The sequence below is a fragment of the Psychrobacter coccoides genome, assembly GCF_017498085.1.
Classification (GTDB): Bacteria; Pseudomonadota; Gammaproteobacteria; order Pseudomonadales; family Moraxellaceae; genus Psychrobacter; species Psychrobacter coccoides.
Map to the genome: position 1 here is coordinate 1 of NZ_JAGBKM010000012.1, position 95,722 is coordinate 95,722.

General features: G+C 44.9%; 82 protein-coding genes. 44 read left to right on the plus strand and 38 right to left on the minus strand.

The annotated features are described in order from the left end of the window. Positions 1–218 precede the first annotated feature (218 nt). Positions 219–1,238 (plus strand): ornithine cyclodeaminase family protein, encoded by a 1,020-nt coding sequence (locus tag J3492_RS07550; RefSeq protein ID WP_207991200.1) that lies wholly within the window; start codon positions 219–221, stop codon positions 1,236–1,238. Between the two features lie 92 nt (positions 1,239–1,330). Here the strand turns inward: J3492_RS07550 and J3492_RS07555 are convergent, their stop codons facing one another. The 3 genes from J3492_RS07555 to J3492_RS07565 all read right to left on the minus strand — a co-directional run bounded on the left by J3492_RS07555 (position 1,331) and on the right by J3492_RS07565 (position 3,695). Next, complete coding sequence (locus tag J3492_RS07555) at positions 1,331–1,483, minus strand: hypothetical protein (RefSeq protein ID WP_207991201.1); 153 nt, start codon at positions 1,481–1,483, stop codon at positions 1,331–1,333. Positions 1,484–1,531: 48 nt separating this feature from the next. After that, on the minus strand, positions 1,532–2,533 hold the full coding sequence (locus J3492_RS07560; RefSeq protein ID WP_207991202.1) for an LLM class flavin-dependent oxidoreductase: 1,002 nt from the start codon (positions 2,531–2,533) through the stop codon (positions 1,532–1,534). Positions 2,534–2,762: 229 nt separating this feature from the next. Beyond that, the gene (locus J3492_RS07565) at positions 2,763–3,695 is read right to left on the minus strand and encodes a LysR substrate-binding domain-containing protein (protein ID WP_207991203.1); all 933 of its coding nucleotides are present in this window, start codon (positions 3,693–3,695) and stop codon (positions 2,763–2,765) included. A 477-nt stretch (positions 3,696–4,172) separates the two neighbouring features. Here J3492_RS07565 and J3492_RS07570 point away from each other — a divergent pair, with 477 nt between their 5' ends. The 5 genes from J3492_RS07570 to J3492_RS07590 all read left to right on the plus strand — a co-directional run bounded on the left by J3492_RS07570 (position 4,173) and on the right by J3492_RS07590 (position 10,692). Continuing rightward, positions 4,173–6,077: an AmpG family muropeptide MFS transporter gene (locus J3492_RS07570; protein ID WP_207991204.1), complete on the plus strand. Its 1,905-nt coding sequence runs from the start codon at positions 4,173–4,175 to the stop codon at positions 6,075–6,077. A gap of 70 nt (positions 6,078–6,147) precedes the next feature. Continuing rightward, a complete protein-coding gene (gene prmC, locus J3492_RS07575) occupies positions 6,148–7,083 on the plus strand; it encodes a peptide chain release factor N(5)-glutamine methyltransferase (protein WP_207991205.1) in 936 nt (311 codons plus the stop codon). Positions 7,084–7,096: 13 nt separating this feature from the next. Then, on the plus strand, positions 7,097–7,888 hold the full coding sequence (locus J3492_RS07580) for a HesA/MoeB/ThiF family protein (RefSeq protein ID WP_207991206.1): 792 nt from the start codon (positions 7,097–7,099) through the stop codon (positions 7,886–7,888). Positions 7,889–7,945: 57 nt separating this feature from the next. After that, positions 7,946–9,298 (plus strand): ABC1 kinase family protein, encoded by a 1,353-nt coding sequence (locus tag J3492_RS07585; RefSeq protein WP_207991207.1) that lies wholly within the window; start codon positions 7,946–7,948, stop codon positions 9,296–9,298. Between the two features lie 107 nt (positions 9,299–9,405). Beyond that, a complete protein-coding gene (locus J3492_RS07590) occupies positions 9,406–10,692 on the plus strand; it encodes a YbfB/YjiJ family MFS transporter (protein ID WP_207991208.1) in 1,287 nt (428 codons plus the stop codon). 3 nt (positions 10,693–10,695) lie between these two features. On the opposite strand, the gene J3492_RS07595 is transcribed toward J3492_RS07590, so the two are convergent. Next, a complete protein-coding gene (locus tag J3492_RS07595) occupies positions 10,696–11,184 on the minus strand; it encodes an Lrp/AsnC family transcriptional regulator (RefSeq protein ID WP_207991209.1) in 489 nt (162 codons plus the stop codon). A gap of 203 nt (positions 11,185–11,387) precedes the next feature. Between J3492_RS07595 and leuA the strand changes: the two genes are divergently transcribed. Next, positions 11,388–13,184 (plus strand): 2-isopropylmalate synthase, encoded by a 1,797-nt coding sequence (leuA, locus tag J3492_RS07600; protein ID WP_243453161.1) that lies wholly within the window; start codon positions 11,388–11,390, stop codon positions 13,182–13,184. A gap of 213 nt (positions 13,185–13,397) precedes the next feature. Then, on the plus strand, positions 13,398–14,015 hold the full coding sequence (locus J3492_RS07605) for a hypothetical protein (protein ID WP_207991210.1): 618 nt from the start codon (positions 13,398–13,400) through the stop codon (positions 14,013–14,015). Positions 14,016–14,103: 88 nt separating this feature from the next. Here J3492_RS07605 and accC read toward each other — a convergent pair whose 3' ends face one another. The 4 genes from accC to J3492_RS07625 all read right to left on the minus strand — a co-directional run bounded on the left by accC (position 14,104) and on the right by J3492_RS07625 (position 18,522). Further along, complete coding sequence (accC, locus tag J3492_RS07610; RefSeq protein WP_207991211.1) at positions 14,104–15,465, minus strand: acetyl-CoA carboxylase biotin carboxylase subunit; 1,362 nt, start codon at positions 15,463–15,465, stop codon at positions 14,104–14,106. A gap of 115 nt (positions 15,466–15,580) precedes the next feature. Continuing rightward, positions 15,581–16,009 (minus strand): acetyl-CoA carboxylase biotin carboxyl carrier protein, encoded by a 429-nt coding sequence (gene accB, locus J3492_RS07615; RefSeq protein WP_207991212.1) that lies wholly within the window; start codon positions 16,007–16,009, stop codon positions 15,581–15,583. Between the two features lie 405 nt (positions 16,010–16,414). After that, positions 16,415–17,782: an MATE family efflux transporter gene (locus J3492_RS07620; protein WP_207991213.1), complete on the minus strand. Its 1,368-nt coding sequence runs from the start codon at positions 17,780–17,782 to the stop codon at positions 16,415–16,417. A 266-nt stretch (positions 17,783–18,048) separates the two neighbouring features. Next, the gene (locus tag J3492_RS07625) at positions 18,049–18,522 is read right to left on the minus strand and encodes an EVE domain-containing protein (protein ID WP_207991214.1); all 474 of its coding nucleotides are present in this window, start codon (positions 18,520–18,522) and stop codon (positions 18,049–18,051) included. A 459-nt stretch (positions 18,523–18,981) separates the two neighbouring features. Between J3492_RS07625 and hemW the strand changes: the two genes are divergently transcribed. After that, positions 18,982–20,262, plus strand: a complete 1,281-nt coding sequence (gene hemW / locus J3492_RS07630; protein WP_243453162.1) for a radical SAM family heme chaperone HemW — start codon at positions 18,982–18,984, stop codon at positions 20,260–20,262. 138 nt (positions 20,263–20,400) lie between these two features. On the opposite strand, the gene J3492_RS07635 is transcribed toward hemW, so the two are convergent. Next, positions 20,401–20,544 (minus strand): entericidin A/B family lipoprotein, encoded by a 144-nt coding sequence (locus tag J3492_RS07635; RefSeq protein WP_207991215.1) that lies wholly within the window; start codon positions 20,542–20,544, stop codon positions 20,401–20,403. Positions 20,545–20,912: 368 nt separating this feature from the next. Here J3492_RS07635 and J3492_RS07640 point away from each other — a divergent pair, with 368 nt between their 5' ends. Continuing rightward, positions 20,913–21,479 carry a tRNA (cytidine(34)-2'-O)-methyltransferase gene (locus tag J3492_RS07640; RefSeq protein ID WP_207991216.1) on the plus strand — a complete coding sequence of 189 codons (567 nt, stop codon included), beginning with the start codon at positions 20,913–20,915 and terminating at the stop codon, positions 21,477–21,479. A gap of 179 nt (positions 21,480–21,658) precedes the next feature. Here the strand turns inward: J3492_RS07640 and J3492_RS07645 are convergent, their stop codons facing one another. The 4 genes from J3492_RS07645 to tusD are packed head-to-tail and all read right to left on the minus strand — an operon-like array spanning position 21,659 to position 23,205. Continuing rightward, positions 21,659–21,988, minus strand: coding sequence for a TusE/DsrC/DsvC family sulfur relay protein (locus J3492_RS07645; RefSeq protein ID WP_207991217.1), 330 nt, complete (start codon positions 21,986–21,988; stop codon positions 21,659–21,661). After that, entirely contained in the window at positions 21,985–22,314 is a 330-nt protein-coding gene (locus J3492_RS07650) for a hypothetical protein (RefSeq protein WP_207991218.1), read from the minus strand. Before J3492_RS07650 ends, J3492_RS07645 begins: the two co-directional genes overlap by 4 nt. 55 nt (positions 22,315–22,369) lie before the next feature. Further along, the gene (locus J3492_RS07655) at positions 22,370–22,693 is read right to left on the minus strand and encodes a hypothetical protein (protein ID WP_207991219.1); all 324 of its coding nucleotides are present in this window, start codon (positions 22,691–22,693) and stop codon (positions 22,370–22,372) included. A 32-nt stretch (positions 22,694–22,725) separates the two neighbouring features. Further along, complete coding sequence (gene tusD / locus J3492_RS07660) at positions 22,726–23,205, minus strand: sulfurtransferase complex subunit TusD (protein ID WP_207991220.1); 480 nt, start codon at positions 23,203–23,205, stop codon at positions 22,726–22,728. 344 nt (positions 23,206–23,549) lie between these two features. Here tusD and glnE point away from each other — a divergent pair, with 344 nt between their 5' ends. Both glnE and J3492_RS07670 read left to right on the plus strand, forming a co-directional pair. Then, positions 23,550–26,381, plus strand: a complete 2,832-nt coding sequence (gene glnE, locus J3492_RS07665; protein WP_207991221.1) for a bifunctional [glutamate--ammonia ligase]-adenylyl-L-tyrosine phosphorylase/[glutamate--ammonia-ligase] adenylyltransferase — start codon at positions 23,550–23,552, stop codon at positions 26,379–26,381. Positions 26,382–26,575: 194 nt separating this feature from the next. Continuing rightward, complete coding sequence (locus tag J3492_RS07670; protein ID WP_207991222.1) at positions 26,576–27,505, plus strand: branched-chain amino acid transaminase; 930 nt, start codon at positions 26,576–26,578, stop codon at positions 27,503–27,505. A gap of 79 nt (positions 27,506–27,584) precedes the next feature. Here the strand turns inward: J3492_RS07670 and J3492_RS07675 are convergent, their stop codons facing one another. Further along, complete coding sequence (locus J3492_RS07675) at positions 27,585–28,898, minus strand: glycosyltransferase (protein WP_207991223.1); 1,314 nt, start codon at positions 28,896–28,898, stop codon at positions 27,585–27,587. Between the two features lie 189 nt (positions 28,899–29,087). On the opposite strand from J3492_RS07675, the gene J3492_RS07680 reads away from it, so the two are divergent. From J3492_RS07680 to J3492_RS07690, 3 genes are read left to right on the plus strand one after another with little or no spacing between them, the layout of a single operon-like run. Beyond that, on the plus strand, positions 29,088–29,897 hold the full coding sequence (locus tag J3492_RS07680) for a glycosyltransferase family 25 protein (protein WP_207991224.1): 810 nt from the start codon (positions 29,088–29,090) through the stop codon (positions 29,895–29,897). After that, positions 29,894–30,724, plus strand: coding sequence for a glycosyltransferase family 25 protein (locus tag J3492_RS07685; RefSeq protein ID WP_207991225.1), 831 nt, complete (start codon positions 29,894–29,896; stop codon positions 30,722–30,724). The genes J3492_RS07680 and J3492_RS07685 overlap by 4 nt, the downstream gene beginning before the upstream one ends. A gap of 7 nt (positions 30,725–30,731) precedes the next feature. Continuing rightward, positions 30,732–31,826, plus strand: a complete 1,095-nt coding sequence (locus J3492_RS07690; RefSeq protein ID WP_207991226.1) for a glycosyltransferase — start codon at positions 30,732–30,734, stop codon at positions 31,824–31,826. Positions 31,827–31,841: 15 nt separating this feature from the next. On the opposite strand, the gene J3492_RS07695 is transcribed toward J3492_RS07690, so the two are convergent. From J3492_RS07695 to aspS, 5 genes are all read right to left on the minus strand, one after another. After that, positions 31,842–32,693 (minus strand): glycosyltransferase family 25 protein, encoded by an 852-nt coding sequence (locus J3492_RS07695; protein WP_207991227.1) that lies wholly within the window; start codon positions 32,691–32,693, stop codon positions 31,842–31,844. Between the two features lie 5 nt (positions 32,694–32,698). Next, a complete protein-coding gene (locus tag J3492_RS07700; protein WP_207991228.1) occupies positions 32,699–33,448 on the minus strand; it encodes a hypothetical protein in 750 nt (249 codons plus the stop codon). Beyond that, positions 33,445–34,161, minus strand: a complete 717-nt coding sequence (locus J3492_RS07705) for a glycosyltransferase (RefSeq protein ID WP_207991282.1) — start codon at positions 34,159–34,161, stop codon at positions 33,445–33,447. The genes J3492_RS07700 and J3492_RS07705 overlap by 4 nt, the downstream gene beginning before the upstream one ends. A gap of 176 nt (positions 34,162–34,337) precedes the next feature. Further along, a complete protein-coding gene (locus J3492_RS07710; RefSeq protein ID WP_207991229.1) occupies positions 34,338–35,318 on the minus strand; it encodes a lysophospholipid acyltransferase family protein in 981 nt (326 codons plus the stop codon). 103 nt (positions 35,319–35,421) lie between these two features. Further along, entirely contained in the window at positions 35,422–37,245 is a 1,824-nt protein-coding gene (aspS, locus tag J3492_RS07715; RefSeq protein WP_207991284.1) for an aspartate--tRNA ligase, read from the minus strand. A gap of 732 nt (positions 37,246–37,977) precedes the next feature. Between aspS and sohB the strand changes: the two genes are divergently transcribed. The 5 genes from sohB to J3492_RS07740 all read left to right on the plus strand — a co-directional run bounded on the left by sohB (position 37,978) and on the right by J3492_RS07740 (position 43,600). Next, entirely contained in the window at positions 37,978–38,946 is a 969-nt protein-coding gene (gene sohB, locus J3492_RS07720) for a protease SohB (RefSeq protein WP_207991230.1), read from the plus strand. 165 nt (positions 38,947–39,111) lie between these two features. Next, entirely contained in the window at positions 39,112–40,347 is a 1,236-nt protein-coding gene (locus J3492_RS07725; RefSeq protein WP_207991296.1) for an acyl-CoA dehydrogenase family protein, read from the plus strand. A 141-nt stretch (positions 40,348–40,488) separates the two neighbouring features. Further along, complete coding sequence (locus tag J3492_RS07730) at positions 40,489–41,742, plus strand: phosphotransferase family protein (protein ID WP_207991231.1); 1,254 nt, start codon at positions 40,489–40,491, stop codon at positions 41,740–41,742. Between the two features lie 45 nt (positions 41,743–41,787). Next, the gene (locus J3492_RS07735) at positions 41,788–42,540 is read left to right on the plus strand and encodes a histidine phosphatase family protein (RefSeq protein WP_207991232.1); all 753 of its coding nucleotides are present in this window, start codon (positions 41,788–41,790) and stop codon (positions 42,538–42,540) included. A 307-nt stretch (positions 42,541–42,847) separates the two neighbouring features. Beyond that, positions 42,848–43,600 carry an SDR family oxidoreductase gene (locus J3492_RS07740; RefSeq protein ID WP_207991299.1) on the plus strand — a complete coding sequence of 251 codons (753 nt, stop codon included), beginning with the start codon at positions 42,848–42,850 and terminating at the stop codon, positions 43,598–43,600. Between the two features lie 88 nt (positions 43,601–43,688). Here J3492_RS07740 and J3492_RS07745 read toward each other — a convergent pair whose 3' ends face one another. Together J3492_RS07745 and J3492_RS07750 are read right to left on the minus strand one after the other, a co-directional pair. After that, complete coding sequence (locus tag J3492_RS07745; RefSeq protein WP_207991233.1) at positions 43,689–45,380, minus strand: AMP-binding protein; 1,692 nt, start codon at positions 45,378–45,380, stop codon at positions 43,689–43,691. A gap of 420 nt (positions 45,381–45,800) precedes the next feature. Further along, a complete protein-coding gene (locus J3492_RS07750) occupies positions 45,801–46,373 on the minus strand; it encodes a hotdog domain-containing protein (RefSeq protein WP_243453163.1) in 573 nt (190 codons plus the stop codon). A 191-nt stretch (positions 46,374–46,564) separates the two neighbouring features. Here J3492_RS07750 and xthA point away from each other — a divergent pair, with 191 nt between their 5' ends. From xthA to J3492_RS07765, 3 genes are all read left to right on the plus strand, one after another. Then, on the plus strand, positions 46,565–47,389 hold the full coding sequence (gene xthA, locus J3492_RS07755) for an exodeoxyribonuclease III (protein ID WP_207991235.1): 825 nt from the start codon (positions 46,565–46,567) through the stop codon (positions 47,387–47,389). 32 nt (positions 47,390–47,421) lie between these two features. Next, positions 47,422–48,645, plus strand: coding sequence for a bifunctional glutamate N-acetyltransferase/amino-acid acetyltransferase ArgJ (gene argJ, locus J3492_RS07760; RefSeq protein ID WP_207991236.1), 1,224 nt, complete (start codon positions 47,422–47,424; stop codon positions 48,643–48,645). Positions 48,646–48,927: 282 nt separating this feature from the next. Next, positions 48,928–49,326, plus strand: a complete 399-nt coding sequence (locus J3492_RS07765; RefSeq protein ID WP_207991237.1) for a DUF4377 domain-containing protein — start codon at positions 48,928–48,930, stop codon at positions 49,324–49,326. A gap of 233 nt (positions 49,327–49,559) precedes the next feature. Here the strand turns inward: J3492_RS07765 and J3492_RS07770 are convergent, their stop codons facing one another. After that, positions 49,560–50,996, minus strand: a complete 1,437-nt coding sequence (locus J3492_RS07770) for an L-serine ammonia-lyase (protein ID WP_207991306.1) — start codon at positions 50,994–50,996, stop codon at positions 49,560–49,562. Between the two features lie 484 nt (positions 50,997–51,480). Between J3492_RS07770 and J3492_RS07775 the strand changes: the two genes are divergently transcribed. Then, positions 51,481–52,800, plus strand: a complete 1,320-nt coding sequence (locus tag J3492_RS07775) for a solute carrier family 23 protein (RefSeq protein WP_207991309.1) — start codon at positions 51,481–51,483, stop codon at positions 52,798–52,800. Positions 52,801–52,927: 127 nt separating this feature from the next. Here J3492_RS07775 and J3492_RS07780 read toward each other — a convergent pair whose 3' ends face one another. Further along, the gene (locus tag J3492_RS07780) at positions 52,928–53,860 is read right to left on the minus strand and encodes a DMT family transporter (protein WP_207991238.1); all 933 of its coding nucleotides are present in this window, start codon (positions 53,858–53,860) and stop codon (positions 52,928–52,930) included. A gap of 269 nt (positions 53,861–54,129) precedes the next feature. Between J3492_RS07780 and J3492_RS07785 the strand changes: the two genes are divergently transcribed. Further along, a complete protein-coding gene (locus J3492_RS07785) occupies positions 54,130–55,137 on the plus strand; it encodes a WG repeat-containing protein (protein WP_207991239.1) in 1,008 nt (335 codons plus the stop codon). A gap of 141 nt (positions 55,138–55,278) precedes the next feature. Here J3492_RS07785 and J3492_RS07790 read toward each other — a convergent pair whose 3' ends face one another. Then, a complete protein-coding gene (locus J3492_RS07790; protein WP_341534100.1) occupies positions 55,279–56,280 on the minus strand; it encodes an alpha/beta fold hydrolase in 1,002 nt (333 codons plus the stop codon). 82 nt (positions 56,281–56,362) lie between these two features. Continuing rightward, entirely contained in the window at positions 56,363–56,527 is a 165-nt protein-coding gene (locus J3492_RS07795) for a rubredoxin (RefSeq protein ID WP_207991241.1), read from the minus strand. A gap of 324 nt (positions 56,528–56,851) precedes the next feature. On the opposite strand from J3492_RS07795, the gene J3492_RS07800 reads away from it, so the two are divergent. Next, the gene (locus tag J3492_RS07800; RefSeq protein ID WP_243453165.1) at positions 56,852–57,463 is read left to right on the plus strand and encodes an adenine phosphoribosyltransferase; all 612 of its coding nucleotides are present in this window, start codon (positions 56,852–56,854) and stop codon (positions 57,461–57,463) included. A 129-nt stretch (positions 57,464–57,592) separates the two neighbouring features. Here J3492_RS07800 and J3492_RS07805 read toward each other — a convergent pair whose 3' ends face one another. Then, on the minus strand, positions 57,593–58,531 hold the full coding sequence (locus tag J3492_RS07805; RefSeq protein ID WP_207991242.1) for a transaldolase: 939 nt from the start codon (positions 58,529–58,531) through the stop codon (positions 57,593–57,595). A gap of 326 nt (positions 58,532–58,857) precedes the next feature. Between J3492_RS07805 and pheA the strand changes: the two genes are divergently transcribed. From pheA to J3492_RS07835, 6 genes are all read left to right on the plus strand, one after another. Then, positions 58,858–60,039 carry a prephenate dehydratase gene (pheA, locus tag J3492_RS07810; RefSeq protein WP_207991243.1) on the plus strand — a complete coding sequence of 394 codons (1,182 nt, stop codon included), beginning with the start codon at positions 58,858–58,860 and terminating at the stop codon, positions 60,037–60,039. A gap of 111 nt (positions 60,040–60,150) precedes the next feature. Continuing rightward, entirely contained in the window at positions 60,151–61,302 is a 1,152-nt protein-coding gene (gene hisC / locus J3492_RS07815; protein ID WP_207991244.1) for a histidinol-phosphate transaminase, read from the plus strand. Between the two features lie 94 nt (positions 61,303–61,396). Next, complete coding sequence (locus tag J3492_RS07820; RefSeq protein WP_207991245.1) at positions 61,397–63,706, plus strand: bifunctional prephenate dehydrogenase/3-phosphoshikimate 1-carboxyvinyltransferase; 2,310 nt, start codon at positions 61,397–61,399, stop codon at positions 63,704–63,706. Between the two features lie 263 nt (positions 63,707–63,969). Beyond that, complete coding sequence (rarD, locus tag J3492_RS07825; RefSeq protein ID WP_207991246.1) at positions 63,970–64,905, plus strand: EamA family transporter RarD; 936 nt, start codon at positions 63,970–63,972, stop codon at positions 64,903–64,905. Positions 64,906–64,947: 42 nt separating this feature from the next. After that, positions 64,948–65,328, plus strand: coding sequence for a dihydroneopterin aldolase (folB, locus tag J3492_RS07830; RefSeq protein WP_207991247.1), 381 nt, complete (start codon positions 64,948–64,950; stop codon positions 65,326–65,328). Next, positions 65,306–65,878, plus strand: a complete 573-nt coding sequence (locus tag J3492_RS07835; protein ID WP_243453166.1) for a 2-amino-4-hydroxy-6-hydroxymethyldihydropteridine diphosphokinase — start codon at positions 65,306–65,308, stop codon at positions 65,876–65,878. The genes folB and J3492_RS07835 overlap by 23 nt, the downstream gene beginning before the upstream one ends. Before the next feature lie 91 nt (positions 65,879–65,969). On the opposite strand, the gene J3492_RS07840 is transcribed toward J3492_RS07835, so the two are convergent. From J3492_RS07840 to J3492_RS07885, 10 genes are all read right to left on the minus strand, one after another. After that, on the minus strand, positions 65,970–66,704 hold the full coding sequence (locus tag J3492_RS07840) for a glucose 1-dehydrogenase (protein ID WP_207991248.1): 735 nt from the start codon (positions 66,702–66,704) through the stop codon (positions 65,970–65,972). Positions 66,705–66,854: 150 nt separating this feature from the next. Next, the gene (locus J3492_RS07845) at positions 66,855–67,301 is read right to left on the minus strand and encodes a PACE efflux transporter (protein WP_207991249.1); all 447 of its coding nucleotides are present in this window, start codon (positions 67,299–67,301) and stop codon (positions 66,855–66,857) included. Positions 67,302–67,354: 53 nt separating this feature from the next. Further along, positions 67,355–68,245, minus strand: a complete 891-nt coding sequence (cysE, locus tag J3492_RS07850; RefSeq protein WP_207991250.1) for a serine O-acetyltransferase — start codon at positions 68,243–68,245, stop codon at positions 67,355–67,357. Between the two features lie 130 nt (positions 68,246–68,375). Further along, the gene (locus tag J3492_RS07855; protein ID WP_207991251.1) at positions 68,376–68,819 is read right to left on the minus strand and encodes a YtoQ family protein; all 444 of its coding nucleotides are present in this window, start codon (positions 68,817–68,819) and stop codon (positions 68,376–68,378) included. Between the two features lie 93 nt (positions 68,820–68,912). After that, positions 68,913–69,770, minus strand: coding sequence for an RNA methyltransferase (locus tag J3492_RS07860; protein ID WP_207991252.1), 858 nt, complete (start codon positions 69,768–69,770; stop codon positions 68,913–68,915). Next, the gene (locus J3492_RS07865; protein ID WP_207991253.1) at positions 69,770–70,132 is read right to left on the minus strand and encodes an Hpt domain-containing protein; all 363 of its coding nucleotides are present in this window, start codon (positions 70,130–70,132) and stop codon (positions 69,770–69,772) included. The genes J3492_RS07860 and J3492_RS07865 overlap by 1 nt, the downstream gene beginning before the upstream one ends. A 58-nt stretch (positions 70,133–70,190) precedes the next feature. Continuing rightward, positions 70,191–73,859 carry a DNA polymerase III subunit alpha gene (dnaE, locus tag J3492_RS07870; RefSeq protein WP_207991254.1) on the minus strand — a complete coding sequence of 1,223 codons (3,669 nt, stop codon included), beginning with the start codon at positions 73,857–73,859 and terminating at the stop codon, positions 70,191–70,193. 325 nt (positions 73,860–74,184) lie between these two features. Continuing rightward, positions 74,185–75,432: an NAD(P)/FAD-dependent oxidoreductase gene (locus J3492_RS07875; protein ID WP_207991255.1), complete on the minus strand. Its 1,248-nt coding sequence runs from the start codon at positions 75,430–75,432 to the stop codon at positions 74,185–74,187. 54 nt (positions 75,433–75,486) lie between these two features. Continuing rightward, positions 75,487–77,439 carry a gamma-glutamyltransferase gene (gene ggt, locus J3492_RS07880; protein ID WP_207991256.1) on the minus strand — a complete coding sequence of 651 codons (1,953 nt, stop codon included), beginning with the start codon at positions 77,437–77,439 and terminating at the stop codon, positions 75,487–75,489. A gap of 223 nt (positions 77,440–77,662) precedes the next feature. Beyond that, a complete protein-coding gene (locus J3492_RS07885) occupies positions 77,663–80,281 on the minus strand; it encodes an alpha/beta fold hydrolase (protein WP_207991257.1) in 2,619 nt (872 codons plus the stop codon). A gap of 189 nt (positions 80,282–80,470) precedes the next feature. Between J3492_RS07885 and J3492_RS07890 the strand changes: the two genes are divergently transcribed. Together J3492_RS07890 and J3492_RS07895 are read left to right on the plus strand one after the other, a co-directional pair. Beyond that, positions 80,471–82,468 (plus strand): hypothetical protein, encoded by a 1,998-nt coding sequence (locus tag J3492_RS07890; protein ID WP_207991258.1) that lies wholly within the window; start codon positions 80,471–80,473, stop codon positions 82,466–82,468. A 74-nt stretch (positions 82,469–82,542) separates the two neighbouring features. Beyond that, positions 82,543–84,153, plus strand: coding sequence for a hypothetical protein (locus J3492_RS07895; protein WP_207991259.1), 1,611 nt, complete (start codon positions 82,543–82,545; stop codon positions 84,151–84,153). Positions 84,154–84,264: 111 nt separating this feature from the next. On the opposite strand, the gene J3492_RS07900 is transcribed toward J3492_RS07895, so the two are convergent. Further along, on the minus strand, positions 84,265–85,287 hold the full coding sequence (locus J3492_RS07900) for an acyl-CoA dehydrogenase family protein (protein ID WP_207991260.1): 1,023 nt from the start codon (positions 85,285–85,287) through the stop codon (positions 84,265–84,267). Next, complete coding sequence (locus J3492_RS07905; protein WP_207991261.1) at positions 85,223–85,522, minus strand: hypothetical protein; 300 nt, start codon at positions 85,520–85,522, stop codon at positions 85,223–85,225. Before J3492_RS07905 ends, J3492_RS07900 begins: the two co-directional genes overlap by 65 nt. 667 nt (positions 85,523–86,189) lie before the next feature. Here J3492_RS07905 and J3492_RS07910 point away from each other — a divergent pair. The 10 genes from J3492_RS07910 to J3492_RS07945 form a co-directional block, all read left to right on the plus strand. Then, on the plus strand, positions 86,190–87,326 hold the full coding sequence (locus J3492_RS07910) for a M14 family metallopeptidase (protein WP_207991262.1): 1,137 nt from the start codon (positions 86,190–86,192) through the stop codon (positions 87,324–87,326). A 314-nt stretch (positions 87,327–87,640) separates the two neighbouring features. Next, positions 87,641–88,933, plus strand: coding sequence for a fumarylacetoacetase (gene fahA / locus J3492_RS07915; protein ID WP_207991263.1), 1,293 nt, complete (start codon positions 87,641–87,643; stop codon positions 88,931–88,933). A 138-nt stretch (positions 88,934–89,071) separates the two neighbouring features. Then, positions 89,072–89,647, plus strand: coding sequence for a VOC family protein (locus J3492_RS07920; protein ID WP_207991264.1), 576 nt, complete (start codon positions 89,072–89,074; stop codon positions 89,645–89,647). Between the two features lie 169 nt (positions 89,648–89,816). Next, positions 89,817–90,137 carry an FAD-dependent monooxygenase gene (locus tag J3492_RS13385; protein ID WP_279381160.1) on the plus strand — a complete coding sequence of 107 codons (321 nt, stop codon included), beginning with the start codon at positions 89,817–89,819 and terminating at the stop codon, positions 90,135–90,137. Further along, positions 90,113–90,931, plus strand: coding sequence for an FAD-dependent monooxygenase (locus tag J3492_RS13200; RefSeq protein ID WP_279381161.1), 819 nt, complete (start codon positions 90,113–90,115; stop codon positions 90,929–90,931). Before J3492_RS13385 ends, J3492_RS13200 begins: the two co-directional genes overlap by 25 nt. Further along, on the plus strand, positions 90,871–91,470 hold the full coding sequence (locus tag J3492_RS13205; RefSeq protein ID WP_243453167.1) for an FAD-dependent oxidoreductase: 600 nt from the start codon (positions 90,871–90,873) through the stop codon (positions 91,468–91,470). The genes J3492_RS13200 and J3492_RS13205 overlap by 61 nt, the downstream gene beginning before the upstream one ends. Before the next feature lie 252 nt (positions 91,471–91,722). Beyond that, complete coding sequence (locus J3492_RS07930) at positions 91,723–92,790, plus strand: TRAP transporter substrate-binding protein (protein ID WP_207991265.1); 1,068 nt, start codon at positions 91,723–91,725, stop codon at positions 92,788–92,790. A 99-nt stretch (positions 92,791–92,889) separates the two neighbouring features. After that, complete coding sequence (locus tag J3492_RS07935) at positions 92,890–93,972, plus strand: TRAP transporter substrate-binding protein (protein ID WP_207991266.1); 1,083 nt, start codon at positions 92,890–92,892, stop codon at positions 93,970–93,972. A gap of 18 nt (positions 93,973–93,990) precedes the next feature. Continuing rightward, complete coding sequence (locus J3492_RS07940; protein WP_207991268.1) at positions 93,991–94,518, plus strand: TRAP transporter small permease; 528 nt, start codon at positions 93,991–93,993, stop codon at positions 94,516–94,518. After that, a partial coding sequence (locus tag J3492_RS07945; RefSeq protein WP_207991270.1) for a TRAP transporter large permease occupies positions 94,515–95,722 on the plus strand: 1,208 nt, incomplete at its 3' end. The genes J3492_RS07940 and J3492_RS07945, both read left to right, overlap by 4 nt.

The window sequence follows — 95,722 nt, forward strand, 5'->3', positions numbered from 1 at the left end:
TAGTTTGAGCGTTTTCATGGAGTAATTATGATCTCAATGTATTTGGTTATCAAGGCATGTTCAATCTTAGGTGACAACAGATGACGCCTGATATCCACGCCCTAGAAGGACGGGGTTTTACGGCGCTGGATGATAAAATGACAATGATTGTATTATTTGTCTGATGTAGGCATGATAGAGTAGTTGGTTATAATCTTAATATGCAAGGAGTGCTAGCAGTGCAGTTACTAAACAAAGCAGTAGTCACGGAACACTTAAACATGCAAGCCGCTATCGATGCGATTGAGGCGCTTTTACGTCATCAAGACCAAAACCCAAATTGGATTAAGTCACCTGATCGTCTGGTCATTGGCACCTTTAGTGAGGATGATAAGCATAGTAAAGGTTCTCATCTGTCTATGCCAGCGACCATATACGATGGTGAGCAGGAGTATACTGCGGTAAAACTGGTGACGATCTGTCCAGACAATCCCAGTCGCAATCTACCCACCACGACAGCGATTATTACAGTATCAAAAAACGACACTGGCGAGATATTGGCGATTATGGATGGTATTTATATCACCCAAGTACGTACAGCAGCATTATCAGGCATCGCAACCAAATATATGGCCAAGTCTGACTGTGAGAGCGTGGCTGTCGTAGGCTGCGGTGGTATGGCTTATGAGCAGCTGCATGCCGTACTTACGGTACGCCCTGAGATAAAGACAGTTTATTTATGGAATAGAAGCCATGAAAACGCTCAGGCCTTTAAGACACGTTTTGTTCAGGATTATGATCAATGGGATGTAGAGATAAAGGTGTGTGAAGCGATAGAAGACGCCATACGTGATGCAGATGTGATTAACGTCGCTACTCGTGCTAATGAAGGTTTATTTCGTGTCGAGCAAATCAAATCAGACGCTCATATCAACGCAGTTGGCGCTTATCAGGCCTCAATGAAAGAGATAGGTGATGATGTCATCGCCAGTAGTAGTATGGTAGTGATAGATGACTTGGCGGGTGGTCGCCATGAGGCTGGCGATTTGATTCAAGCGCATGACAACGCTGATTGCTCATGGACTTGGGATGATATCAGTGGTGACCTAAAAGAGTTGGTGACACAAAAGCTTAAAAAAACCAATGATGGCATCACGCTATTTAAGTCCGTTGGTGCCGCTCGGTTTGATGCTGCAGTAGCGCTATATGTTGCGCAGCAGGCGGCACAAAACGATCATGGTACGTCAGTTGACTGGTAACAGTAAACGTTACTGTATCGGTTTTATTATGAACTGATAGAGTAATCAAAAAGCCCACTTCTTTGATGTAAGAAGTGGGCTTTTAAAATTGCTTAAGGCAAATCGTCTTTATTGCGCTTATTTTCTCGGCGCTTTTTACGTTTTGGACTGATGCGGTAGGTGAGATATCCACCGATGGCCATGACGACGATAAAAGCTAAAATATACAAAAATATAGATGAACCAATAAAAGCAGATGTTTCCATAACTATTATCTCGTTAGAGTTCATCTAAAAGTATGTCGCTGTACTGGCTTATTGTAAAGTAAACAAGTTTAGCTCAGGTGTAAGTTCAAGTGAACGCAGACGTGCCGCTTGGTCATAGACGTTCGCTGTCACAATCAGCTCATCAGGCTGATATCTTGCAAGAAAGCCCGCAAGTTTTGGCTGCACGCTCTCAACTGAACCAATAAAAGATACGGACAAGGCTTTGTCTACCATCATTCTTTCTGTCGGACTCCAGATACTGTCCATATCATAAGTAGGCTTGGGCATTTGACCCGTTTCACCACGGCGTAAGCGTACGAAGCTTTGTTGCGCTGAAGTAAAGTGATACTCTGCAGTCTCATCATCATCCGCCAGCAATAAGTTGGCTGCCAGCATGACATAAGGCTTATCTAGGTATTTTGAGGGTTTGAACTGCTCACGATAAGCACTAATGGCTTGCTCTAGCATTTGCGGCGCAAAATGCGAGGCAAACGAATAAGGCAATCCTAGATGTGCTGCTAAGGTGGCGCCAAACAACGAAGAGCCTAAAATCCAAATAGGCACATTAGACTTGGCACCAGGAAAGGCTTGTACAGGACTGCCATCTGTGTCATTACCTAAAAAATACAGCAGCTCTTGGACATCTTGCGGAAAACGCTCAGCGTCTTTCATTTGCCGGCGCAGTGCCTGAAAGGTCGCCCCATCAGTACCAGGCGCACGACCTAACCCCAAGTCAATACGATCGCCATACAGCGCTTGCAAAGTACCAAACTGCTCAGCGATAACCAGCGGGGCATGATTGGGTAGCATCACACCGCCAGAACCGATACGAATACGACTGGTCTGGCTACCTATATGTGATAATAGCACTGAAGTCGCTGCGCTAGCGATACCCGGCATATTGTGATGCTCAGCCATCCAGTAACGGTTTAAGCCAAATTTTTCAGCTTGCTGTGCGGTCTCAATGGTTTGAGCGATGCCAGTAGCGATGCTTTGTCCTTCAGGAACAGGAGCAAGGTCTAAAAAAGATAAAGGAATGGTATGATTCATTATTCACCTATTATTATGATGTCATATCCACAGAAATTATTGTTATCGTTTTAAACAATCATGATATGACGAAAAGTTAAAATAGAGCGAAACGCCCAATACCGTAACGCTCAATACTTAGTATAATGGGGCGCTTATATTGAATCTAAAGGCCATCGCTGACATTGCTCACAAATCTTTATAGTCATGAGAGTTGACACTTGCGGGAAGCTTACCAGTTTCTGACTCCTCACTCCTGACTAAATTGCTGCTGACATAACGCCATAAAAGCACGACCATACTGACGAATCTCGGCATCATCTCGCACTGCCATCCAACTGGTAAAGCGCCCAAAATGATCGACAGGAATGGCCACTAGGTTTTGATAATGGCTGGGCTCAAACGCCATCTCGGCAATAATACCAATACCCAATCCCAACCCGACATAGGTGCTAATCACATCGGCATCAAGCGCTGCCAATACAATATCAGGCTCGAGACCTGCCTCACTAAAAGTTTTATCGATGGCACTGCGACCTGTGAAGCCACCATGATAGGTGACGATAGGGTAGCTGGCGAGTGTCGGTAGGTCTATCGTTTCGTGCTCAGCAAGCTCATGATCATTGGGTACAATGATGCGATGCGTCCAGTCATAATAACGATAGCATCTGAGATAGTCGTTATGTAGGAGGGACTCAGTGGCGACGCCGATGTCAGCTTGACCTCGAATAACCATTTGAGCGATGGTCTCAGGGTCCGCTTGCTGCAAAATTAAATTTACTTTAGGAAAGCGTGCTTTAAACTCTTTAATCACCTTTGGCAGCACATAGCGTGCCTGCGTATGGGTGGTAGCAATCGTTAATGTGCCGATATTTGGATCATTAAAGTCAAGGCTGAGGTTTTCAATGGTACGTATCTCAGCAAAAATAGACTCAATATGTGGCAGGAGCGCTGTACCCATGGCCGTCAGTCCAGTCAAGCGTTTGCCTTGGCGCACGAACACTTCAGTTTTGAGTTGGTTTTCAAGTGCTGCAATATGCTTGGATAGGCTTGATTGACTGGTATGCAATACCGTCGCTGCTTGGCTTAAGTTATAGCCATTAATCACGGTATGCCATACCGTCTCCAACTGTTTAAGCTGGATTTGTAGATGCCGCTGATTGACCACTACGTCGACTGCCATTACTGAATCCTATTAAATAAGAACATCAAACCTTGTTTGATTACAAAAGAGCAAAAAGTATATGAAGTGACCAGTTTAAATCAAGTTGTTTATTCTTGTATATAACAAATTGTTGTTATTTTATGAAAAAATGGAATATAAAGATTTTGTTGGATCGGAGTTTTTGCTGGTTTATCGATAAACAGCAGAGAGATAAGCACAGTTTTAAGTGTGGTGTTGAGTTTAAAGTAAGGTTATGACACAGCATATTACTAGAGCGAAATATAAGCGTGTCTGAAGTGCGATATCTATCAGATATGATAAAAACATCTAGTCAAGTCAGATGTTCTGCAGTACCATAATTCAATTTTGTTATTCTACTTGTGTGTGTATGACGTCAAATCGTAGGTATTGTCTTGTTTTTCGCCAAACAGCTGAAATAAGATCGATCAAACCGTGTGATGTTGTGCTTTTTGTCCTAAGTGCTGGTGAGTTATTATGTCTGCTGTTAAACCCGTACCGTCCAACCAACCCATCGCTAAAAAATCATGGGGCGAGGCTGCTAAAGCGTATTTAGATTCTCGTGTCATTATCATGCTGTTTTTGGGCTTCTCAGCGGGTGTTCCCATCTTGCTTATTTTTTCTAGTCTGTCATTGTGGCTTAGAGAGGCGGGGATTGATCGCGGTGTGGTGACGATGTTTAGCTGGGCGGCGCTTGGCTACTCTTTTAAGTTTATTTGGGCGCCATTAATCGATGCTTTGCCCGTACCGTTTTTGACCAAATGGTTGGGGCGACGACGCAGCTGGATGGTGGTGTCGCAGCTGCTTATTGTGTTGGCGATACTTTTGATGGCGACGGTCAACCCTGTCAGTGAAGAGGTATTGGTTTATATGGCGGGCGCTGCGGTTTTGCTTGGCTTTTCGTCCGCTACCCAAGATATCGTTATCGATGCTTATCGTATCGAGTTGGCACCACCATCTATGCAATCAATTTTGTCCTCCATTTATGTGTCTGGCTACCGTATCGGTATGATTATCGCTGGAGCGGGGGCACTGTATTTGGCAGATTACTTTGGCTCGACGGAAGCTTTCTATAGCTACGAAGCTTGGCGCAATACCTACTATATAATGGCAGGGGTGATGAGCTTGGGTATATTGACGACGTTTGCCAGTTATGAGCCAACAGCGGAGATTTTGCAGCGCCATAAACAAAAACGCAACTTAAAGGTTTTTCTTGTCTATTCTGCATTGTTGCTCATACCAGGGTTGCTGTTTGGGCTGGTGTATTTAGTTAATATGTTGGTCAATATGGCATTAGATAATACCATGTCGCTCATACCACTGGCGGCTATGCCTACTATCAAGCTTTACTTCTTAGCCATGGTGGCTGCTGCGCCGTTATTGCTGCTGTATTTTATGATCAATCAACCAAAGATTGTCAATAAAGCACCTTTAGTGGCCGAAACTCGTGAAGACTATGTCAGATTGGTGTTTTTGTTTGTTTTTGCTGTGGTGGCGTTTATCGCCGCTTATGTGTTGACAGGACAAGTAGTGCCCGAATTTGACGGTGTGTTTGTTAGCTTTATCAGTGAGACCTTGCATCTGTTGACAAGCTTGGCAGTTGCATTAGCGACAGGATATGCGCTGGTACAAGTAGGTTTGGTCAAAAAAGAAATCGCTATGGCGACATGGATTGAGCCTATCGTAGACTTTTTTCGACGCTATGGCAAAAAAGCCTTACTGCTGTTAGCGCTGATTGGGCTATATCGTATCTCAGATATCGTGGCAGGGGTGATTTCAAACGTCTTTTATCAAGACATGGGTTTTAGTAAGACCGATATTGCCAATGCGGTGAAGTTGGTTGGTGTTATCATGGCCATCGGTGGTGGGTTTTTGGGCGGGCTATTGGCTCAGCGTTTTCGCATTATGCATGCCATGATGATAGGGGCGTTATTGGCCTGTGCCACTAACTTATTGTTTGTGGTGTTGAGCTATAACCCAGGCAGCTTGCCCATCATGTATATGGCGGTGATATTTGATAATCTAGCGGCAGGGCTTGCTAGTGCTGTCTTTATTGCTTTTTTGTCGGCTTTGACTTCTATACGCTTTACTGCGGTACAGTATGCTATTTTTTCTTCATTAATGACTTTAATTCCAAAGGTTATGGGCGGCTACTCAGGCTCTATCGTCGATAGTATGGGCTATCCGTTTTTCTTTGTGTTTACCTTTGCGATTGGTATTCCAATTTTGGCGCTGATCTATTTTGTTGATAAGCATATCGTCATTGGTGACAATGATGATATTTATGATGATGACGATAGCAATAGTGATGGTCAGCCGTCATTGACAAAGGCAAACCCTAGTTTGACCGATACCAAAGCGCCGCCACGAGCAACAGAGTAGCTCAAATTATGGCCAGTTCGATCGCTGCGCTGTTATTCAATCCCCCACACAGTATTTTTATGAGTCATCTATGGCAAAGTTTAGCATTGGTCAAGTCAAGCAGCAGATTCAGCAGCTGACAAATGAGGCTACAGAGAGCATGTTACCGTCATTTTGGCTCACGGATTGGCTGCTTTATGTTATCGATCAGCCAGCAATATTTTTGATCACTGATGACGATTATCAGCTTACTGATGATGAGCTTACACGGTTTCATGCCGGCGTGGCTAAGATGCAACAGGGCATACCATTGGCGTATTTAACAGGTCAGCAAGATTTTTGGTCGCTCACATTCAAGGTAAATACCCATACGCTTATTCCTCGTCCTGATACTGAGGTTTTGGTCGAGCAAGTGCTGCAGTGGATAGCAGCAGATGCTAGCGTTAAGTCCAGCCAACTTGATAAAGCAAATAATGCCGCCATAAAGCATACTGACACCCGCAAGCGCCTGCTTGACCTAGGTACAGGATCAGGCTGTATCGCTATTAGCCTAGCGCATGAGTTAAAGAAAGCCGATTGGCAAGTGGTAGCCGTGGATATATCGTCCGAGGCCCTAAAAGTCGCTAAGCAAAATGCAATAAAAAATGATGTGGCCGATATTGAATTTATACAGGGCAGCTGGTATGACGCACTGCCCAGTCACAGCGTAGCGCCATTTGACGTCATCGTCTCCAATCCGCCCTATATTGATGAGGCGGATACTCATTTATCACGCTTGAGAGCCGAACCTATTAGCGCCCTGAGTGCACCCAAGCATGGCCTGGCAGATATAGTGCGGATTGCGCAGCAGGCCAAACAATATTTACGTACAGATGGCCTACTGGCACTAGAGCATGGCTTTGATCAAGGTGCAGCGGTACGGCAGATATTGTCTGATTATGGCTTGGTTTCGGTACAGACCATTCAAGATTATGGCAACAATGACAGAGTGACGCTTGGTCAAAAACCACAAGAGAATGCAAACTAAAATTGATAACACTATGACGACACCTTTAACACACCAAGAGCTGACAGATGATGAGTTACTGCGCTATGCACGGCAAGTACTACTTGATGGCTGGGATATTGATGCGCAGCTACGCCTAAAATCGTCTCGTGTGGTAATGATTGGCGCAGGCGGCCTTGGCTGTCCCGCCTCTGAAATACTGGTACGAGCAGGGCTCGGTCAGGTGCATCTCATTGATGATGATGTCATTGAAGCGAGTAATCTGCAGCGGCAAACCCTGTTTTTGCCCGAAGATATTGGTCAGCCAAAAGCAACAACCGCCGCAAATAAGCTAAAACAGATTAATCCGCTAAGCACCGCACAAGCAACAGTCGCCCGGCTGAGTGAAGACAATGCTTATGAGCTACTGAATATGGCTGCGGGTAAGCCCGACTTGCTGTTAGATTGTACGGATAACTTTGCCACTCGTGACATTATTAATCGCATTAGTGTGCGTTTTCAGATCCCGCTTTTGACAGCCTCTGCTATTGCGATGCAGGGGCAGCTGGCGTTGTTTGAGCCGCATCTACAGACAGGTTGCTATCATTGTGTCTTTGGTTCAGTGGTTCTTGATGAAGCTGCTGATGAGCGTACATGTGCTAACTCAGGAGTGCTCGCCAGTACGACGGGTGTTATGGGCAATCTACAAGCCAATGCAGCCCTACAGTATTTGGGTCTAACTAAAAACCCACTGACAGGCAAGCTGCTGTTATGGGATGGTAGTCAGATGCAGCAGCGACTTATGGGCTATCGACAAGATAAAAACTGCCCGATATGTGCGGTATAGCCCCAGTATGGCCTCGCTTTTAATCTCCTTATTTACGATAAATAACAGTTGTCTTTTATGAAAATACATCGCCCACATTTATTAAAGCATACCTTTAACGTGGTAAACCGTGTGCGCCAAACTGCAAGTGTGGCAGGCTTGTCTGCATTTAGAGTGGCCAAAGGTGAAAAGCCTGATGCTCGATTGTTAAAAGAGACCTTTGAGCAATTGGGTACCACTTATATTAAGATAGGTCAGTTTATTGCCAGTACGCCGTCTTTGTTTCCACGTGAGTATGTCGAGGCCTTTCAAGATTGCTTAGATCAAACCACGCCCCTGTCTTATGATTATATCCAACAGGTGCTAGAGTCGGAGTTGGCAGTAGATGGACACACACTCGAAGATAGGTTTGCGCATATTGAGCGTCAGCCGTTAGCGTCAGCTTCTATTGCACAAGTACATGCTGCTCGTTTGCACAATGGTGACGAGGTGGTGCTCAAGGTACAAAAGCCTGAGGTTGAGACCATTATGCAGACCGATTTGGGGGTGCTGCACGGTGTCACCAAATTGGTAGAGCTGCTGATGCCGTCGATGAAGTTTGCCAGTATTGCGCCTATCATTGATGAGATTCGTTTGCGTATGTTGGCAGAAACTGATTTTATCGCTGAGGCACAAAATATCCGTGATTTCCAGCAGTTTTTATCCGTCTCTGGCAATACTCGAGTAGTGGCGCCACAAGTTTACGATGCGCTAACGACCAAGCGCGTACTGACGATGAGTCGGTTGCATGGGGTATCTATGATTGATGAGACCGCCATGCGTCAGTACTGTGCTGATCCAGCGCAAGTGATGGCCGATACGCTCAACACATGGTTTGCAAGCTTGCTGATGTGCAACAGTTTCCATGCTGATTTGCACGCTGGTAATTTGATGCTGCTGACTGATGGTCGTATTGGGTTTTTGGACTTTGGTATCGTTGGTAAACTAAAGGCTGAGAGCTGGCGAGCGTGTATGGGCATGATGCAGGCACTGCAAGACAACGACTATCAAGCCATGGCGAAAAACATGATAGATATGGAGATGACAAACGAGCGTCATCAGGTGGATGAGGCGGCACTGGCCACTGATCTGCAGCGCATGATGAGTGCTATCATGGCAGAGGATAAGGCCTTTACCAGTGGTGTACCGTTTAATAGTAAAGAGCAGGCAGATGAGCTGAATCAGATGATGCTTGACATCGTTGATGTCGGCAAGCGTCACGGTATTCATTTCCCACGAGATTTTGCTTTATTGACCAAGCAGTTGCTATACTTCGATCGGTTTATGCGTACGCTTGCCCCTGATATGGATATGTTTAGTGATCAGCGGGTCCAGATCTTGGGTAAGTCAGACTTAGCATCGTCATCAACGCCAGTATTGAATGTATCATAATAGTTTTTTTGCTTTAACCTCGTGTATCAAGCCTGCGAGGTTTAAGCAATGCATTTGGATTTCTAACACAAAGGATTGTGTGCTCATAGCCACAAATTGGCTCTGTCATGACGACTGCTCCCAAACGCCACGTTGCTCTTATCACCAATGAAGTCGCTATCGCTGGGATAGGGCTGTACTGCTTAGCGGTGGTGATGGGGTACGGGCGTTTTTTGTTTACCGCCACTTTGCCCGATATCATGACCGAGCTGTCACTATCGACTGCCATCGCTGGTTGGATGGCATCGATCAACTATATTGGCTATTTCATTGGGGCGCTTATTGCGATGTTTGTGCCGCAGCGTCTCACCTGGCAAATGCTGATGTTTTGGACAATGGTCAGTATCGTCACAACCATGATGCTGGTTGTACCAGACATGTCTTTATATACGTGGTATTTCATTCGTTTGCTGGCAGGTATCGCTAGCGGTGTGGCGATGATTTTAAGCTCTTCTTTGGTGATTCAGAGGTTAAGTCGCGAGCGCCTGTCTGTGCTCTCAGCGCTACATTATGCCGGGATTGGTGTCGGTATCAGTCTTTCAGCGTTATTGACCTGGTGGCTGTTGGTACTGGGGTATCATTTTGAAGTGATTTGGTTGGTCGCCGGCATCAGTAGTTTACCGCTACTGTGGCTGCTTTTTGGATTACGGCCAGCAGACATTAACACCGTAGTATATGAAGCAAAACCAAAGCCTTCAAAAGAGCGCCTTATGAGTGCTTCTATTGGGCAAGTATATAGTAGCTTTAAACGTGTGCTTTATCGTGCTCTGGTTGGACATACCAAAGCCATCGGGCTGTTGTCAGCAAGCTATGTACTGGCAGGGTTCGGTTATATCACGTCAGCGACCTTTTTGCCTGTGATGGCGACACAAAGGCTGGCAACGCAGAGTCATGTTGGGCTGCTTATTTGGTTGCTTGTCGGTATCTTTGCCATGTTATCCAACCCTCTGTGGGGAGCGCTTGCCAAACGAGTGGGCGAGGTCAATACCTTGATGGGTCTGACCTTACTGCAGGCAGTAGGCATGCTTTTACCTTTGTGGTCTGAAGGCGCTTTTGGCCTCTATGCCAATGCTGTGATTTTAGGACTGACCTTTGTCGGTATGGTCTCAATGACCTTGAATATTATTAAAAACATCAATCCCGCTTACTCAAATCTATTGATAGGGCTTGCCACCTTAGCGTATGCATTGGGGCAGTTTGTAGGTCCGTTAGTGACTGTAGCGCTGGCAGGTCAAGATGATAATTTTAATGCAGGGCTACTGGCAGCGGCCTCTGGACTACTGGTAGGGTTGGTGTTGATAATAGGGTTTCGCTACCTGCAAAAGCAGCAGCTTAACGAGCTAACATCCGGATAGGTTTTAGATGATACTTCGATTGAGTACTTCTCGTAGCTCAAAGCTGGTATGCACTTGTGCCACGCCCTCAATACGATTGAGCCGATGTAATAAAAACTCCTCATAGTGGGCCATGTCCCGCACTCGTACCTTGATAAGGTAGTCTTCAGAACGACCAGTCACTATGCTGCAACTGATGACCTCATCAAAGCTTTGAATTTTGCGTTCAAAAAGCTCAAAGCGCTCTGCTGTATGTCGATCCATACTAATAGCGATAAACACCGCCAAAGGATAACCCAGTTTTTCTGCATCGGTTTGAGTGTAGTAGCCTGTGATGATGCCGGCTTCTTCTAAGCGTTTGATACGGCGTGCACAGGGCGTGGCTGACAGATTGACATGCTCGGCAAGCTCAGTGATGCTCATGCGCGCGTCGGTGCGCAATAGCCGTAACAGACGCTTATCAATATCGTCAATGGTCGGTGTCTGTGAGGCAGATAATTCTCGATTAGGCATGATAAATACAGTTTATGGTGGTTTTTGCTCATTATATAACGAATATTGCTATTAATCACTAAAATAGTCTGCTAATTTGATTAATAAAGCCGTTTTTTAACGCATAAACTTTGCTATTATTATAATATAAATTATCATCTCATGAGATGATGCCAATTTTGTCAACATATCCTAGCTTATCACCTCATCGAAAAGGATTGATCATGTCAAACGATACCATACGAAACGAAGCAGCACGTACTGCAACAACAAGCCCCAAACAAGCTCCAAAACATGCCGCTTTTGATTATCGCAAATATCGTCCGTTTGCCTTTGCACCTTCGCTACCAGATCGCACTTGGCCAAGCAAAACGATAGAAAAAGCGCCAATATGGGCAAGCGTAGATCTGCGAGATGGAAATCAGGCGCTGATTGATCCGATGACCATCGAACAAAAAATGCGCTTTTTTAAGACATTAGTTGGGGTCGGTTTTAAGGAGATAGAAATCGGCTTTCCATCAGCCGCTCAGGTGGAGTTTGACTTTGCTCGTAAGCTGATCGAGGAGAGCCACGTGCCAGAAGATGTTACCTTGCAAGTACTGGTGCAGGCTCGAGAGCATCTTATCGCTCGCACCTTTGAATCCCTAAAAGGCGCTAAGCGGGCCATCGTCCATGTCTATAACTCTACCTGTAAAGTACAGCGTGAAAAAGTATATGGTAAAGATAAAGCTGAGATTAAAGAGATCGCCATCACTGGTGCCAAACTGTTGCAACAATATGCCGCCAAATATCCAGAGACAGAGTGGGTGTTTCAATACTCACCAGAGAGCTTTAGTCAGACAGAGACTGAGTATGCGGTAGAGGTATGCGATGCTGTCTGTGAAGTATGGCAGCCTGCACAGGGCCAAGAAGTGATCATTAACTTACCTGCTACGGTTGAGGCCTCTATGCCCAATGTGTTTGCAGATCAGGTAGAGTACTTCTGCCGCCATTTGCCACAGCGTGAGCATGTGACAGTCAGCTTACATACGCATAACGATCGTGGCTGTGCCGTTGCTGCTGCTGAGCTTGGTGTGCTTGCAGGTGCAGATCGTATTGAAGGGACCTTGCTTGGTAATGGCGAGCGCACAGGCAATATGGATATCATGGTCATGGCGATGAATCTATTTAGCCAGGGCATCGATCCTGAGCTTGATTTTAGTAATATGAGCGAGATTGTACAAGTGGTTAGCGAGTGTAACAATCTACCGATACACCCTCGTCACCCGTATGTGGGCGAGTTGGTATTTACTGCCTTTAGCGGCTCACATCAAGACGCCATCAAAAAATCGCTTGATTACAACGAAAAGCATCAAGATGAGACAAACAGTGTCTGGGATGTGGCTTATTTACCGATCGACCCTGCACACATTGGTCGCAGTTACCAAGATGTGGTACGTATTAACAGCCAATCAGGTAAAGGCGGCGTGGCATATATTCTACAGCGTAATTATGGCTTCAATTTGCCACGTTGGATGCAGATTGACTTCAGTGGTGTCATTCAGCAACAAGCTGAAAAGACAGCTCGTGAACTACAAAATGATGAGATTTTGCAAACTTTTGAAGAAACCTACCTAAAACAAGGCAACTTTGAGCTGCTTGATTATACGGTCAATAATAAAGGCGGCGAAGTATTCTTTGACGGTCAAGCGCAAATAAATGGCGATGTGATTACAATCGATGGTACAGGTAATGGACCTCTGTCTTCCTTTATAGATGGTCTTGCACGTCATACTGGCAAGTCGATACATGTCATCAACTATGCTGAGCATGCCATCAACCCACAACATAATAATCGTGATGGAATCGATGATGGTAGTAGTAGCGACAACAAGACTGACGCCAATGCAGCGGCATACATCCAGTTGAATGTCGATGGTGACGTCTACTCTGGTATCGGCACCTGTAGTAGCACAGTATCAGCAATGTTAAAAGGCGCACTATCAGCCTTTGCTCAAGCACCAACGACAATCGCCGCTTAAGCTTAAATACAATGGTGATTGATAGCGCTATGCCTATTAGAGGCATAGCGCTATTTTTGTGTCAAAAAAACGAGCGTGATAATAAGTATGATGGAATGGTCAGATAAGCGCTAATAGCATAATGTTACTTGTGTGATTGTCAGCTAAGACTTACACTAATGTGTACACAGGACTCACGTGTACATATTAATAACTACAAATATAAGGCTTACTATGGAACCCATCTCATTTGCTTCTTTTACCTTAGCATCTATCTTGGCATCATTACCTGCCAATGGCGAGCCGGTCAGCCAGTCTGTCATCAATACGCATATTAGCCCTGCTATCGTTGGACAGTGGGAGATAGACCTTGATAGCGACGTTACTATGACCAAAGAAGCCGCCGCCAGACAAGCCGAGTTAAATCACGTTCAAGGTATGATAACCCATGAGCCAAAGGTCACAGCTGGTACAGAAGATGGGGTGCTTACTCAGCAAGAGCAGCGTGTTTTGAGTGTGAGGCCTACGAATATCGAGCCGGTTCAATTATCAGCAGATACCAACCAATGCCGTGAGATTTATAACTTTGGCGTAGACAATGAGATGTGGTCCGTCAGTGGTAAAGAATGGACCTATGGGCGCTATCTGGTGACTCATCGTGCAGAAGGACTGCCAATCATTGCTCTTAAGACGCTTTATGATAATAATGAAGTGGATTGCTCAGGTCAGCAGATCGATCAAACAGGCGAGGCTGTGATTGCTTTTTTAAACCATGAAGGCAATGAGATGCAATGGTGTGCAAACCCTGATGGTACAGAATGCTATATGAACTTTCGTAGAGTACTGCCATAGTTGGGCAGCTCAAACGACTTTGACGATAGATACAAAAAACCGCTATTTTATATAGCGGTTTTTTATGAATGACAATAAAGGGTCTTGGTTATTTGGCCGTTTTGGTCTCTTGAGACTTTAGCAGCTCTTCTTCTAAGTAATGGATGTTTTGCGCCTCATGGACAAAGTTTTCATCAGCTAAAATGACATCACGATGCATGGGAATGTTGGTCTTAATGCCTTCAATCACTAGCTCATCGAGGGCGTGCAAGGTTTTGGAGATGGCTTGTTGGCGGTTTTGTCCATGACAAATGAGCTTACCCACTAGCGAGTCATAGTAGCTTGGTATGTCATATCCTGGATATAAATGTGAGTCAAAACGTATCCCAGCACCGCTAGGAGTAAACAATTGAGTCACAGTACCTGGTGAAGGCATAAAGGTCACGGGATCTTCGGCATTGATACGACATTCAATGGCATGGCCTTGAACTTCGATCTCGCTTTGACGATAGGACAGACCATAACCTGCTGCAATCTTGAGCTGCTCAACCACCACATCGATTCCAGTAATCATCTCAGTGATGGTATGCTCAACTTGGACCCGGGTATTCATCTCGATAAAGAAGAATTCATTATTTTCAAATAAAAACTCAAACGTACCAGCACCACGATACTGAACCAATTCACAAGCTTTGACACAAGCCTTTAGGATTGGCTCACGAACATCATCAGGAATACCAGGAGCTGGGGCTTCTTCTAGCACTTTTTGATGGCGACGTTGCAAGGAGCAGTCACGATCATAAAGATGGATGGCGTTGCCGTTGCCGTCTCCTAATACCTGAATCTCAACGTGACGTGGGTTTTGTAAGTAGCGCTCCATATAGACAGTATCATCACCGAACCAAAGCTCGGCTTCTTGTTTTGCTGCCTGCACTTGTCCGATGAGATCTTCGAAACGTTCTACAACACGCATGCCGCGGCCACCACCGCCAGCGGCAGCTTTGACAATCAATGGAAAACCAATATTGCGAGACTGCTCTTCAGCATTGTGCAAGGTAACCGCACCGACAGAGCCAGGTACGGTAGGTACGCCGGCTTTTTTCATGGCATTGATGGCAGAGACTTTATTACCCATCAGACGAATATGATCTGCATTTGGACCCACGAAGGTTAAGCCAGCTTCTTCAATACGCTCAGCAAACTCAGCATTTTCTGCCAAAAAACCATAACCAGGATGAATGGCGTCTGCACCAGATATCTCGGCAGCAGTTAAGATGGTATTGATGTTTAAGTAGCTTTCGGTAGCACTGGGGTTACCGATGCAGATTGCCTCATCTACGAAGCGTAGATGCATAAGGTTGGCGTCAGCAGTGGAGTAGACGCCGACCGTTTCGATACCAAGTGCTTTACAGGCACGTACGATACGTAAGGCAATCTCACCACGGTTGGCAATGAGCAGTTTTTTTATCATGGGGTCATCCTTGTCAAAGCGGTATTGATCAATCCAGTCGTTATCATAAATTCATTATGACCTATGAATATAGACATGGCATTGAGCATAACAAAGTAAGGTATAGCAAGTACAATTAGGCTTTATAGCGTATAACTGGCTGGCCAAACTGTACAACCTCAGAGTTGTCCACTAAGATCTCGTCGATGACACCACTTTGAGTCGCTTCAAGCGGGTTCATAATTTTCATGGCTTCGATGATGCCTAGAGTATCACCGGCCTGTACTTTTTGGCCAACCTTAACGTATGGTGGGTCATTAGGACTAGGCGCAGAATAAAAAACCCCAACCATAGGGGCGGTTTCGACACTACCGGCTTTTGCAGCCGCTTTTGCAGCGGGAGCGGCTGAGGCTGGCGCCGCTGCAGGGGCAGCCATGACGGTAGGAGCAGGGGCATCATAGTGACGTGTTAGGCTAATATGCTCATCATCAGAACTGACTTCTAGGTTTACCAGTTCGTTTTCTTCCATGAGGGCGATTAGGGTGCGTATTTTTTCAATATCCATAGTTTTTTTGATACCTTATGCTGAAAGTCAAAAAAGAAATAGTGTAACAAAATATTGTTTAGTTAATTGCTAATGATACCTATATTCGCTGCAATGAGCAATCGATGTACAGTTGTTTACTGGGTTTTTTTACATATTTTTGACGCAAACATACATATGGGCAAGACCTACAAGGCTTTTATGCGATATTTAATATCATCTGATTTTATTGTAATCCCAACCCAAAGCCTTGTTATCTTAGTGTATGTTGATGGTGGGTGCTACCGTTAAGTCAGTACAGAGCCTGTTGCGTGTTCAAATGTGATACTGACGATACAGGTACAACCAGTCATATTGATACGAGTCCTCGTTTTGCATGATTTTACTGTGTAGGGATAGGTTTTATTTTACTTAGCATTGACCATATTATCCCCACATCGCTTGTAAGCGCTTTTGTTGATAGCGCAGTCGCAAGGTCAAGAGTATTGAAGACAAAAATAACCCTGCAATCAATGCCATCCAAAAGCCTTGTGCACCGACATCAGTAAAACGCACTAAATAGATACCTAGAGGCAAAGCGACAACCCAATAACAAAACAGCGTCACCCACATCGGGATGGTGGTATCTTGCATACCACGTAATATACCAGCAACGTTGACCTGCCAGCCGTCAAACAACTGATAACCAAGGGCAAAAATCAATAGATGCATGGCTTGGGCGCGTACGTCTAAGTTATCGGTAAAAGCCGCCGCCAGCTGTGGCCGAAACAACCAAATACCAAGCATAGCAACCAGAGCTATCATTACTGTCCAGATAAGCCCAGTAACTTGTACTTGGCGTAAAGCCATCAGGTTTTTTTCACCAAAGCGATTAGAGATCATGATGGTTAATGCCATGGCGACTGAGATAGGGATCATAAACAACTGCGACGTCACTGATAGCGCAACTTGGTGCGATGCTGTGGCCAGCTCTCCTAGCGGGCTAATCACCAACGCTCCTAAGCTAAATAAGCTGGCCTCAAAAAAGATAGAGATGCCAATAGGGATGCCTAGCTTTAGTAGCTTGGTGATTTGCTGACGGTCAGGTTTGGTAAAGCTATAAAAAAAGCGGGTACTGGCAAACTGTTGACGCTTGGTTAGGGTGGTATAAGCGCCTAAGAGCAGGACGTTTATCCATAGGACGCAAGCGGTAGCGACCCCGCATCCAGCGCCGCCCATCTCTGGCATGCCAAATAAGCCATGAATAAAAATATAGTTTAGCGGAATATCGGCAAGCAAACCGATGACACTGATTACCGTCACAGGCTCTGGACGCCCAAGCGCTTCACAGTAGCTGCGGAGCACAGCGTAGACCGCCATTGCTGGGAAGCCAAAGGAGACGCCGTGTAAATATTGCGAAGCGATGGGCCGGATATTATCCGGAACCCCCATAATTCCAAGTATATTGGGCATAAGATTGACGATAATAAAGCCAGCAATCCCAATGACGCCGGCAGTCCAAATAGACTGCTGGGTGATATGTGGTACTTGGTTGTGTCTGTTTTGGCCTATGGCTTCGCCAATTAACGGAGTGGTGGCGATGAGTATGCCAGTGGCCAGTAAAAACAGCGGCAACCAAATACCTGAGCCTACTGCCACTGCTGCCAGATCGAGGGCTGAGACTTGCCCTGCCATAATGGCATCAACGACACCAAGTGCTGCTTGGCAAAACTGAGTAATCAAAATGGGTAGCGCTAGTACGCCCAAGCGTAAACTGTAGCTTTTAAAATCGGTGAAAGATATTGGCAACGCCATAGTGAGCAACTTTTTATTATTGACGTGTCGGTTTTATGTCGAACTGACTATAGACTGTAGTTAGTACAGCAGTAGGAGATAAAATCCGTAGAAGATAACAAGCCCTAAAATAAAAGGCATAAAAACAAAAATAACCCGTCAATTCAAGGTATGAACGGACAGGTTAAAATCAAGCATGATGGTAAAGAAGCTGTCAGGTGATGTCAACGCTTTCGAGTACTTCTTTTTATTTTGTCGATGAGTAAAATAGAGTTTTTTCAGCGGCTTCATAACAGATCAAGTGTGTCTGCCATAGCCATAATGGCTTGCCAATGTTTGGGCTCAAGCGGAATCACGGTTAATTGTTGGCAGCCTTTTTTGAGCAGCAATGAGTCTTCAAGTGTGGGGATAGACTTGAGCGCTGACAATGGCAAAACCTCTGTAAACGCCAGCTCGAAGGTCACATCCACCATATACCAGCGAGGCTGTTCTTCTGTCGCTGTCGGATCGTAATGCCGGTGCTCAGGATGAAATTGAGTGGGGTCAGGGTAGCCTGCACGGCTGATGGTCATAATGCCAGCCACGCCAGAGGGCTTGGCGCTTGAATGATAAAAAACCACCTTGTCACCAACTTGCATATCGTCACGCATAAAATTACGAGCACGATAATTGCGCACACCTTCCCAGGTGTCTGTGCCCAAGAGCTGCAAATCATCGATACCAAAAAATTTTGGGTTGGATTTCATCAACCAATACGCCATATCATATACCTCAATATTGTCGTTATAAGATTTAACAGCACTTGATTATATGGTGGTTATTTGAAGTGCCTATCTAATTAAGGCTCCTATCTCATTAAAGTGACTATCTAACTGATTAAAGTAATTATCTGAATAGTGTGTATAGTCGATACACTCTACAAATGTCATAGCGCTACTGGGATGCTTTCTGTTCAAAATATAGGTTGCGCAGCATCGAAGGTACACAGCACGCAAGTAAAATTTATACCAGTAGCGCGTTTAAATCCATAACAGTTTTACATTCAGCTGACTATATATCTTAAATAGGGTGTATCATTACTTTGCAATCGCACACTTAGCCGTTATCCTATACGGCTGATAGCCATCTTGAGTCTGTCTCACCGCTTTATTTTTGACTGACGATATTTTGCTATATAAAAGTTGCTATATACAACAGCCCTTTACCGGTAAGTTTAAGCTATGCCTGTCTCTGACTCTATCTCTAATGGTATGACTGATGTGATCCACACCGATCTTATAGAAGTAAGCCAAATCCCGTTAGCGCTTTATATTCATATCCCTTGGTGCGTAAAAAAATGCCCTTACTGCGATTTTAACTCGCATGAGCTGGCAAATGATAGTCCATTATCAATGTATGAAGACTATGTCGATGCTCTGTTAGCAGACGCCAAGATGCAGCGAGCACTCATGCAAGGCCGGCAGATTGGCTCTGTGTTTATTGGTGGTGGCACGCCTTCATTGCTGCCAATTGCGCAGTATCAGCGCTTATTTAAGGGGTTGCGTCATTGCTTTGATTTTGCAGATGATGTTGAAGTGACGATGGAGGCCAATCCAGGCACGCTAGAGCACGCTCCATTTTCTGAGTATCTAGCGGTAGGGATCAATCGGTTATCGATAGGGGTACAAAGCTTCGCTGCTGATAAGCTGCAGACGCTAGGGCGTATTCATGACCCTAAGCAGGCGATGTCTGCCATCAAATCAGCAAGAGCGGCTGGTTTTGAGCGGGTCAATGTAGACTTGATGCATGGACTGCCACAGCAAACCTTAGACGAAGCGCTGTACGATATTCAGACTGCCCATGACAGTGGTGCCACTCATCTCTCTTGGTATCAGCTCACGATTGAGCCCAATACGGTGTTTTATCGCAATCAGCCTGTATTACCAGATGAGGATCGCTTAGCCGATATTGAGCTGGCAGGGCAGGACCTGCTGCAGCGTCTGGGCTATGATAATTATGAAGTGTCGGCATGGGCAGGCAGGTCTGATGTGCCCTGTCGACATAATATCAACTACTGGCAGTTTGGTGACTATCTAGCGATAGGGGCTGGAGCACACGGCAAAGTCACCTTAGATAAAAGCATATTAAATAAAAATGCATCAAACACCGCTGATTCTGGTGTATGGCTAGACAGCGAGGACCCAGTGATAGGCATTTATCGCTTTAGCAAGTCTCGCTTACCAAAGGATTATATGAGCTACCAGTACGCACCAAAAATGATCGGTTGGCGGCACATAGCGCCTGATGAGCTGGTTAGCGAGTTTATGCTTAACGGCTTGCGTATACATGAGGGTGTGACGTGGACGCTATTTGAGCAGCGCACAGGGCTGAGTCGTGAGCACATTACAACACAAGTGCAAGCGCTGGTTAGTAGAGGGCTGCTGATGGATAGCGCTGAGCGGTTAAAACCAACGGCACTAGGACGCCGTTATCTGAATCAGATATTACAACCCTTTTTATAAAGGCTGTATGATCAAGCCGTTTTAGCTTTATGGCTCAGTTTTAGAAGCTGAGTGTCAAACAAAGCTTTGATCGCTATTATGGCTGATATAAATAAAAAAGACCCACCATTGGTGAGCCTTTAGAAGTCTTATTATTAACTATTGAATCTTGTTTTGAGCGCTTTGTGCACCGTCAGAGACAGCGTCGCCAGCACTTGAGACGTCTTGGCCAAAACCTTTAAAAGTGTTGCAACCAGTTAAAACAAACATAGCCGTTAAAGATGCGATAATGACTTTTTTCATAATAATATCCTCAAAGATGGATGGGTTATTGTAAGTCACACCCATGATATTAAGCACTAAGCTCAACGCTCATGAGCGGTTTATAGAATACTTTTAAGTTAATGATACTAAAGTGTATTGCTCTACTATCAAAAGCTTACCTAAATATCCATTACCGCTATCATAGTGAAAGTTGAAATCTATGCACAGTATCAAAATGTAAGTATTGACAGCGAACTGTAACTTTGAATTACGTTTGTCATCATGTTATTTTATTTCGCTGTTATGTCGTAAGTGGCATTGACAAACCAATTTAAGCCACTCCTTGAGAGGTTTATAACTTGCAAGTTTTTTAAGGTATTTTCTCATCCATTTCATGAGTCTGTTTTATGACCATTCATATCGTGTTAGTCGCCCCAAAAATGCCCAGCAATACCGGCAACATCATCCGTTTATGTGCCAATAGTGGTGCCCAGTTGCATTTGATTCAGCCTTTAGGGTTTGAGCTTGATGATAAGAAGCTGCGCCGAGCAGGCTTGGATTATCACGAATATGCCAAGCTGCAGATACACGCAGATTGGCCAGCAGCGAAGCAGGCATTACAGGCATCAGGGTGTCAGGTGATAACGGCTTTGACCACCAAGCTTAGCCAGCCGTTTTACGACTATGACTTCGTGGCGCAAGCAGATACCAATATAGACGACGATACATTACAGACCGCGCCAAGTGTGGCACTGGTGTTTGGCTCTGAAACCGCAGGGCTGAGCGATGATATACGGGCAGATATCGGTGCTGAGCACTGGCTAAGACTGCCCATGCTGCCCGATTCACGCAGCTTAAACCTCTCAAACAGTGTGGCGGTATGCCTGTATGAAGTATGGCGACAACAAGGGTTTTATGGTGATACAGGACGTAGTATTGGCTATGAGACGCTTGCGGTATACGACCCAAAATAGTGCTATAGTGAATCCTAAATAAAAAGAGTACAGCTATTATAACGTGCTACGGGTATACACTTTCCTTGCTTACTGTGCGACTCCGTCACTCTAGAGGCCGTGCAACCTGTATTTTGAACAAAAAGCATCCCAGTCTCGCTGTATCTTTTTTATACTGATCTGACTATATAAGAAGTTAACTATAAACAGTTAGGCGGTTTGGGCAATCCAGCAAGACGGTTGACGTGTCTGGCGACCAGTCCTGTATTAAACAGCTGCTGTAGTTTTTGGTTGCTGATATCGTGCTCAGGCAAGGTTTTTTGCAGCCATTTTATCAGTGGGCGAGTCGCAGGGGCGTGATTGAACTTATCAAAAAACGCACGTACTTGCTGCAAAATAGCCAAATGCTCTTCGGTAAGCTGGACGTCGAGCGTGTCGGCCAGTTTTTGGGCAATCGTGGGCGTCCAAATGGTATGATCACAAAGGTGACCATCTTGGTCTAGGGCGATGTCAAATGCAGATGTACTCATAGGGCGATGGTCACTACTTTAGTAAACTTTGGGTCTTGGGTGAGCATGACCCACTCAGCATCGGTCAATACTGCTGTCAGTTTGGTATCTAGATTGAGTTTGGTCGTTGTGTGGTCGTCGAGCTTGGCCACATCATCCACCAGTGCATAGAGGTTAGCGATATTATCTATCTCGCTGTCGCCTACATACGCATTTAACCAGTCTACAAAGGAGACGGTGGTGCCCAGTAAAATAACACTATCACCCTGTTGCCAAGTAAGTGCTAGCTGATCGATACTAGGTTTCAGCTTGTTCATCGGGCTGTGTAGTTGGTATAACGTTGCCATAATGAGATTCCAGTCAAGTGCAAAAAGCAAAACTAAGCGTAAAGAGCATAGCGGGTTAAAAGGTTAGGATCTGTTCAAAGCCTTGAGAGCGAATATCCTCTGGTATCAAGGTAAACTGTGACGCCAATTCAGTCGGTATCATGCCTGACAGCCAACCGCTAAAGACATCGTCAGGCAGCCAAGCTTGCGGCATATCATAAAGCTCAAGAGACTGCACCATGCCATACAAACGAGAGCTGGGCTGCATCAATAAACCAAAGACTGGTGCATCTAAATACAACTGTACTTCATGACCAAACGTCGCTAGGGTCAGGGCGAGGGCGCAGCCTTCATAGCTTGCCAGCTCAGTAGGCGTGCGTAGCTGAATGAGTAGTTTCATAATGTTAACCTTGATTGTTGCTTGTTTGGTCGCTAAAACTGAATCAGGCGACAGTTGTCTTGCATCATGAGCGCAAGCTCGCTGAGTCCAACCAATTGAAACCCCTCTGCTAGGTTGTCACCAGCCAATTGATGGCGTGCGCTATTATCTGCATCACTAACCCCTCGGCTGAGTGCCGTACTGACACAAACAGGCAAAGGCAGCTGATATTGCTGCGCCAGTAATTGCCACTCCTTGGTCAAATCAATCTGATCCGCTGACTGCCAGCGTAAACGATTGGCGATCTGAGCAGCATCGGCATAAAAAAACAGCTTTAAGGATGGGGTAGTGCTTTGGCTGGTGTTAGTTTCGATGTGTTTATCAGCGTCTGATAGCGGCGACCCTGTCTTGTCTGCCACTGCTTCAGGTAGCGTATTTGCTAAATAAGCACGTGCATAACGCAGCGCTAAATGGGCGAGCGGCTGACTCGGGTCAGCAGTAATCAACAATAGGGGCGTCATAGTAGCAGTCATAGCATCGGTCGTTTATTGGTTTTAGGTAAATAAGGCTTATATCAGTTGTCAGCTAGGGGGTATTGTAGAGGGCTATGCAGTCTGCTTCAATGCTTAACATCAAAACCATGGCTTATAGTCGTAATGTTAAACAGATTACGCCATGCTATCGTACGTTAAGAGTTAAGTTCTCATATCAGCAAGTTTGGCAATCTTGACAACCTTGACCTCGTTTTTTAGGTTTGGGATGGCTGGCGCTGGTTATCAACTCAACTGTGGGGATAAAAATCCAAAGGTTTTGATTGATGACAGGCCCTAAGTTCAGGTAGTCTTATATCCCTACGTTGTATGGAGCTGTTATTAATATGTCATCTGTTACACCTGAACAAATCCAAGTCCTGTTTACTGCCAGCGAGTTTGCAGCACAAATATGGGAGAGCCGAACGGCCTCTTGTCAGATGTTTTTGCGCAGTTATCCTTTAGATCAAACGCTGACCCGCCAACAGATAGACGACCTGATTCAAGACTACACCTTAGATGACAACTATCAGCTCGGCGATGAAGCCACGGTCATGAGAGGCCTACGTAATTTACGTATGCTACTGATGATGCGCTGGATTTGGCAGGATGCACTAGGGCTTATTCCGCTTGAGCAGTTGACCGATGAGCTATCAGAGCTTGCTGATGGCTGTATTTTGTTTGCTAAAGACTATACCTACCGACATCTGGTTGCTAAGTATGGTCAACCCACCTTTGTCGATGATAAAGGCGTCAAGCACATCGATGATATGGCCATTATGGCCATGGGTAAGCTTGGGGCACAAGAGCTTAATTTATCCAGTGATATAGATTTGATATTTGTCCACCGTGCTCGTGGCGAGACAGATGGCGATAAGGCACAAGGCACCAGAAGTATTGACAATAAACGTTTTATGACTCGCCTTGGTCAAGGTATCATCAAGCTGCTCGATAACTGTACCGCCGATGGTTTTGTGTTTCGAGTGGACATGCGTCTGCGTCCATGGGGTGATGGTAGTGATTTGGCGATTCATCTGTCGGCACTGCAAAAGTATTTTGCCAATCATGGTCGTGCATGGGAGCGTTTTGCGTGGCTTAAGGCAAGAGTGGTCGGACAGATTACACCAACCTTTTATGATGAGCTACAAGCGCTGATCAAGCCTTTTGTCTTTCGTTATTATGTCGATTATAGCGCCTTTTCTGCACTGCGTGAGATGAAGTCATTGATTCAAAACCAAGTGCTACAGCGTGAGGATTTAGACAACATCAAGCTGGGTGCCGGCGGTATCCGTGATATTGAGTTTATCGTGCAAGCTTTTCAGTTGATATATGGCGGTCGTCACCCACAACTGCAGGTGAAGGCCTGTTTGCAAGCGATGAAGGCTCTGTGTGTACTCAGATACTTAGAGCCTGATACTTATGAGGAGCTGCAAGCCGCTTATCGCTTTTTGCGCCGGCTTGAGCATGGTATTCAGGCGATTAATGACCAACAGACTCAGCGTTTGCCACAGGATGCGCAGTGGCAGCATAACTTAGCCATAACCTTAGGTTTTGAGAGCTGGCAAGATTTATTGTCCACGCTTAATAAACATAGACATAATGTCAATGTGCCCTTTGAGCGCATGGTTACCGAGCGACAAACGCCGGCGCAGGAAGACACTGCACTTGACCCTACCGATTTAGACGAACAAGTTGTGCAGCTTGATAATGTATTGACAGAGACTAACCGAGAGCAGTTACAGGCCTTTTGGCAATCAAAGATGGTGGCCAACCTCAGTGACGAAGCCAGAAGCCGCTTAGATGACGCTTATCCAGTCATTGTCCATGCGTTACTTGCTCACCATGAACAGCAGCAGCTTGCCAATATTGCTTTGCCAAGATTGATTACCTTGCTTGAGGCGATTTGTCGGCGCTCTATTTACTTGGTTATGATTGCAGAGAACCCCAATGCGACCGTTGAGCTGATTCCGATGCTGTCTGCTAGCCCATGGATTGCCAATGAGTTAGCCCGTTATCCGGTACTGCTCGATACTTTTTTACAGCAGCGTTATCGTCATCTGCCGGATAAGCCAGAGCTGCGTGATATTTTACGTCAGCAGCTCATGCGAATCGAGCCACACGACGAAGAAGGGCTGCTTAGCGTTTTGAGATTATTTAAGAAGAACCAAGTATTGGCTGTGGCTGCCAGTGATGTGCTGGCTGAGCGACCCATTATGAAGGTATCTGACTCATTGACCTATATCGCAGCCGTGGTATTAGAAGCAGCGCTTGAGCGTGCTTTTGCAGCGCTTGTCAAACGTTATGGCTATCCCATTGCCCAAAATGGTGACCCTGTCACTGAAGCAGACTGTGGCTTTGCTATTATCGGTTATGGTAAGCTTGGCGGTCTTGAGTTGTCTTACGCTTCTGATTTGGATTTGGTGTTTTTGCACAAGATAAAAGAAGCGGGTATGACGACAGGAGAAACCTCTGTAAGTGGTATGAAATTTGCAGCACGTCTGGCGCAAAAGCTCATGACTTATCTCAATACCCAGACCCGTGACGGGCGCGCCTATGAAATTGACATGCGCCTGCGGCCCTCAGGCAATGCTGGCATGATGGTGGTGTCTAGCAACGCTTTTGAGACTTATCAACGCGAAAAAGCCTGGTCTTGGGAGCATCAAGCTTTGGTAAGAGCACGAGCGATATGTGGAGATAGACGGGTTACGGCACGGTTTTGTGACATACGCCGAAAGGTATTGGCTCTGCCACGTACGCTTGAGCAGGTGCGTGCCGAAGTCACCAGTATGCGTATCAAGATGCAAAAGCATCTGGGCACCAGTCAATGGCAACAACAAGCAGGCAAGTTTCATCTAAAACAAGATGCAGGCGGTATCATTGATATTGAGTTTTTGGCACAATTTGCAGTACTGGCCTATTCGCACGAGTACCCAAGCCTGACTAAGTGGAGTGACAACGTACGTATCTTTGAAGAAGTGGCGCTGTTGGGGATTTGGGAGGCACAGGTTTGCCAAGATTTGACCGATGCTTATCTGCGTATTCGTGCTGCTACTCATCAATTAGCATTGGCTGAGCAGTCCTTGTTGGTCGACGAGTCATTGTGGTTAGAGACTCGTGCCCTGGTACAATCACAATGGCAGCGTTTAATGGGCGTGCCTGCAAGAAATAAACAATCGTAGTCCTTGCGCAAAGTACTATGAATAAAAGACGTGTCGAGAGCAACTAAAATGTTTCATTTGTTGGCTCTGCCAGTGATATAATCACTTTCAAAATACAAGCAATCTTAGCTTATGCTTTGACTGAGAGCACCCAGTTAACCAATCAACACTCAACAAAAAAAGTTAGTCGCTCGTACTAACATAAGGATAATGACATGAATATGGCAACACAAGAAGGCAAGCTTTGGATGAACGGTGAGATCATTGAGCAGCCTGATGCCAGTGTACACGTACTGACTCACAGCCTACACTATGGCATGGCAGTGTTTGAAGGGGTGCGTGCGTACCAAACCGCTGACAATCGTACCGCTATATTCCGTCTAAAAGAGCATACTGAACGCCTATTAGGCTCTGCCAAAATCTTCCAGATGGATGTGCCTTTTGATGCGGCCACGTTGAACCAAGCGCACAAGGACATCGTCAAGCAAAACGGACTAGCAGAAGCTTATATTCGCCCACTCATTTGGGTCGGCGCAGAAAAGCTGGGCCTGTCTTCACGTGATAACAGTATCAATGCGATGGTTGCAGCCTGGCATTGGGGAGCGTACCTTGGTGAAGACGGTATCAAAAACGGTATCCGTGTCAAAACCTCATCATTTACTCATCACATGACCAATGTGACCATGTGTAAGGCCAAAGCCTCGAGCAATTATCCCGTCTCTATCATGGCCAACCAAGAAGTTACCCGTAACGGTTATGACGAAGCCATTTTGATGGATCCACAAGGCTATGTCTGTCAGGGCGCTGGTGAGAACTTATTCTTAGTTAAAGACGGCGTACTACATACACCAGATTTGGGCGGTGGTGCGCTCGACGGTATCACCCGTCGTACCATCATTCAGTTTGCTGCTGATTTAGGCATTAAAGTCGTTGAGCGCCGTATCACTCGTGATGAGTTTTACTTAGCGGACGAGATCTTTATGACCGGTACGGCTGCTGAGGTCACGCCGATTCGTGAATACGATGACCGTACTATCGGTAATGGTGGCCGTGGCCCATTGACTGAGAAACTACAAACTCTATACTTCGACGTGGTACATGGTCGCAATGAGCAGTATATGGACTGGTTAAGTTTTATTGATTGATTGTTAACTTAATATCTCTAAGTGATAAAGCTAAGGTTATTTGGAGTCTTAGCTTTATTTAGGCGAGTATATTATTTAATCACTTCCACCACTTAAACCTTTTTTTCAGGCTTTTATTAGAGTAGGGGCTAGGATAATTATTTGTCATTCCAAGATTAGTCTCATAGTACTTCCACATTTTCTGAGTATCATATAAGTCATATTCAATGAGTGTTTCATAAAGTAAGTGCTGGAAGAAGCTATCATTAATGAAAGGTATGGTTAAAGTAGTAGAGAAATAAGATAACTTATGATATAAAGACTCTATTGCCTGATTATCGATAAAAGTAACATTGTTATATAACTCGATATAGTTATTCCAATTCTCTACAGATAGCTCTTTTTCTAGAAGAGAGTATATATTCTCAGTATCTTGAGAGGAGTGAGTTTCAAGCTGCCTTAATATCCTTTCATTTTCTATGGGTGTTAGTCCTTTACCTGTAAAGTTATAGTTTTTTAAGTACTGGAAGTTTTCTGTAGTCACTAGCCCAATTAGCCTTCCATCTATAGATATAATGCATACGGGTTTCTTACAAGCTAGGCCTTCTATAGCAACACGCCCCATTCCAGCGACTCCAGAATATTGTGGTATAAGTCTTGCTATATCTTTAACTTCTCCTAAAAAATTAACTTTTACTTTTAAGTTCAAAGACTTTATAAGTTTTTCCAATTTGCTTTTTTCACCTCCTCCAGCAATATCTACTTCATTTATATGACATTGCTCAGCAGCTTCTAGAAACCTTAGTATAGAGGGAAATTTTTCTGGACTAATACGGTTGATAATTAACCATGCAGGCTTACAATCAGAAAATTGGTGTTGATATTTATTTAAGTTGATAAGGTTAGGGATGACAGTTTTCTTACAACTAATTGAGGGTGTAATGCTTTTAAATGTTTCAGATACAGATATGGATAAAGAAAAGCTCTTACTAGCAAGATGCTGGATTAGTATTCGTTCTACAGGGGTACGGTATATATCTAATATTCCATGAATTGTGGAGATGACAGGTATTCTACATATTTGAGCAGCCATTATTGCAGCACAAGCAAATACATCAAGCATATGAATGCTTAAGGTGTGAATATCTTCATCTTTAATTATAAAAGATATCTGATTTACTAAGTTAATGAATTCAACAGCTACAGAAGTATCACCCAAACCTAGAGTAATTGTTTTATCTATCGGAAGCAACCTACCGATTTCAGGATTGAATTTCTGTTTAGGCACTAAAACATATATTTTATAATCATTCTTTTTTAAGTAGCTAAACTCATCTATCAAACGAGTTTCAATGCCACCAATGGAGTCAAGGCGATGGTTAGCGAAAAGTATTTTTCTCTGAGTTGTCCACATATGTATCCTTAAATAGTGTATAGTATACGACAAAACTTAGTATATATGTAATAATTGTAACTATAATACATCTTTAAAGTAGCTAAATTGTAATAATTGAGGAGGATTACAGTTTATTAAAAACAAGAGAAGGGTTTGATATAGTTTGAAATTATTATGCAAAATGTATTATTAAGGTGTTGTCATAAAATGAAAGTATATGTCGTTAGTTTAAAAAATCAACTTGATAGAAGAGCTCATATTGAAAAACAGTTTCAACAGTTAGGTCTAGAGTATAATTTTTTTGATGCTGTTTCTAAAGATGACGCACTTCAAACTTATAAAAATCTATCTTTAAACTTCGTTCCCGATTCGATAACTCTTGGCGAATTAGGGTGTTTCATGAGTCATGTAAGTTTATGGCAGATGATGATAGATAAAGAATTACCATACTTAGTAATTTTTGAGGATGATGTTGTACTAAGCGCAAGGATAAATGATATCTTACCAAAGTTAGACATATTAACTCAGCAATACGATGTGATTAAACTTGAAACAATGCAAACTCCTACTGAGTTAGGTAGGAAGGTCGTGATTGACGACGATTTGTATATATGTTCTCTTTTAAGTGAGCACATGGGTACAGCAGCATATGTTATTTCTAACGAGTGCGCTGTGCTTATGATGAATAAATTATCATTAACCAGTATTGATAAGCCTATTGATCATTTTTTATTTAAAGATTGGCTAAAGAACTTTTCAAACCATCAGGTTTTTCCTGCTGTTGCTATACAAGATGATTTATTGCATTCCAAAGAAACTACGTTAGTAAGTAATTTAGAAAAAGAAAGAAAACAACGAATGAGAAAAAACACTTATCCTTTAATAAGGAGAAGGAAGTTTCAGCGTGAATTGGGCCGTTTATTCATACAGCTATCGCCAAGCTATTGGTTTCAGAAATATAACCTTAAATCTAGAACTAAAGGATATTGTATTATTCCTTTTGAAGGAAAGGTATGATAAATATTTTCTATATTAATTTGGATGGTAGAGTAGATCGTCAACATAATATAATAGAACAGATGTTTGATTTAGGTTTAGTCGCACAGAGATTACCCGCTTCTGTTGGCAAAGATCTAACCATACAAGAAAAGTCTTTTGTTGAATATGACAAGTTTCTATGTTTAATGAAGCGTCCAATTACTGATGGCGAGATTGGGTGTGCTCTATCACATCGTAGAATTTGGCAATATATTTTAGACAACGATCTAGATTATGCATTGATTATGGAAGATGATGTAATTATTGATAAAAGATTGGTTAATGTTATTAGAGATGAACAGAATTATCAGTCTTTTGATTTTATCAATCTCTCAACTACGACTCCGTATTCATATGATAATCAAGTAGCACGCAGTTTTATAAATCAAGGTATTAATACTCGCCCTCAATGCTCAAAACTTTTAAATAAATGGAAGATGTTAGAGTGGCGTAACAAGTGGAGAATATACAAACTAAAGCCAATATCTAATGAACTGGTAATATGTGAGTGTGATCCAGCACCAGCTCTAGGCAGTGGCTATATAATTTCAAAAAAAGCTGCATTTGAATTTTTACAATCGAGTAACCATTTATTCTATCCTATTGATTATGTTTGGAGGTTTGCTACTGGCGAGCTTAAGCAGGGTTTTATGTCAATACCGTTAATTGTTCAAACACAGCTTGACAGTGATATCTTTGGTAGAGAGAAAGAGTCTAAATTAGGTGTTAGACAGAGCATTCATCGGTTGTTTTTAAAACGTGCTAGACGTCACAGAATACGAGATGTCAAAAAGATGTATGGATAATAAATTCATGACTCATAATGATGATAAAAATATTGTATTAACTATCTTTAGCCTACAAGGCGGAGGAGCTGAACGCTTTGTATTGACGCTTGCTGAAGGTTTCAAACAGCTAGGCTACAAACCTCATATTGTTTGCTTCAAAAATCAAGTTGACTATGAAGTATCAGATATTCATTTGCATTTTTTATCTTATCAGTCTTATCGATGGATGCCTAAGTATATCCGAAATAAGGTGTTTGCTCGAGTGTTCGATAAATATGTAAAAAATAATATTACTGATACACCTGCGCTTTTGATATCTAATTTATGGCAGGTGGATCAGGTCCTAGCATATAGTAAGTTGCCTAATAAGTTGTTTGTAATACATAACACCTTATCTAAGGAAAAGAGTATCCATACCTATTTAACGAATGAAGCGCTACAAAACGTATATTCAAATCAGAACATTGTAGCAGTTAGTCAAGGTGTGAAGCAGGACTTCGAAGGTATAGTCAAACAGATAAGCTCACTTACAGCTATTCATAACCCAATTGATAGAGAGTTTATTTTAAAATCTGCTAAGCAGTTGGATATACTACACAAATTAATCATTCAGTATCCATTACTCAAGCAGGGTTATCTCATTCATGTCGGAAAGTTTAAAGCTCAAAAAAATCATATGGACTTGATAAAGGCTTATGCGAGGAGTCATCAGAGAAAACCATTGCTACTGGTAGGGCAGGGAGAGCTTAAACAAGAATGTGAAAACCTCTGCAGTGAGCTAGGTGTCACAGATAAGGTTATATTTTGTGGGTTTGAGCCGAATCCTTATCCTTTGATAGTTAATGCTGATGCGATGGTGCTTTCTTCAATTTATGAAGGGTTTGGCATTGTAATAGCGGAAGCTTTGGCTTTAGGTGTGCCAGTTATAAGTACAGACTGTGAATCTGGACCAAGAGAGCTTCTTCCTGAGAGTAACCTAGTGAAGATAGGTGATATAGAGAGTTTATCTGCTAAATTGAATGAGATTAGTGAAAGTCCTGAAAGCTTTAGTAGTAGCTTTGACGTAGGTTTGCTACCTGATAGTGTTGCTCAAAAATATCTTCAGACTTTAGAATCCTAATGAAAAAAGAGTCAATTAATTTTTAAGTAAATAAGATAAGTAGGCAAACTCATCTTCATTTGGTCTTATTTCAATATAATTAGATTGACTAGAGTGGCGAGCTTGAATCAGCCCCATATCTACCTGAGCAGCTAAGCGCTTAGATTTAAATGTTAGCTTATCTGATAGGCTATTTGCCGTAGGTTTAGAATGGATGACTGTAGAAATATTGCTTTTGGCAACAGATGGTTGTTCAAGGCTGGACATTTTATAATGACTTGCCATATCCATTTGAATAGCCAAAGCAGGCGCAGCTTGTAACTTTTTAAGAGTCTTAGTATGGCACAGAAGAGCATCAGCTAGTCCCGCACCCTTCTTGTCTACTTGATTAATCAGCTTCTTTGCTCCTGCTGGGGTTAGAAGATAAGCTGCTGCTCCTGTTTTATCTAGAAATAGAGTGTGCAGGCTAAAGTGTTCTGAGTCTAAGACACTTTGTTTAGTAACAAGCTTCTTTCTGCCTCTAGTTTCGAAAGTAATATGATCATAATCAAGAGACTGATTGTTTTCTAAGACTGCTAAGGCTTCAGGAAGGTGCTCAGACAGTAAGACATCGTCTTCTAAAACCAAAAACGCTTGCCCGCTATTAGCGATATGTTTCCAAACACGGTAATGGCTTAAAAAACAAGCCACTTCGGTACGTCTCAGTTTCCGTTGCCAGTCATTAGCCCACTTTTCATACGTAGCATCTGTTAAGTCATCTACAGATGTTGCTGCGTGACGATGATAGTTGATCTTAAGATGGCTTAATTGTTTTTCCTGAAAGCACCAGCGTTCTGCTGCGCTATTTAAGTTAATGACTAACGCTGTTATATTTGATTGATTTGACATTGATTTTATTCCGTCCACCAAGCAGTTTTATCCCGAGTATGCAAAGCACGAAATCGAGAATACACAGTATCAGCATTAGGTTTTTGGACTCGTTCAAATATTTCGATGAGTAACCCCCCTAAAGGGTGAGACTGTGTTAATTTATCTAACCGCCAGCGCATATTACGTAAGGTATCATCTGTGCCCACAGCAAATCCTGCAATACCGTCAAACAAAGCAAGTCTTTCATTTTGCAAGGAGCTGTAGCGTGAATCATCGGCTTTAGCATTCTCAGTTGCCGTTAAATAGCGCTCACTTTCTTGCATTTTAATGGTATTAACTAAAATAACCGCATTCATCAATAGAGATTTTAAGTAATCATCGTCACTGTGATCGATAAAGGTATCGCAAGCTGAGATTAGCCAACGGGTATTGAGTTTTTGTATTAGAAATTCTTTATGCTCATACCATAACTGTTCAAATTTTTTAAATTCTTCGTCAACTTTAAAACCACGACGTATCAGTACAATCAAAGTTGCATGATAATATTCAAGCTCTGAATGACCAACAAACTCACGTTTTAGATTAGCAAGATGTGTTTGTAAGTCCTTATCAGAGCCATAGGTATATTCAAGTTTGTCACCATCAATAATGCTATCACGTAACTTATCCCAGTTTAATTGATCAAGCCTATTTGCAATATCAGCTGCCCCCAAACGTTTGCGATGTTGATTTAAAGATAAGAAACTGGCGAGTTTAGATCTAGGTGCTTTCATTGCCAATGCTCCTCAAGCCAAGGACTCGGCTTCACATGGCGATACCACTTGCCGCCACCGCCTTTGATCGCATCGGGCGGATTAATCTCACCATGGAAGATGACGATTTTTGCGCCCTCAGGTAGCATCGGGGCACGTACCAGATTAAATGGAATAGGGGCAATGCATTGATACTTAAAGCTCACGCACCATCTTTTATCCCAATACTCTAGATGATGATGCTCACGCAAGTAGTTAGACAGATAAGCTTGCTCATGACGCACCTGCGTGCGAATGCTATCAAAGTTACGTTCGAAGTTTGATAATAGGTCAGGGTAGGTGTTTTGTCCAACTTTAAAGCGATAGACTGAGCTGTTACCAATCATCCGCCAAGGCTTTTTCCAGTCGCGAATGATGACCACACTATCGTCATGCTTAGCTTCATAGGCGAAAAACTCATCTATATTGTCAACGATAACGATATCAATATCCAAAAACAGTGCTACCCCTTTAAGGTCATACAGCTCAGGCTTGAAGGTGGTGAGTTTTTTCCAGCCACGTTCAGGGCCCGCTGGCAGATCCATTTCAGGAATCGGATAACAGGTCACGGCAGGGTCAATACCTGTGCTGTCATCAGTCAGACAAACCATCTGAAAGTCTAATGTCAGATGGCGGCTGACCATATTATACAGTCGATTGACGTATTCAGGACCGTATTTATCACCCCATTTCATACAGATGATATAGCGCTGCTCAGGTGTGCTAGCGTCTGTAGATGTTTCTTGCTCTGCCACTAGAGGTTTAGTTGGGTCAATGGTCATAATAGACTCTTATTGATATCAAAGAAGGACAAATAGAATGGTACTGATTTTAGCATAAACCTTATTTACTGTACGTCTAAGTCTTCGTATTAGCTGTCTTTGCTGCTTTTGCTAAGATTCGTTGAGCTGTCATTGTTAGCTTGCTCATTACGATTGTTATTATTGTGATGAGCGTGAATAAAGTCAGCTAGAGCAGTCTCATCCACGCGATAAGGGTCTTCTATGATGGGTACATGCTTAAAGCGCCTGTAGCCCCACATGTAATGGTCAAAGCTGTCATAGATCATACTTTCCATCGCTTGATTGAGTGCATGAGCAGCAGTAGCTGCGTTACGGTCATATAGTGCTGGATCATCAAGCTTATAACAGTGAATATCAAATCCCCGCCCGTCGTCACGGCGAATGCAGGACAGTCCTACCAAAGCACATTTGGTTTTACTGGCGAGCTTTGAGGCCAGTGTACTGGACAAGGTCTCAATACCAAAAAACGGTACCACCACGCCGCCTGACGGCTCAGGGACATGATCGGGTAGGATGATACTAAAGCCACCTTGTTTAAGGGTCTTAAATATTGCTTTGACACCACTGGCATCGGTCGGTACTAAGGTAGCATTAAGCCGTGCGCGCCCTTGCAACACAAACTCATTGGTGATATTACCCTTAACGGGTTTATACATGATAGTTGGTGCGCCAAACTGATTCAGCCAAGCGTTCATCATCTCCCATGTGCCTAAGTGCGGTACGATAGCCAGCATACCATTTGGGTTGTCTAAGCCTTCCATTAAGATATCTTTGTTATGGACCTCTCGGATTTGCTTAATGCTCCACTCAGGAGACATGGCCCAGCTTTTTACCGACTCGACGCTGCTAAGACATTGATTAAGCACAATATTCTTAGTCAGTTTTTGTTTTTTAGAAGCAGATAATGTGGGAGCAACCAAGGATAAATTGATCTTGATCGCTCGGGTCAGGCTGGCATTAGGCATGCGCATGATGAGGTAAGCGACAAAACGTGCCAGTGCCTGTAATACAGACAGTGGCACGTATTTGAAAACTTGATAAGGGTTCATAGCTTTTCACGTCGCAGCAGCTGACCTTGCCGCTTTTTAAAAGCGGCAAGGCTGCACAGTAAAAGACAACGCTGTAAAAACAAACCATTCATTATGTGGCCTATTATTGGGTAGGCTTATCAGTAGGTTGTGCTTTTTCTCTCACACGGATACCAAGATCACGCAGCTGCTTACTATCAACCGGTGCTGGTGCTTGTGTCAGCGGGCAGTCAGCAGTTTTGGTTTTAGGGAAGGCAATAACATCACGAATAGAGCTTGCGCCTACCATCAGCATGATCAGACGATCCAAACCAAATGCCAAACCACCGTGCGGCGGTGCACCGAACTTTAGGGCGTCGAGTAAGAAGCTAAACTTGTCTTCTGCTTCTTGCTCATCAATACCAAGTGCCTCAAATACGGCTTGCTGCATCTCAAGCGTGTTGATACGTAAGCTACCACCACCGATTTCAGTACCATTTAACACCATATCATAAGCGATCGAGAGCGCAGATTCTGGGTTGTTTTTTAGCTCATCTACTGAACCTTTAGGCTTGGTAAATGGGTGGTGCATAGAGGTCCAATGACCATCGTCAGTTTGTTCAAACATTGGGAAGTCAGTGACCCAAAGCGGTGCCCAGTCACAAGTGGTCATGTTAAGATCTAGGCCAATCTTCACCCGTAGTGCGCCCATGGCGTCATTGACGATACTGGCTTTGTCAGCACCAAAGAAGATAATGTCGCCGTCTTGTGCGTCAGTGCGCTCGACTAGGCTGGCTAACACCTCGTCAGTCATGTTTTTGATGATGGGTGATTGTAGGCCAGAGTCTTTATCGACGCCATTGTTGATCAAGCTTACATCATTGACTTTGATATACGCCAAGCCACGTGCGCCATAGATACCGACGTATTTGGTGTAGTCATCGATTTGTCTACGAGTCAGAGCGGCACCATTAGGAATGCGCAGCGCCACCACACGTCCTTTAGGATCGTTAGCAGGGCCAGCAAATACTTTAAAGTCGACCTCTTGCATAAGGTCAGCAACGTCGATCAACTTTAAAGGGATGCGTAAATCAGGCTTGTCTGAAGCATAGTCACGCATGGCATCACTATACGTCATGCGTGGAAAGTCATCCAGCTCTACATCCATCATGGTTTTGAATAAGTGCTTGATGAGACCTTCGTTGATATTCATGATCTCTTCTTCATTTAAGAAAGAGGTCTCAATATCGACTTGGGTAAATTCTGGTTGACGATCCGCACGTAAGTCTTCATCACGGAAGCACTTAGCAATCTGATAGTAACGATCGAAACCAGACACCATCAATAGCTGCTTAAATAGCTGTGGTGATTGCGGTAGAGCAAAAAAGTTGCCAGGACGGGTACGAGAAGGCACCAGATAGTCACGAGCGCCTTCAGGCGTAGCACGAGTCAAGATAGGTGTTTCAACGTCTAAGAAACCATGATCGTCTAAATAGCGACGAATGGCTGAGGTGGCCTTGGCACGGAACACCATACGCTCTTGCATCTGTGGACGGCGCATATCGAGATAACGATACTTTAGGCGCAGATCTTCTGATACGGTGGTGTTTTCGTCATTTAGTGGGAAAGGCGGAGTTTCAGACTTAGCCAACACGTCAATCTCTTTACCCAAAAGCTCGATTTGACCACTGGTCATATTTGGGTTTTCAGTGCCTTCATAACGACGACGCACACGGCCAGTGATCTTGAGCACATATTCAGGACGAGCAGCATCGGCAGTGGCAAAGGCTTCTGGTGTATCGGGGTCAATGACGACTTGCAGAATGCCCGCACGATCACGCATATCTAAAAAAATCACCCCACCATGATCGCGGCGACGATGTACCCAACCTACGATAGTGATGGTTTGATCGATAAAGCTCTCGGTTACGGCTCCGCAGTATTCATCTCGGTAGGAGCCATGCGTCATAGTACTTTGCGTCATAATATTAGTTATCCAGTTGTCAGCCCAGTTTAGTATATAGTCAATTAAAAATAAAATGGTTATAGATTCAGACGCACTATTGGTGTAAATGTTCCTTGCGTGCTGTTGTCGTTCGATCAGCGCAACCTGTATTTTGAACAGCAAGCATCCCAGTAGCGTTATGTCATTTTTAAAGTGTATTCACTATATACCAGTTTAGTATACAATCATGCAGCCAGCGCTATTTGATTTCAACCCATGCTGTCTTTTTGTGCTTGGCTCAAGACCAACCATCATGGCATCAAAACCAATAGGCAAGCAGTGAGCTTTGATCAGTTGTTAAGTATAGGCTTACTTAAATGGCGCTGCTATTTTTATGTAGCGTGTCTTATGTCAATGTGATTTAAGACGTGATTAAAAAATAGCAAATAAAACGTGATCAAGATAAAACCTCGTCACGTTGGCTGCATAGAAATAAATGTAAGCGCATATTATGCCTAAAGTACTTTTGTTATACAACTGTACAGACGTAATCCTACGATATTCAGTGGCAAAGTAGCCTTCACAAGACATAAATAGGTGGTGACTAATCCTATGCTATGCAGCTATCAGGGAGTAAGTTAAATGGTCGCTACGTTAAATAACGCCTTTAACCTTGAAAACATCAGTTCGTGCGTGCATATCAGTCTAACACTAAATATATCGCCTCATCTCTTATATTTTATTGAAGGAATTTTTATGCTATTTCATCCGCCCAAAAACCCTGTTGAACTCAAAGTACTGCATCTTAATAAAAACCAAGAAAAGCGCCGTGAAGACCTGATGGAAGCGACACAAGGTAAAGCAGCACTCAAGCAGCTCAAAAAGAGCATGGCAAAAAAGGCCAAGAAAGCCTTAAAAAACAAAGCCAAGAGTAAAAGTAAAGCGGCGCAGGTGTTTGTGCTTGATTTTGATGGCGACCTAAAAGCGACAGCAGTAAAGCACTTACGTGAAGAGATCAGCACTTTGATTAGCACGGCCAATAAGGGAGATGAGGTTATAGTACGTCTTGAGTCGTCAGGCGGCCTAGTGCATGGCTATGGTCTAGCAGCGGCGCAGTTAGTGCGTCTAAAAGAAGCTGGTCTTAAACTCACCGTATGCGTCGATAAAGTCGCTGCCAGTGGTGGTTATATGATGGCTTGTGTCGCAGATCAGGTCATCGCAGCACCGTTTGCAGTCATTGGCTCTATCGGTGTCGTGTCGCAGTTACCAAACTTTCATAAATGGCTCAAAAATCATGACGTTGATTACGAGATGTTTACCGCAGGAGATTATAAGCGTACGGTGACTGTGTTTGGTGAAAACGATGAAGAAGATCGGGCTAAGTACCAAGAAGAGCTTGAGCAAACCCATCAGCTGTTTAAGCATTTTGTCAATACTTATCGTCCTACGTTAGATTTGGCTAAGGTGGCAACTGGTGAGCATTGGTACGGTGAGGACGCTTTAGCGCTAAACTTAGTGGATAACTTACAGACTTCAGATAGCTATATTTTAGAGTTGATGGATAGCAGTCAGGTGTATGCTCTGCACTCACGCCAAAAGCCAACATTGGCCGAAAAGCTAGGTCTGGCACAGGCTGCCGAAGCGACGCTCAATGTCGCTGCTGATAAGCTCCCAGAAGCCTTGATGCGCTTTGACTTTAACAGTCGCTTAAATATTTTAAAATAAAACCTGGGTTCTTAAAGTGTGTTGACAACCTAAAGGTGTGGCCTAACCGGTCGCACCTTTTTTCTGTTTCGTTATAAGGGTTATGATATAACTATAGGGAAGTAAGCCCTACAGTATTCAACAAGGAAGAGGACTATAATAATGACGACCAATACATCCCAAACTATGTTTAGTGCCACGGCGCACGGTCAGGCTATGTATCAACAAGTCAAAGCCTTCATAGAAACGCATATCGAGCCGATAGAAGCGCAGTTTTGGCAAGACTGTCATGAGCAAAACCCTGATGGTCATTGGGAAAGCTGGCAGTGGCCAAAAGCGTATGAGACTCTGAGAGCAAAAGCGCGCGACGCAGGTTTGTGGAACCTGTTTTTACCTGATGAAAACCTGGGTGCAGGACTATCGGTTACTGATTACGCTCCGATTGCAGAGCTGACAGGACGTAGTGTGCTTGCGCCTTATGTCTTTAACTGTAATGCGCCTGATAGTGGCAACATGGAGCTGTTGTGGCGTTATGGCAGTACCGAGCAGCAAGATAAATGGTTGACGCCATTGTTGGCAGGCAAGACGCGCTCGGTGTTTTGTATGACGGAGCCTGATGTCGCCTCTAGTGATGCGACCAATATGCAGGCGACGGCTGTGGTCGATGGTGATGAGGTCATCATTAATGGGAGCAAGTGGTGGTCGTCGGGCCTTGGTGATCCTGCCGTCGATGTATTGATCGTCATGGCCTACACTCCTGATGAAAGCAAAGACCGTCATCATCAGCATTCGATGGTGCTCGTGCCTGCCAAGACAGCCGGTGTCAAAATTGAGCGTATGCTTAAAGTGTTTGGTGATTATGATGCCCCACATGGTCATGGCGAAGTCAGCTTTACTGATGTCCGTGTACCCATCGAAAACTTCATCGGCGGGCCAGGCATGGGGTTTGAGATTGCTCAAGGCCGCTTGGGACCAGGCCGTATTCATCATTGTATGCGCTGTATCGGTGCAGCCGAAAAGTCTTTAGAGCTTGCCATTCATCGTGGTATGCAACGCAGCGCTTTTGGCAAGCCTTTATTGCAATTAGGTGGCAACCTCGAGCGTATTAGCGATGCTCGGGTCAAGATAGACCAAGCTCGTCTGCTGACTCTGTATGCCGCACAAAAAATGGACAGCCAAGGCACTAAAGCGGCACTGACCGAGATATCAGCGATTAAAGTGGTTGCTCCCACTGTGCTACAAGAGGTCGTCGATATGGCCATTCAGATACATGGTGGTATGGGTGTGTGCCAAGATACTATGTTGCCTAGCTTTTATGCACAAGCACGGGCACTACGTTTGGCCGATGGTCCTGACGAGGTGCACAAAACCATGATTGCCAAACTAGAGCTAAAGCGTGAAGGTTATCGCCTCAAACGTTAAAGGGTAGTAAGTCAGCTATCAAAATAGCCTAAGCAATAAGTTTTGACTGATAGTTTGATTTATAGAAGCTACTTTGAATAAAGACATAAAGTGGCTTTGATTATAAAGCCACTGAAACAACCAGATGATAAGGAACATCACATGGCAACAGCAAACAATGCCGCAGACAGTCACGTCACAAACAATAAAAAAGCAGTCGATGTCGGTGGACCAGTAAGAGAAGGAGAGGCTCTTGATGCCCAAGCAGTCAGTACTTGGCTGCGCAAGCAAGGTGTGGAAGTCACCGGTGAGCCTACGGTCACTCAGTTTTCAGGAGGGGCATCAAACTGGACGTATCGCTTACAGTACGAGCACCACGACCTTATCTTACGTCGTCCGCCCAAAGGCACCAAAGCCAAGTCTGCGCATGACATGGTGCGTGAATATACGGTACAAAAGGCGTTACAAGAAGATTATCCCTATGTGCCCAACATGGTGGCTTTATGTACTGATGAGGCGGTCATAGGGGCCGATTTTTATGTCATGGAGCGTATGGCGGGTATTATTCCTCGTGCCAACCTACCTAAAGAGGTCAGTCTAAATACTGAGCAAACTCGTGAGCTGTGCCGCAATGTTATCGACGCTTTAATTGAGTTACATGAGGTGGATTATCAAGGCAATCCTGACCTATTAGCACTAGGCAGAGGGCAAGGTTATTGTGAGCGGCAAGTCAGTGGCTGGGACAAGCGTTATGTTAAGGCAAAAACGCCTAACGTACCAAGCTTTGCCGTAGTGCGCCAGTGGCTCAATAAGCATGTCCCGACAGATATCAAAACCTGCATCATTCACAACGATTGGCGTTTTGACAATGTCATCTTGGACGCTGCCGACCCAACCAAGGTGATAGGTGTGCTCGATTGGGAAATGGCGACTTTAGGCGATCCTTTGATGGATTTAGGCAGCGCTTTGGCGTATTGGATTGAGGAAGATGACAACATCATCATGCAACAATCACGCCGTCAGCCGACTCATCTAAAAGGTATGATGACTCGGCAAGAGGTGGTTGAGTATTATCTGGAGCGTACAGGCTTGCAGGTAGACAACTGGACGTTTTATGAAGTCTTTGGTTTGTTTCGCTTAGCTGGCATCGTGCAGCAGATTTATTATCGCTACTACCACAAGCAAACAAAAAACCCTGCCTTCAAAAACTTTTGGATTATCAATCACGTGTTACACGCCAAATGTCTCAAGCTGATTGCGCAGTATGAAGGTGAAGCATTATTTAGCAGTCACGTGCAGCCGCATTTACAAGACATGGGGGTCGATAGTGCTACGATTGAGAAGCTACCCAGTCCCGTGCAGAGTGTTATTAAAAGCATACTACCCAAAAGCTATTTTGAGCAATCATCTGATTAGCGTATTCAAACCATTACAGTACTTATAAACACAGGCAGTATGATTATGACAACTATTCTTTTGGCTCGTCACGGTCAAGCCTCGTTTGGACAGCAAAACTACGATCAGCTCTCAGAGCTGGGTGGTTTGCAGGCGAGGCTGCTTGGTCAGCACTATGCGGCCACGCAGCGTCGTATCGATGCGATATTTACGGGTAGTTTATCAAGGCAACAGGATTCGGCACGGCACTTTTGGGAAGCCTATCAGCCCTCCGTCAACACAAATCAGGTGCTGTCAGTACTAGACTTAAGCGCGCCTGACAGTTATGTGATTGATGCATTTAATGAGTTTAATCATAAAGACGTCCTCATTAAGTCCAACCCTAACTTTATCACTCAAGACGCTATCGCAGCAGAGATTGCCCAAGCAGAGGAGCCACAAACTCACTTGGCTGAATTGTTTGATTTGGCCTTGCAGCGCTGGTATGGAGGGGAAAACGATGAGGATTATCTAGAGAGTTGGTCGCAGTTTAATGGCCGTGCTCAGCAAGCGCTGGATCATGTACGCAAGCGAGTCTTACAACTCAAGCATTTACAGCATGACAGTACGGTATTGGTCTTTACCTCAGGCGGAGTGATTGCGGCGATTACAGCGCACCTGCTACGACAAGGCAGCCAGACCGCTTATCAAATCAATAAAAGCCTGGTAAATACTGGTGTGACTGCGATTACCGTAAGAAAACAAGGGCCACAGTTATTATCACTAAACGAATACAGCCATTTATTTCATGAGGGCAAGCGCTTTGTCACTTGGCGTTAATGCCATGCCACTCCCAAAAAAGTAACAGTGGTGATGCTAGGTGTTAAATGTGCTGTGTCTATAAGGTGTCGATGATACATATTTGCACTTCACTGCTGAAATATAGACACTATAATAAAAGAGTCCGTTTCTATTGCTATTTTATCAGCGCATTATTCTTGAACGATATTGATTATATAAAGGACTGCTTATGCAAAACAAACTCCTGCATCTGATGACACAGACTGCCAAGCAAGGTAGAGATCAGACGTTAAGTGCCATTCAGCCTGCCCGTTATTTAAAAGGCTTAGCCAAGTCACAAGTTGGGCTGGGTAAAACTGTTTTGATCACAGGTGCCAGCTCAGGTCTTGGAGAGGCGATGGCACGGATATTTGCCAGTCTTGGTTATAATTTAGCCATATGTGCCCGCCGTACTGAACGTCTAGAGCAGTTAAAGTCTGAGCTAATGGCGCGCTACGCTGATATTCGTATTGAGTATCGTGTGCTAGATGTCGCTGATTATGAAGCGCTATTTGAAGTGTTTGATGCTTTTACCACTGATTTTGGGCACATCGATCGGGTCATCGTCAACGCCGGTGTGGGAGAAAGTCGCCGTATTGGCAAAGGGCGCTTTGATACCAACCGCCGTACCGCTGAGATTAACTTTGTCTCGGCATTGGCCCAATGTGAAGCGGCCATGAAGATATTTCGTGCTCAAAACACAGGTCATTTGGTGGTGATATCGAGTATGTCAGCGATGCGTGGTTTGCCCAAACACATGACCACATACGGAGCAAGTAAAGCTGGCTTAGCGTATTTGGCAGAAGGTATTCGTGCTGATATGTTACTAGAAAAACTCCCTATCAAGGTGTCTACTATATATCCAGGCTATATTCGTACTGAGATTAATACCAATGCCAAGCCCTTACCATTTGAGGTGGATGCTGATACAGGTACTCAAGCCATTGTGGCTGCGATTGAGTCTGGGGTGGCAGAAGCCTGTGTACCAAGCTTACCATGGTCAATCGTCGGACAAGCGATGAAACGCTTGCCATTGAGTGTTGTCAATAAAATGAGTTGAGCACTGAGCCAGTTGACCTATTAGTAAACCACAAAAAGCCCTCTACAGTGAAAGTAGAGGGCTTATTTCTTGCTGAGTAAATGTACCTTTAGGCGTGCTCAGTCGTATGTTGCTCACGCAGTTTTTGGCGCAGTACTTTACCAACGTTGCTTTTGGGCAGCTCATCGACGAACTCAATATAGCGTGGGCATTTATAGCCCGTCAGATTATCTAGTGCAAAGTATCTGACCACACTTTCAGTCACATGGTCGTCTGCCGGCACAACGAACATCTTAACGGCTTCTCCTTGTCGGTCATCTGGGACCCCGATAACGGCGCAATCGATGATACCTTCACAGTTCAGCATGACAGACTCAATCTCGGTAGGAAAAACATTGAACCCTGATACAAGGATCATGTCTTTTTTGCGATCCAGTAGGGTGAAGTAGCCTTTTTCATCCATACTGACGATGTCACCAGTGCGAAAATAACCGTCATGAGTAAAGATGTCTTTATTATCATGATTAAAATAGCCAGAGGTAACATTAGGTCCTTTAATACACATCTCGCCTGCTTGGTTGATACCGACACGCTCGTTATCATCATTGATGACGATAATATCAACACCTGGTCCAGGTATGCCAATTGTGCCATTGAATGTACGATCTGTGACGATATTTGCTGTACCTACAGCAACGCCTTCAGTCATTCCCCAACCCTCAATCATGGCACAGCCTGTCACCTCCAGCCAACGTGCTGCAGTTTGTTCAGTTGCTGCCATGCCGCCGGCCTGTGAGATACGTAAAGCGCTAAAATCTAGGTTTTTAAAGTTTGGATGGTCAAGCAGACCTTTAAATAAAGTATTAACGGCTGGGAATATATGAAAAGGCTGCTTGGAGAGTGTTTTTATAAAACCTGAAATATCACGTGGGTTTGGTATTAAAATAAAGGTATAGCCTGAGCGCATACCAAGCAGACTCAGCATGAAGGCAAAAATATGATACAACGGCAATGCCATAACCATATTGATGTATACTTCATCGATCTCAGAGGTAACAGGGCGATACCATACTTCTGATTGCAGGGCGGCGGCCACGATATTACGTTGGGTTAAAACAGCGCCTTTTGAGAGGCCTGTCGTACCGCCAGTATACTGCAATATGGCTTTTTGGGTTAAGACCATCTCTGGCCGCTCAAAGGTTAGGTTTTTACCTGTTTTGAGCACATCGGGAAACTTAGTCACCTCCAGCCTAGAGTCGTTAAGGCTATATTTGGGAACCAAGCGCTTGACTTGACGAATGACCGTATTGACCAAAATGCCTTTGAGACCCATCATATCGCCCATTTTTGATAGGATGATACGTTTGATAGCGGTTTCGCCGACCACTTGCTCAAGGGCTTGAGCAAAGTTATCTACGATAAATATAGTTTCAGCACCAGAATCATTGAGCTGATGACGTAGCTCACGACCAGTGTATAGCGGATTGATAGGGGTGCACACATAACCTGCACGCAAAATACCAATCATTATGGGTAAATATTGTGGTACGTTTGGCATCATCAGCGCCACGATGCTGCCTTTGGGAAGATCTTGCGCTTGTAGCCATGCCGCAACAGCGAGTGAAGCTTTATCGATATCATCATAAGTATGGGTAACGCCCATACAGATACTCATAGGATGAAAACGAAAACGTTCAAAACTCTCTTCATACAGCTCTATTAAATGGCCATATAGATCTGGGTCGATCGTTTTTGGTACAGTAGAAGGATAATGATCTAGCCAAGGCTTAGTCACGGTCATTGCCAACGTCCTCAATTTTAGTCATAGGAAGTATTAGAAAAGAGCTCTACTCATATTCTTCACAGAGATCTAAATGGGTATAAATCACATATTACCTAATGTAACTAAGTCCTACATGAAGGTAACAAAAATGTAATTTATAGCCATGTTAGCATGACAAAACGGGCTATGATATAAAAAACAGCAAATACATTGACGAGTAAGTCAATATATATTCGACTGGCGGCATTTAATATGGTATGAACTGCTGACTATTATTAGATAATGAAACCATTAAGTTTAAGTATACTTATAGTGAATACACGTTAGAGTAGGTACAGTGCTGCTGGTATTAATTTTTTGCAGCCTCTGTCGGCGTAGGCACAGCACGCAAGGAAAGTTAATGTGAGCAGCACATGACAGAGAAGATGCCGGTTTTATTTAGGATTGACTGTATAAGTCACTGTTATGACTGTGCTGCGTAATGGCTTGCTGAATGGTGTTATGTAGCGCTTCTGGTACACGTATCGGCTGCATCGGTGCGGTGGCAGCTTGCGTACTAAAGCCATCGGTTGAGGAAGGTTCAGGCTTGATTTGATTTTGCACACAAGCGATGACGATTTTACCGCTGCTCAGTAAAGTGTGTTGAAGAGGAGGGTGGTTGGTGTCAGTGTCTGTTGGCAGACGACGATGAATACTTTGATAAAACACAATGCTGGCAGGTTTTAATTCGACATTATCAATACGAACATCAATGGTTTCATCTAATAAGATGGCTTTTTTGTACTTTAGCTGTGCTTGACTGACGACAAAGTGTTGAACCTGACCTGTGTCAGAGTGCATGAAGTAACCACTTAAGCCAAGCTTAGTAAACCAATCACGGCGACAGTTTTCAAAAAACACAAGATGATTGGCATGGTAGACTATGCCACCAGCATCGGTATGGTTAATGTAGACATGATAATCAGTAGAAAATAGCGGTGAGGTCATGGTGTTTGGTGTTGTCGTGGTCATAGTTTGGCTCATATCGTTTGTCTGGTAGGGCTTATTGTATCTTTTGTTATAAAAAAACCAACAGGCTTGGCTTGCTACTGTAGCTGAAGATAATGGGTCACGCAACAGCAGGTTGGCTTAGGTCTGTTATTATAGTCTCTCTTAAAACAAAGCCCTTAATCAAATTTGAATCAATTCATATAGGATAATGCATGACTCGTTTTGTTTGTTTTAATATTAATGGCATACGCGCTCGTCAACATCAGCTCGAAGCGATAAAAGAGGTGATAGACCCTGATGTCATGGGCCTACAAGAAACCAAGGTGCACGATGAGCAGTTTCCGTTAAAAAATGTAGAGAGCTTGGGCTATCATGTTGAGTATTTTGGACAAAAAGCTCATTATGGTGTGGCCTTATTGTCAAAGGTAGCGCCCATTTTTGTGCAGAAGGGCTTTCCTGGTGAAGATGAGGAGGCACAAAAGCGTTTTATCCATGCACGCTATCTGCTACAAGGTCGTGAGATTGATGTGCTAAATGGCTACTTCCCTCAAGGTGAGCACCAAGACCATCCCACCAAATTCCCTATGAAACGTGCTTATTATGCTGATTTGACAGCTTATATTGATACTCTAAAAGCAGAAGGCCGTTCACTCATTATCATGGGTGATATGAATGTTGCTCCAGAAGATATAGACATTGGTATTGGCGAGGCTAATGCCAAGCGCTGGCTGAGAACAGGCAAAACCTCATTTTTACCAGAGGAGCGTGAGTGGTACGAGACGCTCATGTCTCGTGGGCTTTTGGATACTTATCGTCTGCACTATCCAGACAGTACAGAGCTGTATAGCTGGTTTGATTACCGCAGCCGTGGGTTTAATGATGATCCAAAACGTGGCTTGAGGATTGATCATATTTTGTGTACTACAGACTTGCAGGGGCACTCTGTCGATGCTGGCATCAGTTATGAGCTACGTGGTATGGAAAAACCCTCAGACCATGCACCAATTTGGTCGTCATTTGATTTTAATAAGTCTTAATAAGATAAACGTAAATAAATAAGGATAAGATTATGGCTGTCGGAAATGTGGCAATACCTGAGACGATATATGCTATTGATGGTATCAAATTAAGTGCCACCGCTGCAGGTGTGCGCTACAAAGATCGAGATGATTTAGTGGTCGTCGAGATATCTGAGACGGCAACCAGCGCTGTGGTTACGACAAAAAACACTTTTTGCGCTGCGCCTGTGCGTGTCCTTCGTGAGCACTTTGCTCATGCCAGCCCACGCTATTTGGTGACCAATACAGGTAACGCCAATGCAGGCACGGGCGCTGACGGAGTACGCCGCGCAGAAGCGATATGCGCAGCTTTAGCCAGTAAAGCTGGTGTCGATACCAAGACAGTGTTGCCATTCTCAACCGGTGTCATCGGCGAGCCGCTAAACAGTGAGGCGGTGATTGCAGGACTAGATGAAGCACTAGACACACTGGCGGCTGATAATTGGTTGGCCGCGGCTAACGGTATTCGTACCACGGACACCATCCCCAAGCTTGCCAGCCAAAAAGTCGATGTTGCAGATACCAGTTATCATATTACCGGAATGTCAAAAGGCTCGGGTATGATACGTCCAAACATGGCGACCATGCTCGGTTATGTGGCGACAGACGCCAATATCGCAGCTGATTTGTTGCAAGAGATGTTGGTTGCGATTAATGAAAAGTCCTTTAACCGTATCACTGTCGATGGTGATACCTCTACCAATGATTGTTGTGTATTAATAGCGACAGGCGCTGCAAGCTTGGAGGTCATCGATAGTCCAGAGCACCCACACTATCAACCGCTGTTTGATGCTTTGAGCGCAGTGTTTGTCCGTTTAGCACAGCTGATCGTGCGTGATGGTGAGGGCGCGACTAAGTTTATGACGGTCAAGGTGACAGGGGGTAAAGTAACGCAAGAGTGCTGCGATGTGGCGTATGCGGTGGCACATTCTCCATTGGTAAAGACTGCGTTTTTTGCCAGTGATGCCAATTGGGGGCGTATATTGGCTGCTGTCGGCTATGCAGGCATCGAAGATCTTGATACTGAACAAGTCGATGTCTATCTCGATGAGGTGATGATTTGCCAAAACGGCGGTGTCGCACCTGATTATACTGAAGAGGCGGGCAAGACGGTGATGAGCCGTCCTGAGATCACCATTCATATTGACCTTGCTCGTGGCGATGCTACGGACACGGTCTACACCTGCGACTTATCCTATGATTATGTCAAAATTAATGCTGACTATCGCAGCTAGTACGTTTTTTAACATGAGTTGCAAACACTGACGTTATGTTACAAAGCAGTCATAGAGGAAAGGATGGTGCAAGCCCTATACTTATTGAAGTACAACAATAAGTGGTGTTGTAAAAACGCACTATTGATATATAGTCGTTATTGACAGCATTATTAATGATACCTGTATTAATGATACCTGTGTCATCATTTGTTATCTGTTTTTAGCTGTGACATGATGGCTATACATATCAGTATTAACAGGTGCTTATAATAAAATTAAATAAATAACTGAGGAAATAATATGAAAAAGTTAGCGATTGCAGCATTGGCGACAACATTTGCTCTAGCAGGTTGTTCTACTATGAACCTAGATGATAAGCGTACGATGGTAGTAGAAGGTCAGGCGATGGATGTTAAAGTCGTTAATATTCCAAACCTAAAAGTCGAGCTTGCACCGCGCAAAGCAGTATGTGAAGTACAGGCTGCTACCGGTGAGATGATTAAGGCTGAGTGCTTGCAGTTCCGTCAAACTCACCAAAGAAACTACACCACCTTTAACGGTGACATCCAAGGGTTTACCTATGAGCCAGGCTATCGCTATGTCTTAGACGTCCGTCAAGAAGCAGTGGCTGATGAGGCTGCAGGTGTGGTTAAGCCAGTATGGTACTTAAATGAAGTGATCTCAAAAACTGCTGAATAAGATAAGCTATTGAGTAATATTTCATTACGACTATCATAGATAATATAGTCGGAGTACTTTTAAGCCGCTACGGTGTTACCCGCCCTAGATGTACTTAATGTACTATCTGCGGTCGGTCGCCTGGTAGCGATTTTAAAATTCCTTGACTATAGATCGTAAATAGAAGAAAAGCCGCTAATTTTTTAGCGGCTTTTTTGAGACGATTTAAAAACCTAAAATTCTGAGCTTTGAGGTTAACATTGACTGTAATTGACACTGACGCCATGCATCGCAGTAGGAATGCGGTTATCTGCATATACGGCCAAGCCACCTCTTGCCGTTTCTTTATATTTATCTGACATATCTGCCCCAGTTTGTTTCATTGTTTTTATGGCCTTATCAAAAGAGACAAAGTGCTGTCCATTACCACGGCAGGCTAGGCGGGCGGCATTGACTGCTTTGACAGCGCCCATAGCATTACGTTCGATACAAGGCACTTGTACAAGACCGCCAATCGGATCACAGGTAAGGCCTAAGTTGTGCTCGATACCAATCTCTGCAGCATTAAGACACTTGGCAGGGTCACCGCCCATCAGCTCTGCTAGCCCTGAGGCTGCCATAGAACAGGCTGAGCCCACCTCGCCCTGACAACCTACTTCAGCCCCAGAGATAGAGGCATTTTGTTTGATTAAGCCGCCAATCGCTGTCGCATTTAACAAAAACCTACGAACCCCATCTGGGCTATAATCTGATAAAAAATCACGATAATAGTGAAGTACAGCTGGAATAATGCCCGCTGCGCCATTGGTCGGAGCGGTGACTACTTTGCCACCATTGGCATTCTCTTCATTGACAGCAAGTGCGTATAAGTCTACCCAGTCCATTGCCGCCAGTTTATCAGTTTTGGAGATAGGCTGATCTTTTTCTGCCAGCAGTTGTAAGTGTAAATCTTGAGCACGGCGCTTGACATCCAAACCACCCGGCAAAATACCGGCATTCTCACAGCCTTGCTTGACACAATCTTGCATGACTTGCCAGATACGGTCTAGGTAGGCATATACCTCTGTCTGATCACGATAGTGACATTCGTTTGCGAGTACGATTTCGCTGATACTCAATTGATGCTCACGGCACTGCTCGAGGAGCTCTGCGCCAGTGCTAAAAGGATAGGGAGCGATATCAATATTGGGTCTGGCCTGATCCTCATCTGGGTTATTGGCATTGTCTTCATTGATCACAAAGCCACCACCGATGGAGTAATAGGTTTGCTGATATCTCGTATCATCTGCCAATATCGCTCGAATAGTTAGGGCGTTGGGATGGTAGGGGAGAACGGTATCACCATACCAATGGATATCACGGTCACTATTAAAAGCAATGGTATGCTCGCCAGAGAGATTGAGCTGTCGGTTAGAAAATATAGGCGTCAAATACTCACTGGTCAGGCGAGTATCAATAGTACTAGGCGTATGGCCCAGCAGGCCGAGCAGTACGGCTGTATCGGTTGCATGACCCTTGCCCGTTGCTGCTAAAGATCCATATAGCTCAATCTCTACCGCTGTGACCTCAGTCAGCTTTGTTTGTTTGGATAAAAAGGTCAAAAACAGATTAGCCGCTACCATAGGCCCTACAGTATGTGAACTTGATGGGCCAATACCAATTTTAAATAAATCAAAAACACTAATCATAATACGTTACCCATTAAAGTGAGCAAAATGCGAGATAAAATATAAATAGGGGGTGTTATAGAATGTTAAACAGACTCTGATGCAAGCGCCACACAAAGGACAAATATCACTCAGAAACCTTGTGATCTAAGAACGAAGATTCAACGTTGTCTATGAGGTTATGTAAACGTGATAGTAAAGATGATGGGAGAATAATATCTTTTGTTTATTATTAAATTCCGTTATGATGCTCGGCATCAACGCTTATGTAACATCCTGTAAGGCGCTGGTCATTATAAAATATACGATGACACAAACAACCTAAGCGTTGGGTTAAGTAGAACATATCTGAGCAAATACATCTAGTAGAATCTAGCAGATTTGTAAATTAGCACATAGGAAACCGCGCATGACACCTCCCTCAGAGCACCCCGCTCAATCTGAAACCAACGCTCAAGAGTCATCTTCTGCCACTGCGCACACGTCGACTGTCAATGACACAGCGTCGATGCAGCTTATAGACAACCCAGATTTTGATAATGGTCGCTGGTTTCCAACGTGGCGACCTTATCAAGGAGATCTTGACAAGAACCCTGTCGGCATCAATGAGTATCTCTCTCCATCAAAGAGTGTTTTGCTTGGGGTACAACACACTTTTGCAATGTTTGGCGCAACGGTACTTGCACCTTTATTGATGGGCTTTGACCCTAACTTGGCTATTTTGATGTCCGGTATCTGTACGCTGATGTTCTTTTTGATTACAGGCGGGCGGATGCCGAGCTACCTGGGATCAAGTTTTGCGTTTATTGGTCCTGTCATTGCGGTGACGGCTTATGCTGGCGTAGGTTTTAATACCAACTTAGATGTTGCATTAGGCGGCATCATGGCTTGTGGTATTATTTATGCGCTCATAGGCCTACTTGTCATGAAGACAGGCACAGATTGGATTGAGCGGCTGATGCCACCTGTCGTGACGGGGGCAATCGTGATGATTATCGGGCTCAACTTGGCACCTGTTACGATTCAAGGGGTGTCAGCCAACCAGTTTGATGCTTGGATGGCAGCATTGACGGTATTACTCATCAGCAGTGTTGCTGTATTTACCCGTGGTATGCTCAGACGCTTGTTATTATTGGTTGGCTTGGTTTTATCCTATGCTGCCTACTTTGTGATGACGAATGTGCTAGGCTTTGGCACAGCGATTGACTTTACCAGTGTAGCAGCTGCATCGTGGTTTGGTTTGCCGAGCATTCATACGCCGCGCTTTGAGATGAGTGCGATTGTACTCATTGCGCCAGTGGCCTTTATTCTGGTGGCTGAAAACCTTGGGCATTTCAAAGCAGTAGAAGGCATGACCAAAGCTCGTGTTACCCCATATATGGGCCGTGCGTTTTTTGCTGATGGGGTAGCCACGACATTTTCAGCGGGGTTTGGTGGCACAGGGGTGACGACTTATGCCGAAAACATCGGCGTGATGGCGGTGACCAAGGTTTATAGCACCACTATCTTTGTCGTAGCAGGACTAGTGGCTATCTTGCTGGGCTTATCACCAAAGTTTGGTGCGATTATTCAAACCATACCAGCAGCATTATTAGGCGGTGCTTCTATCGTGGTATTTGGCTTGATTGCCATTGCAGGTGTAAAAATATGGATAGACAACCACATTGATTTTAGTAAAAACAGTAACCTAATCATTGCTGCTGTCACCGTTATTATGGGCACGGGCAACTTTAGCTTACATTTAGGTGGTTTTGATCTAGGTGGTATCGGAACGGCCACTTTGACCGCAATTATATTAAATGCTTTATTTAATCGTCAAAAAGACTAGATTGACCTAGCAAGTGGCATAGTGCATGCCACTTGTATTTAGGATGGACTATATTATCCTCTAGTAGATGCCGCATTAAGCCAGTGGGTTCTTTGACCCACTGGCTTTAAGAGTGTGAGCATCTCTGCTACTTATATCGATGCTTATAAAACCTAGAAAAAAACCGATAACGTCGCAGTGCACGAGGCTTTGGTTTTAAGGAGCCCAAGTAAATAGCAAACATAGTCAATAATGCCCCTGCCCACTGAAGCGAGTTGATGGGTTTGTCCAGCCAGCTATAATCGATAATCAAAGCCGCAATGGGCTCAGTTAACAGCAATAAGCCAGTCAGCGCTAATGACAGCTTGGGAATGGAGTAGGCGATCAGTCCCCATGCTAGGCATTGCATCACTGCGCCATATACCAGCACCCAACCCAACTCTGACCAGGTGTTTGGCATGATATTGCCCATATCAAACACTAACATCGGTATCACCATAGCAAGCCCGCCGCCGATACTGATGAGCTGCATCAGTACAAATATAGGTGTTGGTTCGGCATCATGTGTCTTACGAATAAAAGTCATGGACGCGGCCAGCATACCGCCAGAAACGATACCTGCGATAAAACCCCAGGTGGCCTCTGAGTTATGAGCAAACTCAGGACTGCCAATCATCGCCACCCCAAACATAGCCAAAACCAAACTGAGCAGCTGGACGATAGACTGACGTTCATTAAAGATCAAAAACCCAATGGCTGCCAAAAAGAATATCTGTAAGCTGTTTAGCAGCGTCGAGATACCCGGGCCGACAGCATAAATACTTTCATGCCAAAGCGCCAAGTCCAAGCCCAAAAACACGCCTGATAGTAATGCGAATATAATGGCCCGACGAGCACGTGGTAGTTTTTGTGCCGTCATTTTGGCCAAGACAGTAAAGATAACCCCGGAGATAGTCAGTCGCCAAAAAGACATCGCCCAGCCACCAATGTCGACATGCGCCACTATTAAGCTGCCTAAACCAAAAATAATACAGCCGATAATTAAGCCAATCAAGGCAGAGCGTGAGGATGCGATAGCCATAAGTTGTCCTTACCGCAATAGCGTTTAGTAAAAAAAGAGATAGGGTACGTTTTATGCACAGTTATAGCAACATGTGAATGATGCATGAGAGGTATCTTATGATAACTCATACCAAGTATAGATGGTTAAAGCTAAATGCCAAATGTTATAGCCAAGTTAAAACAAAAGCAGTATGCTAATAACCGATTATAATGATTTTTATAATCCACTGTATTAAGCAGCTATATGCAGTTATATATTGTCTCAATGTCCATCAATCAGGTTAGATTATGTCAGCACCGCCCCTAATAAAGCCATCAAAAGCATCTACTACATCTCTGTCTAGACACCTGTTGGACAGACGCTTAACCCTTGCTATCAGTGTGTTTGTGAGTGCAGTATTTGCCTTGCCAAGCGCACAAGCTGCCAGCTGTAAACTGCCCAAAAGCTATTATAAGAATGTCTCTTGTACCTCTAGCCGTGGTCACTTCTTGGCTGTCAAAGACTTTGGCGCACCTGTCGCCATCATCAACAATAAAGGCAAAAGGGTGGTTGATCTAACACGCTATCAGCAAGTCGATGGCAATAAAATATCAGAAGGGCTGCTACCAGTATTGCGTAATAGCCGTGTGGGTTATCTCAATATGCAAGGCCGTGAAGTAGTACCAACCATGTACGACATGATCAAAGAAGGCAAGAGTTGGGCACGTCCTGTGTCTGAAGGGCGGATAGTGGTCAAGAGAAATGGCAGTTACGGAGTGATCAACACCAGCAATCAAACCATCGTCCCTTTTTCGTCTGCAATCAACCGCATTGATGACTACAAGGGCGGCATAGCGCAGATACACAAAAACCAAGCGAGCAGTTGGGTGGATAGAAGCGGCAATCCAACCAGCGATCCCAATACTGTAAATGAACAAGCATTGCAAACGCCCTATGACCAAGCAACCACAGCCAAGCTAAGACCCTTTACCACCTTACAACCGCATCAACAAGACGGCCGCTGGGGGTTTGTGGACGATAATGAGGTGACCATGATTACCTATTCGTTTGATGAGGTGCGAGGGTTCTCTGAGGGCCTAGCAGCAGTAAGGATCGAAGATCAGTGGGGCTTTGTCAACTTAGGCGGTGAGCTGGTCATTCCGTTCCGCTTTGACCAAAAAGGGGTGCAGGCTGACGATAACTACAAAGGCGCCGCTGCTTTTATCTTTAAAGAAGGTAAAGCTTGGGTAGGCAATCTAAAAAACGGCAGAAAGCTATGCATCAATAAAGAAGGTGACCATGTAAGCTGTGACTAAGGTAAACTGTGATGAAGCAAGCTGATATTTCAATGGTCAGACCTAAGTATAAAAAACGCCAATATATAGATAAGTATCTATGTGCTGGCGTTTTTTTTGCTAAACTAAACTTCAGTAAATGATTGATAGTTAAGTCAATATTTAGTTTATAAAGTGTTGATCCTCATCTAACAGATGCTTACGTATCAAATCCACCAAGTAAGGCTGGTAGTAGGCAGGGATATCATGCGCCATCCCTTCTATCAGATGAAACTTAGCATTTGGAATAGTCTTTGCCACGACACGGCCTTGCGATGGAGGCAATAGGCCATCAGCACTACCGTGAATCACGATGGTTGACGCTTTGACTTGCTTTGAGAAGCGGCTAATATTGCCTGATGCTAAGATGGCGTTCAGTTGTTGTACAGCCCCTAAAGGATGAAAGTTACGTTGGTAACGGAGTTTGGCAATCTCACGCACCGTACGGACATTGACATGGCCGGGGGTGCCCACGGTCTTCATAAACCAGACGCTATGACGTATGATGTCACGTTCTGAATGGCTTTCTGGTCGATTGATTAGAGTGTACAGCTGCCGTGGCTTGGGCGGCCGCAAAAACCCACGGTTGGTGGTGGTAAATAGCAATGCCATACGCTGTACTAGACTTGGATAACGTGCTGCTACAATTTGGGCAATCATACCGCCCATCGAAGCACCAAGCAAATGCGTACTGCCAAGGTGCAGTGCTTTTATCAGTCGTACCGTGTCTTCGGCCATATCAGTAAGATTATAGGCGACTTGTTGTCCTTTATTTGACAGACCAGTTTGCAAACGCAGCATCATTTTAAATTGACTGACTCGTGGTAAGCCATCGATACGTACTTTGGAAGACAGACCAATATCACGATTGTCAAAGCGAATCACAAAAAACCCAGCATCAATCAGACGCTTAATAAAGTCATCTGGCCAAAAAATCATCTGTGAGCCAAGGCCCATCACCATCAGTAACGATGGGTTCTTAGGGTTACCGCCTGCCTCGACGCACAACTCAATACCATCGCCAATATCAATCATCGCTTGATGTAAGTGCTCACTTAAATCAGACTGACGCCAATAGTGCTCACCAAACTGCTGCCATTCAGGCGTTGGATAGTTGATAGTCACGTCAGGTAGGTCAGCATCGACCGACTGATTGGGCTGAATTAATGGTGATTGATCATTTGAATTTTTCATGAGATCTCCTATATTAGATCTCTAACATCTCAAAATCTAATTTACCTACGCCGCACTCAGGACAGATCCAATCATCAGGGACGTCTTCCCATTTGGTACCAGGAGCGATGCCTTCTTCTGGGCAGCCCAACTCTTCATCATAGATCCAGCCACAAACAATACATTCATAACGCTTCATACATAATCCTATCAGTTTTACTCATCAAGCAGACCCTATTAATAAGGGTATATAAAAACGAACGTAGTTTATCATATAACGATACTTTACGTTGTTAAGTTTACACTTGTATATTGAGATAAATAACTCTAAATCAAGTCATGGCAAAAATTCGTTTAACAGGTCCTACAAGCAAATAATACGCACTATTTGATAGGCACGTCACGCAGATAATCCAAGATATGCTATGATAATGATGCTGATTCTTACGTTTTATTATAGAGTTTGTTGTACAATCCCCCAGTTTATTATTGTTATCTGTCATTAAGAAAGTAAAGGGCTATTATGAGCGCTACCGCCGCTACACCATCTGCTGATTCTCATCCTATAAACCCCACGCCTACCAATCAATCTGTCAGTGCAGAAGCCGGCTCTACGAGTGTGCTAAATACTGATCATCCATTTTGGCAGATTATTCGTACAGTACCAGACTTCCCCAAACAAGGGATAGATTTTTATGACATCACGCCATTATTACGTAACTATATTGATGAGACCATTGATGCGCTATTAGCAGCATTGCCTGAAGGGTTGATGGACGAGGTGGACTGCCTAGGGGCTGTTGAGGCGCGGGGGTTTGTATTTGCAAGCTTGTTGGCGGGTCGCTTGGGTAAGGGTATGATATTGCTGCGTAAGCCGGGTAAGCTGCCGCCACCTGTGGCCAATAAAGCCTATGCACTGGAGTATGGAAAAGACACCCTTGAGATGCAAAACAACTTACCTCCTGAACGTGTGTTATTGGTGGACGATATTTTGGCGACAGGCGGCACTTTGACCACAGCTTATGAGCTGTGTAAGTCAGCTGAGCACACGGTCGTGGGTGCTTTGGTGCTACTTGATCTGGTCGAGTTGCACGATGAGTTTCCAGTGCCTATTTACAACGTATTAAAAGCTTAGCCACTTAAGAGATAATAAAAGGCGCTTTAACCAAGGGTTAGAGCGCCTTTTTTATAAAAAATCAAGCGATAGCGAGCGCTACCTTGGCTTTAGGTCTGACAATTAAAGCAAGCTATCCATGCCGCAACTTTAGCGAATCTCAGCTAGCGCTTTACTCAACTCTTCACGTGCAGCGACAAAGCCATCAATACCTTTGGGCAATAGATCTTGTGTCACTTTGTCTTGTTGGTAAGCGTCACTAAAGGCTTCTCGAGTCAAGCTCACACGTTTCATTTTATCCATCTGCATGGCCATCTCAGGTGACAGTTGGCGAGTGACCGAATCATCCATGGCGGCCAGCTCATCAATCAAGTTTGGAGCGATGGTGAGTAGGTCACAGCCTGCCAATGCTAGTATCTGATCAGTTGAGCGAAAGCTTGCACCCATGACCTGTGTGTCATAGCCGTGCTGCTTGTAATACTGGTAAATGAGTTTGACTGACTGTACGCCCATATCATCAGACACAGGTACATTTTGGCGACTTTGTTGACGTTTTTGCCAATCCAAAATACGTCCGACGAAAGGTGAGATCAGCGTTATACCAGCATCAGCACAGGCAATGGCTTGGTGCTGACCAAATAATAAGGTTAAGTTGCAGTGAATGCCTTGAGTCTCAAGATAGCGTGCTGCCTCAATGCCTTGCCAAGTGGCGGCGATTTTTATCAGTACTCGCTTTGGGTCGACTCCCGCTTTTTGATACGCTTCCATAAAGGCTAGGGCTTTATCAATCGTGGCGTCGGTATCATATGACAAGCGAGCATCGACTTCAGTAGATACACGGCCTTCGATTAATTCTAAGATATTACAGCCTACTTGAATTGTCAGAGCATCAATGACAGCGTCAATATTGCCTTTGTGACGGCTCATGGTTTCTGACAGCATGGCTTGGTTGTCTGGGTGGACAAGTGCTTTGGTAATTAGGCTCGGGTTAGTAGTCGCATCCATCGGTTTTAGCCGCGCAATGGCGGTCAGGTCGCCTGTATCGGCGACAATAGTAGTCATGGTGCGAAGCTGTTGTAGAGCGCTCATCATATGTCCTTATTAAAACAATTAACGGTATAGCCAGTTGGAAATAAAATCGATACGTCAGTCGCTAGGTGCTACTGGTATCAGTTATTCACTTAATATTTAGTTATGGACTTTAACACAATTTTAAGGTTAGTTTTAGCGTATAGTAGACGGTGAGTCGCTATATGCATTGAATATGGTCAAAATCACCTTTAGGAATACATGATATAAAGCTTTTGCTGCAATTACCTTCTTTTACGCATGGGCACTGTACGCAGTTTTTGTTATAGTATGAACGTTCATCTATTCATCATAATAAATAACACGTTTGAAAAGGATATGCGGCAATGAATGAGCAGTCATCAGAGCAAAACATCGATAAACTAAATCAAGCGGCTGCAGATGCCAACACTCACGCCACTGATCAGGAGTTTTTAAGTCGTTTGCGCCAAAACATTGATGCCGTTGATTGCGAGATTCAAAACCTGATCAACAATCGTGCCAAGCTGGCGCAACAAGTCGCAGTCGTGAAAAAAGATCATGCTGCCAAGAGCGACAGTACCGATGATCATGATCCTATTTTTTATCGCCCTGAACGTGAAGCACAGGTGCTAAAGGCAGTGATGGCACGCAATACTGGACCTATCGCTGACGAAAAAATGGCGCGCTTGTTTCGGGAGATCATGTCGGTATGCTTGGATTTAGAGGCCCCGCAGCGTATTGCGTTTTTGGGTCCTGTCGGTACGTTTACTCATGCAGCAGCACTGAAGCATTTTGGTAAAGCGGCCGATACCGTACCCTTAACGACCATTACTGATGTGTTTCGCGAAGTCGAAGCGGGTACAGCGATGTATGGCGTCGTGCCGGTTGAAAATTCATCAGAAGGCGTGGTCAATCATACTTTAGATGGCTTTTTGTCCTCTTCACTAAAAATCATTGGTGAGGTTGAGCTGCCTATCCATCAAAACTTTTTGGTCGCTGAGCATACCAAAGTCGATGGTTTGAGCCGTATTTACTCACATCAGCAATCATTGGCCCAATGTCGTCATTGGCTCGATGTTAATTTTCCAAATGTTGAGCGTGTCGCTGTATCGAGCAATGGTGAAGCGGCACGTCGTCTCAAAAACGAATGGCACTCAGCGGCTATCGCAGGCGATGTTGCTGCTGCAGAGTATGGTCTGCATAAGCTCTATAGCAATATTGAAGACAATCCAAGTAATACCACACGATTCCTCGTCATTGGTCATGAATCGATTGCGCCATCTGGCCAAGATAAAACCTCGATTGTGGTTTCTGCTCATGACAAAGCAGGCGCACTGATTGAGATTCTAAAGCCGCTGTCTTATCATGGCGTATCGATGACCAGTATTGAGACCCGTCCCGAGCGCCCTAATAAGTGGGCCTATGTGTTCTTTATCGATATGGCGGGTCATGTTCAAGACCCGAATGTCAGTGCCGCTATTGCTGATATTCGTCCGTTGGTCAAGGATCTACGGGTATTGGGATCTTATCCAAAAGCGGTGCTATAGTTGATTACTGCCGCGAAAATATGGATGGTTCTTAGATAATGACAACGTTATTTTGATTGAAAACTATGTTGTAAACTGGCGCTTTTAACCCTGTTATATTAAGGATGCATCATGCTGACACCCCAATCCGCTGAGTCGCTGGCAACAACCCTATCAGCATTGACCCCGGCTTATGACAGTCTCTTAGCGCTGGCACCGTATCAGACAGGAAAGCCAGTTGAAGAGCTGATATTTGAGTATGGTATCTCTGATGTGGTCAAACTTGCCAGCAACGAAAACCCATTAGGCTGCTCGCCGCAAGTCACTTTAGCGGTCACTGAGCAACTGGGTCAGTTGGCACGCTATCCTGATGGTAATGGCTACTATCTCAAACAAGCGCTTGCAGAGTTTAATAAGATAGATGCTGCATGCATCACCTTGGGTAATGGCTCTAACGATTTATTAGATATCTTAGCCCGTAGTTTTGTGAGTGCAAATGACGCTATCGTCTACAGTCAATATGCCTTTGTGGTATATTCGATGTTGGCTAAGATGCAAGGCGCAACAGGGGTAGAAGTGCCAGCCAAGCGTTTTGGACATGACCTAGAGGCCATGAGCCAAGCGGTCCATAATCAACCAAATACCAAAGTTGTCTTTATTGCCAACCCCAATAATCCAACGGGTACTCAGCTGAAACAAGAAGAGATACAGCGGTTCATTGCTAATATACCGTCTTCAGTCCTTGTGGTTTTGGACGAAGCTTATATAGAATATAGCCCTGATAGTAACAATCGGGCACTTTTAGATGAGTTTGATAATGTGGTTATCGTGCGTACTTTTTCTAAAGCCTATGGGCTGGCAGGGCTGCGTGTCGGCTATGCATTGAGCTCAGTGCCTGTGGCAAAGCTGATCAATCGCATTCGCCAGCCATTTAATGTCAGCCGAGTAGGGTTGGCCGCAGCGCAGGCAGCGCTCGCTGATCAAGACTTTATCGAGTACTCTCGAGAATCAAACCAAGAACAAAAGCGCTGGTTAGAAAAGCAGTTTGATGCGCTAGGCCTTGGGTTTGTACCGTCTGCTGGCAACTTTATCATGGTGGAGATAGCCGTTGAGATGGAAGCGGTGAGCGCCACTAGTGTCAACCAAGCGTTACTTGAGCAAGGGGTGATCGTACGCCCGCTGGCTGTTTATGGGCTCTCTAATTGGCTACGAATCACTGTCGGTACAGCAGAAGATAACCTAAGATTGATAGATACCTTGCACTCTATTTTAACCAGTCAATAGTTAGACTGGCTATGGTGTCAGTGTGTTTAACCCAAAATGTCGGCAGTCGCTAGCATATTCATCGTCAGCGCAATGATAAAGAATAAAAAATAATATGTCATTCTCTCTTAATGTCCAGCAGCCCTTATTTCAACAGGTTTGTATCATCGGTCTCGGTTTAATCGGTGCCAGTCTTGCGCAAGCCATTAAAGACAAGGGCTTAAGTAAACGACTGGTCGCTGTAGACAAGCATGCCCCCAGTATCAATGAAGCCTGTCAGCAGGGCTTGCTCGATGCGGGTAGCTCGGTACTGAGTGATGTGGTCCATGGCAGTGACTTGATTGTCATTGCTATACCTGTACAAGCGGCACAAGCGGTGTTTGTTGATATCAAAAAAGCCATGGATAGTGGTCAGCTGACAAGTGACTGCATCATCACGGATGTGTGTAGCACTAAGGTTAATATTGTCCATGCTGCAACAGCTGTCTTTGAGGAGCTGCCAATAGGGTTTGTGCCGGCGCATCCGATTGCTGGCGCCGAAAATTCAGGGTATCATGCCAGACGTGCGCAGTTGTTTGTCAATCATAGCGTCATTATATGTGAGTTACCTACGACTTCTTATCAGGCCATTGCTGATCTGAGTGCGTTGTGGGAGGCAGTAGGTGCCTCAGTGATGATGATGTCTGCTGAGCATCATGATGCCATATTGGCGCATACCAGCCATCTGCCGCATCTGCTAGCTTTTAACTTGGTTGAGCAGCTAGCCAGTCATGATGACAACTTGGATATGTTTCGTTATGCTGCTGGCGGTTTTCGTGATTTTACTCGTATCGCTGCCAGCGACCCTAAGATGTGGCACGATATATTTTTTGCCAATAAAAGCGCTATCGTCAGTGCGCTTGATGAGTACAGTGTTTATCTACAGGAGATGCGCCAACTCATCATTGATGAAGATTCAACCGCCCTGATGGGAATTTTAGGCCGTGCACAAGCTGCACGGCGACATTTTGGTCATATGTTAGCTTCTACCCCTTATACGGATACCTCTGCTATGTCAGCTTCTTATATCATTACCCCTAGTAATACGGTCACAGGCACTATCGATATTCCTGGTGACAAGTCTATCTCTCATCGCAGTATTATGCTCGGTAGTCTGGCGACAGGCGTGACACATGTGACGGGGTTTTTGGAAGGGGAAGATGCCTTGGCCACGCTACAAGCGTTTCGAGATATGGGCGTGACGATTGAAGGTCCTACCAATGGGGAGTTAACCATCCATGGTGTGGGCATGAATGGTCTTAAGCCCAGTAAAACGCCATTGTACATGGGCAACTCTGGTACCAGTATGCGCCTGCTGGCAGGTATTTTGGCAGCGCAATCATTTGATAGCGTGTTGACTGGTGATACCAGTCTCAATAAGCGCCCAATGGAGCGTGTCGCCGCACCACTGCGAGAAATGGGGGCAGTGATTCAGAGTACCGGTCAGAGTGGTACAGCACCGCTGAGCATAACGGGTCGAGACAGTGTCGGTACCCCATTACAAGGGACTGAGTATGATATGCCCGTTGCTTCGGCGCAGGTCAAGTCTTGTTTGTTATTAGCAGGGTTGTGGGCAGAAGGGGTGACCACGGTCATCCAACCTGAAGTCAGCCGTGACCATACTGAGCGTATGCTCTCAGCTTTTGGTTATGATGTGACTGTCGAAGGCAACCGCATCAGTGTCAAAGGTGGTGGCACGCTGACAGGTGGCGCTATCGCTGTTCCTGCTGATATCTCATCAGCGGCGTTCTTTATGGTGGCTGCTGCTATCAGTCAAAACAGTGAGCTGACTTTAACGCAAGTCGGCATCAATCCGACACGTACGGGTATTATTGACATCTTAAAGCTGATGCAAGCTGATATTAGCCTAAGTAACAAGACCCATGTCGGTGGTGAGCCAGTGGCCGATATTACCATTCGTAGCTCAAACCTTAAAGGCATCGAGATACCAGAATATTTAGTGCCGCTTGCGATTGATGAGTTCCCCGTACTCTTTGTGGCGGCCAGCTGTGCTGAAGGTCGTACGGTACTGACTGGTGCAAAAGAGCTGCGTGTCAAAGAGTCAGATCGTATCGCTGTCATGGCAGATGGCCTGCAAACACTAGGCGTAGAGTGTACGGTTACTGAAGACGGCCTGATTATCGAAGGAAAAGGCACTGCGAGCCAAGAAGGCGAGATTAATAACAACCAACCAGTCTTTGGTGGTGGTCATATCACTTCGCATCATGATCATCGTATTGCTATGAGCTTTGCGGTTGCCAGTCTAAGAGCCTCGCAGCAGATCACTATCGAAGGTGTAGAGACGGTCAATACCAGTTTCCCAGGGTTTGCTGAGCTTGCCAATCATATTGGCATGTCTATCGAGATGCATGATAGCAAGGCTTAGTGAGACTATCGTCTTCATACGCTTACCAGTTAGTTTGGTGCGCGGTTTTTAAATAATGTTGTTGTTAGCAATGTATTGATACTGATCAGGTGTCAATACATTGCTTTTTATCTTTTATTCTGTCTGAAGTCATTCTGCACTGTCGCCATATACCGAAAATTAGAATTATAATCAGGTGACCGTCAGCCATGATTCAATCTCAGCGGTTTTAAGCCCAAGCCTTCTTAAAGCCAAGCTGTTTTTAAATTAAGTTGTCTTATCTTATGACTACGCAAAATGTACTAAAAAAACCAGTCGCTCCTATCCAAACCACCAGACGTGGTATTATTACTGCGCTTATTGCCTTTTCTATTTGGGGTGCTTTTCCATTGTACTTCAAACAACTGGCCGCTTATGATGCTACCGAGATTATCGGTCACCGTATTGTTTGGACGTTTTTGTGTTTATTGGTCGTGCTTATCCTCACCAAACGCTGGCAATGGATCACGACTCTAAAAGAGCAGCCAAAATGGATAGCATTAACATTTGTATCAGGTCTGATTATTGCTACCAATTGGCTTACCTATGTGTGGGCGGTTAATCATGATCAAATACTAGAAGCCAGTTTGGGTTATTTTATCGGGCCATTAGTTGGTGTAGCGCTATCAATGATTTTATTCAAGGAGCGCTTGCGAACATTACAATGGGTGGCGATTGGTTTTGCGTTGTTGTCTGTGGTCATTCAAGTAGTAATGCTCGGCAGTTTGCCATGGATATCACTGGTTTTAGCGTTTAGCTTTAGTACTTACGGTACCATCCAACGACAAACCCCTTTAACTGCAGTTGATGCCATGTTTATTGAAACGGCTATGTTGGTGCCACTATGCATCTGGTGGTTTTGGCAAGCTGATGTGGTCAGTAGTCAAATTGGCTTTTGGTTTTCAGCAAACATTTGGCTGCTTATGCTGGCAGGACCAATCACGCTGATACCCTTATTGCTCTTTAATAAATCTACCAAGCTTGTGGCTTACAGTATTTTAAGTTTTATGAATTATCTGACACCTACCTTTATCTTCTTTTTGGCGGTGTTTTATTATAAAGAGCCATTTGACTTGCATCGTCTGGCAGTGTTTGGTTTGATTTGGCTGGGTCTGTTACTATTTAGCATTGACTTGTGGCGCCATCGCCCTAGTAAAATGTTAAAAACAGCCTCTAAATAAACCATAGAAAAATTTAGCAATTTAGCAAACAAGGATATACGTATGTTTCATACTCCGTCTGATGTGGTATTTGTCAAAGGTCTAAAAGTAGAGGCGGTCATCGGTGTCTATGCATGGGAGCGTGCGATCACGCAGCCGCTTTTGATAGATGTGGCACTTGAGACAGACATCAGCGCAGCCGCTGTGTCAGACGATGTGAGTGATGCGCTGAACTATAAAGCGGTCTGCGATGACATCAGTAGCCTGTGTCAAGAGGTGCAAGCGCAATTGCTCGAGCATTTGGCAGAAAAGATTGCTGCGATGCTGCTGACAAAATACGCCTGTCAAAAAGTCACATTAAGTGTGGCCAAGCCAACCGCGATTACAGAGGCGGCAGCGGTGGGCGTACAAATCACACGCTATGCAAAAGCCAGTGATGCGTAAGATGCATAAAAACTTGGTTGATCTAAACCTTGATGACTTAAAAAAGTGCTTGCCTGAACAGCTGCAAAAGCAGTCGGTGACAGCAGTGCTATTGGCTTTGGGTAGCAACTATCAAGCTGACACACACTTACCACATGTACGTAAAAGACTGGCGACACTAGGACAAATACAGCTCTCTACGGCGTTTCAAAATCCTGATTTTACTGCCAGCTTAGAACAGCCAAAGCCTGATTATACCAACCAATGTGTTTATATCGCTTTAACGCCAGCGATGACCCTACAGCAGTTGCAACAAACCTTTAAGCAGTATGAGCGTGAGTGTCATAGACAGCGCTCAACAGAGAGACAAACACCGGTCAAAAAAGTCACCATGGATATCGATATCCTACTCATACAAACGGTTCTTAATAAAAATAGCCTAAGTGATAAACAGACATCAAAACCATCGAGGCAATGGATAATAATGGCTGACCGTTATCCATTGAAAGCGCATGAAACAGCAGGGGTTAAAGAACTGATTGCCGATGCTTCCTCAACAGTTGCTCCCTAAATGGCTAAGTTAAAAGAATTAAAAATTGGCTTATACCAACAAAAGCTGAGCACAAGGCCCAGCTTTTATCAAATAAAACAAACGCCAATAGCTACTGTGCTGTCAAGCCACCATCAATGATAAACTCCGCACCTGTAGAATAGCTTGATTCATCCGACGCCAAAAACACCACCATACGACTGACCTCTTCTGGCTGTGCGACACGTCGTAGCGGAATACTTTTGGCAAACGCCTCTACCGCTTCTTTGGTATCACCCTGCATAATCATGGGCGTGGCAATGACGCCTGGATGAATAGAGTTGACTCGAATACCGTGAGGAGCGCATTCTAGCGCTGCTGCCTTGGTCATACCACGTACTGCAAACTTAGAATCAGTATAACCGATCGCACCCCCAACCAGACCATTAATCGATGAGATGTTGATAATAGAGCCTTGCTCGGCACGTCTCATAGCAGGCAAGACTGCTTTTATGCCCAAAAATACTGAAACTTGATTAATCTCAAGCGTTTTTCGGTATTCCTCTACAGAGGTATCTAAAATCGATTTGTTGGTCGTTATGCCAGCATTGTTTACCAAGACATCGATTCGCCCAAATTTATCCTCGGTTTGTTTGACGACGTGCGTCCAATCGGCTTCATCAGTCACATCGTGCTTGATAAATAGAGCGTTATCGCCAAGCTCTGTTGCCAGCGCTTCGCCTTTTTCACTATTGATGTCAGTTAAGACCACTTTAGCGCCTTGCTCTAGACATAGACGAGCGTGCGTCTCACCCATACCTTGCGCCGCACCAGTGATGATCATCACTTTATCTTGTAAACGAGCCATACTAACTCCTCATTAAGTGGTATCGTTATCTTTATTAAGCCTTAATTATAAGCGATTTACCTTAAGTTTTTGGTTGCAAATATTAAAGGCTTATTCTAGATAAGTATTTTTTTGAGTAAAGGGCCAGCAAACCTCGAAAAGCGCTGAATATCAAGCAGAGTGCTTAGCGGTTTTGGTGTGTTGGGGTAGCGTGAATATGTTGTCAAAAATAAGGGTGAAAATAAAAGTAAATATCAAGAAAGAGACGACCAAAGACACCTCCATCGTTAAGGCAGTCCAGAGTCCAACCTTGTACCAAAGCATATAAAGGGGCAGACACACCAAAGTCAGCCCGCCTTCAAAGCCGATGGCATGAAGACTACGCACTTTAAAAGTACGGACTTTGATTTGCTGACGTCGTTCCCAGTATTCAAAAAGCGTGTTATAAACAAAGTTCCAAATCACTGCCACGATAGAGATTATAATCGCTAGAGATAGCGATTTTTGTGCGTCACTACCACTTAATAGCACCAAAATAAGCGTTGTCAAAGTAATGGCAAAGACTTCAAACAAGGCAACATATAGCAAACGACGTTTGATCGGACCTAAAGTTATCAATCAAAACTCCAATGATAGCAAGTGCTGTTTACTGTGCATGTCTCAAGTATCGATTATTTGTGCTCCGTATCTAATGCTTCTCGATCAATCACATCTAGGTCTTCTAGGCAGAGGCGATCATATTCTTTTTGACAAAAGTTGGGGTCAAGCTTGCACATGGCTTCTTGCAGCTGGTCTAGGCGGCTTTCTGATTGTTGAATATGCTCGAGCATTTTAGCAAAGGCTTCAGCCACTGGGTCTTGAGAGGAGGGGTCTATGCCATAAGCTTGGAAAGCAGTGGCACGGGCGCTACTGTGACCGTTATATTCAACGTCTTTTGCTGGCTGTTTGGCGGCTGGTTTTTGTTGATCACCTTCTGACTTGGGTTCAATTGGGTTGCCTTTTTCATCGTGATGCTCTGAAATCATACGAGCAGCACTACCGACCATCGTAGCACCAGCAGGCACAGGCTTGACCACCACCGCATTTGAGCCTATTTTGGCGTTTTTACCGACAGTAAAGGGTCCCAGCACTTTTGCGCCAGCACCGACGATGACGCCATCTTCTAGAGTTGGGTGGCGCTTGCCGTCATTCCATGAGACCCCCCCAAGGGTGACACCATGATATAAAGTCACATCGTCACCAATTTCAGCCGTCTCACCAATGACAACACCAACCCCGTGATCAATAAAAAAGCGTTTGCCAATTTTGGCAGCAGGGTGAATCTCGATGCCGGTCATAATTCGAGAGCCGTATGAGATAGCACGGGCGGCAAATTTTTGGTTGTTTTGCCATAAGCAGTAGGCGCCACGATGTAGAATAAGCGCATGAATACCAGGGTAGGTTAGTAGTACCTCCAGACTGTTGCGCGCAGCTGGATCACGATTAAACACCGCTTCGATATCTTCTTTTAAGTTTTTTTTGGCATTCGCCAATGATTTAAAAAGGGCAGTTGGTGATAGCATAGGTTGTCCTTTCATTTTGTGACAATGATTTTATTTATAACAGTTTTGTATCAAAAAATATAGCGATGCCTGACAAATTAAACAAGCTATAAAGATTAGGGGGCTGCTTACCGGCTCTGCTTTTTAAGACCTAGCAATCACTGGTGGTGTATTTAAGCACTTCAATCACCTGTTCTGGCGTTTGGGCCCATGCCATTGCTGCGGCGTCGACTTCTTTTAGTGGATGGATGATGTCATGGTCATGCAGGGTGATATAGGGCTTGCCAAGCGCTGCACAGTATCCGGCATCAAATGCAGCGTTCCATTGTTTGTATTTGTCACCAAAACGAATAATCGCAATATCACACTTTTGTATGAGGGTTTTGGTACGTATGGCATTGACTTTTGCAGACTGATGATCGCGCCAGAATGGGTTGTCGTTATCCCCTAATACATCACCTGCCGCATCGCTGGCTTCGTGGTCAGTCACCGCTGACGTAAATGTAATAGGCAGATTGTGCTGTTTTGCGCCTTGCATAATTTGCTCACGCCAGTCCGTGTGTATCTCACCCGATAAGTAAACAGTCCAATTCATGGTTATCTCCAATGTAGGGTTAAATGATGGGCAACTGCCATTGTTATGTATAGATTTATAGTATAGCTGTGTGCTGCCTCAGCTGATACAGGGTTAATCTTTTAAAAGCTTGGCGATCAAGGCACTCAATAGCTGATACTCTTTTTGATCCAGTTGCATGCGAGAGGCCAGTCGAGACAGCCTTGATGGTAATGATTTTAAATGCTCGCTGTCTGCTAGGTCACGCTCGATCATAAGTGTGGTGGTACGCTGGATCAGCTGTTGTAACTGCTGCTGGGTGATGGCTGGCTCATCCCATTGCTGACGCAAGTGCACTTCTAATAAAGGGTGCGAACCTTGGTGTAGATTGTTCTCATTTGTCTTTTTTAGATGTGTTTGCGCATAAGCGAAGATGAAGCTAGCAATCACCTGTACGGCCGATGCCACATTGAGAACCGGATAAGCAGGGTTGGCGTCGATTTGAATATGATAGTCTGCATATGCCAACTCCTCATTGGTAAGGCCGCGGTCTTCACGGCCAAACAAGATGGCAATGTTTGGCGGGTTTGCTGAAAGTAGGTTTTGACCGTCAATAAAGTCAAACATGATTTTGGCCGCTTGGGTCGGCGTCACTACAGGACGTGGCATGTGACGGCTGCGGCTACTGGCTGCAAAGACGAGCTGACAGTCATTAATGGCCGTCTCTAGCGTCGGTATAACGTTAGCTGACGACAGTACTTCAATGCCTCCTGCTGCATGAGACTCACTGGTCTCATCGATCGCAAGCTTAGGATCAACCACGGTCAGTCTCGATAAACCCATAGTATGCATCGCTCGGGCTGCTGAGCCAATATTGGCAGGCAGAGTGGTATTCACCATAACGACCTGTAAGCAAGTGAGGTAGTCGTCTACTATGAACTTGGGTGAAGTGGCCGCTGAAGGGGGTATTGCTGATAAAGAAGATGTGCTCATTATAGGCTCAATCGCTGATTAATCTCTTGTTCGACACGTTGTAAAGCTATGGATAACTGTTTTATAAGCTCGGCTTGTTGGCTGATGTTTTGTTCGCGGCAATGTGCCTCTAATTGATCAGCCAAGGTGATTATCTGCATCGCACCCAAACTCGCACTGGCTCCCTTTAGTGCGTGGGCAGCCTCAAACCCTTCACTATTGTCATTAGCCACTTGAGCGGCCTGTATTACCTCGATACGTTGTTGGCTATCGATGAGATAACTGCGTACCAACTCTGCAAAGTCTTCTTCAAATAAGTCCCGCATATCTTCGAACTGTTTATGATTGATAACCTCAACATTATGTAAGTCAGTTTGTATCATCGATGTCCATCCAAGTAGTGAGATAAAAAGGTGTGCTTACATAGCTGAAGTAAAGATACTAGCTATAATGAAAATATAAGTCGTCTTCGTCAATGAAGCTCTTTAGCTGCTGTAAGTTATCATCATTTGGATAAACACGCCAATGCTCCGAGAGTGCGACATTGGCAATAGCATAGTCTTCATAGACACTGAGCCCAAGTGGGATACAGTTGTCGTTGATATCAGCGTCTGCATGAGTAAAGGCAGTTTCAGGGCCCGTAGCTTGGTCTAACGCCAATAAGTCGTTGCCTGCTTCATCATATAAGTTACCACCCATTGCTGGGTCATAGCCACTATCTTGTTCATCATTATCTTGATTGTAGGCGAGGCGAGGCGCTGGTATCAAGTGTGCTTGCGCTGACTTGAGCAGCGGCTGTATACGAGTTAACAGATTGATGTCACTACCATGAACCTTGATGCTGATTTTCTTTAGCCAACGTAGACGAGCATCTACCATACTCAAAGCATTGTCAAGGCGAGCAAAAATACGGCCATCACGTTCACGAATACTGCCTTTGATAATCACGACTTCATCTATCTTTAACTGCTCCTTTACGCGGTTGAAGCGCTCAGCATAGCAGCTGACCTCTAGCCTTGATGTGCCATCATCTAAAGTAATGACGTGGCGGTTACCAAAGTTGGCGATATCTATAATAAGACCTGCAAAGTAGCAGCTGCCGTTATAACCAGTATCAGCTAAGCTATCGAGGCGGGCGCCAGAGGTATAACGCTTTAATTCATCTAAGTACTCATTAATCGGGTGACCCGTTAAATACAGACCAAGGGTGTTTTTTTCCGCTTTTAGGCGGTGCTTATCTCCCCAGATCAGCTCTGGCGTCATCTCTAGGGGCGGTGCTGCGACAACGCCATCCATTTCACTAAATAAGTCCATCATACCGATCTCACGGTTTTGACGGTCTTGCTCAGCCGCTTGCACAGCGTTTGGCAGCTGACTCATTAGCGCACCGCGAATCTCGTATGCTTCATCGGCTGGCAGATCGGGTCTTAGGGTGGCGGCAAAGTCATCAAAACACCCTGCACTGACTAATGCCTCTAGCGTGCGCTTATTGACTTTTTTGATATCGACCCGACGACAAAAGTCATAAAGATCAATAAAAGGCCCGTCACGGCGGCGAGCGGATACAATAGACTCAACAGCACCTTCACCCACACCTTTGATGGCACCTAAGCCATAAATGATATTGGTCGGTGTGTCGGAGACAAAGTGCCATTCACTGCGGTTGACAGAAGGGTTGTCTACAGTCAGCCCAAAGTTCTCTCGGCAGTCGTTAATAAAAAACACCACGTTGTCGGTGTTGTTCATATCAGAGGTGAGTACCGCTGCCATAAACTCAGCAGGATAGTACTGTTTGAGATAGGCTGTTTGGTAAGCCAAGACGCCATAAGCGGCTGAGTGTGAGCGGTTAAAACCATAACCAGCAAACTTTTCCATCAAGTCAAAGACGCCGCCTGAGGTCGCTTCATCAATACCTTGCGCTGTGGCACCAGTCACAAAGATATCACGCTGCTTGGCCATCTCTTCAGGTTTCTTTTTACCCATAGCTCGGCGTAGCATGTCAGCACCGCCCAAGCTATAGCCTGCCATAACCTGCGAGATTTGCATCACTTGCTCTTGATAGACAATAACGCCATTGGTGTTTTGCAGAATTGGTTCAAGGTTGGGATGGTCATAGATGACTTCTTCTCGACCATGCTTACGATCGATATACATCTCTACCATACCTGCATCTAGCGGCCCTGGGCGATACAGCGCACACATAGCGATAACGTCTTCGATATTGGTCGGTTGCAACTTGGCCAGATACTTTTTCATCCCCGTACTTTCAAGCTGAAACACAGCCGTGGTCTTGGCTTCTTGTAGCAGCTTATAAGCGTTTTTGTCATCAAGGGGCAAGTCTTCTAATACCAGTGCATCTAGGCCTTCTCTTGCGCGGCGCTCGTTGATGTTTTTGACGGCTGCATTAATCACTGTCAGGTTGCGCAAACCCAAAAAGTCAAACTTTACCAGCCCCACATCTTCGACATCGTCTTTATCGAACTGACTGACTCGGTGACCTTCATCATCGCAGTAAATGGCGCTAAAGTCAGTGATTCTATCTGGTGCTATCAATACCCCACCAGCATGTTTACCGACGTTTCGACACACGCCTTCTAATTTGATGGCCATCTCCCAAATCTCGATGGCATCTTCATAATCCATATTATCAGGGTTGGAGATTAGATCTTTGAGCTGGGGCTCTTGCTCCAGTGCCTCACTAAGGGTGATGCCTGGCGTTTTTGGAATCAGCTTGGATAGGTTATTGGCTAAAAAATAAGACTTGCTTTGTACTCGAGCCACATCTCGCACCACAGCCTTTGCTGCCATCGTACCAAAGGTAATGATCTGTGAGACGGCTTCTCGACCATAAGTTTGCGCCACATAATCAATCACTCGATCTCGACCCTCAATACAAAAGTCAATATCAAAGTCAGGCATGGAGACACGTTCTGGGTTTAAGAAACGCTCAAACAGCAGGTCATAGTGAATGGGGTCAAGGTCAGTGATGTTGAGCGCATAAGCGACCAAGGAGCCAGCACCGGAGCCACGACCTGGTCCGACAGGTACGCCATTGGCTTTAGCCCAGCGAATAAAGTCCATAACGATCAAGAAGTAACCGGGGAAGCCCATAGATAAAATGACTTCAAGCTCGTACTCTAAACGTTCGTCATATTGCTTACGAAAGTCGAGCCAGTCAGTATCACGCTCCTCTATAGGAAACAGCTTGTCCAATCGATTTTCTAAACCACGCTGTGACTCTGCTCTAAAGAAGGACTCAATAGTTTCACCCTCAGGTACTGGGAACTCGGGTAAGACATTGATGCCTAGTGTCAAGGTCACATTACAGCGTGTGGCGAGATGCAAGGTGTTGTCAACCACTTGCGGAATATCAGCAAACAGCTGCGTCATTTGCGCTTGCGTCTTTAGGTATTGCTCATCAGAATACAAACGCGGCCGATTTGGGTCAGCAAGTACATAAGATCCTGCGATACAAACCCGAGCTTCATGCGCATCAAAGTCCTCTTGCTCTAAAAAGCGCACGTCGTTATGCGCTACGATAGGAATATTGTGCTTAGCTCCAGCATGGATAGCCGTTTTGATAAAAGCGTCTTCACCAGTGCGGTTGGTGCGCTTAATAGCGAAGTAGAGCCGATCGTTAAACTGCGTTTGCCACTCATTGATGAGCTCATCCGCCTTTTCGGGCATAGAGCTGACAAGAGCCTGACCGACGTCTGATTTTTCTGTAAATAGAACAATCACGCCAGCAGCATGTTCAAGAATATGATGGCGCTTAACGATAGGCACGCCATGATTATCAGGGTCAATACGCCCTTCAGTGTAACCAAATGAAACAATACGAGTGATGTTTTGATAGCCCTCATTGTCCATCGCCAACAAAATCAAGCGTGAGTCTTCATTATCCATGATGACCTCGCTACCGATGATGGGCTTGATACCTGCGCCAAGGCAGGCCTTGTAAAACTTCACTGTGGCATACAGGTTGGATAAGTCAGTCAGTGCCAGTGCACGCTGATTGTCTGCTGCTGCCGCCTTAATAAGCGGTTTAATGCGTACGATAGAATCAGTAATCGAATATTCGCTGTGGATACCAAGGTGTACAAATGCCATAGAGGACTCTTACTGATAGGCTCAAAGAGGGGTGGGTGACTAAGAAGATAAATCTATTTTTATCAATATTTTAAGTTGTTTTTTTAAATAAATAGTGAATAAATAAGACATCGATAGCCATATTTACTCACTTTTGATTTAGCGGCTAATAATAGCATTATTTGGCACAGACAACCACTGATTCAACCAATAGGTGTCATAGAATATGAAGTCAAAGTGAATTTAAAATAAGCAAAAAACGCTTTGATATTGTTTGAATATCAAAGCGTTTTTGAGTCCAGCGCCTTGTCACTGCCACGCCTTCTTTATAAGAGCTTTAAGCCGGCTATGTAAAGCGAGAGAGCTGATAAGGCCTGGGGTCGATAGTATGACTTTCATCAAAATAGTATTCAGCAATCATCTGTGCACTCACCACAGCTTGCGTTAAGCCCAAATGCTGATGGCCAAAGTTTAAAAACACACGCTCAGTCTTATCTATAACAGGGAGAGAATCTGAGGTGGATGGCCGAAAGCCCATCCATGGCACCTTGTCGTTGGAATTTAAGGGAGTCTTTAACATAGGCTGTGCGTGCTGTAAGAGCACATGCGCTCGCTGCATGTTAGGCGGCGCTTCGAGCCCAGCATACTCTACCGTACCTGCTAGGCGCAGGCCTTCTTGCATTGGGGTCATGACAAAACGCCGATCTAGACTGGTGACAGGCGTCTGTAAACGTGCGCTTTCGTGAGGCAGCATCAAGTGATAACCTCGCTCAGTATCCAAAGGAACGCGGATACCTGTGAGTTGCTTTACCAGTGGTTTTGAGTGGGCACCTGCTGCGAGCATGACCTTAGAGGCAGTAATGTCACCTTGATTGGTTGTTAAGTAAATGCCATCTATATTCGTATGCGCCTCAAGGACACGACAATGCTCAACAATCTCACCGCCAAGGCCTCTAAAAGTGCGGCTAAGCTGATTGATCACTGCTGTTAAATTGGTGATATGTCCTGTATTGGGGAAAAATAGCGCCCCTAATTGATTGTCTTTTAAAGCAGGCTCATGTGCTAAAAGCGCCTCTTGATTCAGCAGCTCAGTGGTGACACCGACATCATTAAAGCGCTGTCCTTGTGCTTTGAGAAGGTCAACGCTACTGGCCTTTTCAGCAGTTAATAGCGAGCCTTTTACCTTTATCCAATCATCTAACTGCCATTGATTGGCAAAGTTTAGCCACGCTTGTAGACAGTGATTATTTAAATTCAGCAGGGCTTTATGGATGTGCTCAAATGGCTCGGGGCGCATGTTCATCAATAGCTGAATGGCCCATGGCATCAGGCGAGGTAGGTAGCGCCAGTCTATACGTAGCGGTCCTGTCGGATTCAGTAACATCGCTGGTATGTGGCGCAGCATGCTGGCATCAGCTATCGGAAACACATGCTCTGGGGCGATATGTCCAGCATTGCCAAATGACGCACCTTGTCCGACTTCATTTGCATCGAGCAGCGCTACTTTTACTCCTCGTGCTTGTAAGGTCACTGCAGTCGTAAGGCCAATAATACCGCCGCCAATAATATGTAAGTCAAAATTTGAAGTAATCATAAAGACTCTCGATAGTGCTCATGTGCTCAGTTCAGGCTGTTAAAGCAATATGGTCTAATACCCAACCACAGCCGCATCGACGATACGTGGGTCAGAAGATCCGTAAACACCATTTGGCGTTATCATAATCGATTGCGTTGAGCCCATTGTCGCTTTTGGGCTGACCGTGTGTCCCATGGATTCAAGTTTTTTGACCGTATCGATATTCAACGCCTTTTCTGTACGAATCTCATCAGGTAGCCACTGGTCATGGATACGAGGCGCATGCGTGGCCTCGGCGATATTCATATCATGATCGATGACGTTGGAGATGATTTGGGTCACGGTAGTGATGATGCGGCTACCGCCGGGGCTGCCAGTCACGATATAAGGCTTACTGTCTTTAAATACTAAGGTTGGGCTCATCGAGGACAGCGGCCGCTTACCCGCTTCTACGCTATTTGCCTCACCGCCAGTTAAGCCGTAAGCATTGGCAGTGCCAGGCTTGGCAGAAAAGTCGTCCATCTCGTTGTTTAGTAAAATACCCGTGCCGTCTGCAACCAGACCCGTGCCGTAAGAGAAGTTAAGCGTATAGGTATTGGCGATTGCATTGCCGTCTTTATCCACGACAGAAAAATGCGTGGTTTGGTCGCTCTCGTAAGGCAGGGGGTTGTTGGCTTTAATCGAACTCGCTGGCGTGGCTTTGTTTGGATAAATCAAGGTGCGCAGCTGATCGGCATAGGCTTGAGAAGTAAGGCCGCTCGCTGGCACGTCAACAAAGTCTGAGTCGCCCAAATACTCTGCACGGTCAGCATACGCCAGTTGCATTGCCTCCGCCATCAAGTGAATGGTTTGCGCACTGTTGTGACCATAATCTTTTAGTGGATAGCCTTCTAAAATGTTTAAAATCTGCACGATGTGAATACCACCAGAGGAGGGCGGCGGCATAGAGACGATCTCATAGCCACGGTAGTCGCCTGTAACAGGCTTACGAGCGATGGCTTCATAAGTGGCCAAATCTTGCAAGTTCATGCTGCCTCCAGCCTCATTGACCGCCTTGACAATGTTACGAGCGGTCTCGCCTTTATAAAATCCATCGGCGCCTTGAGCGGCAATGAGTTTTAGCGAGCGTGCAAGCTCTGGTTGCTTTAAGATTTCTCCTGGCTGATAAACACTACCGTCAGGCTTAAAAAACACCTTTTTGGTACTTGGCCATTTTTGTAAACGATCACTCAGTGCGCTGAGCGACTCAGATAAGCCAGCAGTGACCTCTATACCGTTTTCAGCCAGTGCAATAGCGGGTGCCATCACTTGTCCACGGCTCATGGTGCCATGATCTTCTAACGCTTTGAGCAGCCCTGCGACAGTCCCTGGTACACCAACAGCCAAACCATGGAAACGAGACAAGCTACTTACCGCATTGCCGTCCTTATCAAGATACATATCACGAAAGGCGCTGCTTGGGGCTTTTTCACGATAATCGAGCGCCACTGTCTCGCCTTGCTCGGCATCATAAATTATCATAAAGCCGCCACCGCCGATGTTGCCCGCCCGCGGCAGTGTCACGGCTAAGGCAAAGCCCACCGCAACGCCAGCATCGACGGCATTACCACCGTCTTTTAGAATCTGTAAGCCAATATCAGAGGCCAGTGCTTCTTGAGAGGCGACCATGCCGTTTTTGGCCCAGACGGGGTGATGAATGGCGTCCGCTGAGTAAATGGCTTGATCGGTTTTTGCAACGCTACTCATGCTAGGGCTAAGCGCACTATTTGGTGCTGCAAGGGTCACACGCCGGTTTTCAGTCAAAACCGTAGGCGATTCCGTCATGATAGCGAGATTAATCGCATCCAGATTCAGTGAGCTGTTATTTATAGTGTGGTTTTTGAGCGAATTGTTGGTATTTGACTCAAGCGCAGTAGCTGAGGTGGATAACAATAGCATACCGCTAAAAGCTAAAGCTGCGATTTTAGCAGCTCTACGATTGAGATAGGTCGTATTATGCTGAGAATAAAAATATGGATATGGCATCGCAAATTCCTTTTTACGAGTATAAAAAGTTAAAGTCAGACAATGTCTAAATAGTAACGAAAATATCAAGTGGTAGATAGGGCTATCTAAACTTTTGTTTTTGGTTGTCGCCAGTACCTCATTTAAAGGGTCAATAGCCGCTAACTTCCTTATTGTTTGTCACAGTCGTATGTTCAAGACGTGCTATTTTAGATTGTGATGGCCATGAGGCGAAGACGGTTATTTACTCCCTAGGCTTTATCGCAAGCGACACTGTAAAGATGCCAAAGCGATCAATGCGCATCTCTAGCTTTTTAAAGCCGGCTTGGGTGACCAGTTGATCCATTTCCGCTTGTGAGCGACACCGCATGACCCAGCTGCTGCCACGATGGTTATTCAGGGTTTTACTGATAAACTCTTGCTCAGGATGCCAGGGCTGATTGGTATAAATAAAATATCCGCCAATAGCCAAGCTATCAAATATCCCAGTTAAGGCGGTACTCACTAAGGTGTTGTCTGAAAACAGCTCAAAGACACCTGAGGCAATGGCCATATCAAAGCTGTTTTTTGCATCACTATAGCTATGGATATCAAAAGCATCTCTTTTTACAGCGACAATGCGCTCATCAAAACCAAACCTGTGCGCCTTGTCCGCAATGACTTGCACATTATGCGTATCATAATCTCTTAGCTCAGCAGTCAACTGCTCGTATTTTTCGAGTAAATCGAACACATAATAGCCATTGCCACTGGCGATATCGAGGGCCCGTATAGAGGACTGGTTGGGCTGGGCTGCAGTCAGCTGTGTATCGATGGCCATACTTGCCAGCTCTAATAAATGTTTGCGACGAATGCGAATGCCTTGCCAACCGATATTGCTCAGATAAAACTTATCAACGGCTTTGCCAAAGGTATTTTTGCCTTGAGGTGTATTGGCATAGACTTTATCTAAAGAGCTGCCTGAATCAAATCCGTGCTCAAGGCCGGTGGCTATGGCATCACTGACGTGACCGAATTTTTGCATGGCAAAGCGGGTTAGCGCAAAACTTGGATTAAAAGGCTTGATCGCTAGGCGATCGACCTTGTCTTTGCTGGCACTATCTAAATGGGCATGGGTTAGATCTGGCTTTGTAGTCGGCTTGGCAAATAAGTGTTCGGCAAAATCAATGCAATCTGCAAAGATATCTGCTTTATTGGTTTCATGAAAAATAGCGTGAAAGCTGTCTGGATACAGCTGCCAACGTTTATGCGGCGAGCTTAGCCGCTCATAAAAGGTACGCTCAGCTTGTTTGTCTACGACATAGTCTTTACCGGCACACAGTATAAAGGTAGGTGTGGTAATCGCACCGGCATCATCGAGCAGCCTTTGGCCTGTGGCATGGGTGTCGATCAGCAAATCACTGGAGATTGATCCTGATATTAATGGGTCGGCATTGTAGGCAGCCTGCGCTTCTTTGTCATGAGTGAGTACTTGAGATTTGACATAGCTTGAGACACGTGACATAAGCCCAAGCTTACGGGCAACTTTTAAGGCGGGTATCGCTAAGGGGATATATAAGCGAATGCTAAGAGCTGGCGTGCCCAGTATCATGCCACGAATGGCTGGAGCATAGTCGTGTACCCACGCTGCTGCTAATACGGCACCGATGCTGCTGGCGACGATTAAGGTATCTTCAATCGTGATACCAGTCTTTGTGATGACTAAATTCACGAAATCATTGAGATCACGCTCAAGCTCGGTGACACTCTCGGCATGGTCTTTGATACCGCCTGAACGGCCATTACCACGCGCATCCCAAGCAAATACTTGATAGCCTGCCTGTACAAAGCGCTCAGCCAGCTCAGTTAAGCGGCCTGAATGCTCATGACCTCGGTGTAATAAGATCACTTGTCGTCGCTCATGAGGCTCGGCACGATGAGCAATATCTGCTAATGGCATGGTTAACCAGTATCGATAATAAATAGCGGTGCCATCATAGGCATTAAAGCAGCTTTGTCCAGCGATGATAGGCGAGATGTCAGATGATTGCATGTGGTCATATCCTTGTAAGCAGTACGGCTGCAAAGCATATTGCGTATTGTTTTTATAAGTGAGGGGGGTATAAACGAAGTTTCGATAAACAGTGCGGGTTTTAGGCGTCGGGACAGGATGGTACTTTTGAAAATAATGACTGCCTATAAAAGTTAGGCGGTTAATCGCAGTTTTTAATAGTAGCACCTCACTAAACCATAATAATGGGCGGATAGCGTGCAGGCCGTGGCTATGCATGTGGCGCTGCGTGAAACCAGAGCCTATCAAGGCACCGACAATACCCAACGCTAGTGCTCGATCGCTTTTGCCGAGCGGCCCATGGTTGGCACGGTGTCCGGTTACAATGTTTGCGCCAATAGCGATCAGTTCGGTCAGTGTGCTAAGCGCAATAATAATACCCAAATGATGGCGCTGATGGTTTTGTAGAGATAGATGCGGCGTCAAGCTGCCGATCAGCAGGCCGTCCGAGATGATGTCACCAGCTTCGTTGAGTACAGCTCCTAGACTTGAAGCCTGATGATGCTCACGTGCCATCATGCCATCTATCGCATTTAAGGCCATACGTATAAATAAAGACACTGGCAATATCCACCATACTTGCCGGCCTTTGATTTGCAATGGCTCTGCGGACATTGTGCCTTTTGAGCGGTGGTCAATCACCTGCTCGCTAGTGTCTGGTGACGCCACCGCTGCAATGACATAAGCCGTCCCAGCGCTTAAGCAGATAGCGCTGACAGTGACCTGATTGGCCGTCATGCCCATCTCTACTAACCGGTCGCTTATCGGGCGTAGTTTGTTTTGAAATTGAGTCTTTAGTTGGTAGACAGACATAAGAATAACTTGGCCCAGGCGATAGTTTTAAAAGTGATATACAAAATGACGTAAAGCCATACCCTTTATTTAAACAGAATTTGAATTAAATGCTACTTATTCCTCACTCATTTGTAGTCTTTTGTGTTATAAATAAAAGCACTAAGAATTTGTTTACAAATGTCTGTCTGTTTAAATAATGGGGTTTTTATGTCGTCACACCATACCAGTCACTGCCAACGAAAGTATGAGCAACAAGAACACAGCTCGCAAACGCACGATGCTCATTGCACAGGTGATGACGTGTCTGTAAATACTGTAAAACTTCAGCGCAAATGGTCATCTGTGGCAGGCGGGGCGTTACTGCTTGGTAGCGCATCTATGCTGCTTATAGGTTGCCAATCTCATCCAAGCGTAGCACCTGCTACTGATGTGTCAGGTGCCTTGATTGACTTTGATCAGGCAAATACAGCAAAAACTCAAGCGCAAGGTCGAGCATTTAATGCACATTTAGCAGCGCAGTCACAGCATTATGAGCAGCTGTTTGATCAAGGCCAATACCCCAGTATTGAAAATCAAGCCAAGACGAGATTGCTGACCGCTATTCGTCAACATTTAGCGACAGAGCACGTGGCAGTAGCGCAGGCCAATTATCAAGCGGTGCCTTTTATTCATCCAGACAGTATTGATGCTGGCTCTAGCAGCTTATTGAGAACGATAATAGAAACTTATGCTTATCAAAAAACCATCTCAGATGACTATGATAGAGAGTACGATAGGGAATACGACCCGAACGATGACAGCTATGATGAATACGACGAATATGATTCAGATGGATTCAATCAGGAAGGCTACGATAGGGAGGGTTTCGACTGGTACGGCTATGATGAAGAGGGTTATGACTATGATGGTTATGATGAGTATGGTTATGATCGTGATGGCAATAGCCTAGAAGATGACTATCGCTCAGAGGTGGGCAGTGGAGTGTTTTCAAAAATACCAGATGTCAAACCAAAAAACCTGCTGAAAAACTATGAAGCCATGCAACTGGCTAAGCAAAAAGGCGAGATTAGCAGTGCAGAGAATAAAATTCCACCGTCTTCTGCCTCAGGCATAGCAGGTCAACTGCTTAGCATGATTCATCGTACGCCAGAGCAGATAGCCGCATCGAATGCTTACCACTATCAGAACCTGACCTTCAACAGTGTCAGTCGATATAAGCCTCAGCAGCGGCAGCTACAGAGCGTCTATAGCTACGACTATGTCACACCGACGATATCTTCTTCGGTACAAATACCATTGGCATTTGACTTTGCAAACAGTAGCCTCACTGTCGACCCCTCGGTAATCATGCCTATTGTAGCGCTTGCTAACCCTGAGCATACCCCACTACCCACGGAAATGACCGCCCACACGGTAGATTTTGGTTTGCCTGAGAGTATTACCTCGCAGCTGCCTTCAGCAGTGATCTATGATGCTATGATTGCCGCCATTCAAGACAGTATGGCAGAGCTTGCACCCGAACACTTTAGCGCAGTTGATATTCAAGGAGACTCGTTTGCAAGCGAAGTGGGCGCTACTCGAGCGGTAAAGGTGTATTTTGGTAGTCAGCAAAGCGGTGAAATGATCGGTAAAGTCCTAAAGTACATGACAACGTCGCTACAGGATTATGTCGATGCCAATCCAAAAAAGTATCCAAATGGCGCTATGCTAAAGACTGCGCTGGCTAAGCTACAGTTATATAATAAAGGCTATCAAAGTGCTGATGTAGGGGCGCTGTTACAGCTTATTGAAGCCATTGGCCCCATCAATTTTAACCAAACCAATGACTACTATCTAGACAGCTCAGACCGCCTGCTGGCTAAACAGCAGCGCATCAACATCGGCGGTGATTTGATGGGCTCTACCACAACCGTGCTTAATCAAGTCCGCTACGATGCCGCCAGCTTTAATAAGCATGGTTTGACGCCGTTACTAGCAGAGTCGTTTGGCGCGCATGCAGCGCCCGCCATCGATGGCAATGCTTGGCTTGCGACCCAGCGTGCGCAAAAAGAAAGGCTTAGAGCAGCACGCTATGCCCGTTATGACTACGATTATAATGACGAGTATAACGATGACAGCTATACCAACGATTACGACACACAATATGATATTACCGATGCTGAGGATGATCTTGAGTATGACGTCGCTGAAGAAAATAAGTTTTGATGTCTAAGCAGTAACGCCGACATCAATTAACGCTATTTGGTCACATTCAAGACAATGATTTTTAAGGAATAAATATGAAAAAATGCTCTCACTCTGTAACGTCACCTTGGCATTCTACGATTACAAAAAAGAAGGCTCTATGGGTTGGTAGCGCTTTGTCTGGTGCTTTATTAGTCACTGGCTGCCAGTCTACCAGTCTGGCTCAAAGTAAGGCGACAAACCAGACACCAGCGGCTGCAAAGACAGCATTGGCAAACGCATTACAAAAACAGCGCCGTCAGTCATTCAGCTACCACAGCAATATAGAAATCAATAATGAGCAGCAGTTTATTGATGTTGACCACAAACAATTGGTCACGTCAGAGTATGTCGGAGATCACTGCAAAGACACTCACGACAAAGCGTATGCTGCATTGTTAGCACGAGCTGAAGCACAGAATAAAAGCCTCGATGGCGCTGATTTTGCGCCCCAGCGTAGTGCTATTAAAAATACTTATTTAAACTGTCATGAGTCCTATCAAGCATGGAGAGACGGTCAGTATGATAGTCGAAGTAAAGACAACGTAGAAACTAATGCCATCTCACCCTATTATCAGCAGCTTTTTGACAGCTATGGTGACAGACCTACATCAACAGACATCAAAAAAGCTCAGTTATTGGATGCGTATTTATTACAACCCATGTCTATTAATGCACAAGGGGTCTATCAGCCTATGGCAGGTAAGGCGACTATGCTTGCCAGCGTCCAATACCAAGCCCGCAATCACCGAAGCAGTATCAATCAGCCCATCTATATAGATTTTAAAAAAGGTCTTATTTACTTTTGGGCAGATAATTTTGCAATGCTAAGCTCAGAGTTATTAGACGATAAACTGGGTATAAAATGGCGGAATAAGTGGTTGAAAATTGCCCTTGATGACGGCACGTTGCCTAAAGGCTTTGGCCGTCAAATCATCAAAACTCATTTTGAGACACTAGATCATATTTTTGCGAGTGCACCTGTAGAACAGTTTGACTATGTTGCTCCTAATACGCTGACATCACTTACCCCCAGGATACCTAAGCATCAGCTTCCAGTCATGCTGGCAAGTGAACAAGTGATTCGCCGTAGTCAAAGCGCTGAAGATTATGAACAGTTTTATCGAGATTACATGCAGCTCTTTTATGAGCGTATCAGCAAGCAGTATCCTGAACTGGTAACAAGCGCTGAACTAAAAAAGCAAGCAGACCATATCACTGACGCTAAAAAAACTGGCTTTACCAGTAAAGCCATGGTGCAACAAGCACTGGTCATGATGAAAAACATGATAGATAAAGGTAGTACACCGACAGACCTTCTCCCAAAAAGCGCTTTAAGTGACTCAGTCATACAAGAGCTGTATGGTTTTGATAAACGGGGTCAGCTCAAGTGGCAGCATACACGTAGTAACCTGCCAAATCGAGCGATGTCGTCTCACAGTCAGCGAGATGCAGGTTTGGTGATTGATGTATTGCAGCAGTACACTACAATCGGTGCACAAGAAGTGGCGTTTCCTAATCTAGCGCATGATATGCAGGTTCCAAATGCTAGTAATAGTATTGATCTGCGTGAGTATGGACAGGAGCTGGTTGAGTATTACCAAGAGGGCAACGGCACGATGATGGGGAAGATGATGTTTAGTGTCATGCCGACTATGAAACAATAATTAGCAAAGTGCATTGACTATTAAACCGCCCCCATAAGTTTCTAATTTATGGGGGCGGTTTAAAGTCAAGCATGGGCTTTTTTGTTGGATGCTATGTTTATTAAAAATACATTACGTTCTAAACATTGCTCCTGTTGGCTTTAATCCGACATAGGCCATACCTGCTTGATTCATCCAGTGAGGCTGAATGATGCCGTGTTGCAAGATAGCATGGATATCTCTATGTACTCGCTCTATTCTATGTTTTTTATATAATGATACCGTGCCAGCAACCGCATAGATTTCGGATATCATGCTTCTCGCTTCTTTTGCTGCTTCACAGGAGGCTGCCCATACATCAGCAAGCTGCTCATCGGTAAAGGTATTGCCTTGTTGTGCATCGTTCCATAAAGCTTCGACACTATGGTGTAATTGCAAACGTTTCGCAGCTAATAGGGTTTTACTTTTTGCGACTGCAGCTTGTACTGTTGCGCGATCACGTAAGTCAGGACTTTTGCTTGAAGTTACTCTTTCAAGGCATATGGCAACTAATTCATCTATCGCTGCTTTTAAAACACCTAATGCCAAGGCTGCACAACCTGCGGCATTGATACAACCAATTGGTAGGCGATTATAGGCATTATCAATGGTTACAGGGCTATCAAAACCGACAGCATAATCTTTTTTCACAAAGGCTTCTTTTACTACGATGTCATGACTTCCTGTGCCGCTTAGACCGCCGACATGCCAAGTATCGATAATTTCGACCTCTGCTTTTGGAATAAAAAATAGCTTTAGGTTTGCTCCTGGGCCTAAAGTTGTTGGAGAGCCATCTGAGACTACCAGACAACGAAGCACAAACCAGTCTGCTAACTCACATCCAGAAACTAAGGTCCATCGACCAGAGACGATATAGCCGTCAGCTACTGTTTTAGCCACGCCTTCAGGGCGAGCTGAGTTAGCATAAACGTGAGATGGGTTACCGTAAACCGCTTTCATGCTAGGCTCGCTCAAAAACCTGCCGAACGTGCAAGCTAAGTGATTATTCCATGTAACCCAACCAACCGATGCCTCTGCACTAGCCAGTATCTCATAAGCTTTTAGCGCTTCTACAGGGTTGTCTTCTAGCCCTCCTAAAGATTTTGGTAACCCCATTAGCCAGTATCTCATAAGCTTTTAGCGCTTCTACAGGGTTGTCTTCTAGCCCTCCTAAAGATTTTGGTAACCCCATTCTAAATAGTTTAGACTCTACAAGCTTCTCAACGATTGGTAGCGCAATTTTTCTAGCAGACTCAGTTTCTTCTCTGTTTGATACGGCCAATTGATAAATCTCATGGGCTGCATCAGATGGCCAAAAGCTGTTGGTACTTACTATTGTTGTGGCGCTCATACTTATCTACCTTAATTTGCATTTGAATAACCATACATTGATTTGTATCAACTGCCATTTTGCTTTTGTATGTTAATCAATATTGATGAGTGAGTGATTAAAAGCTATGGTGAAAACTAAATAAATGTTCGTATCTTTTATTATGTATTTGTAAAAATATTGTATTGTTGATGTTATGTTTTTACAATATTGTTTCTAGTTCATATAGATAGAAGGTCGGTATAGATACATAGATGGTCAATATATCTGGTTTTTAGAATTTTTATAGATTTTTAGCTTGTGTATAGAAGGCCGAGTCACGGGGGTGAAAGGTTTTTCTTATAGACTTTATAATTGCACAAAAAAACTTTTGTCCAATATTGTAGTGATTTTTTCGAAGCTTGTTTTCTTATATAGTCAGCTGAATGTAAAACTGTTATGGGTTTAAACGCGCTACTGGTATAAATTTTACTTGCGTGCTGCGTTCCCAGAGGCTGCGCAAAATTCATCCCAGTAGCGCTATGACATTTTTAGAGTGTATCGACTATATAGATAAAATCAATGGACCTTATCTTAACTAAAGTTTATACGATTGCTTTTTGCGCTACTCTAAATAGAGGCAGCCTGTTAGACTCTCATCGTGCAAAATAATTTAAAACACAATCACAAAGTAGAGTAAGGAAAGGTTATGCATATCACTGCTAATTTTGATGCCGGCAATATTGACGTTATCAGTTTAGAAGACAAAAAAGACATTCAATTAGCGATTCGTCCAGATGTTGGTGAAGCGTTTTTTCAATGGTTTAATTTTCGTCTATCAGGTCAGGTTGGCGAGCAGTATATTCTCAATGTTGTTAATGCAGGGGAGGCGTCCTACGTTAAAGGGTGGGAGGGTTACCAAGCGGTTGCTTCCTATGATCGGGAAAACTGGTTTCGTCTGCCAACCACCTATCAAGATGGAAAACTAACCATAGTGGCAGAGCTAGAATGTGAAAGCATACAAATTGCGTATTTTGCCCCTTACAGCTATGAGCGACATCAAGATCTATTAGCCGCCGTACAAGTACATCCTTTAGTAACGTTAGAGCATTTAGGTGAAACGCTTGATAAACGAGATTTGACTGTAGTAAAGGTCGGTGATGGTGAGAGTAGTGATACAAATAAGCGTAATATTTGGATTATTGCCCGTCAGCATCCAGGTGAGACGATGGCTGAGTGGTTGATTGAGGGACTGCTGTATGGCTTATTAGATCATGATAACGCTACAGCTAAGCGTCTACTAGAAAAAGCAAATCTATATATCGTGCCCAATATGAACCCTGATGGTAGTGTGCGCGGACATCTGCGTACCAACGCTGTCGGTAGCAATCTAAACCGTGAATGGAAAAACCCAAGCTTAGAAAAAAGCCCCGAAGTATTTCATGTGATCAATAAAATGGAAGAAACAGGAGTTGATCTATTTTATGATGTCCATGGCGATGAAGCGCTGCCTTATGTGTTTCTTGCCGGCTCTCAGGGCACGCCAAGTTATAATGACCGCCTTGCACGTCTACGAGATAAGTTTTCCGAGGCCTTAGTGTTGGCCAGTGCTGATTTTCAGACTGAGTTTGGCTATGACATAGATGCTCCAGGCGAGGCAAATATGACCGTGGCAACCAATTGGGTCGCCGAGCGTTTTGATTGCCTTGCCAATACTTTGGAGATGCCATTCAAAGACAATGCTAATTTAATTGATAAAGATAAAGGATGGTCACCCGAGCGTTCTATTCAGTTAGGAGAAGCGTCGTTGGTGGCTATGCTGGCGGTCATTGATGATTTACGTTAATTAATAGACAGCGCATCCTACTAAAGGAGTTACTGGATTAATCTGGTAACTCTTTTTTTTTGGCTCTAAGTGTCTTTAACAAAACTACTTATTAATACTAAGTGTGGGTCATACAAGATGTCGATATAGTTTAGGAGTAGGTTACGCTTGCAAGAGTGATACTTTTCGACGATGTAAATACTCTCTCTGTCGATAAAACATAAAAATCACTTGCAATATGCACCAATGTAAATTACATTATAGTAAACCTATTATCTTATACGTAATAAATATCGTTAACCATTTATAACCTAACTGCCTGCAAGGAGCTATTCATGTCAATGATTGACAAAAACCTCACCTCATTTATCGATATCGCTAGTGATTCTGACTTTTCCATCCACAACCTACCTTACGGCATCTTTAGCGACACTGCCAAAGGTGAGCGCCGTGCCGGAGTAGCGATTGGCGAACAAGTATTGGACCTATCTGTCCTAGAAGCCAAAGGACTGTTGAGCCTAAAAGGCGGGCCTTACTTTAATCAACCCACCTTAAATGCCTTTATCGAATCAGGTCGAGACAACTGGACCCAAGCTCGCCAAACCATCCAAACCTTACTCTCTGCCGATAATGAGACATTGCGTGACAACCAAGAGCTACAAAGCCAAGCGTTATTTAAGCAAGCGGATGTCACCATGCACCTGCCGGTTCATGTTCCTGGTTATACCGATTTTTACTCGTCTAAAGAGCACGCCACCAACGTCGGTACTATGTTCCGTGATCCCAATAACGCTTTGTTGCCTAACTGGACTGAGATGCCTGTTGGGTACAATGGTCGTGCCAGCACTGTCTTTGTCAGTGGTGAAGCAGACATCGTACGTCCATCTGGTCAGCTCAAGCCGAATGATAGTGAGCGTCCCATCTTCTCCCCCTGTAAGCGTCTCGACTTTGAGTTAGAGATGGCATTTATCGTTGGTAAACCTAACCAGATCGGTGAGCCCATCGCCATTGAAAATGCTTGGGATCACATCTTTGGTATGGTGCTATTTAACGACTGGTCAGCCCGTGACATTCAGAAGTGGGAATACGTGCCACTAGGCCCATTTAACGCCAAAACCTTCGCCTCTGAGATCTCACCATGGATCGTCACTATGGACGCACTAGCGCCTTTCAAAACCGAGCTGCCCACCCAAGACCCACAGCCTTTGGCCTATCTACAAGAAACAAAGTCTGACAGCAGCTACGACATTAATCTATCCGTTGCCATCCTCCCTGAAGGTGCCGACACCGCCACCACCGTTGGCGAAACCAACTTCAAATACATGTACTGGTCCATGGCCCAGCAGCTCACGCACCACACCATCACAGGCTGTAAAGTAGAAGTCGGCGACATGATGGGCTCAGGCACCATCTCAGGACCGACACCAGACTCCTATGGCTCCATGTTAGAGATTGCTTGGAACGCCACTAAGCCTGTAGAGCTTAAAGGCGGCGGTACCCGTACCTTTATCGAAGATGGTGATACCGTCATTATGAAAGGCTACAGCGAAAAAGATGGCATACGTGTCGGCTTTGGTGAAGTGCGCGGTAAGGTTTTGCCTGCGTTAGATTTTAATTTTGACGCATAGACTTTTATACAAACTAGGCGTAAGACCATTGGCGACTATAGTAGTAACGATAGCTTCGTGAGTTAGGCCAGATAGCTGTCCGTTGTTATAACTTTAGGATTAACCCAAGGTTTTACGCCCTATCAAAAGGATATTGATATGAGCTTTAAAATAGAAAAAATCCACCATGTAGCATATCGCTGCAAAGATGCCAAAGAAACCGTTGAGTGGTACAAGAAGCATCTGAACATGGACTTTATCTTAGCCTTTGCCGAAGATCATGTGCCCTCAACCAAAGCTTTTGATCCTTACATGCACATCTTTTTAGATGCTGGTAATGGTAACGTGTTGGCGTTTTTTGAAGTGCCCAATCAGCCTGAGATGGGCTTTGACCCCAATACCCCAGATTGGGTACAACACCTAGCGCTAAAAGTAAAAGACCGTGAGGCTTTGCTTGCGGCAAAAGAGCAGTTGGAGTCGGCTGGGATTGATATTGTCGGTGTCACCAATCACGGTATCTTCCATTCTATTTATTTCTTTGATCCTAATGGTCATCGTCTAGAGCTGACCTATGATGACATCGCTTCAGAAGAAAAAGTCTCTATGATTACTGAAGAGATGAAGTACGACATGCTAGAGGAGTGGTCCCGTACTAAGAGAGCGCCCGCTCATACGCAGTTTTTGCATGCCGATGAGCTTGCTGAGGCAAAGAAGCAAGTGCCGGTGGGTGAGTAAATATCGGTAATTAACCGTATTTGATTAACGGTCCCTAAATAACAGCCTATAAATAACTGTCCCTAAATGTATAGCCAAACAATCATGGATGAACAAATGGCTGAAGTTCAATGAGTCAAGTTAGCAGTCTATCGGAGACTACTGCACGCGTTTAAAAAGGATTTTAAACATGCATATCCCAACGCAATCGCCCAGACAGTCATTGTATTTTGACTATCAAGTCTATCCTTATTATCACAGTCAACAAGATACTCAATCTGATGAGCAGACTGTTACCCTAGTGGGTGGCGGTCTGATAGGTATGACTACGGCAATTATGTTGGCCAAGTATGGCGTAAAAGTCATATTAATCACCGATGAGCAGCAGCTAGCTGAGGGCAGTCGTGCGCTGGTCTATACCAAGCGTAGTCTGGAAATACTCAATGCAGCAGGCGTGGCTGATACAGTGATGCAAAAGGCACTGCCTTGGACACATGGCAAAACTATCTAGAAAGCTATCTGTTAGAGCAAATTGAACAGCATGACGATATTGAGGTCAGGTGGGGCAATAAGGTCGTCGATCTTGACGATCATAAAGATCACGTCACCTTGAGTATACAAACGCCAGAGGGCGAATATCAGCATACTTCAAATTGGGTGGTTGCCGCCGATGGTGGCCGCTCTTTTATTCGCTCGCATTTGAATCTAAAAATGGAAGGTGACAGTTACGAAGGTAGGTTTGTTATTGCCGATATTCGTATCAAGCTTGATTACCCCACTGAGCGGTTGGCGTTTTTTTCACCAGATTGGAATCCAAACAATACCATATTGATGCATCGTGAGCCTGATGATATCTGGCGCTTTGACTATCAGCTCGATCCTACTGTAACGCCTGAAGAAGCATTAAAACCTGAAAATCTCAAAAAAGCGGTCGCCGATCAACTCAAAATGATTGGTAAAGATCACTTAGAGTGGCAGCTTGATTGGAGCACGGTATATTCAGCGCGCGCGTTGACTCTCCCTGATTTTGTGCATAACCGCATCATATTTGTCGGCGACGCTGCTCATTTGTTACCGATATTTGGTGTGCGTGGTGCCAATACAGGCTTTCAAGATGCTTTCGATCTCAGCTGGAAGCTGTCATTAATGGCTGGGGTAATCAAGACCTGCTACAAAGCTATAGTACCGATAGGGTGCAAGCCGCCAAAGAAATCTGTACCGAAGCGGGAAAGTCAACGCGCTTTATGTCGCCGCCTAGCCATGGCTATCAGGTTTTGCGCGATGCGGTATTGTCACTATCACTAGAGCATGACTTTGTCCGTCCTCTATATCATTGGCGCACTTCTAGACCTCACGCTTATCATTCATCGCCGCTAAACAGTCAAAATGATGACAATGCTTCCATGAATACTATAACGGCTAATGGTGAGCTGTTTCCAAACTTAAAGACCTCTAACGGTACATATCTATACGATGAACTTAACGGCGGGTTTTCTGTGTTGGTTTTTACTAATGACGCTATCAGTTGCGACTTACAGCAAGAGGTTAAAGCTTTAACAGATCAAAACATTCCCATTAAAGTCATTGCTCTTTCAACTACCGAATGCTCTATTCAAGGTGCCGATGTGACGTATCAGGTCGATAAGCAAGTGCGGGCCGAAAGGTATTTTACACAAGAGGGCAGCGTTTACTTTGTGCGCCCAGATCACCATATTGCTGGTCGCTGGTTAAACTACGATGACCATGTAGCACGGGCAGCCCATGCAATTACGAAAACCTTGGCGCCGTTTTTACAACGACAGCAGACGGTTAAAGCCAATAAACAAGGAAGTCAATGTGAGTAGTATCGAGATCATGAAGGACATATAGCCATTGAAGATTTAGAGGAGGTTTATGACGCTCTAGCAAATGCAATTGATTCAGCGCCTGAACATAAACGAGAATTGTTTTTGGTAAAGCTGGCGTTATTAAATGCCAATGCCTTAAATGACAAAGAAGACTTTATTGCAATGATCCATCAAGCATCAGTGTTTGAGGATTAATACGACATCCGCTTTAGCACTACTAAAACTTAATCACTGAGAAAGGATTCTATAATGAAGACCAAACTATCTACCTCAATAGCACTAGCCACCACACTGACTCTATCTGGCTTGGCCTTATCTGCATGTTCTAATAATGAGCAAGCAGCATCAACTGATGGTGGCACAGATGAAGTGACCACGCTTCGGTTTTCGCACTTTATGACGGCTAATGACAACATCAATACCGAAGGGTTTGAGCCTTGGGCTAGAAAGATCGAAGAAGAATCAAATGGCCGTATTAAGGTTGAGATTTATCCTTCTGCGACCTTAAGCAAACCAGGTGCCACTTATGATGCTGCTGCCAAAGGAACGGTGGATATCGGTATGCAAGTACAAGGCTACACAGCTGGGCGCTTCCCTTTAACCCAAGTAGTTGAGCTGCCGGGTATATCCAATACAGCAGAGCAGCAAACTTGTATCTTGTACGAGCTGTATAACAGTGGTGCCATCTCCAGCGAATATGAAGACACCCATCTACTCTCCTTAATGGGTTCAGGGCAGGGCGCGCTACATACTGTTGATAAACCGATTCGTACACCAGCAGATATGAAGGGTTTGCGTATTCGCCAGCCATCAGTGGTTGCCAGTCATGTTATCGATACGATTGGTGCAGCGCCTGTAGGGATGCCTGCCAGCGATACCTATACCTCATTGCAGCGCGGCGTCATTGATGGACTCGCTTTTACTTGGCAGCCGATTCAAGCATTCCGTCTTGATGAATTGCTCAACCATCATACCAACATTCCTTTTTATAACTCGACCTTCGTAGTGACCATGAATAAGGATAAATACAACAGCCTGCCTGATGATCTGAAAAAAGTCATTGATGACAATTCAGGTCTCGTGATGTCCAATCGTATCGCTAAGATATTTGATGACAGTAATGACGCCGCAATGGCCGCCGCTCGAGAAAAAGGCGATACCATGATCGATATCCCAGACCCACTCAATGATCCTGATTGGAAAGGTCCATTACTAGAGGGTACTCAAAGATATCTTGATGAGTTAGCAGAGCTTGGTTTGGACGGCGAAGCCGTATATGAGCAAGCAAAAGCCGCTGCCGTTGGCTGTAAAGTTTAACTGACTAATAGGAGGCGGATAGTTGTCAATAAATGGTTGTTACCTAATCACTATAGGTATCTAACCATTCAAACTTAACCATCAAGAAAGGATTCTATGATGAAAATTAAGCTTTGTAAGACTAGGCTTGTGACCAGAGTCACTTTAGCTACTGCGATTGCTCTGTCTGGCGTTGCCTTATCAGGTTGTTCTAACAACGAGCAATCCGCTTCTGCCAATGGCTCGTCGGATGAGGTTACCATTCTTAGGTTCTCACACTTCCTGAATGCCACTGACAATATCAATACTGCAGGGTTTGAGCCTTGGGCAAAAAAAATCGAAGAGGACTCAAATGGTCGTTTGAAAGTTGAAATCTATCCGTCATCCACTCTTAGTGAGGCGGGCGCTACCTATGACGCCTCTGCTAAAGGCACTATTGATATCGGCATGCAGGTGCAAGGCTATACCGCTGGACGTTTTCCATTGACGCAAGTGGTAGAGTTGCCTGGTATATCTAATACTGGACAGCAGCAGACCTGCATACTATATAAGCTTTATGACGATGGCATCATCTCTGATGAATATGCAGATGTCCATTTGCTGTCTTTGATGGGTACTGGGCAGGGTGCTTTGCATACTGTTGATACCCCCATCCGTACGCCAGCAGATATGAAAGGCATGCGTATTCGTCAGCCCTCGGTGGTTGCCAGCCATGTTATCGATGCTCTAGATGCCGCTCCTATTGGCATGCCGATTGGCGATGTTTATACCTCATTGCAACGCGGCGTCATTGATGGTATGGCCGTTACTTGGCAACCTATTCAAGCGTTTCGTCTCGATGAGTTACTCAACACTCATACCAACATTCCTTTTTATAACTCAACCCTTGTCGTGTCCATGAATAAGGACAAATATAACAGTTTACCTGACGACCTAAAAAAGGTCATTGATGACAACTCAGGGGTAGAGATGTCTACTGAAATCGCTAAGATATTTGATGATAGTAATGCTGAAGTCATGGCTGCCGCACGTGCCAAAGGCGATACGATGATTGATATCCCAGATCCGTTGAACGATCCTAATTGGAGAGAGCCTCTACTGGATGGCACTCAAAGATATCTCAACGAAGTAGCAGAAAAAGGTCTGGATGGTGAAGCGGTTTATGAGCAAGTAAAAGCCGCCAGCGCCACCTGTAAAGTTTAACCTACAAGGCATACTCTTATGATATTTTTAACCAAACTCAGCACCCTCATCTCCAGGCTGTGTCAGTTTATCGGCGGCATCAGCCTAGTGATCATCGTCCTCGTCACCATCCTTGACGTCGGCGCCCGCTACATCTTCAAACTCACCGGCGGCGACATGGGCTTCACCGTCAAAGGCAGCGTCGAGATCGTCTCCTACTTCATGCTCTTCGCCCTACTGGCCGCCTTTGCCGCCTATGTCGAGCGCTCACAAATCATCGTCGACGTCTTCACCCAAAAGATGCCCAAAGCCATCAAAGGCTACATGATGGGCATCTTCATGATGGGCTTCTTCTTTATCGGCCTCGTCTTCACCTGGGGGTTATACGAAAGCGCCCTAGACGCCATCGAATTTGGCAAAGTCACCCAAGACCTCAGACTCTCCATGATGCCCATCTACCTGATCAGCGCAGCACTCAGCCTACTACTGGCCATCCGCTCACTCATCGAATCCATCAACATCTTTAGAACAGGCGAATTCTTTGACGCCGAGGAGGCAGGCGCATGAGCCCAGAAATAATCGGAGCCATCGGCTTACTCATCATGATCATACTGGTCGTCGTCAGAGTCCCCGTCGCCCTCGCCATGCTCGGCGTCGGCCTCGTCGGCTTTGGCGCCGTCACCAGCTCAGACGGGGCCCTACAAATGCTCAAAGACCTCCCAGTCGACGTCTTAGCCAAGTATGACTTCAGCGCCATCCCACTATTCATTTTAATGGGCGTCTTTGCCACCCACTCAGGCATGGCCGCCAAACTCTTTGACGCCACCCGCACCATCTTTGGCGGCGTCAGAGGCAGTCTTGGCATCGCCGGCATCGGATCCTCAGGCATCTTCGCCTCCATCTCAGGCTCCTCCCTTGCCACCGCCTCCACCATGACCCGTGTCGCCTTACCGCAAATGGAGAAATACGGCTACAAACCCGGCTTTGCCTGCGGCATCCTCGCCGCTGGTGGTACCCTTGGCATCATGATCCCGCCCAGCATCGCCTTACTGGTCTACGCCATCCTCACCGAACAATCAGTCGGTGACATGTTTATCGCCGGCTTTCTGCCTGGCATCCTTGGCATGGTCATGTACTCCTTGACCGTCATGATCATGGTACGCTGGAAACCGCACCTCGCCCCGCGCGGCGAGAAGACCCCCTGGAAAGACAAACTGCTGTCCCTAACCGGACTCATCCCCTTTGGCTTTATCTTTGTTCTGATCATTGCCGGTATCTTCTTTGGCCTGTTTACCCCAACCGAAGGGGCCGCTGTCGGTGCCTTTGCCTCTTGGGCGTATGCTGCTGCCAAAGGCATGCGTATGAGAGGACTGAAACAGTCACTGATTGAGACCCTAGCTCTGTCTGCTGTGGTGTTCTTTATGCTACTGGGTGCTGAAGCTTTAGGCTACTTTATCTCAGTCTCCAGACTGTCTTATTCGTTAGCCACTTGGATTGGTGGTTTGGCCGTCAGTCCGATGATCGTTCTGCTGGCCATCTTGCTGATGTACTTCCTGCTTGGTCTGTTTATGGATGCGCTCGCCATGTTGGTGATTACCATTCCAGTGGTGTTCCCCATCATTCTAGCCTTGGGCTTTGATCCGATCTGGTTTGGTATCATTGCGGTACTTACGGTAGAGCTGGGTCTGATCACGCCGCCGATGGGGATGAATATCTTTGTGATTAAGGCGGTGGCACCGCATATTAAGCTGTCGGAGATGTTTAGGGGGGT

Excerpts from the sequence above, each read along its gene's own strand:
- accB (WP_207991212.1), bottom strand. The coding sequence starts at position 16,009 with ATGGATATTGAAAAAATACGCACCCTAATCGCCCTCATGGAAGAAAAC.
- J3492_RS07905 (WP_207991261.1), bottom strand. The coding sequence starts at position 85,522 with ATGAGCGCCACAACAATAGTAAGTACCAACAGCTTTTGGCCATCTGAT.
- J3492_RS07930 (WP_207991265.1), top strand. The coding sequence starts at position 91,723 with ATGAAGACCAAACTATCTACCTCAATAGCACTAGCCACCACACTGACT.
- J3492_RS07670 (WP_207991222.1), top strand. The coding sequence starts at position 26,576 with ATGAATATGGCAACACAAGAAGGCAAGCTTTGGATGAACGGTGAGATC.
- sohB (WP_207991230.1), top strand. The coding sequence starts at position 37,978 with ATGCTATTTCATCCGCCCAAAAACCCTGTTGAACTCAAAGTACTGCAT.
- J3492_RS07775 (WP_207991309.1), top strand. The coding sequence starts at position 51,481 with ATGCAGCTTATAGACAACCCAGATTTTGATAATGGTCGCTGGTTTCCA.
- J3492_RS07565 (WP_207991203.1), bottom strand. The coding sequence starts at position 3,695 with ATGGCAGTCGACGTAGTGGTCAATCAGCGGCATCTACAAATCCAGCTT.
- J3492_RS07865 (WP_207991253.1), bottom strand. The coding sequence starts at position 70,132 with ATGATACAAACTGACTTACATAATGTTGAGGTTATCAATCATAAACAG.
- ggt (WP_207991256.1), bottom strand. The coding sequence starts at position 77,439 with ATGCCATATCCATATTTTTATTCTCAGCATAATACGACCTATCTCAAT.
- leuA (WP_243453161.1), top strand. The coding sequence starts at position 11,388 with ATGTCAAACGATACCATACGAAACGAAGCAGCACGTACTGCAACAACA.
- J3492_RS07695 (WP_207991227.1), bottom strand. The coding sequence starts at position 32,693 with ATGTCAAATCAATCAAATATAACAGCGTTAGTCATTAACTTAAATAGC.
- glnE (WP_207991221.1), top strand. The coding sequence starts at position 23,550 with ATGTCATCTGTTACACCTGAACAAATCCAAGTCCTGTTTACTGCCAGC.
- J3492_RS07580 (WP_207991206.1), top strand. The coding sequence starts at position 7,097 with ATGACGACACCTTTAACACACCAAGAGCTGACAGATGATGAGTTACTG.
- J3492_RS07645 (WP_207991217.1), bottom strand. The coding sequence starts at position 21,988 with ATGAGTACATCTGCATTTGACATCGCCCTAGACCAAGATGGTCACCTT.
- J3492_RS07885 (WP_207991257.1), bottom strand. The coding sequence starts at position 80,281 with ATGTCTGTCTACCAACTAAAGACTCAATTTCAAAACAAACTACGCCCG.
- J3492_RS07735 (WP_207991232.1), top strand. The coding sequence starts at position 41,788 with ATGACAACTATTCTTTTGGCTCGTCACGGTCAAGCCTCGTTTGGACAG.
- J3492_RS07785 (WP_207991239.1), top strand. The coding sequence starts at position 54,130 with ATGTCAGCACCGCCCCTAATAAAGCCATCAAAAGCATCTACTACATCT.
- folB (WP_207991247.1), top strand. The coding sequence starts at position 64,948 with ATGTTTCATACTCCGTCTGATGTGGTATTTGTCAAAGGTCTAAAAGTA.
- dnaE (WP_207991254.1), bottom strand. The coding sequence starts at position 73,859 with ATGGCATTTGTACACCTTGGTATCCACAGCGAATATTCGATTACTGAT.
- J3492_RS07940 (WP_207991268.1), top strand. The coding sequence starts at position 93,991 with ATGATATTTTTAACCAAACTCAGCACCCTCATCTCCAGGCTGTGTCAG.
- J3492_RS07700 (WP_207991228.1), bottom strand. The coding sequence starts at position 33,448 with ATGAAAGCACCTAGATCTAAACTCGCCAGTTTCTTATCTTTAAATCAA.
- J3492_RS07705 (WP_207991282.1), bottom strand. The coding sequence starts at position 34,161 with ATGAAATGGGGTGATAAATACGGTCCTGAATACGTCAATCGACTGTAT.
- J3492_RS07650 (WP_207991218.1), bottom strand. The coding sequence starts at position 22,314 with ATGGCAACGTTATACCAACTACACAGCCCGATGAACAAGCTGAAACCT.
- J3492_RS07585 (WP_207991207.1), top strand. The coding sequence starts at position 7,946 with ATGAAAATACATCGCCCACATTTATTAAAGCATACCTTTAACGTGGTA.
- J3492_RS07690 (WP_207991226.1), top strand. The coding sequence starts at position 30,732 with ATGACTCATAATGATGATAAAAATATTGTATTAACTATCTTTAGCCTA.
- J3492_RS13205 (WP_243453167.1), top strand. The coding sequence starts at position 90,871 with ATGTCGCCGCCTAGCCATGGCTATCAGGTTTTGCGCGATGCGGTATTG.
- J3492_RS07635 (WP_207991215.1), bottom strand. The coding sequence starts at position 20,544 with ATGAAAAAAGTCATTATCGCATCTTTAACGGCTATGTTTGTTTTAACT.
- J3492_RS07835 (WP_243453166.1), top strand. The coding sequence starts at position 65,306 with ATGCAAAAGCCAGTGATGCGTAAGATGCATAAAAACTTGGTTGATCTA.
- J3492_RS07935 (WP_207991266.1), top strand. The coding sequence starts at position 92,890 with ATGAAAATTAAGCTTTGTAAGACTAGGCTTGTGACCAGAGTCACTTTA.
- J3492_RS07680 (WP_207991224.1), top strand. The coding sequence starts at position 29,088 with ATGAAAGTATATGTCGTTAGTTTAAAAAATCAACTTGATAGAAGAGCT.
- J3492_RS07800 (WP_243453165.1), top strand. The coding sequence starts at position 56,852 with ATGAGCGCTACCGCCGCTACACCATCTGCTGATTCTCATCCTATAAAC.
- J3492_RS07590 (WP_207991208.1), top strand. The coding sequence starts at position 9,406 with ATGACGACTGCTCCCAAACGCCACGTTGCTCTTATCACCAATGAAGTC.
- J3492_RS07805 (WP_207991242.1), bottom strand. The coding sequence starts at position 58,531 with ATGAGCGCTCTACAACAGCTTCGCACCATGACTACTATTGTCGCCGAT.
- xthA (WP_207991235.1), top strand. The coding sequence starts at position 46,565 with ATGACTCGTTTTGTTTGTTTTAATATTAATGGCATACGCGCTCGTCAA.
- J3492_RS07855 (WP_207991251.1), bottom strand. The coding sequence starts at position 68,819 with ATGAATTGGACTGTTTACTTATCGGGTGAGATACACACGGACTGGCGT.
- J3492_RS07900 (WP_207991260.1), bottom strand. The coding sequence starts at position 85,287 with ATGGGGTTACCAAAATCTTTAGGAGGGCTAGAAGACAACCCTGTAGAA.
- J3492_RS07640 (WP_207991216.1), top strand. The coding sequence starts at position 20,913 with ATGACCATTCATATCGTGTTAGTCGCCCCAAAAATGCCCAGCAATACC.
- hemW (WP_243453162.1), top strand. The coding sequence starts at position 18,982 with ATGCCTGTCTCTGACTCTATCTCTAATGGTATGACTGATGTGATCCAC.
- J3492_RS07780 (WP_207991238.1), bottom strand. The coding sequence starts at position 53,860 with ATGGCTATCGCATCCTCACGCTCTGCCTTGATTGGCTTAATTATCGGC.
- rarD (WP_207991246.1), top strand. The coding sequence starts at position 63,970 with ATGACTACGCAAAATGTACTAAAAAAACCAGTCGCTCCTATCCAAACC.
- hisC (WP_207991244.1), top strand. The coding sequence starts at position 60,151 with ATGCTGACACCCCAATCCGCTGAGTCGCTGGCAACAACCCTATCAGCA.
- J3492_RS07555 (WP_207991201.1), bottom strand. The coding sequence starts at position 1,483 with ATGGAAACATCTGCTTTTATTGGTTCATCTATATTTTTGTATATTTTA.
- J3492_RS07875 (WP_207991255.1), bottom strand. The coding sequence starts at position 75,432 with ATGATTACTTCAAATTTTGACTTACATATTATTGGCGGCGGTATTATT.
- cysE (WP_207991250.1), bottom strand. The coding sequence starts at position 68,245 with ATGCTATCACCAACTGCCCTTTTTAAATCATTGGCGAATGCCAAAAAA.
- argJ (WP_207991236.1), top strand. The coding sequence starts at position 47,422 with ATGGCTGTCGGAAATGTGGCAATACCTGAGACGATATATGCTATTGAT.
- J3492_RS07605 (WP_207991210.1), top strand. The coding sequence starts at position 13,398 with ATGGAACCCATCTCATTTGCTTCTTTTACCTTAGCATCTATCTTGGCA.
- J3492_RS07685 (WP_207991225.1), top strand. The coding sequence starts at position 29,894 with ATGATAAATATTTTCTATATTAATTTGGATGGTAGAGTAGATCGTCAA.
- pheA (WP_207991243.1), top strand. The coding sequence starts at position 58,858 with ATGAATGAGCAGTCATCAGAGCAAAACATCGATAAACTAAATCAAGCG.
- J3492_RS07745 (WP_207991233.1), bottom strand. The coding sequence starts at position 45,380 with ATGACCGTGACTAAGCCTTGGCTAGATCATTATCCTTCTACTGTACCA.
- J3492_RS07765 (WP_207991237.1), top strand. The coding sequence starts at position 48,928 with ATGAAAAAGTTAGCGATTGCAGCATTGGCGACAACATTTGCTCTAGCA.
- prmC (WP_207991205.1), top strand. The coding sequence starts at position 6,148 with ATGGCAAAGTTTAGCATTGGTCAAGTCAAGCAGCAGATTCAGCAGCTG.
- J3492_RS07560 (WP_207991202.1), bottom strand. The coding sequence starts at position 2,533 with ATGAATCATACCATTCCTTTATCTTTTTTAGACCTTGCTCCTGTTCCT.
- J3492_RS07710 (WP_207991229.1), bottom strand. The coding sequence starts at position 35,318 with ATGAACCCTTATCAAGTTTTCAAATACGTGCCACTGTCTGTATTACAG.
- fahA (WP_207991263.1), top strand. The coding sequence starts at position 87,641 with ATGTCAATGATTGACAAAAACCTCACCTCATTTATCGATATCGCTAGT.
- J3492_RS07570 (WP_207991204.1), top strand. The coding sequence starts at position 4,173 with ATGTCTGCTGTTAAACCCGTACCGTCCAACCAACCCATCGCTAAAAAA.
- J3492_RS07895 (WP_207991259.1), top strand. The coding sequence starts at position 82,543 with ATGAAAAAATGCTCTCACTCTGTAACGTCACCTTGGCATTCTACGATT.
- aspS (WP_207991284.1), bottom strand. The coding sequence starts at position 37,245 with ATGACGCATGGCTCCTACCGAGATGAATACTGCGGAGCCGTAACCGAG.
- J3492_RS07860 (WP_207991252.1), bottom strand. The coding sequence starts at position 69,770 with ATGAGCACATCTTCTTTATCAGCAATACCCCCTTCAGCGGCCACTTCA.
- tusD (WP_207991220.1), bottom strand. The coding sequence starts at position 23,205 with ATGACTGCTACTATGACGCCCCTATTGTTGATTACTGCTGACCCGAGT.
- J3492_RS07795 (WP_207991241.1), bottom strand. The coding sequence starts at position 56,527 with ATGAAGCGTTATGAATGTATTGTTTGTGGCTGGATCTATGATGAAGAG.
- J3492_RS07595 (WP_207991209.1), bottom strand. The coding sequence starts at position 11,184 with ATGCCTAATCGAGAATTATCTGCCTCACAGACACCGACCATTGACGAT.
- J3492_RS07890 (WP_207991258.1), top strand. The coding sequence starts at position 80,471 with ATGTCGTCACACCATACCAGTCACTGCCAACGAAAGTATGAGCAACAA.
- J3492_RS07675 (WP_207991223.1), bottom strand. The coding sequence starts at position 28,898 with ATGTGGACAACTCAGAGAAAAATACTTTTCGCTAACCATCGCCTTGAC.
- J3492_RS13385 (WP_279381160.1), top strand. The coding sequence starts at position 89,817 with ATGCATATCCCAACGCAATCGCCCAGACAGTCATTGTATTTTGACTAT.
- J3492_RS07910 (WP_207991262.1), top strand. The coding sequence starts at position 86,190 with ATGCATATCACTGCTAATTTTGATGCCGGCAATATTGACGTTATCAGT.
- J3492_RS07920 (WP_207991264.1), top strand. The coding sequence starts at position 89,072 with ATGAGCTTTAAAATAGAAAAAATCCACCATGTAGCATATCGCTGCAAA.
- J3492_RS07725 (WP_207991296.1), top strand. The coding sequence starts at position 39,112 with ATGTTTAGTGCCACGGCGCACGGTCAGGCTATGTATCAACAAGTCAAA.
- J3492_RS07655 (WP_207991219.1), bottom strand. The coding sequence starts at position 22,693 with ATGAAACTACTCATTCAGCTACGCACGCCTACTGAGCTGGCAAGCTAT.
- accC (WP_207991211.1), bottom strand. The coding sequence starts at position 15,465 with ATGATAAAAAAACTGCTCATTGCCAACCGTGGTGAGATTGCCTTACGT.
- J3492_RS07840 (WP_207991248.1), bottom strand. The coding sequence starts at position 66,704 with ATGGCTCGTTTACAAGATAAAGTGATGATCATCACTGGTGCGGCGCAA.
- J3492_RS07625 (WP_207991214.1), bottom strand. The coding sequence starts at position 18,522 with ATGGCGTATTGGTTGATGAAATCCAACCCAAAATTTTTTGGTATCGAT.
- J3492_RS07820 (WP_207991245.1), top strand. The coding sequence starts at position 61,397 with ATGTCATTCTCTCTTAATGTCCAGCAGCCCTTATTTCAACAGGTTTGT.
- J3492_RS07730 (WP_207991231.1), top strand. The coding sequence starts at position 40,489 with ATGGCAACAGCAAACAATGCCGCAGACAGTCACGTCACAAACAATAAA.
- J3492_RS07750 (WP_243453163.1), bottom strand. The coding sequence starts at position 46,373 with ATGACCACGACAACACCAAACACCATGACCTCACCGCTATTTTCTACT.
- J3492_RS07620 (WP_207991213.1), bottom strand. The coding sequence starts at position 17,782 with ATGGCGTTGCCAATATCTTTCACCGATTTTAAAAGCTACAGTTTACGC.